98 protein-coding genes and 4 tRNA genes (2 of these 102 cut by a window edge) are annotated in these 115,343 nt (G+C 40.7%); 59 read left to right on the top strand and 43 right to left on the bottom strand.

The features are described 5' to 3' along the window. Together GTQ34_RS12470 and GTQ34_RS12465 are read right to left on the bottom strand one after the other, a co-directional pair. A protein-coding gene (locus GTQ34_RS12470; protein WP_166524141.1) for an SLC13 family permease crosses the window boundary here: on the bottom strand, window positions 1–676 show its beginning. The gene continues 1,163 nt to the left of window position 1, outside the view; only the first 676 of its 1,839 coding nucleotides appear in the window; the start codon lies at window positions 674–676; the stop codon falls past the left edge of the window. Between the two features lie 21 nt (window positions 677–697). Further along, window positions 698–1,489: a universal stress protein gene (locus GTQ34_RS12465; protein ID WP_166524140.1), complete on the bottom strand. Its 792-nt coding sequence runs from the start codon at window positions 1,487–1,489 to the stop codon at window positions 698–700. A gap of 199 nt (window positions 1,490–1,688) precedes the next feature. Between GTQ34_RS12465 and GTQ34_RS12460 the strand changes: the two genes are divergently transcribed. The 3 genes from GTQ34_RS12460 to GTQ34_RS12450 all read left to right on the top strand — a co-directional run bounded on the left by GTQ34_RS12460 (window position 1,689) and on the right by GTQ34_RS12450 (window position 4,275). Next, entirely contained in the window at window positions 1,689–2,645 is a 957-nt protein-coding gene (locus GTQ34_RS12460) for an ROK family protein (protein WP_166524139.1), read from the top strand. A gap of 216 nt (window positions 2,646–2,861) precedes the next feature. Continuing rightward, complete coding sequence (locus GTQ34_RS12455; RefSeq protein WP_166524138.1) at window positions 2,862–3,482, top strand: DUF2490 domain-containing protein; 621 nt, start codon at window positions 2,862–2,864, stop codon at window positions 3,480–3,482. A 67-nt stretch (window positions 3,483–3,549) separates the two neighbouring features. Beyond that, entirely contained in the window at window positions 3,550–4,275 is a 726-nt protein-coding gene (locus tag GTQ34_RS12450; RefSeq protein WP_166524137.1) for an energy transducer TonB, read from the top strand. Between the two features lie 56 nt (window positions 4,276–4,331). On the opposite strand, the gene GTQ34_RS12445 is transcribed toward GTQ34_RS12450, so the two are convergent. After that, a complete protein-coding gene (locus GTQ34_RS12445; protein WP_166524136.1) occupies window positions 4,332–5,525 on the bottom strand; it encodes a succinylglutamate desuccinylase/aspartoacylase family protein in 1,194 nt (397 codons plus the stop codon). A 2-nt stretch (window positions 5,526–5,527) separates the two neighbouring features. Then, window positions 5,528–7,375 (bottom strand): glutamate-cysteine ligase family protein, encoded by a 1,848-nt coding sequence (locus tag GTQ34_RS12440; RefSeq protein WP_166524135.1) that lies wholly within the window; start codon window positions 7,373–7,375, stop codon window positions 5,528–5,530. A gap of 159 nt (window positions 7,376–7,534) precedes the next feature. Between GTQ34_RS12440 and hemN the strand changes: the two genes are divergently transcribed. Together hemN and GTQ34_RS12430 are read left to right on the top strand one after the other, a co-directional pair. After that, window positions 7,535–8,893 (top strand): oxygen-independent coproporphyrinogen III oxidase, encoded by a 1,359-nt coding sequence (gene hemN, locus GTQ34_RS12435; RefSeq protein ID WP_166524134.1) that lies wholly within the window; start codon window positions 7,535–7,537, stop codon window positions 8,891–8,893. 18 nt (window positions 8,894–8,911) lie between these two features. Next, complete coding sequence (locus GTQ34_RS12430; protein WP_166524133.1) at window positions 8,912–9,733, top strand: universal stress protein; 822 nt, start codon at window positions 8,912–8,914, stop codon at window positions 9,731–9,733. A gap of 82 nt (window positions 9,734–9,815) precedes the next feature. On the opposite strand, the gene GTQ34_RS12425 is transcribed toward GTQ34_RS12430, so the two are convergent. The 11 genes from GTQ34_RS12425 to GTQ34_RS12375 all read right to left on the bottom strand — a co-directional run bounded on the left by GTQ34_RS12425 (window position 9,816) and on the right by GTQ34_RS12375 (window position 21,643). After that, entirely contained in the window at window positions 9,816–11,081 is a 1,266-nt protein-coding gene (locus GTQ34_RS12425; protein ID WP_166524132.1) for an acetyl-CoA hydrolase/transferase family protein, read from the bottom strand. A gap of 87 nt (window positions 11,082–11,168) precedes the next feature. Then, window positions 11,169–11,441: a heavy-metal-associated domain-containing protein gene (locus GTQ34_RS12420; protein WP_166524131.1), complete on the bottom strand. Its 273-nt coding sequence runs from the start codon at window positions 11,439–11,441 to the stop codon at window positions 11,169–11,171. 4 nt (window positions 11,442–11,445) lie between these two features. Continuing rightward, window positions 11,446–12,861: an MBL fold metallo-hydrolase gene (locus tag GTQ34_RS12415; RefSeq protein WP_166524130.1), complete on the bottom strand. Its 1,416-nt coding sequence runs from the start codon at window positions 12,859–12,861 to the stop codon at window positions 11,446–11,448. Window positions 12,862–13,009: 148 nt separating this feature from the next. Next, a complete protein-coding gene (locus GTQ34_RS12410; protein WP_166524129.1) occupies window positions 13,010–13,717 on the bottom strand; it encodes a sulfite exporter TauE/SafE family protein in 708 nt (235 codons plus the stop codon). A 2-nt stretch (window positions 13,718–13,719) separates the two neighbouring features. Then, window positions 13,720–14,166, bottom strand: a complete 447-nt coding sequence (locus GTQ34_RS12405; RefSeq protein WP_166524128.1) for a FixH family protein — start codon at window positions 14,164–14,166, stop codon at window positions 13,720–13,722. A 12-nt stretch (window positions 14,167–14,178) separates the two neighbouring features. Further along, window positions 14,179–15,588, bottom strand: a complete 1,410-nt coding sequence (gene ccoG, locus GTQ34_RS12400; RefSeq protein ID WP_166524127.1) for a cytochrome c oxidase accessory protein CcoG — start codon at window positions 15,586–15,588, stop codon at window positions 14,179–14,181. A gap of 51 nt (window positions 15,589–15,639) precedes the next feature. Continuing rightward, window positions 15,640–16,593, bottom strand: coding sequence for a cbb3-type cytochrome c oxidase N-terminal domain-containing protein (locus GTQ34_RS12395; protein ID WP_166524126.1), 954 nt, complete (start codon window positions 16,591–16,593; stop codon window positions 15,640–15,642). Window positions 16,594–16,597: 4 nt separating this feature from the next. After that, window positions 16,598–16,786, bottom strand: coding sequence for a CcoQ/FixQ family Cbb3-type cytochrome c oxidase assembly chaperone (locus GTQ34_RS12390; protein WP_166524125.1), 189 nt, complete (start codon window positions 16,784–16,786; stop codon window positions 16,598–16,600). A 2-nt stretch (window positions 16,787–16,788) separates the two neighbouring features. Then, complete coding sequence (ccoN, locus tag GTQ34_RS12385) at window positions 16,789–18,990, bottom strand: cytochrome-c oxidase, cbb3-type subunit I (protein ID WP_166524124.1); 2,202 nt, start codon at window positions 18,988–18,990, stop codon at window positions 16,789–16,791. A gap of 2 nt (window positions 18,991–18,992) precedes the next feature. Further along, entirely contained in the window at window positions 18,993–19,199 is a 207-nt protein-coding gene (gene ccoS, locus GTQ34_RS12380) for a cbb3-type cytochrome oxidase assembly protein CcoS (RefSeq protein WP_166524123.1), read from the bottom strand. A 71-nt stretch (window positions 19,200–19,270) separates the two neighbouring features. After that, window positions 19,271–21,643: a heavy metal translocating P-type ATPase gene (locus tag GTQ34_RS12375; protein WP_166524122.1), complete on the bottom strand. Its 2,373-nt coding sequence runs from the start codon at window positions 21,641–21,643 to the stop codon at window positions 19,271–19,273. Window positions 21,644–21,762: 119 nt separating this feature from the next. Between GTQ34_RS12375 and GTQ34_RS12370 the strand changes: the two genes are divergently transcribed. Continuing rightward, window positions 21,763–22,452, top strand: coding sequence for a Crp/Fnr family transcriptional regulator (locus GTQ34_RS12370; protein ID WP_166524121.1), 690 nt, complete (start codon window positions 21,763–21,765; stop codon window positions 22,450–22,452). Window positions 22,453–22,536: 84 nt separating this feature from the next. After that, on the top strand, window positions 22,537–23,451 hold the full coding sequence (locus GTQ34_RS12365; RefSeq protein WP_166524120.1) for a universal stress protein: 915 nt from the start codon (window positions 22,537–22,539) through the stop codon (window positions 23,449–23,451). Window positions 23,452–23,569: 118 nt separating this feature from the next. Here the strand turns inward: GTQ34_RS12365 and GTQ34_RS12360 are convergent, their stop codons facing one another. Continuing rightward, a complete protein-coding gene (locus GTQ34_RS12360; protein WP_166524119.1) occupies window positions 23,570–23,959 on the bottom strand; it encodes a response regulator in 390 nt (129 codons plus the stop codon). 418 nt (window positions 23,960–24,377) lie between these two features. Here GTQ34_RS12360 and GTQ34_RS12355 point away from each other — a divergent pair, with 418 nt between their 5' ends. The 3 genes from GTQ34_RS12355 (at window position 24,378) to GTQ34_RS12345 (ending at window position 27,332) form a co-directional block, all read left to right on the top strand. Next, complete coding sequence (locus tag GTQ34_RS12355) at window positions 24,378–25,535, top strand: amidohydrolase family protein (protein WP_166524118.1); 1,158 nt, start codon at window positions 24,378–24,380, stop codon at window positions 25,533–25,535. 62 nt (window positions 25,536–25,597) lie between these two features. After that, window positions 25,598–26,653 carry a sensor histidine kinase gene (locus GTQ34_RS12350; RefSeq protein WP_166524117.1) on the top strand — a complete coding sequence of 352 codons (1,056 nt, stop codon included), beginning with the start codon at window positions 25,598–25,600 and terminating at the stop codon, window positions 26,651–26,653. Continuing rightward, window positions 26,628–27,332 (top strand): LytR/AlgR family response regulator transcription factor, encoded by a 705-nt coding sequence (locus tag GTQ34_RS12345; RefSeq protein ID WP_166524116.1) that lies wholly within the window; start codon window positions 26,628–26,630, stop codon window positions 27,330–27,332. The genes GTQ34_RS12350 and GTQ34_RS12345 overlap by 26 nt, the downstream gene beginning before the upstream one ends. A gap of 133 nt (window positions 27,333–27,465) precedes the next feature. Here the strand turns inward: GTQ34_RS12345 and GTQ34_RS12340 are convergent. Next, window positions 27,466–27,547, bottom strand: a tRNA-Leu gene (locus GTQ34_RS12340). A gap of 107 nt (window positions 27,548–27,654) precedes the next feature. On the opposite strand from GTQ34_RS12340, the gene GTQ34_RS12335 reads away from it, so the two are divergent. Beyond that, on the top strand, window positions 27,655–29,049 hold the full coding sequence (locus GTQ34_RS12335; RefSeq protein WP_166524115.1) for a dipeptidase: 1,395 nt from the start codon (window positions 27,655–27,657) through the stop codon (window positions 29,047–29,049). A gap of 182 nt (window positions 29,050–29,231) precedes the next feature. Then, complete coding sequence (locus GTQ34_RS12330) at window positions 29,232–30,332, top strand: DUF4407 domain-containing protein (RefSeq protein WP_166524114.1); 1,101 nt, start codon at window positions 29,232–29,234, stop codon at window positions 30,330–30,332. Here GTQ34_RS12330 and GTQ34_RS12325 read toward each other — a convergent pair whose 3' ends face one another. From GTQ34_RS12325 to GTQ34_RS12290, 8 genes are read right to left on the bottom strand one after another with little or no spacing between them, the layout of a single operon-like run. Continuing rightward, on the bottom strand, window positions 30,333–32,102 hold the full coding sequence (locus GTQ34_RS12325; protein ID WP_166524113.1) for a MutS-related protein: 1,770 nt from the start codon (window positions 32,100–32,102) through the stop codon (window positions 30,333–30,335). A 5-nt stretch (window positions 32,103–32,107) separates the two neighbouring features. Then, window positions 32,108–32,467 (bottom strand): MmcQ/YjbR family DNA-binding protein, encoded by a 360-nt coding sequence (locus tag GTQ34_RS12320; RefSeq protein WP_166524112.1) that lies wholly within the window; start codon window positions 32,465–32,467, stop codon window positions 32,108–32,110. Beyond that, window positions 32,464–32,865, bottom strand: a complete 402-nt coding sequence (locus GTQ34_RS12315) for a Dabb family protein (RefSeq protein ID WP_166524111.1) — start codon at window positions 32,863–32,865, stop codon at window positions 32,464–32,466. Before GTQ34_RS12315 ends, GTQ34_RS12320 begins: the two co-directional genes overlap by 4 nt. A 6-nt stretch (window positions 32,866–32,871) precedes the next feature. Then, window positions 32,872–33,495 carry a DUF4230 domain-containing protein gene (locus GTQ34_RS12310; protein WP_166524110.1) on the bottom strand — a complete coding sequence of 208 codons (624 nt, stop codon included), beginning with the start codon at window positions 33,493–33,495 and terminating at the stop codon, window positions 32,872–32,874. A gap of 32 nt (window positions 33,496–33,527) precedes the next feature. Next, window positions 33,528–34,277, bottom strand: coding sequence for a cyclase family protein (locus GTQ34_RS12305; RefSeq protein ID WP_166524109.1), 750 nt, complete (start codon window positions 34,275–34,277; stop codon window positions 33,528–33,530). Further along, window positions 34,274–35,410 carry a radical SAM family heme chaperone HemW gene (gene hemW, locus GTQ34_RS12300; protein ID WP_166524108.1) on the bottom strand — a complete coding sequence of 379 codons (1,137 nt, stop codon included), beginning with the start codon at window positions 35,408–35,410 and terminating at the stop codon, window positions 34,274–34,276. The genes GTQ34_RS12305 and hemW overlap by 4 nt, the downstream gene beginning before the upstream one ends. A 2-nt stretch (window positions 35,411–35,412) precedes the next feature. Beyond that, on the bottom strand, window positions 35,413–35,964 hold the full coding sequence (gene ruvC, locus GTQ34_RS12295; protein ID WP_166524107.1) for a crossover junction endodeoxyribonuclease RuvC: 552 nt from the start codon (window positions 35,962–35,964) through the stop codon (window positions 35,413–35,415). Further along, on the bottom strand, window positions 35,965–36,438 hold the full coding sequence (locus GTQ34_RS12290) for a hypothetical protein (RefSeq protein WP_166524106.1): 474 nt from the start codon (window positions 36,436–36,438) through the stop codon (window positions 35,965–35,967). 121 nt (window positions 36,439–36,559) lie between these two features. On the opposite strand from GTQ34_RS12290, the gene GTQ34_RS12285 reads away from it, so the two are divergent. Beyond that, a complete protein-coding gene (locus GTQ34_RS12285) occupies window positions 36,560–37,072 on the top strand; it encodes a DUF456 domain-containing protein (RefSeq protein WP_166524105.1) in 513 nt (170 codons plus the stop codon). Here GTQ34_RS12285 and GTQ34_RS12280 read toward each other — a convergent pair. Continuing rightward, the gene (locus GTQ34_RS12280) at window positions 37,069–37,623 is read right to left on the bottom strand and encodes a nitroreductase family protein (protein ID WP_166524104.1); all 555 of its coding nucleotides are present in this window, start codon (window positions 37,621–37,623) and stop codon (window positions 37,069–37,071) included. The two genes, GTQ34_RS12285 and GTQ34_RS12280, sit on opposite strands and share 4 nt — an antisense overlap. Before the next feature lie 85 nt (window positions 37,624–37,708). Between GTQ34_RS12280 and hutH the strand changes: the two genes are divergently transcribed. The 8 genes from hutH to GTQ34_RS12240 all read left to right on the top strand — a co-directional run bounded on the left by hutH (window position 37,709) and on the right by GTQ34_RS12240 (window position 51,084). Continuing rightward, complete coding sequence (gene hutH, locus GTQ34_RS12275; RefSeq protein ID WP_166524103.1) at window positions 37,709–39,289, top strand: histidine ammonia-lyase; 1,581 nt, start codon at window positions 37,709–37,711, stop codon at window positions 39,287–39,289. A gap of 2 nt (window positions 39,290–39,291) precedes the next feature. Continuing rightward, a complete protein-coding gene (gene hutI / locus GTQ34_RS12270; RefSeq protein ID WP_166524102.1) occupies window positions 39,292–40,527 on the top strand; it encodes an imidazolonepropionase in 1,236 nt (411 codons plus the stop codon). A 2-nt stretch (window positions 40,528–40,529) separates the two neighbouring features. Beyond that, window positions 40,530–42,545: a urocanate hydratase gene (locus GTQ34_RS12265; protein ID WP_166524101.1), complete on the top strand. Its 2,016-nt coding sequence runs from the start codon at window positions 40,530–40,532 to the stop codon at window positions 42,543–42,545. 6 nt (window positions 42,546–42,551) lie between these two features. Next, a complete protein-coding gene (gene hutG, locus GTQ34_RS12260; protein ID WP_166524100.1) occupies window positions 42,552–43,523 on the top strand; it encodes a formimidoylglutamase in 972 nt (323 codons plus the stop codon). 269 nt (window positions 43,524–43,792) lie between these two features. After that, entirely contained in the window at window positions 43,793–45,007 is a 1,215-nt protein-coding gene (gene dinB, locus GTQ34_RS12255) for a DNA polymerase IV (RefSeq protein WP_166524099.1), read from the top strand. Between the two features lie 194 nt (window positions 45,008–45,201). Beyond that, on the top strand, window positions 45,202–48,195 hold the full coding sequence (locus GTQ34_RS12250) for a DNA polymerase III subunit alpha (protein WP_208103890.1): 2,994 nt from the start codon (window positions 45,202–45,204) through the stop codon (window positions 48,193–48,195). A gap of 207 nt (window positions 48,196–48,402) precedes the next feature. Further along, complete coding sequence (locus GTQ34_RS12245; RefSeq protein ID WP_166524098.1) at window positions 48,403–48,771, top strand: DUF7009 family protein; 369 nt, start codon at window positions 48,403–48,405, stop codon at window positions 48,769–48,771. 6 nt (window positions 48,772–48,777) lie between these two features. Beyond that, a complete protein-coding gene (locus tag GTQ34_RS12240; protein WP_166524097.1) occupies window positions 48,778–51,084 on the top strand; it encodes an FdhF/YdeP family oxidoreductase in 2,307 nt (768 codons plus the stop codon). Here the strand turns inward: GTQ34_RS12240 and GTQ34_RS12235 are convergent, their stop codons facing one another. Genes GTQ34_RS12235 through GTQ34_RS12220 form a run of 4 tightly spaced genes read right to left on the bottom strand, consistent with a single transcriptional unit; the run spans window position 51,085 to window position 54,177 of the window. Then, window positions 51,085–52,263 carry an acyl-CoA dehydrogenase family protein gene (locus GTQ34_RS12235; RefSeq protein WP_166524096.1) on the bottom strand — a complete coding sequence of 393 codons (1,179 nt, stop codon included), beginning with the start codon at window positions 52,261–52,263 and terminating at the stop codon, window positions 51,085–51,087. 56 nt (window positions 52,264–52,319) lie between these two features. Beyond that, window positions 52,320–53,033 (bottom strand): tRNA1(Val) (adenine(37)-N6)-methyltransferase, encoded by a 714-nt coding sequence (locus GTQ34_RS12230; RefSeq protein WP_166524095.1) that lies wholly within the window; start codon window positions 53,031–53,033, stop codon window positions 52,320–52,322. 2 nt (window positions 53,034–53,035) lie between these two features. Next, entirely contained in the window at window positions 53,036–53,563 is a 528-nt protein-coding gene (rimM, locus tag GTQ34_RS12225; protein ID WP_166524094.1) for a ribosome maturation factor RimM, read from the bottom strand. 11 nt (window positions 53,564–53,574) lie between these two features. Further along, complete coding sequence (locus tag GTQ34_RS12220; protein ID WP_166524093.1) at window positions 53,575–54,177, bottom strand: 30S ribosomal protein S16; 603 nt, start codon at window positions 54,175–54,177, stop codon at window positions 53,575–53,577. Window positions 54,178–54,439: 262 nt separating this feature from the next. Between GTQ34_RS12220 and GTQ34_RS12215 the strand changes: the two genes are divergently transcribed. The 8 genes from GTQ34_RS12215 to GTQ34_RS12180 all read left to right on the top strand — a co-directional run bounded on the left by GTQ34_RS12215 (window position 54,440) and on the right by GTQ34_RS12180 (window position 64,794). Beyond that, window positions 54,440–54,895 (top strand): ferritin-like domain-containing protein, encoded by a 456-nt coding sequence (locus GTQ34_RS12215; RefSeq protein ID WP_166524092.1) that lies wholly within the window; start codon window positions 54,440–54,442, stop codon window positions 54,893–54,895. A 140-nt stretch (window positions 54,896–55,035) separates the two neighbouring features. Further along, complete coding sequence (dnaE, locus tag GTQ34_RS12210; RefSeq protein ID WP_166524091.1) at window positions 55,036–59,421, top strand: DNA polymerase III subunit alpha; 4,386 nt, start codon at window positions 55,036–55,038, stop codon at window positions 59,419–59,421. A gap of 102 nt (window positions 59,422–59,523) precedes the next feature. After that, complete coding sequence (gene trxA / locus GTQ34_RS12205; RefSeq protein WP_166524090.1) at window positions 59,524–59,841, top strand: thioredoxin; 318 nt, start codon at window positions 59,524–59,526, stop codon at window positions 59,839–59,841. 82 nt (window positions 59,842–59,923) lie between these two features. Then, complete coding sequence (locus GTQ34_RS12200) at window positions 59,924–60,853, top strand: DUF58 domain-containing protein (RefSeq protein ID WP_166524089.1); 930 nt, start codon at window positions 59,924–59,926, stop codon at window positions 60,851–60,853. Window positions 60,854–60,988: 135 nt separating this feature from the next. Further along, window positions 60,989–61,062 (top strand) — tRNA-Asp (locus tag GTQ34_RS12195). A gap of 241 nt (window positions 61,063–61,303) precedes the next feature. Next, window positions 61,304–62,560: a site-specific integrase gene (locus tag GTQ34_RS12190; RefSeq protein WP_166524088.1), complete on the top strand. Its 1,257-nt coding sequence runs from the start codon at window positions 61,304–61,306 to the stop codon at window positions 62,558–62,560. A gap of 319 nt (window positions 62,561–62,879) precedes the next feature. Further along, window positions 62,880–63,443, top strand: coding sequence for a BfmA/BtgA family mobilization protein (locus GTQ34_RS12185; protein WP_166524087.1), 564 nt, complete (start codon window positions 62,880–62,882; stop codon window positions 63,441–63,443). Window positions 63,444–63,825: 382 nt separating this feature from the next. Continuing rightward, on the top strand, window positions 63,826–64,794 hold the full coding sequence (locus GTQ34_RS12180; RefSeq protein WP_166524086.1) for an AbiTii domain-containing protein: 969 nt from the start codon (window positions 63,826–63,828) through the stop codon (window positions 64,792–64,794). A 59-nt stretch (window positions 64,795–64,853) separates the two neighbouring features. Here the strand turns inward: GTQ34_RS12180 and GTQ34_RS12175 are convergent, their stop codons facing one another. Further along, window positions 64,854–65,945 carry a Fic family protein gene (locus GTQ34_RS12175; RefSeq protein ID WP_166524085.1) on the bottom strand — a complete coding sequence of 364 codons (1,092 nt, stop codon included), beginning with the start codon at window positions 65,943–65,945 and terminating at the stop codon, window positions 64,854–64,856. Window positions 65,946–66,278: 333 nt separating this feature from the next. On the opposite strand from GTQ34_RS12175, the gene GTQ34_RS12170 reads away from it, so the two are divergent. The 12 genes from GTQ34_RS12170 (at window position 66,279) to GTQ34_RS12115 (ending at window position 76,602) form a co-directional block, all read left to right on the top strand. Further along, a complete protein-coding gene (locus tag GTQ34_RS12170; protein ID WP_166524084.1) occupies window positions 66,279–67,643 on the top strand; it encodes an ApeA N-terminal domain 1-containing protein in 1,365 nt (454 codons plus the stop codon). A gap of 82 nt (window positions 67,644–67,725) precedes the next feature. Continuing rightward, the gene (locus GTQ34_RS12165; protein WP_166524083.1) at window positions 67,726–68,193 is read left to right on the top strand and encodes a hypothetical protein; all 468 of its coding nucleotides are present in this window, start codon (window positions 67,726–67,728) and stop codon (window positions 68,191–68,193) included. A 143-nt stretch (window positions 68,194–68,336) separates the two neighbouring features. Continuing rightward, the gene (locus GTQ34_RS12160; protein WP_166524082.1) at window positions 68,337–69,110 is read left to right on the top strand and encodes a DUF2971 domain-containing protein; all 774 of its coding nucleotides are present in this window, start codon (window positions 68,337–68,339) and stop codon (window positions 69,108–69,110) included. Between the two features lie 203 nt (window positions 69,111–69,313). After that, complete coding sequence (locus GTQ34_RS12155) at window positions 69,314–70,348, top strand: HNH endonuclease (RefSeq protein ID WP_166524081.1); 1,035 nt, start codon at window positions 69,314–69,316, stop codon at window positions 70,346–70,348. A 121-nt stretch (window positions 70,349–70,469) separates the two neighbouring features. After that, window positions 70,470–71,243, top strand: a complete 774-nt coding sequence (locus tag GTQ34_RS12150) for a hypothetical protein (RefSeq protein WP_166524080.1) — start codon at window positions 70,470–70,472, stop codon at window positions 71,241–71,243. A gap of 281 nt (window positions 71,244–71,524) precedes the next feature. Continuing rightward, window positions 71,525–73,033 (top strand): hypothetical protein, encoded by a 1,509-nt coding sequence (locus GTQ34_RS12145; protein ID WP_166524079.1) that lies wholly within the window; start codon window positions 71,525–71,527, stop codon window positions 73,031–73,033. Between the two features lie 192 nt (window positions 73,034–73,225). Further along, window positions 73,226–73,300, top strand: a tRNA-Tyr gene (locus GTQ34_RS12140). Between the two features lie 56 nt (window positions 73,301–73,356). Continuing rightward, a complete protein-coding gene (locus GTQ34_RS12135; RefSeq protein ID WP_166524078.1) occupies window positions 73,357–74,058 on the top strand; it encodes a hypothetical protein in 702 nt (233 codons plus the stop codon). A gap of 73 nt (window positions 74,059–74,131) precedes the next feature. Further along, window positions 74,132–74,812, top strand: coding sequence for a hypothetical protein (locus GTQ34_RS12130; RefSeq protein WP_166524077.1), 681 nt, complete (start codon window positions 74,132–74,134; stop codon window positions 74,810–74,812). A 535-nt stretch (window positions 74,813–75,347) separates the two neighbouring features. Beyond that, window positions 75,348–75,779, top strand: coding sequence for an Arm DNA-binding domain-containing protein (locus GTQ34_RS12125; RefSeq protein ID WP_166524076.1), 432 nt, complete (start codon window positions 75,348–75,350; stop codon window positions 75,777–75,779). Between the two features lie 22 nt (window positions 75,780–75,801). Then, window positions 75,802–76,344: a phage integrase SAM-like domain-containing protein gene (locus GTQ34_RS12120; protein WP_235915036.1), complete on the top strand. Its 543-nt coding sequence runs from the start codon at window positions 75,802–75,804 to the stop codon at window positions 76,342–76,344. Next, the gene (locus GTQ34_RS12115) at window positions 76,345–76,602 is read left to right on the top strand and encodes a tyrosine-type recombinase/integrase (RefSeq protein ID WP_166524074.1); all 258 of its coding nucleotides are present in this window, start codon (window positions 76,345–76,347) and stop codon (window positions 76,600–76,602) included. It begins immediately after the preceding gene. Between the two features lie 796 nt (window positions 76,603–77,398). Here GTQ34_RS12115 and GTQ34_RS12110 read toward each other — a convergent pair. Together GTQ34_RS12110 and GTQ34_RS12105 are read right to left on the bottom strand one after the other, a co-directional pair. Further along, window positions 77,399–78,100 carry a LytR/AlgR family response regulator transcription factor gene (locus GTQ34_RS12110; protein WP_166524073.1) on the bottom strand — a complete coding sequence of 234 codons (702 nt, stop codon included), beginning with the start codon at window positions 78,098–78,100 and terminating at the stop codon, window positions 77,399–77,401. Between the two features lie 14 nt (window positions 78,101–78,114). Further along, window positions 78,115–79,236, bottom strand: a complete 1,122-nt coding sequence (locus GTQ34_RS12105; protein ID WP_166524072.1) for a sensor histidine kinase — start codon at window positions 79,234–79,236, stop codon at window positions 78,115–78,117. 209 nt (window positions 79,237–79,445) lie between these two features. Here GTQ34_RS12105 and GTQ34_RS12100 point away from each other — a divergent pair, with 209 nt between their 5' ends. From GTQ34_RS12100 to GTQ34_RS12065, 8 genes are all read left to right on the top strand, one after another. Continuing rightward, entirely contained in the window at window positions 79,446–80,525 is a 1,080-nt protein-coding gene (locus GTQ34_RS12100) for a serine hydrolase domain-containing protein (RefSeq protein ID WP_166524071.1), read from the top strand. Between the two features lie 105 nt (window positions 80,526–80,630). After that, entirely contained in the window at window positions 80,631–81,086 is a 456-nt protein-coding gene (locus GTQ34_RS12095; protein ID WP_166524070.1) for a nuclear transport factor 2 family protein, read from the top strand. Window positions 81,087–81,293: 207 nt separating this feature from the next. Next, window positions 81,294–82,070 carry a serine hydrolase domain-containing protein gene (locus tag GTQ34_RS12090; RefSeq protein WP_313790486.1) on the top strand — a complete coding sequence of 259 codons (777 nt, stop codon included), beginning with the start codon at window positions 81,294–81,296 and terminating at the stop codon, window positions 82,068–82,070. A 455-nt stretch (window positions 82,071–82,525) separates the two neighbouring features. Continuing rightward, window positions 82,526–83,404, top strand: coding sequence for an aminotransferase class IV (locus tag GTQ34_RS12085; RefSeq protein ID WP_166524069.1), 879 nt, complete (start codon window positions 82,526–82,528; stop codon window positions 83,402–83,404). Between the two features lie 13 nt (window positions 83,405–83,417). Next, window positions 83,418–85,010 (top strand): N-acyl-D-amino-acid deacylase family protein, encoded by a 1,593-nt coding sequence (locus tag GTQ34_RS12080; RefSeq protein ID WP_166524068.1) that lies wholly within the window; start codon window positions 83,418–83,420, stop codon window positions 85,008–85,010. Between the two features lie 2 nt (window positions 85,011–85,012). After that, the gene (locus GTQ34_RS12075) at window positions 85,013–86,311 is read left to right on the top strand and encodes a M20/M25/M40 family metallo-hydrolase (protein ID WP_166524067.1); all 1,299 of its coding nucleotides are present in this window, start codon (window positions 85,013–85,015) and stop codon (window positions 86,309–86,311) included. 7 nt (window positions 86,312–86,318) lie between these two features. After that, window positions 86,319–87,371 carry a serine hydrolase gene (locus tag GTQ34_RS12070; RefSeq protein WP_166524066.1) on the top strand — a complete coding sequence of 351 codons (1,053 nt, stop codon included), beginning with the start codon at window positions 86,319–86,321 and terminating at the stop codon, window positions 87,369–87,371. A 13-nt stretch (window positions 87,372–87,384) separates the two neighbouring features. After that, a complete protein-coding gene (locus GTQ34_RS12065; protein ID WP_166524065.1) occupies window positions 87,385–88,137 on the top strand; it encodes a LytR/AlgR family response regulator transcription factor in 753 nt (250 codons plus the stop codon). 9 nt (window positions 88,138–88,146) lie between these two features. On the opposite strand, the gene GTQ34_RS12060 is transcribed toward GTQ34_RS12065, so the two are convergent. From GTQ34_RS12060 to GTQ34_RS12040, 5 genes are all read right to left on the bottom strand, one after another. Further along, complete coding sequence (locus GTQ34_RS12060) at window positions 88,147–88,557, bottom strand: hypothetical protein (protein ID WP_166524064.1); 411 nt, start codon at window positions 88,555–88,557, stop codon at window positions 88,147–88,149. 173 nt (window positions 88,558–88,730) lie between these two features. Beyond that, complete coding sequence (locus GTQ34_RS12055; protein WP_166524063.1) at window positions 88,731–89,318, bottom strand: precorrin-2 dehydrogenase/sirohydrochlorin ferrochelatase family protein; 588 nt, start codon at window positions 89,316–89,318, stop codon at window positions 88,731–88,733. 127 nt (window positions 89,319–89,445) lie between these two features. Next, window positions 89,446–91,395 carry an OmpA family protein gene (locus tag GTQ34_RS12050; RefSeq protein WP_166524062.1) on the bottom strand — a complete coding sequence of 650 codons (1,950 nt, stop codon included), beginning with the start codon at window positions 91,393–91,395 and terminating at the stop codon, window positions 89,446–89,448. A 1-nt stretch (window position 91,396) separates the two neighbouring features. Then, window positions 91,397–92,344: a PorP/SprF family type IX secretion system membrane protein gene (locus GTQ34_RS12045; protein WP_166524061.1), complete on the bottom strand. Its 948-nt coding sequence runs from the start codon at window positions 92,342–92,344 to the stop codon at window positions 91,397–91,399. 12 nt (window positions 92,345–92,356) lie between these two features. Further along, complete coding sequence (locus GTQ34_RS12040; protein WP_166524060.1) at window positions 92,357–96,766, bottom strand: T9SS type B sorting domain-containing protein; 4,410 nt, start codon at window positions 96,764–96,766, stop codon at window positions 92,357–92,359. A gap of 345 nt (window positions 96,767–97,111) precedes the next feature. Between GTQ34_RS12040 and GTQ34_RS12035 the strand changes: the two genes are divergently transcribed. From GTQ34_RS12035 to GTQ34_RS12025, 3 genes are all read left to right on the top strand, one after another. After that, window positions 97,112–97,456 (top strand): hypothetical protein, encoded by a 345-nt coding sequence (locus GTQ34_RS12035; protein ID WP_166524059.1) that lies wholly within the window; start codon window positions 97,112–97,114, stop codon window positions 97,454–97,456. Window positions 97,457–97,702: 246 nt separating this feature from the next. Next, window positions 97,703–97,927: a hypothetical protein gene (locus tag GTQ34_RS12030; RefSeq protein WP_166524058.1), complete on the top strand. Its 225-nt coding sequence runs from the start codon at window positions 97,703–97,705 to the stop codon at window positions 97,925–97,927. A gap of 7 nt (window positions 97,928–97,934) precedes the next feature. Next, window positions 97,935–98,603 (top strand): hypothetical protein, encoded by a 669-nt coding sequence (locus tag GTQ34_RS12025; protein ID WP_166524057.1) that lies wholly within the window; start codon window positions 97,935–97,937, stop codon window positions 98,601–98,603. Window positions 98,604–98,642: 39 nt separating this feature from the next. Here the strand turns inward: GTQ34_RS12025 and GTQ34_RS12020 are convergent, their stop codons facing one another. From GTQ34_RS12020 to GTQ34_RS12010, 3 genes are all read right to left on the bottom strand, one after another. Further along, complete coding sequence (locus GTQ34_RS12020) at window positions 98,643–99,368, bottom strand: hypothetical protein (protein ID WP_166524056.1); 726 nt, start codon at window positions 99,366–99,368, stop codon at window positions 98,643–98,645. After that, on the bottom strand, window positions 99,365–102,595 hold the full coding sequence (locus tag GTQ34_RS12015) for a BspA family leucine-rich repeat surface protein (protein WP_166524055.1): 3,231 nt from the start codon (window positions 102,593–102,595) through the stop codon (window positions 99,365–99,367). Before GTQ34_RS12015 ends, GTQ34_RS12020 begins: the two co-directional genes overlap by 4 nt. A gap of 181 nt (window positions 102,596–102,776) precedes the next feature. Continuing rightward, window positions 102,777–102,858 (bottom strand) — tRNA-Leu (locus GTQ34_RS12010). A 165-nt stretch (window positions 102,859–103,023) separates the two neighbouring features. Here GTQ34_RS12010 and GTQ34_RS12005 point away from each other — a divergent pair. The 3 genes from GTQ34_RS12005 to pth all read left to right on the top strand — a co-directional run bounded on the left by GTQ34_RS12005 (window position 103,024) and on the right by pth (window position 105,428). Beyond that, window positions 103,024–103,965 carry a ribose-phosphate pyrophosphokinase gene (locus tag GTQ34_RS12005; RefSeq protein WP_166524054.1) on the top strand — a complete coding sequence of 314 codons (942 nt, stop codon included), beginning with the start codon at window positions 103,024–103,026 and terminating at the stop codon, window positions 103,963–103,965. Between the two features lie 84 nt (window positions 103,966–104,049). Next, the gene (locus GTQ34_RS12000) at window positions 104,050–104,709 is read left to right on the top strand and encodes a 50S ribosomal protein L25/general stress protein Ctc (RefSeq protein ID WP_166524053.1); all 660 of its coding nucleotides are present in this window, start codon (window positions 104,050–104,052) and stop codon (window positions 104,707–104,709) included. A gap of 89 nt (window positions 104,710–104,798) precedes the next feature. Next, window positions 104,799–105,428, top strand: a complete 630-nt coding sequence (gene pth, locus GTQ34_RS11995; protein WP_166524052.1) for an aminoacyl-tRNA hydrolase — start codon at window positions 104,799–104,801, stop codon at window positions 105,426–105,428. Here pth and GTQ34_RS11990 read toward each other — a convergent pair whose 3' ends face one another. Then, window positions 105,429–106,115 (bottom strand): hypothetical protein, encoded by a 687-nt coding sequence (locus GTQ34_RS11990; protein WP_166524051.1) that lies wholly within the window; start codon window positions 106,113–106,115, stop codon window positions 105,429–105,431. Then, window positions 106,112–109,888 (bottom strand): reprolysin-like metallopeptidase, encoded by a 3,777-nt coding sequence (locus GTQ34_RS11985; protein ID WP_166524050.1) that lies wholly within the window; start codon window positions 109,886–109,888, stop codon window positions 106,112–106,114. The genes GTQ34_RS11990 and GTQ34_RS11985 overlap by 4 nt, the downstream gene beginning before the upstream one ends. 56 nt (window positions 109,889–109,944) lie before the next feature. On the opposite strand from GTQ34_RS11985, the gene GTQ34_RS11980 reads away from it, so the two are divergent. The 4 genes from GTQ34_RS11980 to GTQ34_RS11965 all read left to right on the top strand — a co-directional run. Then, a complete protein-coding gene (locus tag GTQ34_RS11980) occupies window positions 109,945–110,874 on the top strand; it encodes a bifunctional riboflavin kinase/FAD synthetase (protein ID WP_166524049.1) in 930 nt (309 codons plus the stop codon). Beyond that, on the top strand, window positions 110,875–112,191 hold the full coding sequence (locus GTQ34_RS11975; protein WP_166524048.1) for an HTTM domain-containing protein: 1,317 nt from the start codon (window positions 110,875–110,877) through the stop codon (window positions 112,189–112,191). A 51-nt stretch (window positions 112,192–112,242) separates the two neighbouring features. Further along, entirely contained in the window at window positions 112,243–113,514 is a 1,272-nt protein-coding gene (serS, locus tag GTQ34_RS11970) for a serine--tRNA ligase (RefSeq protein WP_166524047.1), read from the top strand. Between the two features lie 80 nt (window positions 113,515–113,594). Next, window positions 113,595–115,343 carry the 5' portion of a tetratricopeptide repeat protein gene (locus tag GTQ34_RS11965; protein ID WP_166524046.1) on the top strand. It continues 39 nt past the right edge of the window, so 1,749 of the gene's 1,788 nt are visible here — the first part of the coding sequence; it begins with the start codon at window positions 113,595–113,597; its stop codon lies off the right edge, out of view.

Below are 115,343 nucleotides of genomic sequence, written 5' to 3'. Positions count from 1 at the left end.
GATTGTCCCCAATGCTATAGTTCTCAATCCATTTGTGCATTTCTTCATCTATGGCAACAGGTTTATTTTTGGTACTGCGGTCTGGCAATAATTTATGCCCCCAATATCTAAAGTAAAGAATGGAAATCACCAACAGTGGCACTCCGATAAGCGCAAACTCAAAAAAGGAAAAACCGCCAAATCCATTCTCCACCAAGGCATTGCTCACAATAATGTTGGGCGGTGTTCCCGTTAGGGTGAGCAATCCTCCCGTATTGGAGCCAAAAGCCACCGGAATAAGCAATTTGGACGGAAGCGTCCCTGCACTCCAAGCTGCTGTTACGGTAACCGGAAGTAGTGCAGCCACCGTTCCCGTGTTACTCACAAAACCGGAGAGCAAACTGGAACCCAAGGTAACAATGACCAATAATCGGCGAGCATTTTTTTTGGCCCATCTTACAAAAAATTGGCCAGCCATTGCGGTCCATCCTGTTCGAGAAAGGCCTTCTCCTATAATGAACAAGGCTGCAATCATGATTACCGTTGGGTTGCTAAATCCAGTCAGGGTTTCATTCAATTCCAAAATTCCAGTCAAGTAAAGGGACAGCATTGCCATAAGTGCAACGACGTCAGGGGGGAACTTCCCCCATATAAACAAAATGATTGTAATACCCAGTATTACCAGCAGTGGCAGCATGCTTTTATTTTAATCGGGTTATCAATCCAAGGTCAAAACAGGAATTTCCGAATGTAGGGTCAAAAGCTTGGTCAATCGCCCTTCGGATGGTGTGCTCATTCTAGCGTGGTTTCGCGGCAAAATGGCCAACATGTCGACGTTTTTTTCATTGATATAATCCAAAATACCTTGTTCCACATCCTGATTTTTGCTAAAAGAGTGTTCCACATAGAAATGCTCTAGATAGTACTCCAAAAGATTCTCGGTACTGTCCACGACTGATTTTTCTTCGTAAACAGATTCTTTATATATGGTGAGCACGTGTACCTTGGAGTTAAAGGTCCGGGCCAGATCCAGCAATGTTTTGAGCACTTCTTTGTCCTCAATTTCTTCACCACCCATGACCAAGGCGACATCCTTGGGTTCACTGATCGTGCATCCATAAGGAATGGAGATTACCGGACAATTGGCACCCAAAACCAGTCGTGAAGTGTTGGTGATAGCCTCATCGGTGACCTTATCCCCCATGGTCCCCATCATGATCAGGTCCATGTTCTTCTCTTTTCGATATGCCAGAATGGATTCAATCACCTTTCCGGTAGTCGTGATAAAATCGGGCTTGTTTTTAACCTTTCGTTGAAACCCTTCAACTACTTTGGCAAAATCTGCTTTCAATCCTTTTTCTTCCGATTCGGTGACCGGCATTACCGACACATAAAGTGCTAAAATGTCAATATCCCTGTTTGGACCTACAAAATTGAGAGTGTATTCCAAAGCATTGACGGAAGCTTCGGAAAAATCAAAAGGAACCAAAATCTTGTTAATATTACTCATACCTTATATTAGTTAGTTAATTAAACGCAACAGTTCAAAATTAGAGCGGTACCTGAACCTAAAATATGATAGAAGTCAGTTTTCTCGCTTCACTCCAAAGTATATTAAATATTCCATCCTTTTGAAAAGTTTTGGTGTTATTTTTTAGGCACATTATGGTTATCTTTAAAAACAAACATCAAAACTTGAAAGTTTGTCAATGGATATTGTTATTGGAGTAGATATAGGGGGCACCAAAACCAAAATTGGGTTGGTCGATAAAAATGGAAAATGCCTTGTGCAGTCTTTTTTCAGAACAAGGGAATTTCCAGATTTGGATGATTATCTGGATAAAATAAAAACAACTTCGGACGAGCTTCTGCAGAGCTTGGAAGTAAAACCCAACATTCTAGGCTGTGGGATAGGAGCTCCCAATGCATCTAGCAAGAATGGTACTATAGAAAATGCAAGCAACTTGGTCTGGAAAGGTTCCGTGCCAATTCTTGAAAAGCTTAAAGAACGTATGAACATGCCCATGCGCATCATGAACGATGCCAGCGCAGCGGCCTTGGGCGAGATGCTGTTTGGTGGTGCCAAGACCATGCAGGATTTTATTGTTATCACTTTGGGGACCGGATTTGGTGCAGGTATTGTCACCAACGGTCAATTGGTGGATGGCTACGACGGCTTTGCCGGTGAACTGGGTCATGTGGACATGACCATTGGTGATGGTAGGTTGACCGGATTGGGTGTAAAAGGAGGTTTGGAAGCCTATGTATCGGCCACAGGACTAAAGCGCACCATTCTGTACATGCAAAGCAAATATATGGTGGAAAGCAGATTCAGAGATGTTGCGTATAACGATCTACACGGTGAAGACATAACCAAAGCTGCTGAAGAAGGTGATGAAATTGCTTTAAAAGCATTTGATTATACCGCTAATATTATGGGGTTGGCATTGGCCAATTTTACGGCATTTACCCAGCCAGAAGCATTTATATTAATGGGTGGACTTACCAATAGCGGCAAATGGATTTTGGAACCTTTGGAAAAGTATTTTAATGAGTATCTTTTAGAGGTGTACAAAGGAAAGGTGAACATAATGCTCTCCTCCATGGAGGGTAAAACGGCTGCTATCTGTGGTGCTGCTGCCCTTATTTGGGAAAAGCAAGATTAATACGTAGTTGTTCCTTCCCTGCTTGGCACTTTTTTTCTATAAATGATAAGTATCATGTAATCTAAAAAGATTTGGAACAAACCTTTGCATTCAACCATCAAATCCATTTTAATGGGGTTTGCGAAGCATTTTTCTCTTCTGTTCTTCCATGTGATATTTTCAATAAGTATTTCCCATAATTCTTACGGCCAAACTGAAAACCAACCGGGAACTTGGATGATTTTATCTACAAACACCCAAATACATGAGCATTGGAGTATCCCTGTTGTGGGAATCCTGAAACATCGGAATATGCTCGATAACTATGGATTTACTTTCGTAAGAACCGGAACTACTTTTAAACTAAGTGAACATTCCTCTTTAACAGGAGGCATTGCTTTCCTCAACTGCAACATCTATTCCGGGCAAGAAGAAGCTTCTAACAATTCACAACTGTGGTACTATGGAGAGTATTCCTTAAAATTGGGGTTTGGCAAAGCCGTAGTTGCACAACGTTTTCGACTCGAAAATCGAAGAACCACAAATACCGAACACCGTGCGTTGAATAACAGGGCTCGGTATCGGCTTCAGTATACAAGACAGCTTTCCAAAAAATTCTATTTCAAATCTTTCAATGAAGTTTTCCTGCAACTCGAAAACTCCTCTTTTGACCAGAACAGATTTTATATTGGTGTTGGGCAATCGCTTTCCCCATCCACAAAAATTGATATAGGATATTTTAACCAACAGCACCAAAACACAAACGAATCCATGGTGCGAATGGGGATTTCAATAAATATTGACTTCACAAATAAGGATCTCGCCTTGAAATCGGGTCAAAATCAGTTGAATCCATAACATGATGATTATCATATTTTTTCTTTTGGGTGATGGCTAACTTTAGTTCAACTAAAGAAGAAAAGTCATGAAACCTAAAAAGAATCCCAACGTAGATGTAGGTCGAAACAGCAGCCTCTATTTTATGATAGGACTTACCTCGGTTTTGTTCCTTACATGGCAATCCCTTGAGGTCAAGACCTATGAGAAAGAATCTTTGGTTTCTGAAGTACTCGAGGTATCTGATGACCTCAAAGAAGATGTACCGATCACAGAAATCATTAGAACCGCTCCGCCACCTCCACCACCATCCGCTCCCGATGTGATTGAGATTGTGGAAGATGTGGAAGACGTGGAAGAAACCGTTATTGAAAGTACCGAAAGTAGCCAAGAAACCTTTGTGGAAGATGCCATTGTAAGTGTGGATGACATTGATGCAGAAGAAGTGGAAGAAGATATAGTAGTACCTTTCGCCGTTATTGAGTACGTACCTGTGTTCCCGGGGTGTGAAGTGTATGACACCCAGGAAGAACGCAAGGCTTGCTTTAACGAAAAAGTACAGGAACACATCAAAGCTAACTTCAAATACCCTGAAACCGCCCTTGAAATGGGTATAACTGGAAGGGTGTTCGTTCAGTTTGTGATTGATTCACAAGGAAAGGTGGCCAACATTCAAAAAAGAGGGCCAGACCGCCTTTTGGAAAAGGAAGCTGTTAGAATCATTTCTACTTTGCCCACTGTAAAGCCTGGAATACAAAGAGGTAAGGCAGTAAAGGTAAAATACAGCATTCCAATAAACTTTATAATGAAGTAAAAAAACGTAAATGTACCAACGAAAAGACCTGGAAGTTCACATTCCAGGTCTTTTTTTTAAAACCATTTGGTGTTGGCATACTCTTTCGTCTTAGAGGCAATTTCCCGGCTTTTAACCACTAAATGCGTTCTATCGAATTGTCTGGCACGGTAGCCCAACAAGTGAAAAATAGACTTAGCTAAAAACTTGGCAACCCGCTGATCCACCACCAAAGCATCTTTCCTAATGGATTTCCAAGTTACGCCCGGCAGTTTCACCAAAAGATGATCTACCTTGAACCTCCGTAGGCCCTTGGAAATCCAAAGTAATATTCTCGGAATGGGTCTTATGAAATAGAATCCCTCTTTTCCCTGATCTTGGTACAAAGGCATAAAAATCTGTCTTTTCCCTTTGGTTGTCAGAACTTCACCATTATTTGTGGCCAACTCAACACCCTTGCATATTTTTTGAAAATTGATGAATCCGGGAAGCATCTCAAACTGATCCTTTGGCTCAATGTCATATTGATAATATATTTCGTAAAATCGATTGGACACTCCTCCAGATCTAAAGATTTCCTCCCTAAGTCGTAACATTTCTTGCTCCTTAAAAGGCACTGCCGAGGTAATGCCCAAGGTATACCGAATGAAATCAATGCTGTTTTTAATCGCCTTGATATCATCATGACTTCCGCTTTCAAAACCCAAAGAAACATAGCCCAGTTCATTTATGTAGCTTAGCAGGGCCCCCTCGAGGTATTCTTCGATTCCCAATATTGTTGGCAGTGGATAATTGGATGCATATTTTCTATTCAACAAACTATCATTCAACACTATAAATGGATATGTATCGCTGGATGTGGTATGAAGGTCGATGAAATAAAAGGGAGGCTTTCCATTCTGGAGAATTTTATTGATTAGGTCAAAAATTGATGCCAACTCTTCCTCTTCATTGTTCAAATGTTCCTGTGCTGTTATATCTTTAATTCTCTGGGGGAACCAAATTCGGTTCAGATCTTCCTTCTCAAATCGAACACTTTTTTTGAGGGCATTCAAATTCCCTGCTATGGCATATACCTCGCCATTAACAGGAGTTTCTTGAATTTTTAGCTCTTTCAAAACATGTTTGAGTGCAAAAACCCCTGCCGGTTCATTGCCATGTATTCCTGCAAAAAACACCAAAGTTGGACCATCCTGTTCTCCTTTTAAATGATCTATAATTCGCTCAACTTTAATTGTCTCATCAAGGGCTTTGCTATATACTTCTGGCATAATTACAGATCCACTTTACTAATGATGCCTACCAAATAGGAACCTGAACAAACGGGCAAGCACCCTATTTCATATTCTTCCATTATTTGTCTGGCTGTCTCAATCTTTGTTCTTGGTCTCACTGTCACCACTTTCTTTATCATGATATCCGATACCCTAATATCATTATTGTTCTTAATTTTTCCCAGCTTCTCTATATGGCTCCAAGTTAAAAGCCCTACCAATTCTCCTTCGGTGTTTTCAACAGGTATGTGGTGAATGTTGTTCCACTGCATAATGGCCACCGCTAAATTGGCATAATCATCCTCCTGAAGTTTCATGAGTTTGGTAGACATTACCTGCGACACCCATTGAAAGGATTCAGCAATTTCTTCGGCGTGCTCAATTGGGGGCCAATCGCAGACCGGAGATTCCGTTTGCTGATTGTTATACATGGCCTTTGTAAGTTGCACTATGGCACTATCCAGCTTCATCTGTTTTTTTAACCTTCTAAAATTGGTAACCTGCCATTCTGCTCCGGTTCCTTTTCGAGCTCTTGCTTCGATTACTCCCAACAATCGATTGATGTCTTTTTCATCCACATTGAATTTTCTTAACCCCTCATAAGCTATTGGCAGCAATTCATCAAGAACAAGACTTTCCAAAGATCGGGTTTCGTTCAACCAAGAAAACACGGTCTGTCTTCCATTGATGGCTGCTTTAATGAAATTGAGTTTGGCTTCCCTAAAGTCCATAATAGCCGACATATCATCATATTTTTTGGGTCTTCCAACCATAAGGCCTACCCAAAAGGCAAAATTGGCCATCTCATCAATTACAGTGGGCCCAGAGGGAATGTACCTGTTTTCAATGCGTACATGAGGTTTTCCGTTGCCCACCCCATAACAAGGCCGATTCCACCTATATACAGTACCATTGAATAGATTGAGCGCCTCCAATTTGGGAATCGCACCATTTTCCAAAAGTTGTAGGGAATTGTGTATTATGGGTTTTGTTAGAATTATCCGGTGGGCGGAAATATCTTCTTTAAGTATTTCCGCAATGGAACCTGTTTGCCAATGATCTCCAAAGCCTACCCTTGGCATTTGGTCCTTTAAGGCGTTGGTCCATTTACGGGTATCCAAACTTTGTTGGAAGAGCGCTATTCGCGTCTCTTTCCATAGTTCACGCCCCATTAGAAGCGGAGAGTTACAGCAAACTGCCAATACTGGGCCAGTTATGGCCTGCGCCCAGTTGTAGCTTTTTATAAAATCGTTCGGGGCAATCTGTAAATGAAGCTGAAAACTGGTGTTACAAGCTTCAAAAAGCACCGAATCATGATAGAGGGACAACTCATCCACTCCTTTTATTTTAATTCTAAAATCCTTTCCCCTGCAAGCTCTCAGGTTGTCATTCAATTTATAATAGCGCGGAATCGGGGTCATGAAATCCATCTCCATCTCCGCACGACTGATTGTTGGGAGTATCCCCGCCAAAAGTATCTTTATATCTAGTTTTTCTGCTTGGGTCTTACCTTTTTTTAGCAATGACAGCAATTGTTCTTCAACTTTTTTGAAACAATCCTTTTCCAACACAAAAGGGTCCAGGTTCGCCTCTAAATTATAACTGGCAAGTTCTGTGGTAAAGTGATCATCATTTATAAGTTCCAAAAGCTTGATGGACTCCCCGGCAGGTCTAAATTCTTTATCAATAATGCACATTTCCTGTTCTGCCCCCACCCTAATCACGTCATCTTCTACAAGCCCTCGCTTTAAAAGTATTTCCAAGGCTTTTACATCGTCGATCAAGTTTTCCACAAATGTTTTGCGTTCTACCTCGTCAAATTTGCTCTGTTTTATATGTTCTCCCATAGTTATTGGACATTGATTGTTTTAAGAGAATTTTTAAAACTACAAATCCCAAGATATATAAAACATGACAGTTATCATATGCACCACTCAGAACGGCACTGATAATTATCATGTTTTTTGTTCTTGGGCAGACCTAATTTTGGATTATAATGGCAAAATATGTGTGAACTCGTTCAAAAATACAACGTTCCAGGTCCAAGATATACTAGTTACCCTACAGTACCCTATTGGGATTTGGAAAATTTTTCAGGAAAACTTTGGAAGTCAACAGTGTTGAAAGCTTTTCAGGAAAGCCCAGACGATGGCATAAGCCTCTACATACATCTTCCTTTTTGTGAAAGCATGTGCACCTTTTGCGGATGCCATAAGCGCATCACCAAAAGGCACGAGCTGGAACTGCCCTATATCAAATCAGTATTAAAGGAGTGGAAGATATATTGTGAACTCCTAGACGCCAGGCCCGTAATAAAGGAACTTCATTTGGGCGGAGGTACACCCACTTTCTTTTCGCCGGAGCACTTAAAACTTTTGGTAAAAGGAATTCTTCAACTCGGTAAAAAAACGGATGATGCTGACTTTAGCTTTGAAGGACACCCGAACAACACCACAAGGGCCCATCTGAAGGCATTATATGATGTCGGTTTTAGAAGGGTCTGCTACGGTGTGCAGGATTATAATGATACCGTTCAAAAAGCAATAAACCGCATACAACCTTTTGAAAATGTTAAAAAAGTGACCGACTGGGCCCGAGAGATTGGATACACCTCAGTGGGGCATGACATAATTTATGGGCTGCCTTTCCAAACGGTGTCCCACGTGGAGAAAACCATGGAAATGACACAAGTTTTAAAACCTGACAGGATTGCCTTTTACAGTTATGCCCATGTTCCATGGTTAAAGGGAAACGGACAACGGGGGTACAAAGAGTCGGACCTACCCACTACCGAAGCCAAAAAACAACAGTACGAATTGGGTAAAAAAATGTTGACCTCCTTTGGATACAAAGATGTAGGCATGGATCATTTTGCCGTTGCATCGGATGACCTGTACAAGGCTTTGACCAAGGGGACCTTACATCGAAATTTTATGGGGTACACTCCTTCAAAAACCAAATTAATGATTGGGTTGGGCGTATCCAGCATCAGTGATAGTTGGTATGGCTTTGCACAGAACGTAAAAAGTGTGGAAGAATACGAACATTTGGTTTCGCACGGAGTTATCCCTATTTTTAGGGGACACATTTTGAATGCAGAGGATCAACTCATCAGAAAGCACATTTTAAACATTATGTGTCAATTTGAAACCTCGTGGGTGAACTCGGAGTCAGAAATAATTGATTTTCAAAAGATCATTGAAAATTTATTGGAAATGGAATCTGATGGCCTCGTAACCGTTGGACCGAACCATATCAAGGTCACCGAAAAAGGAAGACCTTTTGTTAGAAACATAAGTATGGCCTTCGATTTAAAATTACATCGAAAAAAGCCAGAAACCCGAATATTTTCCATGACCGTTTAACCTAAAAAAAAGAAACAAATGAAAAGCATTATCGTACCCGTAGATTTTTCAGAACAATCGGAGCAAGCCCTTAAAGTGGCAGGCTCCTTGGCCAAAAAGCACGATGCCGAGCTATTTGTGCTGCACATGTTGGAACTGTCGCCTGCCATTATGAGCGAATCGGGCTACGTGTCCCAAGAACAGGTGGTACATCTCATAAAGATAGGGGAAAAAAGATTCAATGATTTTCTCGATAGACCCTACTTAAAAGAAGTCCAGATTACTCCTGTCATCAAACATTACAAGGTGTTCAGCGAAGTGAATGATGTTGCTGAAAAACACAATGCAGATCTTATTGTGATGGGTTCTCATGGCACCGATGGCCTTCAGGAAATCTTTATTGGGTCCAATACCGAGCGGGTAGTTCGAAATTCCGATATTCCTGTTTTGGTCATCAAGGGAGAAGTTGACAAATTCGAGCCCAAAAATTTTGTGTTTGCCTGTGATTTTCAGGAAGAAAACATCCCTGCCCTTCAAAAGGCAGTGGAAATGGCAAAATTGCTCAATGCCGAATTAATCCCCATCTACGTGAATACTCCCGGGGACGAGTTTTTGAGTACTCAAGATACCTACGATAAAATATCGGCATTTCTAAAAAAGGCCAATTTGGATCTAGAAGTGGAAATTTATAATGATTACAACGTGGAAAAAGGGGTCCTTAATTTCGCCGAGTCCATTTCGGCAGATTTAATCGGTATCCCAACACATGGTAGAAAAGGCTTGTCACATTTCTTTATGGGAAGCATTGGTGAAGATATCGCCAATCACTCCAAGGCACCTGTGATAACCTTCAAAATTTAGTGATTGCCATTTTTGTTTGATGTAATTGAAACAAAAAGGGAGGTACACTTAGCACCTCCCTTTTTGCATTCAAACTTTACTATTACTTGAACCTTTCATTGGCTTCTTTTTCTAGGGCTTCCCTGTGGTCTGGGTGTGCAATGGAGACCAAAGCCATAGCTCGCTGTCGTAGATTCCTTCCAAAAAGGTTTACCACCCCATACTCAGTGGCAACATAATGCATATGTGCCCGTGTAGTGGTCACACCCGCTCCCAGTTTCAAAAATGGTGTGATTTTGGAAACTCCCTTTTTTGTGGTGGAGGACATTGCAATTATGGGTTTCCCTCCCTTGGATAGCGATGCCCCACGAATGAAGTCCATTTGTCCACCAACTCCAGAGAATTGATAGCCCCCAATGGTATCTGCACAAACTTGGCCGGTTAGGTCGATTTCTATGGCACTGTTGATGGCAGTAACTTTAGGATTTCTGCGGATTCTAGCCGTATCGTTTGTATACCCAGAATCCCTAAAATCGCAAATTGGGTTGTCATCAACAAAATCGTAAAGTTTTCTGGATCCCACTGCAAAGCAGCTAACTATCTTACCACGTTTTATTACTTTTTCCTTTCCATTGATGACACCACTCTCCAGCAGTGGCAAGACTCCATCGGAGAACATTTCGGTATGTATACCTAGATTTTTATGGTTTCCAAGGTTGGAAAGCACCGCATTTGGGATGTTGCCAATTCCCATTTGCAGTGTTGCCCCGTCCTCTATCAAAGATGCTACATGCCGACCAATTTGGTGCTCAACCTCCGAAATTTCAGTGGGTTCATGTTCGTGAATCGGTCTGTCGACTTCAGTAGCGAATATAATTTCATCCTTATGTACTATTCCGGTGCCGTGCGTGCGAGGAACATGAGGATTTATTTGCGCCACAATTTTTTTGGCCGTTCTTACTGCTGGCAAAGCCACATCCACCGATACGCCCAATGAGCAATATCCATGCTTATCAGGAGGTGATACTTGTACAAAAGCCACATCCAATGGAAGATATTCATCAGCAAAAAGCCAAGGTATTTCACTCAAAAAAACGGGAATATAATCCCCGTGGGCCTTGTTTACCCAGTTTCTGACATTCCCGCCTACAAAACAAGAATTAAGATTAAATGCTTTTTGATACGGTTCTCGGGTATATTTCGCATCTCCTTCAGTATGGATGGAGATGATTTCCACGTTTTCAAGTTCATCGTATCTTTCGCACAAGCCATCAATTAGTTCGTTAGGGGTCATGGCAGCTCCTTGGAAAAATACCCGGTCTCCAGATTTTACAATCGAGACAGCTTCTTCAACTGTTGTTATTTTCATATTATGTTTAATATACAATAATGGTTAAAAATAAGAAGGATCATCACACTCGACAACCCTTCCTATTTATTAGAACATTAATTCATGCTAATGCTGTAATAATCTGCCTGTGGCACAACTCATATATGATCTTGCTTTTGAAGAAATACTATTGGCATCATCAATGGCGGGATAACCCAAGCCTTTGAGTGATTCCTTAGCTTTTTCCACATGAAGCTCCGAAGCAGGTTCAAACATCACTTCGCTCTTTTCCACGTTAACTTGTATTTTAGAGACACCCTCCAATTTTTCCAAGTTCTTTTTGATCGAATTGGCACAGCCCCCGCAGTTTAAATTTTGAATTTCGATAGTGGCCATCATAGGTTTATAGCATTGTTTTAGGTTCAACAAACTCCGAGACTTTAACATTTTTTGTCTTAATATCATCGAATCCCCCAGAAACATCCACAAAATTTTCCCAGCCTCGTTGTTTAAGGATAGATGCTGCAATCATACTCCGATATCCTCCGGCACAATGCAAAACAAATTCATTATCCTTGGGAAACTCCGCCAAGTGTTGATTAATGGCATTCAATGGAATGTTCAGGGCGCCGATTACATGTTCCGAATCGAATTCGCTCTTTTTACGCACGTCGATTACCAAAGGTCGATTGTCGTTATATACCCGTGCAAAAGCATCGGCATCCATACGTTGCACCTTTTCAATATCCTTTCCAGACTTTTTCCAACTGTCAAAGCCTCCCTCCAAATAACCCAAGGTCTTATCATAACCTACCCGGGCCAAGCGTATGATGGCCTCTTCCTCCTTTCCTGGCTCACAAACCAATAATATTTGCTGTTTGACATCAGGTATCATCTCTCCGACCCATTGGGCAAAATTTCCTTTAAGTCCTATATTGATACTATTGGGAATAAAGGCTTTCGAGAACTCTTCAGCATTCCGAGTATCCAAAACCAAGGCGTTGGTCTCATTAGCCGCTGCTTCAAAAGCTTCAGGAGACAAAGGGTTTATACCTCTGTCCATAATAGTATCAATACTCTCATAGCCTTGAATATTCATAAGCACATTTTGTGGAAAGTACCCAGGTGGAGTGGTAAGCCCTTCCAACAGTTCTTTGATGAATTCCTCCTTGGTCATGTCTGAGCGGAGGGCATAATTTGTCTTTTTCTGATGGCCCAACGTATCAGTGGTCTCATTGCTCATTTTTTTACCACAGGCTGATCCAGCTCCGTGATTCGGGTATACAATGAGGTCATCGCTCAAGGGCATGATTTTGTTCCGTAGTGAATCATACAGGTGTCCGGCCAACTTTTCCTCTGTGAGTTCGGATACCACGTGTTGGGCCAAATCTGGTCTGCCTACATCTCCAATAAACAAAGTATCACCTGTTATGATTCCGTGCTCCTTCCCATTTTCATCGATTAAAAGATAGGTTGTGCTCTCCATGGTATGCCCAGGGGTATGTATTACTTTCACTTTATAATCACCCACCGCAAACACCTGCCCGTCCTCTGCAACCAAGGCATCATATCCAGGCTTGGCAGTTGGACCAAAAACAATGGTCGCTCCTGTTTTTTCTTTCAGGTTTAAATGGCCGCTTACAAAGTCGGCATGAAAATGGGTCTCAAATACGTATTTGATCTTGGCTCCGTCATTTTCGGCTCGGTCAATATAAGGTTGTACCTCGCGCAATGGGTCAAAAATGGCCGCTTCCCCCCTACTTTCCAAATAGTAGGCCGCATGGGCCAAGCATCCTGTATAAATCTGTTGTACTCTCATGGTTTTTAGAATTTTGCGTTACTGCATAAAGTTAGTTTTTGACCAACTTTGGTTCTGTAACCTGGGTTGCAAAACTGTTACTTTTTTAAGCTAAAAAAAATGATATTGGTCAGTGAAGTCCAACTTGTTTCTAATAAATGAAAAAAGGTCAATGGCATTCCAAATTATGGGTTGCCACTTCTACTTTCGGGGGGGCTTTGGGTGAAACATACGGAATGCCCAGTCCCAAACCACGCAGTATAAAAAGCGCTCCTATGATAATGACAAAAACAGGGACCATTTTTTGGACCATCTTCCGAGTCTCCCCTTTTAAAAAAGAACCAAAAAATACGGCGGAAGTCATGAGAGGAATAGTTCCTATGCCAAACAGAGCCATATAAAGTGCCCCTTCCCAAGGATTTCCCAATGCTATGGCTCCCAAAAGAGCCATATAAACCAGCCCGCAGGGCAAAAATCCGTTTAAAAACCCAATGGTCAAAAAGGTATCAGGGGTCCTCTTTTTAAGTTCACTTCCCAATCTGGATTTCAGCTGGCCAAGAACCCTGTAAATGGGTTTTGCCATGCCCAACCTTTTTACATATTTACTAGGCATCAATATCAATAAAATCATAATTCCACCAATAAAAATGGACAGTTTTTGTTGAAAACCAAAAAGATATAGTCCCTTGCCCACAAATCCGAAAACCAGCCCCATGATTGCGTACGCTAGGCCCCGACCTATGTGATATATGCCCATTTGCACCAATTTCCTTCCTTTGTTGTCCCTATCCAATGGCAACATAAAAGCAATAGGGCCACACATGCCCAAACAGTGCAGGCTTCCCAAAAGTCCTAAAGCCAAGGCCGATGCAAGCATATTCAGTAAACTAGTTTTTCTTTGTGCAAAAAGGTATTACCTTCATAACTCCAGTTAACGGTAATGTCCCAGCGACCGTCCACCAAGCGATTGTCAGGTATGAGCAAATGTGTTTTGGACAAACTTATAGGAAAGTCTACATCCAAATGCTTGTTAGACGGTCTGTAAAGGGACACTGTACCTTTAATTTTATCAAAGTCAAATTGTTCTGGAAATTGGATTGTAATTCCCATTTCCGATTTTGCCACCTTAAGTTCCGCTCCCATCTTAGCAGCATTTTTTGAGGCATCTATTTCTTGCTGATATCTTAATTCTTTCTTGTAATATTCTTCTGTCACCAAATCATGGTTGGCGCGATCATCGGTACTCATTCTATATACAAAATAGAGTATAAAGGTTATGAATGCGATAAAAGCCAATACTATTCCGGTTCCCCAATTTATCTTCATTATTTTCTCGTTTTAGTTGTAGCTCCGTGGTGCCAAAAACTGGGTAATGGTGGTCTCAATGAGTTTTTCCCCACTATAAACACCTATCTCCAACTGATCTTTGTCCCCGGTAAGTGCCGAATTGTTTATTTCGATGAACAACGTTCCTTCGGCCAGTTCCTCTGCCGGCACTCTAAAACTATCGTGGGATACCATCTTTATGGTTCCCCTGTGAGAGTGCAGTTTAAAGCTCACATCATCAATATCTTTGCTTGTCTTGTTCACTAGTTTATAGGTGTATACATTGCTTATGACATTGTTGTCCTTTCGTTCGTATAGCTGACCGGGAAGTCGCAAAATGTTAGCTTCCAGCTCATTCCTTAGGAACAGCATTCCCATCAACAGGCCTACCAACACAGTTAGGACAGCCGTATATCCTTTCATGCGCGGAGTAAACCTGAACTTTGTTTTTTTTGTAATCTCATCCTCACTGGCATACCGAATCAAACCCCGGGGTTTGTTGATACTATCCATGATATGATCGCATTCATCAATACAGGCGGTGCAGTTGACGCACTCCAACTGGGTTCCATTTCGAATATCGATTCCCGTAGGACATACATTCACACACTGAAAACAATCAATACAGTCTCCATGTCCCAGAGCTTCCCTGTCTTCATTCTTTCTGAATTTTTTCCGTCCATTTTCAGCTTCGCCCCGCTTGTGGTCATAGGCCACAACAATGGATTTATCATCCAAAAGAACTCCTTGCAACCTTCCGTAGGGGCATGCAATGATACAGACCTGTTCGCGGAACCATGCAAAGACAAAATAGAACACGGCCGTAAAAATCAACAGGGGAACCATAGTTGCTAAATGGGCCATGGGGCCATCGGTAATATAGCCTATCAATTTGTCACTCCCTATTAAATAAGCCAGAAAAACATTGGCAATCAAAAAGGATATAATGAAGAAGATGCTCCACTTCAACAACCGCTTTCTAATTTTCTTGCCATTCCAAGGTGACCTATCCAAACGCATTTGGGCACCACGATCTCCATCAATCCAAAATTCAATACGGCGAAAGACCATTTCCATAAAAATGGTCTGCGGGCACATCCATCCACAGAATATCCTACCGTATGCAACGGTGAACAAGGAAATGAAAATCACCCCAATTATCATGGAAACCACAACCAGATGAAAGTCTTGAGGCCAGAAAGGAAATCCAAAAATGTTGAACCTTCTCTCCAATACATTGAAAAGCAGAAACTGGTTGCCATTTATTTTGATGAAAGGCGAGGCAAACAAAAATAGCAGCAACCCGTAACTGACGTACTTTCTATACTGATAGAAGCGACCACTGGGCTTTTTGGGAAAAATCCAGGCCCGTTTTCCCTCTTGGGTAACCGTTCCTATGGAATCCCTAAAATTTTCTTCCATCGCAATCTTTGTTCATGGAGGGTTGCGGAAAATGTCCACAATCCCGTCCTATTAATTCATGGCTACATCGGTGGAATCTGAAACTTGCCCCATTACGGGTTCTTCTTCAGATTCTTCTGGTTGGGGTGCATCAGGATCTATCCAGATTTCGCCTTCTGGTGCTTTGGGATTGGCCGGTGTGTTTTCACTTAAAGTTAGTACATAGCTTGCCACTTGTGCCATTTCCAATGGTTTTAAGGTCTGTTTCCATGCAACCATCCCTTTTCCGTCCCTGCCTCCTTCGGAAATGGTATTAAAGACATTTTTGACGCCTCCACCAAGAATCCAGTATTCATCGGTTAGGTTGGGGCCAATTCCACCACCTCCATCTGCCATGTGGCACACAACACAATTTTGAACGAATATCTTTTCACCAGCCGCCAAATCAGCATCCTCGGATAAAAATTCAACGGTATTGACATCCACCAAGTTTTTGGCCGTTTTCTTGTATTCTTCTATGGCCAGCTGTGCAGCTGCGACTTCTTGTTCATATTCCAATGCCTGATCGTAATCGCCCACAATGTGGAAACGAACCAGATATACAACTCCGAAAATGATAGTTGCGTAGAATAAATAGACCCACCATGGGGGGAGCACATTATCCAGCTCCCTAATTCCATCATAATTGTGGTCTAAAATAATCTCGCCCTCTTTTTCGATGGAGCGGCTCTTGGTAAGACGTTGATACATATTCTTAGCCCATTTCCATTCTACTTTTTTGTCTTTGGAAGCCAAGTATCGTTCTTTGGCCTCCTCCGAAAGTGTTTGGAACATTATGTTTTCGATAGACTTTAGAATCAATTCTATTGCAATCAAAATCATCAACACCATGAGCATGAAAAACTGCGTAATGGGATATTCAATAATGGCTGGTTTATCGCCAGAATCAATGAAGTACTCCATCAATCCGAAGATTAAAAAGAATAATAAGGGGACCCTAATCCACCAAGGCGTTCTTGTGCTCATAATTTTATAGTTTGCGTTGTTGATCGTTATTGTCCAATGGCAGTTCCTCCATTTCTTTTATGTGCTCCTTTGAGGCCGTGAACACCCACCAAAAGAGTGCCACGAAAAACAGGAAGAATATCAAAAGGGATATCATGGGATAGTTGGCAACCCCCTCAATGCTCTCCATATGATTTTTTACAAACTTCAACATGGTTATTTGTTTTGTGATAATAGTTCTTCGGTTTCCTTAACTTTAATGTCAGTACCCAATCTTTGCAGGTAGGCAATAAGTGCCACGATTTCCCTATCGCGCATTTCTATGAATTCTTCCCCGTTCTCTTCCGCGTATTTTTTATCCGCTTCGTAGGTCCGTACGAATTCAGGGTCGGCATATAGATTCTTTTCTATTTGAGCTGCCTGAGCTGCCATATTATCGGCGGCATTGGCTATATCTTCTTCAGTGTAGGGCACACCCAAACTTACCATGGCTTCCATTTTGCTCTGTACAGCACTTCTGTCATGCCTGTCTCTTACCAACCATTGATAGGCAGGCATAATGGACCCTGCCGATGTGCTTTGTGGGTCGTACATGTGGTTCAAGTGCCAGTTATCTGAATATTTTCCGCCTATGCGCAACAAATCAGGGCCGGTACGTTTACTGCCCCAAAGGAATGGGTGGTCGTAAACGAATTCTCCTGCTTTCGCGTATTCACCGTAACGTTCCACCTCGCTTCGGAAAGGACGGATCATTTGTGAATGGCAACCCACACATCCTTCGCGGATATAAAGGTCTCTTCCCTCCAACTCCAATGGGGTATAGGGTTTCACGCTTGTGATGGTTGGAATGTTGGACTTCACCAAAATTGTGGGTACAATCTGAACAATTCCACCAATCAAAATGGCCACTGTCGCCAAGATGGTCAATTGCACTGGTCTTCTTTCCAACCAATTGTGGAATGTTTCACCGGCAACACGTCTTTTGGATACCCTTATCAATGCCGGTGCTTCGGCAAGTTCGTCCTCAACATGGCTTCCTTTTCTGATGGTTACTATCACGTTGTAAACCATGATAAGCATACCCAAAATATAAAGGCTTCCGCCAATGGCCCGCATCCAATACATGGGGATTATCTGGGTTACGGTTTCCAAAAAGTTTCCGTAGACCAAGGTGCCATCTGGATTAAAATCTTTCCACATCAACGCTTGCGTAAATCCAGCAACGTACATGGGCAACGCATAGAGCACAATACCCAAAGTACCGATCCAAAAATGGAAATTGGCCAAGCCCTTGGAATATAAAGTAGTCTTAAACATTTTAGGCACCAACCAATAAATCATGCCAAAGGTCAAGAAACCATTCCAAGCCAATGCCCCAACGTGCACGTGTGCAATGATCCAATCACTGAAGTGTGCTATGGCATTTACATTTTTTAAAGAAAGCATGGGACCTTCAAAAGTCGCCATGCCATAACCGGTAATGGCCACCACCATAAATTTCAATGTGGCATCACTACGTACTTTGTCCCAAACACCACGAAGTGTTAAAAGACCATTGATCATACCACCCCAAGAAGGTGCTATCAACATCACGGAGAAAACAACGCCCAGGTTCTGGGCCCAGTCAGGCAATGAGGAGTATAACAAATGGTGCGGTCCTGCCCAGATATAGATGAAAATCAAAGACCAGAAGTGCACTATGGAAAGTCTGTATGAATAAATTGGCCTATTGGCTGCTTTGGGCACAAAATAGTACATGAGTCCCAAGAAAGGCGTCGTCAAGAAAAAGGCCACGGCGTTATGTCCATACCACCACTGCACCAGCGCGTCTTGCACCCCCGCGTAAACGGAATAACTTTTCAGCGCCGACACTGGTAATTCCAAACTATTGAATATATGCAATACAGCTACGGTTACAAATGTTGCCAGATAAAACCAGATGGCAACATATAGATGGCGTTGCCTTCTTTTTAAAATCGTACCGATCATGTTCCACCCAAATGCTACCCATACGACAGCTATCGCCAAATCGATAGGCCATTCGAGCTCCGCATATTCCTTAGAGGTGGTATAGCCCAACGGTAATGTTATGGCTGCCGCAACGATGATCAACTGCCACCCCCAAAAATTAAAATTACTCAAGAAATCACTGAACATTCTAGCCTTGAGCAAACGTTGGAGCGAATAATAGACCCCAGCAAAAATGGCGTTCCCGACAAAGGCGAAGATTACGGCGTTCGTATGAAGTGGCCTAAGACGACCAAAGCTCAACCATGAAATTCCATCCGTTACATTGGGGAACAAAAACATAAAGGCCAATAATAGGCCCACCAACATACCGACCACACCCCAAAGCATGGTGGCGTATAAGAACTTTTGTACGATTTTGTTATCGTAGCTAAACTGCTGTATTTCCATATTTATTGGTTTGTACTTTTTGTTTGATTGTGTTTAGATTTTTTGTTCTTAGGTTTTTGGTCATTCACAACTTCATCCTCAAACAGCATTCGCACTGAAGGCGTATAGGTATCATCATACTGTCCGCTTTTTACGGAAAACAGAAAAGCTGCGAAAAAGGCCAATGCAACCGAAATGCTAATGGCCAGCAACACATAGATAACACTCATACCTGATATAATTTAGGCGTAAAACTAGTTTTATGGAATTGTGTAAAAAATGACATTTATCAGATTTAAAATTATTTTAATTCCTTACCGATCAAATTTGTGCACAGTGTCGCAAACACTACAATGCTTATTGAACTCAAGGGCATTAAAATTGCCGCCACCACAGGCAGCAATTGCCCAGTGACCGCAAAATACAAGCCGACCACATTATAGCACAATGATAACAAAAAGCTGAGTTTTATGATTTGCATGGATTTTCTGGACAACTTTATGAACTTGGGCAATAAAGTCAGTTTAGAAGCATCAAGAATGGCATCACAGGCCGGGGAAAAAACATTGATGTTTTCTGAAACGGCAATGCCCACATCGCTTTGTGCAAGGGCTCCCGCATCATTTAATCCATCGCCGACCATGAGCACATTGTGACTTTCCTGCATTCTTTTTATATGGTTGAGCTTATCTTCTGGTTTTTGGTTGAACAAGATATTCGCATCTTTGGAAAGCATCTGCTGTAATTGTTTCCTTTCTCCATCATTGTCGCCAGAGAGCACGCCCACTTCCATTTGTCGACCCATTGCTTCAAAAATTTTGTCCACCCCTTCGCGATAGGCATTTTTGAACACAAACCGCCCTTTTACATTTTCATCTGAACTGATATAGACAGCAGTGTTTGAAGGTAACATGGATTTATGCTTTCCCACATAGGCTGCGGAACCTACTTTCATAGAATGGTCCTTGACCCGCCCTTCAATTCCCTTTCCGGTATGTTCTTGAAATTCATCCAAGGTCATTATGGCATTGGACTTTAGGATGTCGTACAAAGACCTGCTCAAGGGATGATTGGAAGCACGAAGCGTTGTTTTTAACAGAGCCGTCTCTTCTTCGCTCAATTCCATGCCCTCATATAGAATGGTTTCTTTTTGAGTCGTGGTCAATGTTCCAGTTTTATCAAAAATTGCCATATTGATTTTGGACAGGCGTTCTATGGCATTTGTATTCTTGAGATAAAACTTGTGCTTGCCAAATATCCTAAGCATATTGCCCAAGGTGAAAGGGGCGGCAAGGGCAATGGCACAGGGGCATGCGATAATCAATACCGCAGTGAAGACGTTCAAGGCCATGCTGGGTTCATTAAAGAGCCAAAACACCGTTGCGATCACAGCTATGGTCAAAACAGCGAACGTAAAACGCTTTCCTATACTGTCCGTAAGGGTTTGAAAATTGCCTGCCTTGTCTTTCGTGAAAACGGAATTTCCCCATAGTTGGGTCAGATAACTTTGAGAAACCGATTTTAATACCTCAACTTCCAAAACCCCTGACAGCTGTTTGCCCCCGGCAAAAAGCTTTTCTCCAGGTTCTTTAAAAACGGCTTGGGATTCTCCGGTGACAAAACTGTAATCAATTTCGGCGTTGCCCTTCAACAAGCGACAATCCACCGGGATAATCTCTTGGTTCCTGATTAGGATACGGTCTCCCACTTCCACTTTATAAATCTGGATACTCTCTTCCTCTCCTTTTTCATTCAACTTGGTGACCGCAATGGGAAAATAGGATTTATAATCTCTTTCAAAGGAAAGGTATGCATAGGTTTTTTGCTGGAAGAATTTTCCCAAGAGCAAGAAAAAAACCAACCCCGTTAAACTATCAAAAAAGCCCGAGCCCAAATCAAAAATAATGTCGGTGGTGCTTCTCAAGAACAAGGTCAATATTCCCAAGGCAATAGGGACATCAATATTCAACAATCGTGATCGCAATCCTTTATAAGCGGATAAAAAATAATCTCGCCCAGCATACAGCACCACAGGAACGGAAAACGCAAACATCAACCAGCGAAAAACAGGTTTATATTGATCCAGCCAAAACTCCTCAACCTCAAAATATTCAGGAAAAGAAAGCAGCATTACATTGCCAAAGGCAAATCCGGCGACCCCAAGTTTATAGATGAGCGAGCGATCTACCTTTCCTTTTTCTTTGTTATAGGCTTCCAACGAGATGTAGGGTTCATAACCTATACTTCCCAGCAATAGCACCAAGGCCTTAAGGGAAATTTCTTCCGTTTTGTATCCAACGCGGACGGTCTTCTTAGGGAAATCAACTTGTGAACTGGTAATGCCAGAATGCAGGCGTCCCAAATTTTCCAATACCCAAATACAGGAACTGCAATGGATTGTAGGAATACTGAGGTTGACCACTTGCATGCCTTCTTCATTGAACTCTACCAGCTTATCCACTATTTCCTGATTGTCAAGAAAATCATATTTTTTGCGAACCTCATTGGGTGTGGTGCCCGCCCTGGCCTCTATATCATAAAAAGTGGACAGCCCGTTCGAAGTGAATATTTCGTAAACGGTTTTGCAACCATTACAGCAGAAATCCCTTTCATCAAAGCGGACATGATATTTTCCACATTGATCTCCACAATGATAACATGCAGCGTTTGCCATTACATTTGCTTAACCTTCGACAAATTTGAAATACTCTCCTATCTAAAAATATGACTTTTATCAGGTATATTTATACGATGAAACCTTAAATTTGTTTCTATCAGGTAAATATGTCAATTATGGAGAGTAGATGTGAGAATTGTATCGTCCGACAGTTCAACTCACTCCGTGCCATGAGCAAGGAGGAATTGAAGAAAGTCTCAGATTCAAAAGTCACCAAAACCATTAAAAAAGGCGAACCTCTTTTTCAGGAAGGCGAAAAGTTAAATGGTGTTTTCTGCGTGAGAAATGGGGTTTCCAAACTCTCCAAACTAAGCGCCAATGGGAAGGACCAAATCGTGAAATTGGCTTCTAAGGGAGAAGTCATTGGGCAGCGTTCGGTTATTGCGGAAGAATCCACGAACCTTTCAGCAGTGGCAGTAAACGACATGGAAGTCTGCTTTATTCCCAAAGAAAGTATAAACCATACCTTGCAAAAAAATCCGAATTTCACCTTGGAAGTATTGCGTCACATGGCGCACGATCTTAAAGAAGCGGATGACGTTATCGTAAACATTTCACAGAAAACGGTAAAGCAACGAATTGCAGAGGCATTCCTTTATCTTAAAAACAATTTTGGGGAGGACAAGGATGGGTTCTTGGCTCTTACCCTTTCCAGGGAAGACATTTCGAATGTGGTCGGTACCGCTACGGAGTCTGCCATTCGAATCATTTCCGAATTCAAGAAAAAAGGCTATCTACATACTTCCGGGAAAAAAATCGCCATTAAGGACGAGCGTAAGCTCAAAGAGATTGTGGAAGGGTTTTAGCAAGCCTTTTTCGAAAGCTGATATTTATCATAGTATTCGCCTTTGTGAGCACCTAATTTTACTGCATCTTATATTTTTTTTGTGATGCAGAAGATTTTAATACCTACGGATTTTTCGGAAAATGCATGGAATGCCATTGACTATTCCATGCAATTGTTTCGCGACAAAGAATGCACCTTCTATCTGCTGAATACATACACCCCTGTTATTCCCAGCAGCAGATTCATGGCTAAAATGATTGACGGGGTGCGTATTGTGGATGCCGTTCGGGATTCATCCGAAAAAAATCTTCAAAAGACAGTGGCCCAAATCAAGGGGAAATACAAAAATCCTAAACATCATTTTAAGACTGTTTCTTCTTTCAACCTTTTGGTGGAAGAAGTTAAGGACATGGTAGATACTTTTGGTATAAATCTAGTGATTACCGGTACCAAAGGAGCTTCAGGCATTGACGAGATTTTTATGGGGAGCAATACCGTACGCATCATAAAGAGCATCAAAAAATGTCCCATCTTGGCCATCCCAAAACATTTTGATTATGTTACACCCAACGAAATTGCTTTTGCCACAGATTTCAATCGGTTCTACACCTTATCAGAGTTGACACCTTTATTGGATATGGCCAAAATGTTCCAAGCAACAATACGCATTGTGCACGTTCAATATGGTATTAAGGCGTTATCGGAATTGCAACAATTTAACCTGAACATGCTCCGAAGATATTTGAGTGATGTGGAACACTATGTGCATACCGTTTCTGAACTGCATTCTGTTTCACAAACTTTGGAAATCTTTACAAAAGAACTGGATATACATCTGTTGGCCTTGCTAAACTACCAACATAGCTACATGGAGCAAATGACCCGAGAACCCATAGTTAAAAAAACGGCTTTCCACACCCAGATACCGCTATTGGTAATTCCCGAATTGGGGATGGAAGGCATTGCCGTAGGGGTTGGAACGGAGAGTAGGTCTGCCTCAAATCAAGAAGAACCATAGTTTTAGCCCATTTGGCAAAATAAAATCAACTTTCTTAGGGCCAAAAAATGAAATCCCTTAACGTGTACTTATGGGTTGACATCGTTTCAACGAATAACGAATAGAAAGTAGTTTTTTATCAAGTGAACGAAGCTTGTAAATAGTCTTCCAAATGTTCAATTTGTAGAGGTTTTGAAATGAATCGTTTCACAAATTTTCCATATTTTTTTGCCTCCTCCTTGTCCACTTGGGATATGGAAGACGTTACAAGCAATACTTCTATGCTCTCAGGAAAGTTTTCCAAAACCATAAACTCCAAGAATTCAAATCCACTCATTTCGGGCATATTGATATCTAGAAGAAGTAAAGTTTTATCATTTTTGTTTTTTCTAAATCTTAAATCATCTAAGGCCAATTCCGGATTAGTGAAGCTCTTTACTTTATCCTCCATTCCCATTTTTCGGAAATGGATTGCATTGATCGTGTTTACTAAATCTTCATCATCGACCAAATAAATTTCCTTGTACATACGCTCTGGCAAAAAATTTACTTGTTAGTTACTTTTTTTTAAATCAACTACTTTCAGTGCTGGTAAAAACACATCTCGCTGTAACTAGAAAAACTACATTTATTGAGATTTATTGTAAAAAAAAGTAAGAAAAAAACTATTTAAGATAGTATCACCTCCTTGGGCATGGAGCTATTTCAAACTTCTTGCTGCATAAACACTCAATCTTAATATGCTTTATCCACGCAATAATTCTTTTCGACTACTGGCAACATCCTCCCAGCGATTATTTTTTTTAGCACAAAGCAAAACTTGTTCTTTTAAATAAAAAGTAACAATGAAACCATATTTGTTATTAATACTTCCCTTAATTTTTTCATGCATTCCAAGGCTAAAAGAACCTGAAAAAGTTGCTATAAAAAATCCTGAGAGTATAACAATGCAGTTGATCAACGGAAAATGGTTCAATGGAGAAGAATTCATCAAACGGACTTTTTGGGTCGAGGATGGATTGCTCTATTTTGATAAAATTGAAAATGAGGTTGATACCGTATTAGACCTTTCAGGCAAATTTGTGATCCCTCCCTTTGCCGAGGCTCATAATCACAACTTGGAAAGTGATTACGAACTGGAAAAACGTATCGACAACTACCTCAAAAATGGTGTGTTTTATGTTAAGCATTTATCAGCCATTAGGATGCAGCTAGAACCATTGATGCACCTTTACAACAAACCATCAGGGTTGGATGTTAGTACAACGTATGCGCCTTTAACTGGCACGGGAGGACATCCGGTAGCAATCCGTGAAAAATTCTTTGATTGGGGTTATTATGACGTATTTGATTCCAAACAAGATATTGAGTCGCATGGTTACTTCATAATCGACTCGGAACAGGATCTAAACAAAAAATGGGGGCATATCCTTTCATTTGAGCCAGATTTCATAAAAATCAATCTATTGTATTCGGAGGAGTATGAGAAGCGAAAGAATGACCCCACCTATTTTGGAAAAAAGGGACTGAATCCTAATCTAGTGAACAAAATTGTAGAAAAAGCCCATACTGACGGGCTGCGTGTTAGTGCCCATGTAGAGACAGCTTATGATTTTCATGTGGCCGTAGAGGCGAATGTGGACGAGGTTGCACATTTACCTGAAATAACCCATGGCCAGACCATTGACCCTGAAGACATTAAAATGGCCAAAGAAAAAGGAATCACTATAGTCACCACCGTTTCTTTGATAAGAAAAAGGGCAAAGCAACCCAATTTTCAAATACTAATGGATAACATTCGCCACAACCTCAAACAATTTAAAAAAGTGGGAGCCAAACTTGCAGTAGGATCGGATAATTTCAATGGAAACTCCGCTGGCGAGTTCCAATTGCTGCAAAACCTAGGTGTTTTTACCAACTTGGAGTTGCTTAAAATGTGGACCGAGAATTCAACGGAGACTATTTTTCCCAATAGGAAGGTTGGCAAGCTTTTCGAGGGATACGAGGCAAGCTTTTTGGTGTTGGAAACAAACCCTCTAGAAAATATTGTTGGTATTACGGAAGGGATTGAGTTGAGAATAAAGCAGGGCACTATCTTAAACTGACAATGGAGATCAATTAATTATCTTTATGATAATTGATTCGCAGGAAAAACAATCCGTGATAAATGAAAAAAGAGTGGTCAAGAGTGGCCCGACATTTGTTGTTTTGGGCAATATTCGTAATGTTGTGGAGCACCCACGACCTGAATTATCACCGTGATTTATTGGACAACTTTCGGACAAATTTAGTTGCCTTTGTCCCTTATGCGGTTCTGGTCTATTTCAATCTTTATTTTTTGGCTCCAAAATTTTTGTTGAACAAGAAAATAGCCCATTATCTGATCTTTTTGATACTATGTATTATTCTTGCCACTTGGTTTTCCTCCCATTATCTGCATTACTATTTTTCGAGGATAAACGTTTATCTGCCAACCGCCAATTTCTTTCATAGTTTTGAGGGTAGGATTGCCATAGCGACAGAAGTTATTCTTTCCTTGTGTCTGTCCATGACACTATTTCTTATAGATCAATGGTACAAAAAGGAACAGGTTTTAAGGGAAATAGAACAAAAGCATCTAGAAACTGAACTGAGTTTATTAAAGAGTCAAATCAACCCTCATTTCCTTTTCAATTCCCTCAATAGTATTTATGTAATGATGAACAGGAACTTAAATGCTGGAAAAAAAATGTTGTTGGAGTTTTCGGAGCTGTTGAGCTATCAACTTTATGAGACAGGTAAGAAACATATTAGTCTGGAACGTGAATTTGAAAACCTCGCCAATTATATCAACATCGAAAGTGTTAGGCATTCCGATTTGGTCACTGTGATTCATAACTTCCCAAAAAATCTTGGGGAACTTCACATATCCCCAATGCTCTTGCTTCCCATTGTTGAAAACGCCTTTAAACATGGCCAGAACAGCAGAGGGTATGAAATTCAAGTGCAAGCAGATATCTCAAGCGATAGCGTACTGAACTTCAATGTGCAGAACACTTCGGCAAATCGAACCAAAACAAGAGTCAAGCATAAAGACCAAAAAGGAATAGGTATAACCAACCTTAAGCGGAGATTGGAACTTATATATTCCAACCGGCATGTTCTTACAATAAAAGATATGGAGGAAAGATTTATCGTGAACTTGAAAATAGAATTGGATGAAACTAAAATGCTTAATCGTTGATGACGAAAATCTTGCCCGAAAAGGTCTTGAGGATTTTGTGTCCCAAACACCTTTTTTGGAACTCAAGGGCTCTATGGCATCTGCTCTGGATGCCATGGAATTTTTAAAATCGAATACCGTTGATCTCATGTTCTTGGATATTCAGATGCCAAATATGACAGGTCTGGAATTGATGAAAGCACTCCATGCCCCTCCCCGAGTTATTTTTACAACGGCATACCGCGAGTTTGCTTTGGAAGGTTTTGACCTCAATGCTGTGGACTTCTTACTAAAACCTTTTTCCTACAATCGGTTTTTAAAGGCTGTGGACAAGACTATTTCATTGAACAAAACCGATTTGGTAGAGGGCAGTGATTATATTTTTATTAAGTCTGATGGTATCTTGGTTCGCATATCCATTGATGACATCACTTTTGTAGAAACTGCAAAAGACTACATCTTTATTCACACGGTAACCGATAAATATCTGACCCTTGTCTCCATGCGCCATATCGAAAATCAACTTCCCAAAGCAAAATTCATGCGGGTACACAGGTCATTTTTGGTGGGCATAAAACATGTAAAAAAGATTGAAGGGTCTTTACTTTATGTGGCAAACCACAAAATCCAGATCAGTAAAACACTTCGAAACCAAGTATATGATAGGATTGTAGGGGACAATTATATTGGTCGTTTTTGACAATTCAATTCATCAATTGAATTGAGTTAGGTAGCTCAAGTATCCCAACCCATTATTTTAAACTCACTTTAAAAATCAAATCAGAGAAAACAGTCCAAAATAAAAAAGCCCTCAACAATTTGAGAGCTTTCTGTGCGGGTGAAGGGAGTCGAACCCCCACGCCTCGCGGCACTAGATCCTAAGTCTAGCGTGTCTACCAGTTCCACCACACCCGCAGGCACCGATATTTACCGGGATGCAAATATAATCCAATTTTCCAATATGCAAATGCACAGCTTTTAAAAACTTGTTTTTTGTACATTTAGTCAGTTTTTACAAAAATATGGAGCAAATAAAAGATTACATCAACACTAATAAAGACCGGTTCATAAACGAGCTTATTGAACTTTTAAGAATCCCTTCAATCAGTGCAGACCCCGCCTATTCCGAAGATGTCTGGGAAACGGCCAAAGCTGTGGAGGAGTCACTCGCGAGCGCCGGTTGCGACAATGTAGAAATTTGTGAGACCAAAGGTTACCCTGTAGTGTACGGAGAAAAAATCATTGATCCCAATTTGCCAACCGTACTGGTTTATGGCCATTATGATGTACAACCTCCAGACCCAATGGATTTATGGAAATCGCCTCCTTTTGAACCCGTTATCAAGGAAACGGAACTACATCCACACGGAGCAATTTTTGCCCGTGGTTCCTGTGATGACAAAGGACAGTTCTATATGCATGTGAAAGCGGTAGAATTTATGATCAAAAACGATAAACTGCCCTGCAATGTTAAGTTTATGATAGAGGGTGAGGAAGAGGTTGGAAGTGACAGTCTGGCCGATTTTCTGGAAGACCATAAGGATAAGCTTAAAAACGACATCATTCTGATTTCTGATACCGGGATGATTGCCAACGATATTCCTTCCATCACCACGGGACTTAGAGGACTTAGCTATGTGCAGGTCGAAGTTACCGGACCGAACAGGGATTTACATTCTGGAATTTATGGCGGGGCGGTACCCAATCCCATCAATATCTTAAGCAAAATGATTGCTTCTTTGCATGATGAAAACAATCATATTACCATCCCTGGTTTCTATGACAAAGTTGAGGAGTTATCCAGTGATGAAAGAGCCGAAATGGCGGAGGCCCCATTTGATTTGGAAGCCTATAAAAAAGCCTTGGACATTGGTGATGTTTACGGAGAAAAGGGATATAAGACCCCAGAACGGTACTCCATACGACCAACGCTCGATGTGAACGGTATTTGGGGCGGTTACACCGGAGAGGGAGCCAAAACAGTGATTGCCAGTAAAGCTTATGCAAAAATTTCCATGCGGTTGGTGCCCAATCAAGATCCAGATGAAATTACAAACCTATTTACAAAACATTTTGAATCAATAGCTCCCAAAGGAATTAAAGTCAAGGTGACTCCACACCATGGTGGATTGCCTTATGTGACCCGAACTAATAGCGTCGGATATCAAGCTGCGGCCAAAGCCTACGAAACGACTTTTGGAAAGAAGCCTGTTCCCGAACGCACTGGGGGAAGCATTCCCATCGTAGCCTTGTTCGAACAGGTTTTGGGCAGCAAAACCATTTTGATGGGCTTTGGGCTGGACAGCGATGCCATTCACTCACCCAACGAACATTTTGGGGTATGGAATTTTTTGAAAGGCATTGAAACCATTCCCTACTTTTACAAGTATTACACCGAAATGGCAAAAGAATCATAATCACAATATTTTCGCACTTTTTTTATGCTTTTTAAGGGCTGCCCTTACCCACTTGAAAATCTTTTGGATTCAAGAACTTTATTGCACAAAAAGGATGGCAAAAAAACTTTTGCAGGACAAAATGTGTAACAAATCAATGATGTCCACGTTCTAATAGTCTATCAATCAAAGAGAACACAGTTATGCTTCAACGTTTTTTTATCTTCTGCTCGGGAGCGGATACCCATATTCTAGAGTCCTGTTCCAACGGAGAGCGCAATAAGTATGTGGGTATCGGCGCCACAGTATTTTTTACAGCTGTTATGGCCTTTATTTCCAGTGGTTATGCCCTCTTCACCGTTTTTGACAATATTTATACCTCCATTTTCTTTGGATTAATATGGGGGCTCTTAATCTTTAATTTAGACCGATACATAGTATCAACCATTAAAAAACGGGATAGTTTTAAAAGTGAACTATGGCAGGCTACACCTCGAATTGTTTTGGCTATGATTATTGCGATAGTGATTTCCAAACCCTTGGAGCTGAAGATTTTCGAAAAGGAAATCGATCAGGTGCTCTTGGAAGAGAAAAATGCAATGACCTTGAACAACAAACAGCAATTGGCGCTGCAATACACGCCCAAAATAGAAAGTCTCGACCAAGAAATAGCCCAGTTGAAAAATGAAATAGCCGAAAAAGAGGCAGCCACCAATGCCCTTTATGATACCTACATTTCAGAAGCCGAAGGTACCGCTGGAACCGGGTTACTTGGTAAAGGTCCCGTATACAAAGAAAAAAGAGAAAAGCATGATACTTACCTCGCCGAGCTCAAGGAGCTGAAGACTACTAACAGCGAAAAAATTGCCGCTGTGGAAGCGGAAATTGCCGCTCTAAATGCCGATTATAATACGGCGGTGGGCAATTCACAGCCCATCATTGATGGTTTTGACGGTCTCATGGCTCGCATAAATGCCCTGGGAAAATTACCTTGGCTCCCTTCCTTCTTCATCTTTTTACTGTTCTTGGCAATTGAAACGGCTCCCATCATTGCTAAATTATTGGTACCAAAAGGTGAATACGAATACAAGTTTGAGGAACAGGAAAGTGTAGTCGCTACTTGGGTGACCCAGAAAGTGACGCAGCGAAAATTACTGCTGGGAACAGATGCTTCGCTCAACGAAAAAGTATACTCCGATATAAAAGATGAGGAAGAACTGTATCGTTACAAGAAAGAAAAAGCAGAAGAGCTACTTCGATTACAGGCCAATTCTTTTTATAACACGCAGGTAAAAGGACTTTGATCAGTCCACAATACCCATGTCTTTGAGCAAAAATGAAGCGTTCATGTTTTGGCAAATACCGGACCTGTATTTGTAATCGAAATAAAGCGCTCCATCCACAATCTGGGCATCAAAATAGTGGTTTTCCACTTGGGGAAGTTTTTGTGACAATTCACAGAGACTTAAATCATGGGTAGCCACTAAGCCTGTTGTTCCCGAGTGCACTAAGCGTTCTACAAACTTTTTGGAGCCTTCTGCTTTGTCAACACTATTGGTTCCCTTTAAAATTTCATCTAAAACCACAAAACAATCCCCCTTTCCAAGTTCATCAATAATATACTTCAGTCGTTTTAGCTCTGCATAAAAGTAAGAAGTATCATCGGTCAAGGAGTCCGATGAACGCATGCTGGTCAACAAACGTACTGGAGTGTATTTTACATCCTTTCCCTTTACCGGCAAACCAACATTGGCCATAACAATTTGAAGGGCAACGGCCCTTAAAAAAGTACTTTTACCGGCCATATTCGCCCCTGTAATAATGCTGAAACGGCCCCTGTCAATCGAAAAATTGTTCAACACGTTCTTCTCCGCATTAATTAATGGATGCCCCAAATCCTTCACTTCCAGCACCAAACGGTTTTTTAGAATTTTGGGATAGGTATGGTCTGGATGATTAAAGGCATAGTTGCCCAAACAATTGTACGCATCGAAATAGGCTATGGCCTTGAACCAATCTTCAACCTGTGAACCGTATTTATCCATCCAAGCCTCCAATCGATTTACAAAATAGGGAGTCCAAAGCATCAGTCCCTGGCCAAAAATAACAACCATCAAGTTGTTCTGCTGCTCCAGCATGGACATAAAACGCTTAAATTTTTTTAAGGTTTTGGAGACGCTATCCCCATTTAAATGCAAACTCTCTTTGAACTCCTTCAACAGCACCGCATTGAAATCCCGGTGTTCAAGCTCTTCCAATAGTCTTTGGTATTGGACGATAGTATCGAAAGCTTGGGATACATGTGAGGAAAACCGCATGGACTTTTTGCCAAAGCGTCCTACTATTATCCACCCCAACAGATACCAAATCAGGATTAAGCTTTCAGGGAAAAATCCCAAAATGCCGCCTACGATCAATAGTATGGATATCACCAAAAACCCAGGGGCAAAATAACGCATCCAAACGGGTACAAAGGGTTTATGGTTTTTCATCCAATGGGATACGACTTCGTGAGAAACTTTGGGGCGCCTGTTTCCGGCCAAAGCCCAGAACTGCTGGCGCCATTCGGGAAGTGCTGATAATTCTTTTATGGCCTCCTGTTTTTTAGAAATATCTGCGGGCATATCATCCAGCAAAAGCTTTGCCAACATCTTGCTCCCCTGCCCTAGTGCTGTTCTATTGCAATATTGATAAAAAGATCCTCTTCCGAACAAATCCAAATCTTGGGCATAGGGATGGCCCTGTTCCATAAATTCTTCTCCATTGAACAAATGATGAAAACGTCCCTCCAATACAACCAACTCAGTTTCATTAATTGTCACCAAGCGCTCCAAATATGCTTTTTCCCGTTTATAATCGACGTACCTGGACACTAAATACAAAAAAACCACCAACCCTAGAAGAAAAATCCATGGTGCAATCCAACTACTCCAAAAAAAATACATGCTCAATGCAACAAGTAAAAAAACAGTCAGGCGAAGAAGGGCCAGGAAGTTCAGCCCCCTCTTCACCTGTTGAAGCGCGTTCCTGTGCTTGCTTAAATTTTGCGTGTAGAATATGCGAAGTTTTTCCATTTAAATCAACCTAAATCCTCCAATTCTTCTCTAAGCTTTTTAGTGAGGCCCGCCACTACCAAGTTATAGGAATGGTCCACCAAATCTTTGATTAATTGGGGCGGTAAGTTTTCCAAAAGAAGGGTGTTCCAATGTTTTTTGCTCATATGGTATCCGGGAGTGATAAGGCCATCATATTCTTCTCGAAGCACTAAGGCCCTTTCAGGGTCACATTTCAAATTGCACTGCGAGGGAACTCGCTCCAGGGGAATCAAAGCAAACATTTTACCCATGACCTTAAAGACCAAGGTATCCAAATCAAAAGGAAAGTCTTCAGCAGCACCTTTTTTTGCCAAACAATAGGTTCTTAAATCTTCTATGTTCATTTGTCCACTCCTAATGCGTCATAGACCACTACTTTTTCCCATAAGTCCTTGCATTCTTCTATAAATGTCAAATGGACCTCTTCATTTTGATAGGCTTCTTGTGCTTCTGCAGATTCAAAAGTGACAATTAGGGCATAGGTAAAAGAATCATCAACCACATCGCGCGTGGCACTTGGTGGAGTTCCCACAAAATTGGTCTTAGCGTATTTGGATTTATCAAGAAATGATTTCAAGGAACGCTCAAAAAGATTTCTATCGGATTGACTGTCTGGATTTTTCAGCCAAAAATATACCGTATGTGTAAAAGTATGATCAAATGCTGTTTTATTCAATTGGTCTTGAGCAAGACCAAATGATGCAATCCCCAAAAAAAAAGCAATCATGACCTTTGTTTTCATATCTTTTTATTCTTCTAATAGATTTTTTTCCTTGCTTGAAATCTCTAGGGCAGAGTAGTCCAAAGTCCATCCAATGGTTTCCACGATCTTTTCTACAAGAAGAACAGCTTGCAGGGCTTCTTTTTTGGCCGTTTCCATCAATCCGCTTTCTGGAATTTTTTGTTTGATGAGTTCTTTGGCTTCTTGGTTCAGTTTGGTCATATCATCCGGCGAGAAACTATTGAACAATCCGTTTTTGATATCATAAAATTGAAGGTCTGGTTCTATTGACAACACCTCAGGCTCTGGAAAATTTTCTAGTTTGATTCTTTTTTTGGCGTTATCTGCTTTTAAGTTCAGTTTGGCCAGATCATATCCAATCTGCGCCTTGGCCTTTACCACAACAAGCGCCTTTTTTCTGCTTCGAAACAGGCTCATGAACCCTTCTTTGGTATTTTCGTAATGATGGATTTCTGCAAAATCCCCTTCCACGGAAACCAACTTACATACACTTCTAATCTTGTCCAGCAAAATAGTGGACTGATGTTTGGTGACTTCCCTGTTCTTTTTCCTTCGTAATATGGAAAAAAGCCAATACATGAGTATCGCCCCTAAAATAAGTCCTAAAAAAACTTCCAAAATATCCCCCATAAGCTAAATATATGAAGTTTGTGAACAATTGTTCAATCCATTATTTGATATAGCACCGGTCTACTGGGACTGGCATCATTTTCTATTGGGGCAACCTGCAAATCCAAAAAATAGGTGCCATCCAAAACTGTATTGGGCACAAAAATAAATTCGGTTATGGTAGCTGTTGTCCTTAGCTTTCCATTCAAGTTCCAAAAAGCCTTGTGTGCCAAGAGAGCTCCATCGTCCTTCTCCTTATCCACCGAAGGCAGGTCCACCAACAGATGTTCCACACCTTTTTGCACCAAGTAGTGCACTGCTTCTTCCTTCAAATAGGGCGGATTGGTATTGGAATAATTTTTAGACTTTTTTTCGATAAGATTCGGTAAGGTTCTGATGACCAACGCCTCTCTTTTTTTATTGCCCAAGGCATACTTCAACTGTTTTTCTGAGATAGTAAAATCCTCTCCATACTGTTCGGGAGCTACTGTAACCACTTCCGCTAAATAGAAAAAGTGCTTCATTTTTTGATTGATGGAATGGAACTCATCCGTAATATGCCCCAAACATTCGGTGTGGGTCACATGGGAATGCGGATTAAACCAAATATCATTGAAGTTTGTAGACGCACCCTCCGAAACTTTTCCAACAAAATCGTCTTCCATGTGAGGTTCGATCTTAGGCGGAGTCAAATACCAAGCATTCACATTGTCTTTGTCCCCAACCAGTGGAATGGATATGTCCAGCGGTTTTGACAAATCTATCCTGTAGTTTCTGGAGTTATGCTTAATCGTGGCAATCATTTTTCCAAGTTAACCATAAAAAGATCGGCCGCAATCCCATCCACTAAAAACTTGCCTTTTTTGGTGGCCAATAAGATGCCATCGTCCTCAAAAAGCAAGTGGTCATCCACATATTTTTGGGATTGCTCGTTCAAATAATTCAAATATTGTTTTCCAAATCGGTCATTGACCACCTGTTTAGTAACGCCCCAAATGGTTCGCAGCCCGGTCATTATGTATTCATTGTACTGGTCTGTTTTAGATAAGGATTCCATTTCCATAGGCAGTTCACCTTTCTCCAAAGCGTTGATATATTTTATATTGTTGCGCACATTCCATGCGCGTCGCTGTCCGTCAAAGGAATGGGCCGAAGGGCCTATTCCCATATATTTTTTACCTTGCCAATACGATGTATTGTTCTTCGAAAAAAAGCCTGGTTTTCCAAAATTTGATATTTCATAGTTTATGTAGCCCTGCTTTTCCAACCGCTCCTCCAAAATATGGAATTGTTGGTGAGCCTGAGCATCATCCACATCAGGAACGATTCCTTTTTCGATAAATTTTTTCAACGCCGTTCTGGGTTCCACGGTCAGGGCATAACTGGAAATGTGGGGAACTTGAAATGTCAATGCTTTTTCAATATTGACCTTCCATCTTTCATGGTCCATGCCGGGAATTCCGTAAATAAGGTCTATGGAAATATTTTCAAAGTATTTCGTGGCTTCTTGAATGCAGCTCTGGGCTTCACCGGCATTGTGTGCCCGGTTCATCAGCTTTAAGTCTTCATCAAAAAAAGATTGGATACCGATACTGAGACGATTTATTGGACTTTTAGATAATTGGATGATTCGATTATTAGCTAAATCATCTGGATTGGCCTCGAGGGTAATTTCTGGATGGTCAATTACTTTGTAATTGTTGTAAACGGCCTGGATCAACCTTTCTATTTCCTCCAATTTGAGAACGGATGGTGTGCCCCCGCCAAAGTAGATGGTCTCGACTTCATCATTTTGAAATTTCCCTTTGCGGAGCTCCATTTCTTTCTGGAGCATGTCCACCATTTTTTCTTTTCTTCCCAGTTGTGTGGAAAAGTGAAAATCACAATAGTGACAAGCCTGCTTGCAGAATGGTACATGAACATAGATTCCAGCCATTGCTATCCTATTTTTTTAGGATTTTGTTTCACAAATGCTTCCCAGCCCGTGTAGTTTTTACCCACATCCATCCTGCCATCGTTATAAAAATGGCAAACAGCAGCAGCTAATCCATCCGTACTGTCCAAATTTTTTGGAAGTGTTTTTAGTTTCAAAACACTTTGCAACATTTTGGCCACCTGTTCCTTGCTGGCATTTCCATTTCCCGTAATGGACATTTTTATCTTTTTGGGCATATACTCTGTAATGGGAACTTGCCTTGAAAGTCCAGCCGCCATGGCAACCCCTTGCGCCCTGCCCAGTTTAAGCATGGATTGCACATTTTTGCCATAAAAAGGAGCTTCAATTGCAATTTCATCAGGATGGAATGTATCGATCAACTCTAAGGTGCGGTCAAAAATAAGTTTGAGTTTGGTGTAGGGGTCCGTATATTTTTTAAGCATCAATTCGTTCATCTGCACAAAGTGCATTTGTTTATCGATGACTTTAATGATGCCAAAGCCCATCACCGTGGTGCCGGGGTCAATTCCCAAAATAATTTTTTCTTTTGCCAATTAATCAGTGCTTAAAACCAAAGGAAGTCTAAATCGTATACTTACTGGAATACCTCTTTTAAGTGCCGGTTTTACGGTAAAATCGTTTAAACGCTGGGTCACTTCTGATCTAAAGTTTTCGATTTGGTTGAAAATGGCCGTTTTTTCCTCAACATTTCGTATGGTTATAAAGCCATGTTCATCAACCTCAAAATCAATAAAAACGGTATCATTCAAATTTTCTTCCACCTGAAAATGCAGGCTATCCAACGCTTTCGAAAAATAGCCCATAAGAACATTTTGAAAGCACCCCTTTTGTTGGGGCTTACTGACGGTTTCATCGCACTCCTCAAAAAGAGGGTATTGATCAACATCATTCCAATCAATGGCCAAGAGCTCGTCATCGACCATTTTTTGGGTTTTATCTTCTTTGGACATAAACAGCTCGCAGGACACCAACATTCCAAAACAAATCAAGAACAAATACTTCTGCATGGCAACCCCAAGAATTTGGCTGAAATTACGATTTTTTAATCATTTTGTTCATGTTCTTTGAACTGACACGAGCCGTTTGTGTAACAAATAGCTTCTATATTTGTCTAACAACTAAAAATGTATGGATATAGCCTTAACGCTGTTGGGATTTCTACTAATGCTGGTCGGCATTCTAGGAAGTTTTCTTCCTGTACTGCCTGGTCCACCTATAAGCTGGCTAGGGCTTCTTCTGCTTTATTTGACCAAAGCGATTCCCGATGACTGGTGGGTGTTGGGCATTACGCTGGCCATTGCACTTTTCATAACCATAATGGATTATATAATCCCAGCAATGGGCACCAAAAAGTTTGGTGGAAGCAAAGCAGGCATGTGGGGGACCATTGTTGGGCTTTTGGTGGCCATCTTCGTTCCAATATTCGGACCCTTTGGTATTATCATTTGGCCATTTATTGGAGCTCTGGTGGGGGAATTGCTGAACAAGGCCAATCAAAAAACGGCCCTTAAGGCGGCATTTGGTTCGTTTTTGGGTTTTTTGACCGGAACCTTTATGAAACTTGTGGTCACGGTCCTCTATGCGATATTCTATGTATATCTGAGCGTTAAGTATGCTGGGGAAATATTTCAATTCGGTTAATCCATCCACTCCACTTTTTCAGAAATTGGGCCTCTAATACCCTGTTCCACCTCGCCATCATAATACCCTATGTAAAAAAAACCAAGACATTTTTCACCCTCATTCAAATCAAAGAACTCGTCCATGTACTTAATGAGTCCTGGGGAACTCCAATAACAACCTATACCCATTTCAGCACAACAAAGCCACATGTTTTGCACAGCCATGGCAGTGGCGGCCATTTCTTCCCATTCTGGTACACTTTCCTTTGGATCGCGCTGCATGCAAATGGCAATAATCGCCCCTGCACGTTTTGGGTTTTCCATTAACTTCTTTATTTTAATCTGTTTGGGTTTTGGTTCGGTTTCCATGTACTTATAGGAAAGGAACAAGCCCAATTTGGCTTTAGATTCTCCCATAAGCACTTTAAACCGCCACGGTTCAGTCTTCTTATGGGTTGGTGCCCAATTGGCCGCTTCAAGAAGCTGCTCCAAGATCTCTTTGGCAATAGGTTTATCACTGTATTGAACGGGGAAAACAGATCTTCTTTTCTTTATGGTTTCAAAAATCATTGGATATCTCTTTTTTGAAATGGTTTTTTGACTCGTTTATGTCAAACTTAATGAATACTTTTAGCCTTACGAAATCGTTTTCTTAATGGACCAAAATCATACTGTTTTTTTGTATGGCCAAGACCATTTAACGGCCAAAATAGCTATTTCCATTGCCCGCGGAACCGTGCTCGGCACTTTTTCTGACAAAACCCGAAAACGGGTACATGATAGCAGTGAAATTGTGGGTCGCATTGTGGAAAAAGAACACCCGGTATATGGAATAAATACGGGTTTTGGGCCACTTTGTACCACAAGTGTTTCCAAAGAAGAAACCCGAATACTGCAACGTAATATTCTGCAAAGTCATAGCGTAGGCGTGGGAGAACCCATATCGGTTGAACTGGCCAAATTGATGCTTATTTTAAAAGTACACGCGCTGGCCAAGGGGTTCTCCGGCATTCGCATGGAAACCTTGGAAAGAATTGTTTGGCACATCGACAACGATGCTATTCCTGTAGTGCCTTCACAAGGCTCCGTAGGAGCTTCGGGGGATTTGGCGCCCCTTTCGCATTTGTTCTTACCGCTTATCGGCTTGGGCAAAGTAAATTTTGGAGGAAAAACAATAACCGCCGAGAAACTTTTCGAGAAAACCGAATTGAAGCCGTTGGAGCTGGGTCCCAAAGAGGGTCTGGCACTGATTAACGGCACCCAGTTTATTGCCGCGCATGGGGTATTGGTAGTCCAAAAATTGCAATATGTTTTACGACATGCGGACATTATCGGTGCTATGATGCTCGAAGGGCTGCAAGGTTCCATGAAGCCCTTCTACGAAGAACTGCATCAGCTTCGTCCCTTTAAGGGAAATCAGCATGTGGCAGGTCGGATTCGAACCCTGCTACAAGGTTCGGAAATATTGGAGGACCATATTGACTGCGAACGTGTACAAGATCCGTACTCACTGCGATGCATTCCCCAAGTACACGGAGCATCCCGAAATGCATGGCTCCACCTAAAGGAGCTTTTGGAGATTGAGTTGAACTCCGTAACCGATAATCCCGTTATCATCAATGATGAGCTCACCATAAGCGGCGGAAATTTTCACGGACAGCCATTGGCCATGGCCTTGGATTATGCTACGTTGGCAGCTTCTGAGATTGGAAATATTTCAGACCGAAGAATCTATCTAGCCTTGGAAGGCAATAGCCCCGGTGTGCCCAAATTGTTGATGGAAGACACGGGCATTAATTCGGGATACATGATTTTACAATATACCTCTGCAGCATTGGCCAGCGAGAATAAGGGGCTTTGTTTTCCAGCCAGTGCGGACAGCATTCCCACCTCACTCGGTCAAGAAGATCATGTGAGTATGGGGTCCATCAGCGCTCGAAAAGCGCTTCAAGTCATTGGGAATGTCGAGAAAATATTGGCTATTGAATTGTTGACCGCCGCCCAAGCTTTTGAATATAGAAAACCACTTAAATCAGGACTATTGTTGGATGAAATTCACAAATTCATCCGTATCAAAGTCTCTTTTGCAGAAAGCGATAGGGTTTTTGCCGATGATATTGAAAAGGGAATCGATATGGTCAAGAAAGGGGAAATCATCCGTTTGGTGGAAAAGGTGATGCAAGAAAACGAGCTTCAATGGAACACACCTTATTTGGAAGAATTTGAAACGTACTGAAAATGGACAGACAAACTCTAATAGGACCTTTTACCCAGTTACTCCCTATGACAGGATTGCCCTTAAAAGGAGCATTGAAGGACGAGCAATTGCCCGTTATTGAAAATGGTGGAATCGTGGTTTCCAAAGGAAAAATTTTGAAAATTGGCGTTTTTGAAGAATTAAAATCAGATGAAGTCCACATTTACCGTATTGAAGGCGAAAGTGTTTGCCTTCCAGGGTTCGTCGATTCCCATACCCATATCTGTTTTGCAGGAAGCCGTGCCCGTGATTATGCATTTAGAAATGCTGGAAAGACCTATTTGGAAATTGCAAAAGCAGGGGGAGGAATTTGGGATACCGTAACACAGACACGGAAGGCCTCCCAAAAGGATTTAGTGCATGGAATCGTGGCAAGAAGTAAATCCCACCTCAACAATGGGGTCACAACCATCGAAGTTAAAAGTGGTTACGGACTTTCAGTGGACGAAGAGGTGAAAATGCTTCGAGCCATAAAACTTGCCAACTCAAAAACAAAGGTAGACCTGGTTCCTACCTGCCTGGCGGCCCACATGAAACCTAAGGATTGGAGTAAGGACAAAGAATATCTGGATGTTATCGCCAACATCTTGTTTCCCTTGCTCAAATCTGAAAACTTAGCCCATCGCATCGATGCATTTGTTGAAGAAAGTGCTTTTTCTCCACAGGAAATCAAACCCTACTTTCAAAAAGCCAAAGAAATGGGATTCGATATTACTGTGCATGCCGATCAATTTACCACAGGCGGCAGTCAGGTAGCTGTCGATTTTGGTGCCATAAGTGCGGACCACTTGGAAACCAGCACCGAAAAAGAAATTCAACTTTTGGCGCAAAGTAATACCATTGCAAACGCTTTGCCCGGGGCTTCCCTTGGATTGGGATGCGCCTATACCCCGGCCCGTAAAATTTTGGACGCAGGCGGAGCCTTGTCCATTGCCAGCGACCATAATCCCGGGTCCGCGCCCATGGGTGACCTGTTGACGCAAGCCAGTATTTTAGGGACCTTTGAAAAACTATCCAATACAGAGGTTTTAGCTGGAATCACCTTTAGAGCGGCAGCTGCGCTGCGACTATCCGATAGGGGGAAATTGGAACCTAGAGCAATGGCCGATTTTGTGATGTTTCCAACGGACAACTATCAAGAAATCACCTATCACCAAGGACAAATGAAACCCAGCCAGGTTTGGAAGCAAGGAGAACCCATCTTTCAAAACGATTAAAAATGACAGCTACATTGACCAATTTTCAAACACAAGTGCTTCAAGGAATTCCTGAACAGCTTCCCCAAAAGAAGACATATTCCAAAAATGGGAATCCTGCCCCCAAGCGTAAGGATATCCTTTCCAAAAAAGAAAAAAAACTGGCCGTTCAAAATGCGCTCCGATATTTTCCTGAAGATTGGCACCAAGAACTAGCGGAAGAATTCGCCAACGAGCTCAAAACCCATGGTAGGATTTACATGTATCGGTTCAAGCCTGATTATAAAATATATGCGCGACCCATATCGGAATATCCTGCAAAGACCAAGCAGGCTGCTGCCATTATGCTGATGATTCAAAATAATTTGGACCCTGCCGTGGCCCAACACCCTGAAGAACTTATTACTTATGGAGGCAACGGAGCCGTATTCCAGAATTGGGCCCAGTACCTTTTGACCCTAAAATATTTGGCCGAAATGACAGAAGAGCAGACCCTGCATATGTTTTCGGGCCATCCCATGGGATTGTTCCCCTCGTCCAAAGAAGCCCCTAGGGTCGTGGTTACCAATGGCATGATGATTCCTAACTATTCCAAACCGGATGATTGGGAAAAATACAACGCCTTGGGCGTAACACAATACGGACAAATGACGGCAGGTTCATACATGTACATTGGCCCACAGGGCATTGTCCACGGAACCGCAATTACTGTAATGAATGCGTTCAGAAAAGTATTGGATAAAAATCAAGCCCCAGAAGGTAAAGTTTTCTTGACGGCCGGACTGGGAGGTATGAGTGGGGCCCAGCCTAAAGCAGGAAATATTGCTGGATGCATCACCGTTTGTGCGGAGGTCAATCCCGAAGCTGCCAAAAAACGCCATCAACAAGGATGGGTGGATGAACTTATCCAAGATTTGGATACGCTCGTAAACCGAACCAGAACCGCCATAGAAAATGAAGAAGTGATTTCATTGGCCTACATAGGTAATGTTGTGGATGTTTGGGAGCGGTTTGATGAAAAAGACATTTTCGTGCACTTGGGATCGGACCAAACCTCTTTGCACAATCCATGGGCGGGGGGATATTATCCCGTAGGGCTTTCTTTTGAAGAATCCAATATGATGATGGTGAAAAATCCTGCCAAGTTCAAGGAAAAAGTACAGGAATCCCTCCGAAGACAGATTAATGCCATCAATAAACATACTGCAAAGGGTACCTACTTTTTTGATTATGGAAATGCATTTTTGCTGGAGGTTTCACGAGCCGGTGGGAATGTAATGGCCGACAATAAAGTGGATTTCAGGTATCCCTCCTACGTGCAGGATATTTTGGGACCCATGTGTTTCGATTATGGCTTTGGTCCTTTCCGATGGGTATGCACATCTGGAGATTCAAAGGACCTTCAAAAAACCGATGCCATTGCCCTCGAGGTAATGAAAAGTATAAAAGCGGTAGCCCCGGAGGAAATACAACAACAGATGCAGGACAATATCAAATGGATTTCCGAAGCAGAACAAAACCAATTAGTGGTCGGTTCCCAAGCTCGAATCCTGTATGCCGATGCCGAGGGACGCAGTAAGATTGCAGATGCCTTCAACACGGCCATAGCCCAGGGAGAAATAAGTGCTCCCGTGGTTTTGGGAAGGGACCATCACGATGTCAGTGGTACGGATTCTCCCTTTAGGGAGACCAGCAATATTTATGATGGCAGCCAATTTACTGCTGATATGGCCATACACAATGTAATCGGCGACAGTTTTAGGGGTGCCACATGGGTCTCCATTCATAATGGTGGTGGAGTTGGGTGGGGCGAGGTCATCAATGGTGGCTTTGGTATGGTGCTGGATGGTTCCGAAGAGGCTTCCAACCGATTAAAAAACATGTTGTTCTACGATGTGAACAATGGTATTTCGAGAAGAAGCTGGGCCCGAAATAAAGAAGCTTTGTTTGCCATTAAACGTGAAATGGAACGTACACCAGAATTAAAGATAACCTTACCTCACTTGGTAGAACCAGAAATTTTGGATGACCTTTTTTAGATAAAAATGAAACATTACGAAGCGCCAAAAGAAGACCTCTGGACAGGACGAATATCCAATAAGTGGCTGTACCTTCATGAGAAAGTACACTGTACTCTGTTGGAAGATATTCCCGAAGCCCAAAAAAAGTCCATTGCCCTTTTGGGTTATGCTTGCGATGAGGGAGTGCGTCGCAATCAAGGAAGAATTGGAGCCGTAAAAGGTCCGGATGCCATAAAAAACAATATCGGTAAAATGCCGAACCATTTGGGAGGGCATATAGTTTTGCATGATGTCGGTTCCATTACCTGTAAGGATGGTGATATGGAAGCTGCCCAAAATGAACTTAAAAATGCAGTGTCATCACTTCTTATGAAAAAACAATTCCCCGTTGTTTTGGGCGGTGGGCATGATGTTGCCTATGGACATTACCAAGGGATTAAAAATTATTTGGATACAAAGAAAAAAGGCCAAAAAATCGGTATCATAAATTTTGATGCACATTTTGATCTTCGGAAGAATACGGAACAAGGCAATTCTGGAACCCCATTTTATCAGATTGCCAAAGATTGTGAAAATGAAATTATTGAGTTTAACTACCTCTGTTTAGGAATTCGAAAAGATGCCAACGATAGAAGTCTTTTTCAAGCAGCTAAAGACCTGAATGTTATTTATGTAATGTCCGATACCTTTCAAATGCATTTTTTGGAAGAAATCAATACATGGATCAATGCTTTTATCAAAAATGTGGACCATGTATATGTGACCATAGACTTGGATGGTTTTTCTTCAGCTTTTGCCCCTGGGGTCAGTGCAGCCTCGCCCATGGGCTTTACTCCCCGCATTGTTATTGAATGTTTAAAAACCATTATGGGCTCTGGAAAACTTATCAGCCTGGATATTGCCGAAATGAATCCACAGTATGATGTGGATGGACAAACGGCAAAATTGGCCGCTTCACTGGTACACTATGTGGCACACGCCATTTCGGGAAGTTGACGAAATTAGTTGGGCCTCAATTTTGACTTAGTCCAAAATTGGTTCTTAACAACAAAAAAAGCCTTCCAAAAGGAAAGCCTTTCATTGGTTAGCATCACTTCGATGCTTTAACCTGATTCCAACCCTGTGGATTGAAATCCAACACAACGGGACAAATATAAGGTGATTTTTCCGAAAAATGACAGCTTGATTTTGTTGCATTAATTTTTTGGAATATGTCCATATTATAGGAAATATTCCATAAATTAGCTTTTCCTCTCAACTAAACAATGAAAAAGACCATTCTACATCTAGATTTGGACACATTTTATGTTTCTGTGGAACGGATTATCAACACAGAGCTTAAGAACAAGCCCCTATTGGTTGGGGGCACGAGTGATCGTGGCGTAGTAGCCGCCTGCAGTTATGAAACCCGTGGTTTTGGAGTACACTCGGGCATGCCCATGAAAATGGCCAAGGAACTCTGTCCAGAAGCAGTAGTGATACGGGGCAATGCGGGCACGTACAGCAAGTATTCCGATGTAGTCACTGAAATTATCAAAGAACATGTGCCCTTATTCGAAAAATCGAGTATCGATGAATTCTACGCCGACCTTTCGGGCATGGACCGCTTCTTTGGTTGCTACAAGTATGCTTCTGAGATGCGAAAAAAAATTATTTGGGAGACCGGGTTGCCCATTTCTTTTGGCCTATCCGTAAACAAAGTGGTTTCCAAAGTGGCCACGAACGAAGCAAAGCCGAACAATCAACTTAAAATAGATTTCGGTCAGGAAAAACCTTTTCTAGCACCCTTGTCCATCAAAAAAATTCCCATGGTGGGCGACAAAACCTATCAAACCCTTAGGAATTTGGGCATACGAAAGGTGCGAACCATACAGGAAATGCCCATGGATATCATGCAACGGGTTTTGGGGGCCAATGGCACCATGATATGGAAGCGGGCCAATGGCATTGACAACACTCCGGTCATCCCCTTTCATGATCGAAAATCCATATCTACGGAAAGAACCTTTGACCGAGATACCATTGATGTAATCAAACTAAAGGGGATTTTGGTTGCCATGACCGAAAACCTGGCCTACCAATTACGAAGAGGTGACAAACTCACGGCCTGCATTGCAGTTAAAATCCGCTATTCCGATTTCAACACCTATTCCAAACAGCTGCGGATTCCATATACCAGTGCCGATCATATTTTAATTCCCAAGATTTTGGAACTGTTCCGGGGATTGTACAACAAACGGATGCTGGTACGGTTGGTCGGAATCCGATTCAGCCATCTGGTGTCGGGTAATTACCAAATCAACCTTTTTGAGGACACCGAAGAGACATTGAATCTGTACAATGCCATGGACAGGGTACGCAACCGTTTTGGCGACCGGAGCATTTTTCGGGCTTCGTCCATGGGCGCCAAGACCATCGGCAGAATGCACAATCCCTTTAATGGTGAGCCTCCTGTGGTATTGGCACATCGAAAACAATAATAGCCTGTCACCTCGAGCGCAGTCGAGAGGTCTTTTGAAAACCAGAATTTTTACCGTCGGTCTCGACTGCGCTCGACCTGACATAAGATATAAGACAAATGTGAAATACAATTAGCATAAAATTGAAACTGATAAAGTCTAACATCTAAAATCTAGCTTCTAACATCTATTTAAACTGCCACACATATTACAGCATGCGCTTCGGGACTTTTTCCGAAAAGGAACTATTACAATTGGCTCAAGAGAACTACGTTACCCAATTGGTGCTGACGGACATCAACAATACCTCAGCTTGTCTCAATTTTGTGCGGAAAGCTCCCGAATACAACGTCCGCCCTATTCTCGGCATTGATTTCAGGAATGGTGTACAGCCCCGTTTCGTGGGCATTGCAAAAAACAACGAAGGGTATTTAGAAATCAATAATTTTTTATCAAAACATCTTCATGAAGCGCTCGAAATACCCATACAAGCTCCTCCTTTTCAAAATGCTTTTGTAATCTATCCCTTTGAACAAGTCCTCCTGAACGAGCAGCAAGATTTTCAGGATAATGAGTTCATCGGCATCTCCATCAACGAACTTCGAAGACTTCCCTTTTCCGGTTTAATGAGATACCGAGACAAATTGGTAGTACAACAACCGGTCACTTTTAGAAACAAACAAGATTTTAATGCCCATCGACTGTTGAGGGCCATTGATAATAATGTGTTGCTGAGCAAACTTCCAAAGGAAGAAGAGGGAAACGAAGACGAAAAAATGTACCCTGTTCAAAATTTGGCAGCCGCTTTTTCGGAATATCCCTTCATTTTGGAAAATACCGAGTGCCTTTTAAATCAATGCAATATCCATTTCGATTTTTCGAAAGGGCGAAAGCCCCAAAATCTGCGAAGCTATTTGGGAAGCGTGGAAGCGGATGAAAAATTGATTGAAAAACTGTGCTACGAAGGCCTCCCCTATCGCTATGAAAAAATTGATGAATCCATCAAAAATCGGTTGGACAAAGAGTTGAAGCTCATTAAGAAAATGGGGTTTGTTTCCTATTTTTTAATCAATTGGGATATTGTTTCCGAAGCACGCCGAAGAGGGTTCTATTATGTGGGTCGGGGCAGTGGGGCCAACAGCATTGTCGCCTACCTGCTTCGAATTACCGATGTGGACCCCATGGAACTGGACCTCTATTTTGAGCGCTTCATCAATTTGTATCGGGCCAATCCCCCTGATTTTGATATTGATTTTTCATGGAAGGACCGACCCGCCATGACCCAATATATTTTTGATCGCTTTCAACATGTGGCCCTTTTGGGCACTTACGTAACGTTCAAAGAACGTGGGGTTATCAGGGAGTTGGGCAAAGTCTTCGGGCTGCCTCCTCAGGAAATCGATTTTTTGATAGAAGGAAGGTACAACCCCAATCAATTGGATGGAGTATCCAAATTGGTCCTTAAATACGGAAGGCTTCTAAAAGGGAAACCCAACTACCTCAGCATTCATGCTGGGGGTATTTTGATCAGTGAAAGGCCTCTACACTGGTTTTCGGCCACCCATCTTCCCCCAAAGGGATTTCCGACCACGCAGTACGACATGGTCATTGCCGAAGATGTTGGCCTCTACAAATTCGATATATTAGGGCAACGGGGACTGGGCAAAATCAAGGAGGCTCTGGAAATTCTTGCCTACAATCAACCTGAAAAATTTGAAGAGGTTGACATTCATGACATCAAGGGCTTCAAAACAGACATTATCATCAACAACCTCATTAAAACTGCACAATGCATGGGCTGTTTTTATGTGGAATCGCCTGCCATGCGAATGTTACTCAAAAAACTGGAGGTCGACAACTATTTAGGCTTGGTCGCTGCAAGTTCCATCATTCGTCCCGGAGTAGCCAAAAGCGGCATGATGCGGGAATACATTTTACGACATCGGAACAAAGGTCGAGCCGAGGAAAAAGCACACCCCGTAATGTTGGACATTATGCCCGACACCTATGGGGTAATGGTCTATCAAGAGGATGTAATTAAAGTCGCCCATCATTTTGCAGATTTGGATTTGGGCGAGGCCGATGTACTTCGAAGAGGAATGAGCGGGAAATTTCGGTCTCGCGAAGAATTCCAAAAGGTTAAGGACAAGTTCATTGCCAACTGCCGAAAAAAAGGCTATCCCGACACCCTCATTTTTGAGGTTTGGAACCAGGTCGCCAGTTTTGCAGGCTATGCCTTTGCCAAGGGCCATTCAGCTTCTTATGCAGTTGAAAGCTATCAGAGCCTATTTTTGAGGGCTTATTTTCCGTTGGAATATATGGTCGCCGTACTCAATAACGGGGGTGGGTTTTATCGTTCAGAATTCTATATTCATGATGCACGGATGATGGGGGCTACCATCCATCCACCCTGCATCAACAACAGCGTGATTGTCAATCGTATCTGTGGAACCCATATTTATTTGGGAATGATGTACCTACGCGATTTGGAAAGCCGAGTCATGGAACGGATTGTAAAAGAAAGGTTTCAAAATGGCAACTTCATATCATTGGAAGACTTTTTGGACCGTGTTTTTATTTCCGTAGAGCAACTTTCGATTCTTATTCGTATCGATGCTTTTCGGTTTACAGGCATCAATAAGCACGAACTCCTTTGGAAAACCCATTTGATGCTGTCCAAAAATGACCGTTTGGAACATCCAAAGCTTTTTCCGCCCCGACATCGAAAATTTCAAATTCCCCAACTGCATACCACAACTTTGGAAACCGCCTTTGAACAATTGGAGTTGTTGGGCTTCTGCCTGTGCAGTCCTTTTGAGCTATTGGCCGAACCTCCCAAAAATTCCAACGGGCAACGGGATTTATCCCACTATTTGGACAAGTACATCGACATCTATGGCTACTTGGTCACTGTAAAAAATACAAACACCCATACGGGCAAGCGTATGCACTTTGCGACATTGGTCGACCAACATGGGGAAGTGTTCGACACGGTGCTGTTTCCTCCTGTGGCGGCCAAATATCATTTTAGAGGCAAGGGTATTTATCGCTTTTATGGCAAAGTAGTGGAAGAATTTGGCTTTTTGAGCATCGAGGTCATAAAAATGCAGAAGCAGGATTATATCGCCGACCCTCGATATTCCGATATGAAAACGAGCAAAAAACTCTTGCAGGCAAGGGAAGAAAAGAAATCAAACGCAGGTTCTTAAAACCAAAAAGAGCCCTTTCTGTTAGGAGAGGACTCTTTTACGAGAACACTATATGAAAATGAAAAAATTACTTTCTGATTAATTACATAGTAAAAGTATCTGATTGTTCTTTTTTATAAAAAGAAATGATGTGTAAGCGGAAAAAACTGTGGTCAACTTTACAAATCCTGTTTTTCATTGTACCTTATATGCTCAATATCCCAAAACATGAAAATACGAATCAAGGACAATTCTGTTAGATACCGGCTCACCCAATCTGAAGTAAAACAGTTTTGCGAAACCGGAAAGGTAGCGGCTAAAACCCGTTTTCCAGAAGGCGATCTGTGCTATCAACTAATCCAGAATAATGAAATTGATGACCTATCTGCAAGTTTTAATAGTGGCAGTATCAGTTTGATGGTTCCAACACATCTAGCAAAAAATTGGCATCAAAATGAAATTGTTGGATTTCAGCACGAAATGAAACTCGAAGATGGCGCCACACTTTCTCTTTTGGTGGAAAAAGACTTTGTGTGCCTGGACAATACCATAGAAGACCAATCTGACAATTATCCCAATCCCAAACTTCAAGCCTGAGTTACCATGGAAAAAGATTTCAAAAGGAACGTTTCGCTTACCGGGGAAATCACCTTCACAGGGTTGCGCCTCCAAAAACCCATGCAAACCTCCGCAGGTCTTTTGGGGGTCAAAGAGGCTTTGCGGCATAGTTTTAAGGAAATGGGCGTTGTCCGTTCCATGCGGGCCCTTTTGGAGATGAACCAAGAAGACGGTTTTCGCTGTCCCAGTTGTGCATGGCCTGTTCCCGAGCATCCATCAAAAATCGCGGAATATTGCGAAAATGGGGCCAAAGCATTGGCCGACGAAGCCACCACAGCGCATGTTGCCGCCGATTTTTTTGCAAAAATATCTGTAGAGGAGCTATCCCGCTTAAGCGATTTTGAACTCAATAAACTGGGACGGGTCGTGGAACCAATGGTCCTTAAACCAAACAGCATACATTATGAGCCTATCTCTTGGCAAGATGCTTTTGAATTAATTTCGGAAGAATTACATGGTCTTGAAAACCCGGATGAAGCTATTTTTTATACCTCGGGAAGATCAAGCAACGAAGCGGCATTCCTATACGGTATGTTTGTTCGAGCTTTTGGCACCAACAATATGCCAGATTGCTCCAACATGTGCCACGAATCATCAGGTGTGGCCCTTTCGGAAACACTGGGCATTGGCAAAGGCTCCGTAAAATTGGATGATTTATATGGAGCAGAGGTTATTTTGGTAGTGGGTCAAAATCCTGGGACCAATCATCCTAGAATGCTATCTGCTTTGGAAAAATGCAAACGCAATGGAGGCAAGATCATTAGCATAAATCCATTGGCTGAAACAGGTTTGGTTAGCTTTAAAAATCCTCAAAGTGTTTCAGATATGTTGGGAAGTGGTCAACCGATTGCCGACATACATCTTCCCGTTAAAATAAATGAGGATATCGCTTTGGCAAAACTCATCTTGAAAAAATTGGTTGCCCTCGACGCCAAAAAAGGCAGCGTTATCGACCATGAATTCATTGTAGAATATGTTGATGGCTATGACAGATTAGTTCAAGACCTGGCCAGCTATGATAGTGAAACCTTGCAGCAACGAACAGGGGTCTCCATGCGAAAAATTGATAAAACTGTTCAGCTCTTGGCCGAAAACTCCAAAATTGTGGTCTGTTGGGCCATGGGGCTCACCCAACACAAAAATGCGGTGGAGTGCATAAAAGAATACGTGAACATTTTGTTGCTGAAGGGCGCTGTGGGCAAACCTTTTGCGGGAACATGTCCTGTACGTGGACATAGTAACGTGCAAGGTGATCGTTCTGTGGGCATTATGCATTATGTGAACAAAACATTGAACCAAAAAATTCGGGAGCATCTTAAATTTGAGCCCCCTACCGAGCCTGGTTATGATACTGTAAACGCAATCAAGGCCATGCACGAAAAAAAAGCCAAGGTTTTTATTTGTTTAGGCGGTAACTTTTTAATGGCCGCATCCGACACCCAATATACTGCGGAAGCTATTCAGAATTGTGCTCTAACGGTTCAGATAAGTACCAAATTGAACCGAAGTCATTTGGTTACGGGAAAGACGGCACTCCTACTTCCTACTTTTGGCCGTTCAGAAAAAGACGAGAAAAATGGCAATCTTCAATTTTTGACCATGGAGAGCAGTACGGGCAAGGTTAGGCAGAGCAAAGGGTTATTAAAACCAGCTTCGAAACACATTAAAAGTGAACCTGAGATTATCGCACTCATGGCCCATACCTATTTTAAAGGCAACCACTCAATGGATTGGCATGCTTTGGGACAAGATTATAACCTCATCCGAAGCTTGATAGACAAAACTGTAAAAGGGTTTGAAAATACTAATGAACGCTCCAAAGGATTCGGTTATTATTTGCCGAACAATGTTCGTGAACGTGATTTTAGAATGCTGCCCAATGGTAGGGCCCAGTTGTCCATTACTTCGTTGCCGGATCACAAACTTGAACCTGATGAATTGCTCTTGATGACGATTCGCTCCCATGACCAGTTCAACACTACCATTTATGGCTTAAACGATCGATACAGAGGCATTCACAACGAGCGCCGGGTGATTTTTATGAACGAACAGGACATGTTGGATAAGCATTTAAGCAAATTGGATGTGGTCAATCTTCACAGCAATTATGATGACCTCAAACGGACTGCAGAAAAATTTCTTGTGATTCCCTACGAAATTCCGAAAGGAAACATAGCTGCCTATTTTCCGGAAACCAATTTATTGGTCCCCTACAATCATTTTGCGGACAAGAGTCAGACCCCTATCAGCAAATCCATCAAGGTAACTGTGGAAAAGATTTCCAAATACTGATTATTTAAACGCCTGAATCCCCGTAATATCTGCCCCGGTAATCAATAAATGGATATCGTGGGTGCCTTCGTAAGTAATTACACTCTCCAAGTTCATCATGTGGCGCATGATACTGTATTCGCCCGTAATACCCATTCCTCCAAGAACTTGTCGTGCTTCTCGGGCAATTTTAATGGCCATTTCCACATTGTTTCGTTTGGCCATGGATATTTGCGCCGTGGTAGCTTTTCCTTCGTTTTTCAATTGTCCCAGTCGGAAAGCCAATAACTGTGCCTTGGTGATTTCAGTGATCATCTCAGCCAGTTTCTTCTGCTGTAATTGAAATGCCGCAATGGGTTTCCCAAACTGGATGCGTTCCTTGGCATATCGAAGCGCTGTATCATAGCAGTCCATAGCTGCCCCGATGGCGCCCCATGCAATTCCATAGCGAGCAGAGTCCAAACAACCAAGCGGTGCCCCAAGACCACTCTTGCCAGTAAGAAGATTTTCTTTTGGAACTTTTACATTGTCAAAAATCAACTCTCCTGTTGCAGAAGCTCGGAGCGACCATTTGTTGTGGGTCTCAGGTGTAGAAAAGCCTTCCATTCCCCTTTCAACAATGAGTCCATGAATACGACCCTCTTCGTTTTTGGCCCAGACTACAGCAACATCTGCAAAAGGCGAATTGGAAATCCAAAGTTTGGCCCCATTTAAAAGATAATGGTCGCCCATATCCTTGTATTTGGTTTCCATGCCACCTGGATTGGAACCATGATTGGGTTCTGTAAGTCCAAAACAGCCCATCCATTCTCCCGTCGCCAATTTAGGCAAGTATTTTTTACGCTGCTCTTCAGTACCGTAAGTAAAAATGGGATACATGACCAATGAAGACTGCACTGAAGCTGTGGAGCGCACCCCACTATCACCTCTTTCTATCTCCTGCATAATCAACCCATAGCTGATTTGATCTAACCCCGCTCCCCCATATTCCTCAGGAATGTAAGGTCCGAATGCTCCAATTTCTGCCAAACCGCCTATTATCTGTTTCGGAAATTCAGCTTTTTGTGCATACTCCTCTATAATGGGAGAAATGTCGCGTTTTACCCATTGTCTGGCTGCATCACGCACCAATTTGTGCTCTTCGGAAAGCAGGTCATCTAGGTCGTAGTAATCCGGGGCTTCGAATAAATCGGGCTTCATGTAAAAAAATTTTGATCAAAGATAATCATGAAATATAACAATCAAATCGACTATTGTTACATTTTTAAATAAAAGGGGCTGGTTAATTCGCTATAAGCCTTTGTGTATTGATGACGAGCCAATTCAATTACCAATTCACCCACTTTTGGTTCTCCTTCGGAAAACCTCATTTCCAACATGCTTCTTTTAATTTCGGCACTTGGACTTCCTTTCACTCTGGTGATTCGCTTAGGATAAAGTCCAGATCGTTTTCCCATTTCAAGAAACCTTCTTTCTTCCTTAAAAGGAAGAATTACAGCAAATAGGCCGTTATGGGAAAGCAACTTGGCAACGCCTCCCAAGAGTTCATCAAAAGGCAAGGATTTTGTTTGTCTTGCCCTATCTCTGGAGCTATTTCCGCTGGTCACTTCTTCTTCATAAAAAGGTGGATTGGAAATAATTAAATCATAGTTATCCTCCACTTCGTCCACAAATTCCATAAAATCTGCATGGTAACAGAACAACCTATCCGACCATGGAGATTCCTCAAAGTTGGCCACACATTGTTCATAGGTTTCATCATCCAGCTCTATGGCATCTATCAGTTCTGCTGAAGTACGCTGGGCCATTTGTAAAGCAATAAGACCCGTTCCAGTTCCTATATCGAGTATAGTATTCGGTTGATTGTCCACCGATGCCCAAGCTCCCAGGAGCACACCATCTGTTCCGACTTTCATAGAAGAGCGGTCTTGATGAATTGTAAATTGTTTGAAAATAAAAGGCGCACCCATCTTTAGTTAAGATATAAGTCAACCAATCCTTCCGGGGTTTCTATATGGATAATCCGGTTTTTGCGGTCAACTTTCTTTATAAAATCATCGCTTATAGGTATCAAAAGCTCCTTGCCATCTTTTTCCACTTCAAAAAGCTCCTGTGACGCGTTGTCGTTTATTCCCTTAATGATTCCTATATCGCCATATACCTTGTCCATTAAAGTGAACCCTATCACTTCATGAAAATAGAACTTGTTTCCTTCAAGAGGTGGTAGCATGGTCAAGGGAAGGTAGAGTTCGGACCCAATAATTTTGTCCGCAGCGGATTCATCTTTTACATCCTCAAAATCGATACGAAGTAAATTAGATTTATGGAGACGGCAACGATGAATAAAAAATGGAACCAGATTGTTTCCCAATGAAACAAATACTGATTCCATATTTTCGTAGATTTCAGGGTTATCGGTGTCCAATTTAATCAACACCTCTCCCTTAAAACTATATTTTGAAACGACTTTGCCCAGGTAGAAACAATCTTCCTTGCGCATAGTCTACTATCCTATTCTTCTTCTTTGGATGCTTCCTCTTCGGCTGGGGCCTCAGCTACTGGCTCTTCGGCAGCAGCTTCTTGTGCTGGTTCTTCAACAGCTGGGGCTTCTTCAGTGGCCGCTTCGGTTGTTTCTTCGGTTGTTTCTTCGGCAACTTCTTCCTCCACTTCCACAGCAGCGGCAGCTCTTTTTTCACTTACTTCTTTCTCCGCTTCCAATGCTTTTGCCCTGGCGTCTGCCTCCGCTTTGGTCAAACCGTCTTTTTTAGCTTGAACGGCCTTTTCTTTCTCTTCCAACCAAGCATTGAATTTTTCTTCCACCTGCTCTTCGGTCAATGCCCCTTTGGCAACGCCCCCCATCAAGTGATGCTTCAACATAACACCTTTATAAGAAAGAATGGCTCTGGCAGTATCTGTAGGTTGTGCACCATTCTGCAACCACTTTACCGAGTTGTCTACATTGATATCGATAGTTGCTGGATTAGTATTGGGGTTGTAAATTCCCAATTTTTCCAAAAATTTACCATCTCGTTTTGCTCTGGAATCTGCGGCAACCACCCAATAAAATGGTTTACCTTTTTTACCGTGTCTTTGAAGTCTAATCTTAACTGGCATATCACATTAATTTGTAGGGTGCCCGACCCTGGTTATTAATTCTTCGTTGTCCGCTTTTCTATTAATCGGGTGCAAATATACATTTATTTATTAATTGTATCTCAAAGGAATTCAAAAAGTTAAATCCTTTTAACAAACCGGTCCAATACCGTTAAAATTATATTAAAGGCACCGTCAGATTTGGAATTGGGCAAAAAATCTGTAGTTTATATATAAGTTATTGAAAGTCAATAACATATTAATTAAAAATGAAGTAGATTAAATGGAGTACACAGTAGAAATTTCAAACAAACTAAACGAATTATTAGAACGAACTTATGACGCGGAAAAAGGCTTCAAGCAAGTCGCGGATAAAGCGGACAATGAGGTCATAAGAGAATTCTTTGAAGATAGGGCCAAACAACGTTACGACTTTGGACACGAATTGAAAAAGGAAATTAAAGCTTTCGGACAGAATCCCGATAAGGGTGGAAGCACCAAAGGAACCTTTCACAGAAGATGGATTGATTTTAAATCCCTATTTACCTCAAATGATGACGAGGCCATATTGGAAGAGGTCAAACGAGGAGAAAAGGAAGCCATTGAAACCTATAATGATTTAATCAATGACACCAATTTCGTGCTACCACCATCCACCGAAAATTTGTTGATGAGGCAAAGAAACATGATTAGGGAAACCTTAGATACCGCCAACATTTACGAAAACGCAGTGTCCTAGTGGTCTTAACATAAAACCCAGAAAGAGAGCCGGATAATTGTCCGGCTTTTTTAGTTGATAACTCGTCAAAACTCTTTTTTATAGAATCTACCTTCTTCCTTACTTTTATTCATTGCTTTTTTGATTCATACTGAATGCCTATGTATTTAATTTTTGACACAGAAACCACTGGTTTGCCCAAAAGATGGGATGCACCCATTACCGATACTGACAATTGGCCACGATGCGTTCAGATTGCCTGGCAGCTCCATAACGAGATGGGCGAACTGGTAGACCAACAAGACTTTTTGGTACAACCTGATGGTTTCAACATTCCTTATGAGGCAGAACAAGTGCACGGAATCTCAACTGCTTTGGCCGAGCAAGAAGGGATTCGCTTGGAACAGGTTTTGGAAACCTTCAACCAAGCCTTAAAGCGTGCCAAGTTTGTGGTAGGGCAAAATGTGGACTTCGACATCAATATTATGGGATGTGAATTCCATAGAAAAGGCATGCAAAGTCCATTGTCAAAACTACCGGTTTTGGACACCTGTACCGAAGCCACAGCTGAACTTTGCAGAATTCCAGGTGGACGTGGCGGTAAATTTAAGCTGCCCACACTTACCGAGTTGCACGAACATCTGTTTGGCGAACCCTTTGCCGAAGCCCATAATGCCACAGCCGATGTGGAAGCCACTACACGTTGCTTTTTGGAACTGGTAAGAAAAAAGCAGTTCAATACAAAGGAACTGGATGTGCAACCGGATTATTTCGAACGGTTTACGCAAGCCAATCCCCAACAAATTCAACCTATAGGGTTAAGACATGTAAATCTTAAAAAAGCATCCAAGGAAATTGCCGATGCTCTTTGGGCTGAAGATATCGGTCAAATTTCCTCCAAAGAAATAGAAGAAAATATTCAATCCTTGGAAGATGCTCCATTCGCACATCTTCACAACCACTCACAATTTTCGGTACTTCAATCCACCATCAATATAAAAGATTTGGTAAGAGCCGCAGCGGAAAATGGAATGCCGGCCGTTGCCCTTACCGACCATGCCAATATGATGGGGGCCTTCCACTTTGTCAAAGAAGTTATGGCCCATAACAAGTCCATTCAAGAGCAAAATGTAGCCTTGGAAGAAAACGGGGAGCCAGCCATTGCCAAGGAAATTGTGCCCATTGTAGGGTGCGAGTTCCACGTTTGTGAGAACCACACCAATAAAAACGTAAAGGATTATGGATATCAGATAGTGCTTCTGGCCAAAAATAAAAAGGGATACCATAATCTTGCCAAAATGTCCTCCATTGCTTATACCGATGGATTCTATTACGTACCTCGAATCGATAAAAAAATCGTTGAAAAATATAAAGAGGATGTAATTGCCCTAACAGGAAACTTGTATGGTGAAGTGCCCAACAAAATATTGAATGTAGGAGAAAAACAGGCCAAAGAAGCCCTCTTGTGGTGGAAAGAACAATTTGGAGAAGACCTCTACATTGAGATGATGCGTCATGGGCAGGAAGATGAAAATAGAGTGAACCAAGTTTTAGTGCAAATGGCCAAAGAGCACGGTATAAAGCTGGTTGCCACCAACAATACTTACTACTGTGATAAAAAGGATGCCGAGGCCCACGATATTCTACTTTGCGTTAAAGATGGAGAAAAACAAGCCACTCCAATAGGCCGTGGGCGTGGGTATCGCTACGGACTACCAAATCAAGAGTACTATTTCAAATCTTCGGATGAGATGAAGGAGCTTTTTAAAGACGTTCCCGAGGCCATTCTCAATATCCAAGAGATTGTGGAAAAGGTGGAACCCTATAATCTCGCAAGTGACATCCTTCTGCCAAAATTCGACATTCCCAATGAGTTCAAAGTAAAAGAAGATGAACTGGATGGGGGAAAGCGTGGTGAAAATGCGTACTTAAGGCATATCACGCTGGAAGGTGCCAAGGAGAGATACGGAACTATCACCGATGAAATTTTGGAGCGGATAGACTTTGAATTGGCAACTATTGAGAATTCTGGGTATCCCGGTTATTTTCTCATCGTGGAAGATTTTATACGCGAGGCTAGAAACATGGGGGTTTCCGTTGGTCCAGGACGGGGCTCCGCGGCAGGTTCAGTAGTAGCTTATTGTCTGGGGATTACCAATATCGACCCGCTTAAATATGACCTTCTTTTTGAGCGGTTCCTAAATCCAGATAGAGTTTCCATGCCCGATATCGATATTGATTTTGATGACGAGGGTCGTGGTAAGGTCATGGACTACGTCATCAACAAATATGGGGCAAACCAAGTGGCCCAAATCATTACCTACGGAACCATGGCAGCCAAATCTTCCATTCGGGATACAGCTAGGGTTTTGGACTTGCCCTTGAATGATGCCGACCGTATAGCCAAGTTGATTCCGAACATGTCCAAATTGAACAAGATATTTGGTACGGAAGAAGCCGATTTGAAGAAAAAATTTCGTTCTGATGAGCTTGAAAAGGTCCATGAACTGCTCAATATTTCTGAAAGTGATGATTTGGAAGGGCAAACCGTGAAAATGGCACGTGTTCTTGAAGGTTCACTCCGCAACACGGGAATTCATGCCTGTGGGGTCATCATAACGCCCGACGACATCACCAATTTTGTGCCGGTTGCCACAGCAAAAGATTCTGATTTATATGTGACCCAGTTCGACAATTCAGTTGTTGAAAGTGCCGGGCTTCTTAAAATGGACTTTCTGGGTTTAAAAACTTTGACCTTAATCAAGGACACTGTAAAAATTGTCAAGGCCCGAACAGGAACTCAATTGGTCCCAGATGATTTCCCGTTGGATGATGAAAAGACCTACGAGCTTTTTCAACGAGGAGATACCGTGGGTATCTTTCAATATGAATCACCTGGGATGCAAAAGCACATGAAGAATCTAAAACCTACGGTTTTTGATGACCTCATCGCCATGAATGCACTCTACCGTCCCGGACCCATGGAATACATCCCGAGTTTCATTGCCCGTAAACATGGGGAAGAGGAAATCACGTATGATCTTCCGGAAATGGAAGAATTTCTGAAGGAAACATACGGTATTACGGTGTACCAAGAGCAGGTGATGCTACTTTCCCAAAAGTTGGCCGGATTCTCAAAAGGTGATGCCGATGTACTTCGAAAGGCAATGGGTAAAAAAATATTCGCCCTACTTCAAAAACTGAAACCCCAATTCTTGGATGGGGGCGAAAAAAATGGTCATCCAAGAGAAGTTCTTGAAAAAATATGGAAAGACTGGGAAGCCTTTGCCTCTTATGCCTTCAACAAAAGCCACTCTACCTGCTACGCTTATATTGCCTACCAAACGGCATATTTGAAAGCGCATTACCCTGCAGAATACATGGCAGCAGTATTGTCGAACAACATGAACGACATCAAACAGGTTACGTTCTTCATGGAAGAGTGCAAGCGAATGGGTTTGAACGTTTTGGGTCCCGATGTCAATGAATCATACTACAAGTTTGCTGTGAACAAGGACAATGCCATACGTTTTGGGATGGGAGCCATAAAAGGTGTGGGGCGCTCCGCAGTTGAAACCATTGTGGAAAACCGTAAAAAGGACGGCCCCTATAAATCGGTATTTGACCTGACAAAACGTGTGGATTTACGGTCAGCCAACAAAAAGGCTTTCGAAAATTTGGCACTGGCTGGTGGTTTTGATTCATTCACCGACACACATCGAGCACAATATTTTCATCATGACGGTGATGGTATTAACTTCTTGGAAAAGGCAGTAAAATACGGGGCCAAGTTTCAGGAAAACGAAAATTCTTCCCAGGTAAGTTTGTTTGGAGAAGCAAGTGAGGTACAGATTCCAGAACCTGTGGTGCCGCCCTGTGAAGATTGGGGCACCATGGAAAAACTGCGCCGGGAAAAAGAAGTGGTGGGTATTTATATTTCTGGTCATCCATTGGACGATTTCAAAAAAGAGATCAAGGCCTTCTGCAACACCAGTGTTTCCGTGTTTTCAGATTTGGAAAATTATGTGAATCGAGAACTTTCCGTAGCAGGTGTTATTACGGATGTGCAACATCGTATATCCAAAAATGGCAAAGGCTGGGGGCTTTTCACCTTGGAAGACTACACAGATTCCCATGAATTTCGAATTTTTGGGGAAGAGTACCTCAAGTTCAGACATTTTTTGATGATCAATTCCTTTGTTTACATCAAGGCTTTTGTACGCGAAGGATGGGTAAATCGTGACACAGGCAAAAAAGGAGATCCTCGACTACAGTTCAACGATTTTAAACAATTGCAAGATGTGATGGATTCCTTTGCCAAAAAACTGACCATTAAACTGGACATAGGACGTCTCCAAGAAAAACGGATTCAAACTTTGAAGGACACCCTAAGGTCCTACAAAGGAGATCATCCGCTCAACTTTGTGGTCTACGAAATGGAGGATGAAATAAAACTGAATCTATCTAGCAGAAAACAAAAGGTTAAGATAAACAGTGAGCTATTGTCCATGTTAGAGGCCCATGAAATCCATTATAAACTGAACTAGGCCATAACCAATGCCAATGGCGTCATAATTAAAATGAATACAGTATGCGTAAGGAAACTGGGCAATATTTGACTAACTTTGCGAACATCAAAATTACAAGAAATGGCACTAGAAATAACAGACGAAACCTTTGAAGATGTAGTACTTAAGAGCGACAAACCCGTTGTTGTCGATTTTTGGGCGGCCTGGTGTGGCCCCTGTAGAATGGTAGGTCCTATCATTGAAGAAGTAAGCACAGAGTATGAAGGTAAAGCCGTAGTAGGCAAAGTAGATGTGGATGCACATCAACAATATGCTGCCAAATATGGTGTGCGAAATATTCCCACCGTGTTGGTCTTTAAAAATGGAGAGATAATCAATCGTCAAGTGGGCGTGTCTCCCAAAAAAGTATATACCGATGCCATAGATGCGGCATTGTAAAGAATTTTTCCCTACGAGATTTTAAAAAAGGTTTGGCAATTGCCAAACCTTTTTTGTTTTATCTTGGACGCATTAGCATTTTATGGATATAAGGTCTGAACTTCATAGCGCTCCACTTTTTCCAAATCTTGAGCTTTTGGCCAACCAAATTGTGGAGGGTTTCATCAGTGGCATCCACAAAAGTCCTTTTCATGGGTTTTCTGCAGAATTTGCTGAGCACAAAATCTATAACCCTGGAGAGAGCACCAAGCATATCGATTGGAAATTGTTTGCCAAAACAGACCGGCTCTACACCAAACGCTACGAAGATGAGACCAATTTGAGATGCCATATGATTTTGGACAATTCGGCATCCATGTATTATCCCCAGGTAAAAAATCTTTCCTTGCACAACCTCAACAAAATAGGCTTTGGGGTTTTGGCGATTGCTGCCTTGATGCAAATCTTAAAAAAACAACGCGATGCTGTTGGATTGAGCATTTTTTCAGACTCGTATAATTTTCATGCTTCTGAAAAAAGTAGTGAACGACATTTTCAGATGCTCTATTCAAAATTGAATGAAGTCCGTCAGAACAAAAGCAATTCGGAAACAACAAAGACCTATACCTATCTACACCAAATTGCGGAAAAAGTGCATCGGCGAAGCCTTATCATTTTGTTCTCGGATATGTTCCAAACGGAAAAAGAAGAGGCTCAACTGTTTGATGCCCTTCGCCATTTGAAATACAACAAACACGCCGTGGTGCTTTTTCATCTTTTGGATTATAAGCGTGAATTAAGTTTTGAATTTGAAAATGTGCCCAAACGTTTTGTGGATGTGGAAACCGGAGCGCACATCGATTTGTATGCGGACACCGTTAAAAGAGCGTACAATCAAAAAGTACTTCAATATCAAGACGATTTAAAACTGCAATGTGCTCGGTATGGGATTAAATATATGGGTGTGGATGTGCAATCCAGCTTTGCCAAAGTGTTGAATACCTTTATGATCGAGCAGCAAAGGTTTGCTTAGGCTCATTATTTTTTGAAAAAAATGTTTTGTTGAATCGGAATGGAGAATGTATATTTGCACTCGCTTGTAAAAAAGCATTTGTAACAAGATTTGAGTCTGACTGTTGTCAGAGTCCTCACTTAGGATAAAATCATTGGTCTGGTAGTTCAGTTGGTTAGAATACCTGCCTGTCACGCAGGGGGTCGCGGGTTCGAGTCCCGTCCAGACCGCTAGAAATTGTTCAAAATTTCACAAAAAGCCTGTAAATCAATGATTTACGGGCTTTTTAATTTTATTTAATGTCAAAAAATACCATATAAAACCACATAAAAAGTGAGGAATTCGGTGCGTATTTTACCCCTTCAAAAACACTCACCAAAAACGCTGTAATTCACTGTTAAAGAAACCTTTACAAAGAAATTTTAACATTTGTTTTTCGTACCTTCTGGTGAGTATTTAAAACTCTCACCTATGTATGGCAAATTGAACATCCTTTTTTACCCTAAAAAATTAAGGTCTGATACTGATGGCAAGGCTATGATTTACGCTCGTGTGACCATTAATGGCAAACGTAGTGAATTCAGTTTAGGGCGTCGTGTAGAAGAACAACGGTGGGATTCAAGGGGCGGAAAACTGAGAGGAACTACTACAGAGGTATCCAATTTCAATCGATTTCTGGATAATGTGAAGAATAGGCTTTACGACATTTACGATTCGTTGCTAAAAGAACGAGAGGATATTTCAGCTGCCATCATAAAGAATATTTATCTGGGGAAAGAGGGCAAAGAGTATATGCTTCTTGAAATCTTTCAAGAGCATAATGATGAAATTGAAAGTCTGTTGGGTAAAGGTTTTACCAAAGGGACGTTACAACGCTATAAGGCAGCTTATAAGCACGTCTCTGCCTACATCATACAAAACTACCATAGAAACGATATTCCCGTTCGTAGGGTCGACCATAAGTTTATTACGGGATTGGAATTCTTTTTAAAGTCGCAAAGAAACTGTGAACACAACACGGCTATTAAGTATGTGGTGAACTTCAAAAAGATTATGCGGATTGCCTTGGCCAACGAATGGATTACCAAAGACCCCTTCTTTCATTGGAAAGCTTCTTGGAAAACAAAGGAGAAGCAATATCTGACCCAAACCGAATTGGATGCATTACGAGATAAGAAATCATTTTTGCCACGTCTTGATTTGGTTAGGGATGTTTTTGTGTTCTGTTGTTATACGGGTCTGGCCTATTCGGATGTGCAACAACTAAAAGAAGAGCATATTATAATAGGGGTCAATGGGGATAGATGGATTAAAATGCCTAGAAAAAAAACCAAAGCTATCAGTAGTATACCATTGCTGGCTCCAGCCGAAGAAATTATTCTTAAGTATCGTAGCCATCCTTACGTATTGGATGGAAAAGGCGTTTTGCCAGTATTGACCAATCAAAAATCAAATGCTTATTTAAAAGAGATTGCTGATGTCTGTGGAATTAACAAAAATCTCACTACACATTTAGCACGGCATACATTTGCAACTACAGTGACATTGTCAAATGGAGTATCAATTTCGACAGTCAGTAAAATGTTGGGACATCGTTCTTTAAAGACCACCCAGATTTACGCGAAGGTTCTGGATAGCAAAATAGCCGAGGAAATGGACCGATTAAAAGAAAAGATAAAACCTGTTGAAAATTCTAATCCAAAAGACGAAGGCAGCATTGAAAACTAAAATTGTCCCAAATCCTTACCCCTAACTTTTGCGCATGGTTCCTATTGGGTTTTTGTAGCGTCCCGATAGGTAAGCGTAAAGCAAAAATCCAATAGGGCGCAACCTACTTTTTCTTTGAAAAGTACCTCGTGGAAGTTTACAAATTTTAGTAGCGGAGCGGATAAAGATTTGTAAAGCAAGAGGGTAACACGCTAAAGCGATGTTACGGATTGCAAATCATTGATTTTCAATGAATTGAAAATGGCATGCGATTATTTTTGCGTCAAAAACTCAATAAACACCCGTTAAGACCCTATAAACCTTAAAAAAAGTTACTGTAATGGAATTGAAAAAGAAGAAAAAAAGTGATTTCTCGGCCATAAGTATCAATCGGATAGTTGCCGGAAGATATCGAGAGTTTTCAAAGAAAATATCGAAGTCACATACATTGACCTTGGAACTGATGATGGACTTTTTTGAAGGAGCAAAGATCTCGCCAAAGAACAAGTACTTGATGAACCACATGGGATATGTCCATTACATGACCAAAAGGTTTGATTATATAGAAGAACTACTTCGAAATTGGGAGAAGAACAGTAGCATCCCGAAAATTCATGATATGCTCAAAAAGGTGTTCGATTTTGCCGAAGTGGAAGAAAGGAGTAAAAGAAAGAATCTGGAGTTTCAGCAAAAGATGTTTGACCAATCTTTAAAAAGGGATAAAGTGACCCAGTATGATAATTATATGCTAAAAGAGAATTGGAAGAAGGAACGAAATAGAATTTTGAAAGTATTGGATTATATTAAACTGGAAAAACCTCGGTTTGGAAAATCGTACTACAAAATTGAAATTGAAGAAAGTGAATTGGAAAGCTTGAGGCAAGATTTAAATGAGGAATTTTAATTTGCCTCGCAAAAAGATAGGATGAAGTTTGGTAAGGATTTGGGACTTGCAGCACGAAACTTCGTTTCGCTCGCTAAAACATAGGGTGATATGGACACAACGGTTGTTTAACTATTTTTAGAGCATACTAACACTTCCATAAAATCAGTCTAAAGCTCATAAATCTCCTGAGAACTTAAACCAATATTTGATGAAGTTTTAACTAATTGTGAAGAATCAAATACTCAAAAATTGTTTAATTTATTGCCGTATGAAAAGGTGGAGGTCAAAAATTGTAAGTAAAATATGGCTTACAATAGATGTCTACGACGAAGCCTGATGAATTGAGGATAAATAAAAAACAGCCAGGGGAATTTCTTTAGATTAATAAAAGAAAATTATAATGAGTGACAAAGATCAAAAGTTCCTTCTGGAAGATGCCATTCAAGAGCTTGTGAATCCAGAAAAAAGTTTAAGTGGACCATTGATGAAATTGCTTTATTTTGGTAAGCTTACTGACAATGAGACCTTGATTAATTTTACCGAGAAGGAACTAAATGGATTTGAGGTAAACGATGAACTACCAGAATATCGAAAAATTGGAGCCAGATTGGAAATTGATATTTTATCAGCTGGACAGGTTTTTTCAAAAACGGACTTTCCATTATCATCATTAAGTGAAGAAATGCGGGAAGCTTGTACTTCCATACCCTTATTAGAAGGAATAAGTTCCCTTGAAAGGACAAAATCTGATCTAATAGTTAAAGGTAATGATATGATTGAATTTCCATTGCCATCGGAACTACTGTTAGAATTTCAGCCTACCGTTGAAAAAATATATAATTCCAGCTCACCTTATCGCTCAAAAATTACTGCAGCTAGACTGACCACTAGAAGTGCTAGAATTGAAGATCTTTTGCAGAAAGTTAGGACCAATCTGCTGGCATTTGCTATGGATATTGCAAAGGAATTTGGTCATGAAGTGGATATATCTGAGTATCGCGGTGATAAAACAAATAATAACCAAAAAGTAAATACATATATGATCACGAACAATATTACTGGTGACGGAAATATCTTGAATACCGGAGACAAGGCAAAAATTAAAGCTAGTGTTACTATTTCAAAAGGCAACAAGGAAGAACTAGCATCATTCCTTGAAGAATTTGGTGTTGATGCAAAAGATTCAGCGGCTTTGATGGAAATAATAGATCAAGAGGAACCGAATAGAGAAACAAAGTCCTTTGGGAGTAAAGTGAGTAGTTGGATTGGACAAATGGTTGCCAAAGCTGCCAGTGGTGGTTGGCAAGTATCAGCTGGTGCTGCAGGACAATTGCTAGCTGAAGCTATTACAAAGTATTATGGTCTTTAATAATTCCTAGTTATTAATCCCACAGACTACATGAGGTTTTCTGTAATTTCTTGTGAATACTAAATATGGATTTCATACCTGGTACTTCTTCCTCCACCAACGGGTCTAAATATCTGCTTCTCCACCAGGTCTTGCAAATCTCTTGTAGCAGTGGCTTTTGAAGTTCTTGCAAGCGATACATATTTCCTGGCATTCATCCCACCTTCAAAACCTTGATGTCCTTCTTCCAACATTCTACCAACCACTTTTTGTTGACGGTCATTGAGTACATCCTTATACTGATCAAAGAACCTGGTTTTCTTCAGCGTAAACTCAATTTCTTGTTCGGCATCAATTTGGGCATCGAGAACGGTCTGGACGAAATAATATATCCAATCCGTAATTTCATTGGAAAGCTGTGCCCTCTGCAATGCGTCGTAATAAGCTTTTTTATTTCCATCAATGGATTTGGACAAACTGAACAATACTGGACGGCCTATACCTTGCGAAAGTGCTTTTTCAGCAATGGCACGCCCTATTCTTCCATTACCATCTTCAAAAGGGTGGATGGATTCAAAATACAAATGGGCAACAGCAGCTCTTAAAATTGGTTTCTTAATGGTGTCCTGAGCGTGGTTGAACCAATTGATAAAACCATCCATTTCGGTAGAAACTCTTTTTGGGGGTGGGGCTTCAAAATGAACCACCTCACTACTCATCCCACCAGAAACTATTTGCATGGGTTCTTCATGGGTACGCCATTGCCCTATTTGAATTTTGGTATTACCCTTCAATAACATGGTATGCCAATCAAACAGTATTTGGCTTGTCAGTGGTTTTGAGAAATTATTTCGAACTGCGAGCATCAGTTCTGCCACTCCCTCAGCTCTTTTATCTTTCGTTAAGGGTAATTCTGGGTTAAGCCCTAAGTTTCTACGAATGGAAGACATCACATCATTTCGACTTAAATACTCTCCTTCGATTTCGGATGTCTTTATGGCCTCAGAAACCATAAGGTTTATCATAGCCTCCGTTTGTTCGGTTTCTGATAGGCCTTCCAAAACACCACTTATGCGGCCAGTACGTTGGGCAAAATCAAAGAGCATATCTTCAATACTCGTAGTTTGATATTGAAAATTCGGCCAATCTTTTTGTTGCCAATTATAACGCATGAGTCGATTACAATTCTTATTCGGCTCAAAATTAATAAAAATATGAGTTGATTGTGAAATTTATTTGGCTCAGTTCGAAGGAAGACTAAATACAAAAAAGTTAAAAACAAAGCCGTTGATATACAAAATTGCAAGTAAGAAAAACCAACAAAAAGCTGTACTTTGTAAGGAGTAATTTAAGGAAGGTAAACTGACAGTTTCTGAGATTTGCGAGGGACTGAACTTCTCTAAGGCGATCTATTACAAATATTTGAGATATAATGGGCTTTCTAGGAAATTGAGGCCATAGAAAGAACATTAAGCAAAATTAATTGAACTACTAAATCTAAACATTTGATCAATAAATTTGAAATTGAGGGAAAGTGGAGTAATGCCACAAAAAATGATTGGATTCATGGAAAGTTAACATTTGACCCTGAAACCAGAATTTCAATTTCAATATTCGGAAGTTTTACGGAGGATCCCATTCCATTCCGGCACCATAAGATAGACTTGGTCGTCGGTAAGACGCCAATGGGAGTTTTCACGCTGGTTGATTTAGATTATAGGTCGTTTAAGAGCAGTCGCAATTTTGGAACGATTACCACTTATAACGTGACGTTTATTTTCAAAGGGATACAGGTACAGAGCAAGGACGATCTAATTTTCCGTGAAGCTTCATTTTCGACATTCAATCTGGAACCATGGTTCAATCCACCAAACATGAAAATTGAGCACAATTTTGAAGATTGGTCCTTTAAAATTGAAGGCAGAAGTACAAGTATGGACGATATTATATTGAATGGAGACATCACTTGTAATATATACCATGATGCGTCTCTTAAGCCTGAAAATGATTCAAACCGACACATTGTTGAGCAATTTACCGAGTTAAATCTTTCTTACGTCTCCAAGGAGAATTGGTTGAGGATTTGGGAGGATATTAAATGCTTTGTTACGTTCATATCATTTTGCACCAATGAACAGAGTTATCCGACCAAGTTTGAGTTGAAAGACAATGCTTTTATCGAAAAAATTGGATCCTCGACCAGAAATATTCCGGTGGAAGTCTATTTTCCAACCACCTTTTTTCATTCTGGTAGTATCCATAACAATATCATGGATCATATCATACCATATTCCATTGTCGAGGAAAATTTTGATGTGGTATTGAATGAATGGTTTGGTTTATACAAAACCTTTCACATACCAATTAACTTAATTAACAGTAGGTTAAAGTCAAAACGTCATTTCACTGAGAATAGATTTCTTGATGCCGCCCATGCCGTAGAAGTTTTTCACCGTTTAGAGAGTGATATGAACAAGTTTTCAATCGAGTATTTCGAAAAATTGAAAAATGCCGCAATGGACGCTTTCCCAGAACCGAATAACGATAGGGATTGGATGGAACAACTCTTGCGCTACGCGAATGAACCCAACTTGAGACAAAGGCTTAAAGACTTGATTAACAGATATGAACTGGATTTCCTTTTTGAGGACAACAAGGCAAAAAAGAATTTCATAAATATGGCCATAAACACAAGAAACTATTTTACACATTACGACAGCAGTATTAAACCTCTCAAAGCCTCTGGACCAGAACTGATATACACTACGAGACTATTGTCGGCCATTTTATATGCATGCATAACTGCAAAATTGTCCATAGATAGGTCGAAATCAAGAAGGATCATACAAGAAATGATGGAACGGTTATGAGGTAAATTTACCCTTGTTTGAAATGAGACAAATATCAGTGATACTTGGTAAAAAAAATTCAGTATCGTAGAATAAATAAGTGATGGAGCAAGAATACAATTGGATTGTTTATGGGAATCTAGCGATTGGGATTGGTACATTTTTGTTAGCGGTTGTCCTTGGAATAGCCACTTGGGTCAGAGCCAACCGAGATAGAAGAGTACATGTAGCCGATAAAAGACAGGATTGGATAAATGGTTTACGGCAGGCAATATCAGAGTATTTGGCGGTATGTAATGTAGTAGATTTAAGAGTACAAACCGAGCAAATTGCTGCAATACAAGAATATACTGCCCTTTTAAGAAAAATCGAATTGATGTTAAATCCTTATGAGGACAACTCAAAACAGCTATTGGCCAAAATGGAGGAAATGAAAGGTTTTTTATTCGCTAGGTCCGACCAACTGCATTATGAGGTCATTGCCGATGAAATAACTAGAATTACTCAAAGGATATTGAAGGACGAGTGGAACAGGGTGAAATCCTTGGACCGTAAAAGATTTTGGAGGTAAATATTCCGCGATCAACAAGAACCTAATATAGATACTCAAAAACTAAAAAAAGAATATAATACATGACGTCAATTTTATTCAGTTTTGGGCGTATATAGATGTATTTTATGATTATATAAACAAGTTAGCCACTATTTGAAAAAATGACAGAATTTAAAATTGATGAAGAATACACCATAATAAAAGAAAAGGATACTGGCTTTTGGCATTATTCCCAAAACGGAGTAATGATGCCAAAAAAAGCTGAAAAAGCTTTCAAATACTATTCTTTGAACATCAACAATTTGGATTCGCTCATGAACTCATATTTTCATCTGTCAAACCCTGCCTCATTTAATGACCCATTTGATTGTAATATCAATCTTTTGGATAGTGCAGAGGACATACAGACAATCAACGAAATGACAACAGTTAAAAGAAATAATTGTTCGAATCTCGGAGTGGTTTCTATGACTGAAATTGTGGATAATCATGTTATGTGGGCACATTACACGGACAATTATCATGGGTTTGCAATTGAATTTAAAGGAACAGAAGTAACCGTTATTCCTAGTGCTGACCAAACTGCTGGTGGAACTTTTGTGAAAGTTATATATCCAAAAAAACTTGTCAAAGTAAAAAAAGAATATCCATTTGCTATTCAATATATGTTGACGACAAAACTCAAGCATTGGGAATATGAAAATGAATGGCGTTTCATTACTACTTTAGGACCGAAAAAAGATAGGATTTTACATTACGACCCTGAAAAGGTTAAAGGACTTTATATTGGACACCAAATGATTGACAATAAACCCAGTGCATATCGACTTATTTTGAGTATTAGAGCAAGGGTTTTTCCTAACGTGCCGGTGTATGTTGTTTATCCTCATCCAAATAAATTGGAGTTGTATTTTGAAAAAGTATTACCTAAATAGAAACAGTGGCTTTCAAAGGCTATAATTCAGCACTTCATTCCAACCAGCCGACAATTTTTCCTACATTTAAACCCTAAATCGAGGCTTGAATGATTTTGTCCCGCAGCTTGCTCCGCAGGCCAGAGGTAAAGGCCCGCACTTCGCTCTTCTGCGATGCCATACATGCCGAAATCATACCCGGGCCGTTGTGCACAAGCTGAAAAATGAGGAAATTCAAGAAGAAAAAGAAGATATTCGACGTTTATTCTCAAAACCTTAAATGGATAAAAGAAAAAACGAATGCCAAATTCAAAGTAGAATTTGACAAAGGCGTTTTATGTCCTCTATGTTTGGAGGTTTTTCTTGAAAGTGACTTAAATCCTAGCAGTGAAAATTATCTGACGTTAGAACATAATCCACCAAAATCTTTGGGTGGAAAAGATAACATTTTGACCTGTAAAGAATGTAACAACAAAAGCGGACACAAAACAGATGTTGAATTACTTACATATCTGTTGGAACAAGACTTCAAGAGTTTTAGTCCAAACTCAGAACATAGAACTAAATTAGAAAATTCCCAAGGCTCAAAAGTTACAGCTGATTTGAGTTTTGACAATGAAGGCAAAATGACTTTTAATCTTCAAACCAAATACTCAAATCCAAAAGATTTTGATAACTTTTTGGCTAGTGAGGAAAGAGGTTTTTTTCCAATCGAAGGTGAGTTTGGAAAATATGCGACTCGGAAATTCCAGTTCAATATGAAAATTCCCGACAAGGGAAATATGAGGTTGGCATCAATTGCTCTTTTAAAGATTGGTTACTTGCTTGGATTTGAAAAGTATGGGCATATTTTTCTGTTCAATCAAAATTTAGACATCGTAAGAGAACAGATTTTGAATCCAGAAAAGGAAATAATAACCGACCCATTTTGGATCAATTACGAATTTCCAGAAATGTATGTCGGAGCAAATACCATAAATAAGCCAAAAGAACTTATATGCTTCTTAAACACTTTTGTACTGAAAACTAAATCAAGAGAAGCGCAAATAAGTATAGCTTTCCCAGGTTACAATAAAGAAGATGCGGAAATATATAAAAACATTAAGAAAATACTTTGTTCAAATAAGGGCGGAACGTCTGATATGGAAGTTACAACTTTTGAACCCTTTTTAGACTTGAAAGACGAAAATCGAGTTTTCAGTTCTGCCATAATTTGGGATAAAAAAAAGTCAGCGCACAACAGTGTAAGACCGCAATAACAGTGGATTCAACTAAGGCCTAATCCACTCGGAATTGTTAACGCATTTATAAACCGAAAAACAATAACTTAAAACCGGTAGGTGACGGTTATACAAGACCGTTGACTGTAATTATACGAGAATGACGATAGAAAAGAGATTTAAATTTATCAAAGAAGTTTTTAAGAATCACAAAGAAGGAATTGAAACTCTAATTGAGAACCACTCATTCCCAAAATCGATGTTGTGTCTTTACTCAAAAGTTCTGCAAATTGAGTCGCTCAGAAAGATTTTGAACAAAAGTGATGGAAATTTTTATTCATCGCAAGTCTTGCTAAGAACGCTGTTGGAACATTATTTGATAGGCTATTATGTGTATTTCAAAACAGCTACCAAAAAAAATGATTTGGTAGGGGAAGCATACTATGACGAATATGTGAAATCAGAAATAATAAAAAGGGAGAATTATTACTTCAATCTCGATAAAATCAAAAACGATCTAAAGCACGAAGACATCAATGGTTACCTATCAAAGTATGGGAACGAATTTAGGGACTTGACCCAATTGCAAATTGACAATATCCATAAAAAAGCATCTCAATTTAGCAATGTCAGAAACGTAATTAAGTATTTGTTCAATTCAGAAAATCAAAGCAAAGAAGAAAATGTTCTTCACACCATGCTATTTGATTTTTTAGAAAAGTACAATATGCTGTCATCATATGTCCATGGTGGAGTTTCAGCGGAAGTTGAATCGTTTAATAAGGACGATTTCGATAAGCGTAAAGCTAAAATCAAGGAAAACAAAACTTGGGGAATATCATTGGAAGCCAATTTAAAGTTTTACTTTTTGTTCCTGCTTTTTAAAGATAATCCGGATGAGGTAATGAAACTTAAAGGCTTCTTAAATAGATAACCCCCGCCGAAGATGGCCATATTTCAGCGTGGCTGAATAGATACAATTAAACGTAAACCAATGAAATGGCAGATTTCTGCTGCGGAACGATTCTGCCAAATCATTTAACGGTGAAATCATTGCCCGGACCATTGGGCGCAATACTGAAAAAAATGGGGATAATAAGAACTCATAATAAGAAAGTTGTACTGGCCAATTCTGATTATAAGGACAAATATTGGCCCCTTTTAAGCAATCTAGTTTTCGAAAAATTCGGGAATGAAGAAGTAAATGAACCCAATTTGGTACAAGATGTTTTAAAAGAGTGCTTCTTCACTCTTTGTGGCATTTTTGAAGAAAAGTTGTCGGAAGAGAAGAGAGCTTCTTTCTATATTTTTTGCCATAATTTACATGAAGATTCGATTGACTTATGGCAACTACAAATACAGGATGTTCCCTTGAACATTGACGAAGAAGAGTTCGCTTCGGCAAGAAGAGTTCTAAAGATAATATTGGAGCAATCAACAAAGTTCGATTTGGTTGGCACACCCAATTTCTTTTATGAAATGAGGGACAATCTAGAGACCTACGTAAGTCTATTGGAGGAACTTTTATACATAGGCTCCTGGTGCCTCATGATAAGCGAACATACTGCTAGAAGCCAACTTTTTGATACTTCCACCGGAATTCAAGTTGTTGAAGATGAATTAAATATCCTAACACATCAACCATATCCCGAACTATTCAAGTATATTTTTCATGACATGCCTAGGCACAGTTCTAAAGTTGCCTTGTCCGATTCAATGACAGAATTTAAACAAATTGTTGAGGATAATTATGGTATCAAATATGATGATTTGGCATCCTTTATAAATCAACAATTACAATCACCCATTTATAGGTTGGGATTAACAAAAATTGAACCTTTGAAAGAGAACATTTTGAATGAGCTTAAATGTGACGAAAACTTTATCAATGATTTTTATGCAGGTTTAACGGTAAACAAAGACAATTGTCTTTCCATTGAAAGATGTTTCTTTAATAACCAATCTGAATTTCGTTTTACGTATAGACCAATCATTGAATTAAATGTTGATGGACAGATTTACAATTTGATTGGATATAATAAATGGCTTGAAAGTATGTCACTTTTATCGACTAATGCTTTTCCTTTTGGACTTTATCCAACTGAATGGACTGGGCATCAAAAAATAAAAGAGTTTGTTCAAAAAACACATAACATTCACGATAAATTCCTTGAAGACCCAATAGTCCAAGTTCTTAACGAAAAGTCTTTTTTCAATGATTCCAACGTGGAATCATTTAATCAACCAAATGGGCAAAACATAAACATCAAAAATGATGTTGGGGATATTGATGTTTTGTTTGTTGATGTCGATTATGAACTTATCTACGTCTGTGAATGTAAACACAATCGTTCAAGACACGATATGAACAACTGGAGAAGGGACTATTCAAATTTTAAAGAAAAGTATGAAGGTCAATTAGAACGAAAAGTTTATTGGGTCAATCGAAATAAAAATATTGTAGAGACTCATTTCCAACAAACCTATCCACAAGACTTCAAAGTAGAACTTGCCAATTACGAAGTCAGAGGCATATTTATAATTAACGCACCAACTATGTATATGTACAATGGAAAATACAGAGCAATGACAATAACGGATATTAATGATCTGTTGGAACGAAACTATGCTGATGTAAAATTTGAGTTTACAAATGAAAGTAATGGAGAAGTAACTTTGATTGAATATCCATACTTTGACAATGTTAAATCAAAAATCAGATAAAGCACAGTGCCTAACAGTAAATGAGTATATGGTTTAAGTGATGAAAGGAAACAAAAAATATAATAAAGGGTGCACTGCGGAACTGAAAAGCTCGTTAGTTGGGCATAGCCATACTGATTGCGGGTATAAGCCCAATTAAAGTTTCACATATATACAAATTGTGCGTAATTTTAAAAAGACGATATTTAAAATACAGCTGTAGTGTAATATGGCCAAACACGCTTGATTGTAAATCAAGTAATCCCGGTTCGATTCCGGGCAGTTGAGAGCGAACATCAAAAGTTCTCTTTCAACTGCCTGGAGCACTACAATCAGATTTGACTATGACCTCCGTAACGACAGATGAGCAAATATTCCACAGTGAATTTTCAAAAAACCTAATCACGTTAGATTCAGCCAGAAGAAAGGTAAACATGCAAATAAACATGGCACTTCGTAAAGATGACAGCCATGGAGTTATGCTTTACACGAATATTTATTTATTGATTTACACTTCTTGGTCTGAAGCAGCATTGGTTAAACTAGTTCACACGCCATTTGGATTTAGCGAATCTGTGAAAAAGAAAATTTTAAAGGACAGAGATGTCCTTAACAAATGGACAAAGTGCGTGAATACAGCATTCGCAAAATTTTGCAAACGAGGTTCTGAGATACCAAATAAGAAAAAGAAGATTAAAAATTTGGTAGACACATATCTAAGAACTCAGGGACAAATTAGAAATAAAATAGCGCATGGGCAGTGGGAATATCCACTTTACAGTAACAATTTGTTTCATGATCCTGATGCGTTGGTTTGGTTAAAAACCATAGATGTAATTCAAATAGATACATGGTTTGAAATTCATAAAGAGTTGATAGAAATTGTTAGGGGGCTAATTGATTCTAGAGAACATAATAATCATAAAGCTCATTATAATGAGTATTTTGCTAGGTTAGCCAACATTGAACAAATTATCGAAAAAAGAAAAAAATGGAATCTTGAAGAAAAAAAGAGGCGCTTAAAACTAAAACCCATAAAAAAATAACTACGCACAACAAAACCTATATGCAATCCCCTTCGGGACACTGCGCATAGCCAAACCGTTACCGGCAATTACTATGGACAATTCGATTACATGGACGGAAAAGCTTTATAAAGGGTATTGGCTAATGGACCTTGGCTATCGAGATTATATTGCTGCTCGTTTCTTACTCAATAATCATTTGATAATTCAAGGGCTAACACTTGCAAGTACTTCAGTTGAAAAATATCTGAAAGCTATAATTGTTTTTAACCTCAAACACAGAGAAAAATATAATTACCATTTCGACAGATTTGAAAAGCTCAAAAATCTTTTAGCTAAAGTCAATAATGATGTAACTCCAGAATTTGACCCAGTTTTCTTAGAAATACTGGAAAATGCATTTAAAATTAGATATTATGACAGAATTGAAAGACCAATTTTTATGGGTTTTTACTTAAATCAGTTTATTGGTGAATTAGATTATACAATTGACTTTATGGAAAGATTTATTGCTAACTCACAAAATGGAGGAGAATCTATATCAGCATACAATAGGGCAATCAAAAATAATGATTCACATCTTTATGAAAAAAACTTCGTCCTGAGCAAAGAGAATAAAAAAGACTTTATGGAAAGACCTGATGTTGGATTTTCAGTTCACCTTCGAATTGGATCTGTAGTTCAAGAGGAGAAGATAGTAAAAGGTGGAAGCACTAAAAATAAATATGAAGGTCAAATATCAAAGTTCACAGAATTTAACCAAAATTTATATTGAATTAATAAAAGCCGGTACCAACGTGTCCCATAAATAATTGCTTCTGATTTTCCTCTCGGAAAATCCACACGCCGAACTATCACCGAATTTTATTTGATAAATTAGGGACCAACCAACACAACGAACCATACAAAAATCGTTACCAAAGTTCAAATAAAGGATTGATTACTTATCAATAGTAACTTCCTAAATGTTAAAATTTGTTAAAAGGTGAGCCGCGCGGTGAGCCCAAAAATGTACCCTTTGACAGGCCTTATATAAAGGGCGTTTTCAAGAAAAGTTCGAGTCCCGTCCAGACCGCTATAAAGATTCAACAAGAATCAAAAAGCCCTGATAAACAATTAGTTATCAGGGTTTTCCTTTTTTTGGCAATCATATAATATCACATGGAACCAATAAAATAGGTGTCCAATTCGGTTACCATTGCTGCCACCGTTTACAAAATCCTCAAAACTTAGGGAACATCATGTTAAAACAATGTACATCAACCTTTTGTACTTAAAGGATTGGTGAAATTAACAGTAAAGCCGATGTTATGAGAAAGAAATTTTCATTGTTGTTCTACCTGAGGAACAACAGAATGGATTCCAATGGTATGATTCCCATCTTTATGAGGGTGACCGTAGATGGAAAACGGAGCGAGGTGAGTACCGGAAAAAAGATAAAGCGGTCATCGTGGAACCCACAAGCAGGTAGGGTTAAGGGATATGGTCAAGAAGCCCAGGAGATAAACGGCCATCTCCAACAGATGGAATCAGGAATCTGCAAGATACAACAGCAATATGTTGAGGAGGGGAGGATTTATACTGCGAAGATATTGTCCTACACCCTTTTGGGAAAAGACGAACAACCGAAACTACTCCTAGAAATCTACCGGGGTCACAATAATGACCTTAAAGGCAAAGTAGGTTCCGGATATTCCCATAGTGCTTACATGAAGCGTGAGGACGCGCCGACACCTAGGTAAGTTCCTATCAAAAGAATACGGTATGCACGATATCCGTGTGGGCCTGATTGACCTTATGTTCGTGAAACGTTTTGAAAGGCATCTGAATGACCAGAAAATAGGACAACAGAATACCATCACCAAATATGTGACCAATTTCAAGAAAATAGTACGGATCGCCCATGCCCATGGATGGATCGAACGGGACCCTTTTTACCATTGGAAAGCCGTATGGAGCCCTGTACAAAGGGAGGTGTTAAGCGAATCAGAATTGAAAAGTTTGAGGGAAACCCATATGGATGCCCAACGGTTGGAAGAAGTGCGGGACGTATTCCTTTTCTACTGTTTTACCGGATTGGCCCACTCCGATGTAAAGCGACTTTCTGAAAATGATATGACCATCGACATTAAAAAGAAGAAATGGATTAGGATAAATAGAAAAAAGATCAAGGTACGCTGTGATATCCCACTTCTGGGATTGGCCGAGAAAGTCATTCTAAAATATAAATGCAGAAATTCAAAGAGAGGCGGTACGGGTCTGCTTCCAGTGATCAGTAATCAAAAGACCAACCTTTATCTAAAGTAAGTGGCCAAGCGATGTGGAATAAAGAAGAACCTTACACACCATCTGGCAAGACATACCTTTGCCACTACCGTAACACTCTCCAATGGCGTTCCCATAGAATCCGTGAGCCGGATGCTTGGCCATCGTTCCTTTAAGACCACCCAGATATATGCCAAAGTGGTGGACAGAAAACTTCGAGAGGATATGGACGGCCTTCAGGAACGATTGGTTGGAAAAAGATTTATGGGTTGGACAAACCCAAGACAAGGCAACATATAATGTCCCAAATTTTATCCCAAAACTTTGCGCTTGGATTCTGTCGGGTTTTTGTAGTGTTCCGATAGATAAGCATAAGTAAAAACACGATAGGGCGCAATCTATTTTTTGCAAGGCCGAAGGTATACCAAACAACGATTTTAAGGAGTTGGGTGGTATAGCGAGAGGGTAGCATGCCAAGGCGGTGCTACGTTGTCCAATTTCTGGCCAGAAGACCAGTAGAATAAAGCCTTTTTACCAATTAATTCTCTTGATAAAATTTCAACTTTTTACTGTAAAAACTCTGCAAACCCTTGAAAACATTGAAAAAGTTTGTTGCAAAAACATGATTTTCCTACAGAAATTGATAATCACAAATTAAGTTTGATAGGGAATTGAAAGCCGCTTTGTTTGATGAGCGCCAAAATGGACATTTACTGTAAAACCCTTTAAACCTCCAATAAACACAGGAATTTTTTACAGTAAACTAGAGAATATTTACCTCGCTCATTAGTATTAGTCCCTGGTAATATTTGGGGCTTGCAGCGTGAAACTTCGTTTCACTCGCTTTTTCATTTTACCATTCTAAGCAACTGCCTAATGCGTAGTTTTCTTTTGCAACCTCCGGGCGCAAAAGCCAGATGTTTTTGTGGCAACAAAGACACATCTTGACTTACCCGATTTACACATTAACACTTCATAGAATTTAGAGCTCATTGGCCATTCTTTATGTTGATTGAATATTCAATAGTTTTGGATTGCTTGGAAAATTTATTTTCTATTTGCACACTTTATGGGATACTACTATTCTTTAAGGGAATTAGTTAATTATGCTCATCAAATTTTCTTTATACGCTATTCCAATTGGAAAAGATTGATCATTCACTAATACTACCTTATGACCATGAATAACTTTAATATGCCTGAGTGCAATGACAAAGGACTTATGTATTCTAACAAAAGTATCTTTATTTACTATATGAAAGACCTGATTCATATTTTTTCGAACAAGAATTTTTTCCCCTTTTGTATGAAAAACTAAGTAATTTCCATCTTTTTCAATATAAAAGATATCTGCCACTTTTATTTTGTGAATTTTTGCCCCACTTTTTAAATAAAGTTCTTCTTTTTCTATACGTTCAGTAGTTTCTAAATTATGTGATTTAGACAGAAAATGATTATTGGCTTTTATAACAGATTTGAGAAAACGGTCAAATAAAATCGGTTTAAGTAAATAGTCAATTGCCCTCATTTCATAGCTTTCAACTGCAAATTCGGAGTACGCTGTGGTAAAAATCAAAAGAGGTTCATAGAGTAAAGCCTTAAATAAATCAATTCCAGAAACATGAGGCAGATTAATATCCAGAAAGATTAACTGAACTTTTTCCTTCTGAAGATAATCCAATGCTAATAAAGGGTCTCTAAAGCTATTTTTTAATTCTAAAAATGGAACTTTTTCAATATACCTTTTTAGTACATCAATCGCCTTAGACTCATCATCTATAATTACACATGAAATCATACGCCAATTATATATTAATCTAATCCCACAACCAATTCGGTTAGTGGAATTGTGAGAATGCTTTCAAATGTATCTTTTTCTTCTGAAATCATCAATGTGTACCTTTCAGGATAGAGTAATTCCAAGCGTCTCTTTACGTTTGCAAGGCCAATGCCCTTTGTTTTTATTTTCAAACTAGAACAGGTGTTGTGAACAGTATTTCTTACAGAGAATTTCATGTTGCCATCTTCAATAATTAGCATGATTTGAATTATTGAGTGTTTGGAAATATCGATTCCATGCTTAAAAGCATTTTCAACAAATGGAATAAATAACATGGGAGCAATAAATTTCCCAGTCATATCCCCTTGAATTTTAAAATTAATTATAAGTTCATCATCTTCATCGAATTGCAATTGTTGAATTTCTATAAAATCTTGCAAGTATTTTACCTCCGTTTCAAGACGAACTTGTTCTACATTACTCTCATAAATCATATACCTCATCATTGTTGCCAAACCACTAATCCCCTGTTCTAATTCACTGATCTTATGTTTTTGTGCGATAGAAAAGAGATTGTTCAATGTGTTGAACAGAAAATGAGGATTAATTTGGAACTTAAGAAAATTAAGTTCAGTTTGTAATTTTTCTTGCTTCAATAATTGACGTTGTTGTTCGTTCTTTTGCCATCTCTTTAACAATCCATAGGAAACAGAAACACCAAAGTAAAATAACCATGAGAAAAGATTTGCGCCAATAAATGGATTTAAAAGTAGAAAACGGAAAGAGGAGATTCCTGAATAAATAAAAAAATGTGCAATGGACAATTCGATTAAGACCCCACAAAGTAGCAAGAAGGTTATCTGAATAAGGTATTTTTGATAACCTCTTTTAACTATGGAAAAAGGAAGTAATTTTAAAGCATTATAGTAAAAAAAAGGAATTTTAATTAAAGTTCCTGTCAATAGAAAATAAAGAGCCTCTTCAGCGGTATAAACATAAGTTTGTACATCTCCAGAAACGTTATACATCAGTTCCATTTTCGAACCAAAATACCAATACATAAGTATGATTCCACTTGTCCAAAACAATATGTGAAACAATACTTCAAGCCCTTGGGTCAATGCAAATTTGTTGCCTATAGGAAAGTTTCTCATAGGGTAAAGGTATATGATTTAACATATACCCAAAGAGTATGGTGGGAACAGTCTAAAAATGAAGATTAAGTCAAGACTTCTGTGATTTACCCAGAATAATGAATAACCCATATTTAGGGTACTAAAATCTCGTGTTGGCACCAAAATTTTGACATTGCCAAATTTCATCAACACATTTGCTTTTAAGTCTAATTTTTTTAATCATCTACATGAAAGGACCAACAAAATTGTTTACAATCGGTTTAACACTAATTATTATGGGCTGTTCGAGTTTAAAGAATGAATCTAACTCTGAGAAAAAATTGGTTGCTGAAAAATTAAAAGTGTTGTTAGATAGTCTAACCAGTAATGAAAAGTTCTCTGGAACAATTTTGTTGGCAGAAAAAGGAAATGTACTCTTTGAAAAGGCCTATGGAATGGCCGATAGGAATAGAAACATTTTAAACAAAATTGACACAAAATTCAACATAGCTTCCTTGGGTAAGATTATTACCAAAATTGCCATTCTTATACTCCAGGAAAGAGGACAAATAGATCTTAAAGCCACAATCGATACATATACCGAGGTTTTTCCAAATGAAATAGGATCAACAGTAACTATTCAGCATCTCATTTTTCACAGGAGTGGATGGAGCCATTATTGGAACAATGACTATTTCAATGCTAACATGCACAATCTTAAAAGTATAGATGATTATATGGTCTTTATTAAAGATATTCCGCTAGAGTTTAAGCCTGGGTCTCAGGAAAGATATAGTAATACTGGATATGAAGTATTGGGACATATTATAGAAAAAGCCTCTGGCATGAGTTATCATGATTTCGTTCAACAAAATATTTTAGACAAAGCCAATATGTCCAATACTGGTGCTTTTGAACGAGACGGACACATAAGCAATGTTGCAATTGGGTATTATGAAGAAGCCAATAATGGCCAATTGATGGCCAACACCCGTATTATCCCTGTTAAAGGAACCGCTGCGGGAGGAAGTTATTCAACTGTAAATGATTTTCTAAAACTTGAAAACGCCTTATTTAATGGAAAACTGTTAAATGAAAAGGGTTTAAAACTCCTGTTTAGTCAATCTGCTGAATTAAGTGGAGAACTTCCAAGCGGTATTTTTGGTGTTGCCGGTGGTGCAAGGGGGGCTAGCACGAACTGGGTTAAAGACTTTGGTACAAGCTATAGCATCTTTGTGTTTTCAAATTTTGATATGGGCACAGCTAGACCCATTTCTGAAGCTATTTTGGAATACACTAAACGGTTAAGCAGCAATCATGGTTTGTAGGAATATAAAATGAATGCATTATAAATTTAAATGGTAAAAATAAGGTTTTAACCTGTTTTTTTACCAATGCCAAACCATGGCGTAAATAACTAAAACAAAGTATAAATGAAAAAAGTGTTTACCTTAATTATCGTATTAATTTTTACGGTAGCTTCTCAAGCTCAATCAAAAACAGCAGAGGATGTTGCAATCAACAAGACGATTACAAACTATATCGAAAATTTCTTTGAAAATAATTATGATAAAATGAATGAGTCATTACATCCAAGACTTGCTAAAAGAGGTTTTAACAGCCTAGGAAGTAACAAGTTAAGTGATGATTTTCCTCCTGAGAAATTAAAAGAATTAATGTCCACAAAACAGAAGTTTGAAGTAGAGCGTCAATCCAATATTGTAGAAAATATTACTATTTATGGAAATATGGCCAGTGCATGTTTAAGAACGGGCTACCCAAGAACCAGATGGGTTGAATATATTCATCTTTTGAAACAAGAAGGAACATGGAAAATTATTAATGTATTTTGGGAGTTTGAAAAAAACAAAGCTTATGAAACTAACTAGAATATTTGGAACAAGCTTGTACCAAGTAAAAATCTGGATTTTGACATTTGGACTAAGCTTCATCGTTTTCTCCTGTTCAGAGGACAAACAAACAAATGAAGAAGGAAGTAAGATTTTGGGATATTCCTTGAAAAGCTAAAAGCTGCTGAAGAATGGGCAAACCGTAATACCAAAACTGCTGCGGTAGTAGTGTTGGTTGATGGGCAGATATTGTATCAATGGGGTGATGTGGACACCAAATATATTTCTCATTCGACCAGAAAAAGTTTTATGAGCGCATTATATTGCAAGTATGTAAATGACGGTTCGATTGATATCAATGCCACGATGGCCGACCTGGGAATTGACGACATTCCAGCTTTGACCGATCAAGAGAAGACAGCCACAATTGGACATTGTTTGCAGTCGGTTTCTGGAGTATATCATACTGCCGAGGCGGAGTCGGATTTCATGCATAATCTAAAACCAGACCAAGATACTTACCTTCCAGGCACTTTCTGGATATACAACAACTGGGATTTTAATGTGTTAAAGACCATTTTCGAGCAGGAGACCGAGAAAAACTTTTATGAAGCTTTGAAGAATGATATAATGGATCCCATAGGGGCAAATTTCCAATTGTCAGACAGTATCTCTTGGACACCAACTAGATCTATACATCCAGCTTATATGTTTAGAATCTCTGCAACCGACATGTCAAAATTTGGACAATTGATGCTGGACAAAGGCAATTGGCAGGGCAATCAGTTGATCCCGCAAGTTGGGTGGAGGAAAGCACAAAGTATGGTTGGGATGCAGAAATTTATGATGGGGACGGATACGGATATATGTGGTGGGTGGCTACCAATGAAAATGCCCGTCCCTATTTGCCAAACTGTAACCTGCCCGCTGGACCCTATTCGGCGAGGGGAGCAGGAGGACAGTGGATGGAGGTTATCCCTGAAAGGAATATGGTATTTGTACACCTTGTTGACACTTACGTAAAGAACAATGTTACTTTTGAAGACATAGGCACTTTGTTACAAATGGTTCTGGATTCAAGAATAGGTAATTGATAGAGTATCTAATTTAAAGTTAATTGATTAATACCACGGCATAATGAATAGTGTCTTCCAGTCATCCTATTTCTCAAGTCTCTTTCTCAAATTTTACCTATATTTATTATCGATTGATGTTCTTTTAGTTTTTGGGATTTTAAGGTGGCCTATTCGGTTACCACTCAAGGAACTTGACTCATAAGTAATTGTTTTTCAATACGATACAATCAATGTTTGGGACCCGTCCAGACCGCAAAAAAATCCAAGCCCTCACTTCTGTGTGGGCTTTTTTGTTTTCCAAAATTGGAAAACCTTCTCCACATGTTTGTACATTTTGATTTTTATTTAAAAAAATATCCCCTACCTTTCATACAGTAATCAGCAAAACAGAATCCTATTGGTATGCTGCCCAAAGGTACTTTTCCTTCCAAGGTTTTTTTGAACGGTGAAATAGTGGATAGTAATGCTGCAAAGATTTCGGTTTTTGACCGTGGATTTCTATTTGGTGATGGTATTTATGAAGTGATGGTACAGTTGGAAAACGGCATTTTTTACAAAAACGCCCATTTGCAACGAATGCAAGACAACCTGAAGAAGATTGGAATAGCCCATGATATTGCAGAACTGGATTCTCAAATTCCCACATTGCTCCATGCCTGTCAACTTGAAGACAGCCCATGTCTAATCTACCTGCAAGTGACCCGAGGTGTTGCCGCCAGAAAGCATGCATTTCCTTCGGAAGCCAAACCAACGGCCATGATGTATGCCCTGCCCTACTCCTTGCCCCACATCAACCAAAAAAACATGAAAGTGGTGTCTATGGAAGATAAGCGATGGCACCAATGTGATATTAAATCAATTTCACTTTTGGGCAATGTTTTGGCCAACCAATCCGCTATGGTTCAGAATACGGATGAAGCTATTCTAGTTAGGGATGGATTCATTACCGAAGGTTCGCATACCAACATCTTTTTTGTGGGGAAAGAAAAGGTATACACCCACCCTGCAAACCATCATATTTTAGATGGCATCACCCGTAGGGTTGTTATTGACTTATGTCAAGAACTCCAAATCCCGTTATTCGAGAAAGCAATCAAAATAGATGATATTCCCTCCATGGATGAAGCATTTCTTACAGGAACCACAACACAAATCGCATCCGTGGGACAAATCGACAATCATGTGTTTTATCAATCCAATACTATTGGTAAAACCACAAAAAAACTTCAAGAAGCCTTTGCAAAGCTTAAAGAATTGAATGCGGATACCCTAGCTCTCTAAAAATCAATGGTATATGACAATAAAAAACCAGTTGAAAAAAATAATATTTGCAATATGGTTAGTACTCAGTTTGGGAGGCTGCCAAGCAGAAAAATACGATGTGCTCATATTGAACGGCACCCTTTATGACGGATCAGGCGCAGAACCATTCAAAGGTGATATAGCCTTAAAAGATTCCATAATCGTTGCGATTGGGAATTTGGAGCAAGCGAGTGCAACTCGAATTATTGATGCTAAAGAACGGGCCGTTGCCCCTGGCTTTATTGACATGCACACACATTTGGAGCCAATCATGGAACTCAACTCCTGTGAAAGTCATGTGAGACAAGGCGTCACAACCGCTCTGGGTGGACCCGATGGGCGCTCTCCCTGGCCCCTGAAATCCTATTTGGACAGCCTCCAAGAAAAGGGTATTGGAATGAACGTAGCCTATTTGGTAGGACACAATACCGTTCGAAAAAATGTGATGGGCCTAGAGAATAGGGCTCCTACGGACGATGAACTGAAATCCATGCAAGAGCAAATAAAAAGAGCAATGGATGAAGGCGCTTATGGGATTTCCACTGGATTAAAATACCTTCCCGGAACCTTTTCCAAAGTGGAAGAAGTAATTGCGCTATCAAAAGTAGCAGCAGAATATGGTGGTATTTATACTTCCCACCTTCGGGAAGAAGGTCTAGGTCTTTTTGATGCCGTACAAGAAGCCATACAAATAGCCGCTGAGGGAGACATTCCCGTGGTGCTTACTCATCACAAGGCTATAGGCAAGCCCATGTGGGGGAAAAGTGTGCGTACCTTGGCCATGGTGGATTCAGCGAGAACCAAAGGTCTTGACATTAAAATTGATCAATATCCCTACACCGCAAGTTACACAGGTATTTCGGTGCTTATACCCAGTTGGTCCATGGCAGGCGGACAAAAAGCGTTTGAAGAAAGAATTGCCAATCCAGTGCTTAGGGACAGTATCAAAAATGGGATAGTATTCAATATTTTGAATGACCGGGGCGGTTCAGATTTAAAACGGGTTCAATTCGCCAAAGTGGAATGGCAACCTGAACTTGAAGGAAAGACCTTGGCGTATTGGGCAGCGCAAAACAAGTTACAACCTACGGTTGAAAATGGTGCTGAATTGGTTATTGAAGCCCAGTTGAAGGGTGGAGCGTCTTGTGTATTCCACGCCATGGCAGAAGAAGATGTGGTCAGGATCATGCAGCATCCACAGACCATGATTGGCTCGGATGGCCGGTTGGTTGAACCGGGAATGGGACACCCCCACCCTAGATGGTATGGTACCTTCCCCAGAGTTTTGGGTCACTACGTTCGTGAAAAAAAGACATTGACTTTAGTAGAAGCCATCCGTAAAATGACTTCATTACCGGCAAAAAGTCTAAATCTTCCTGACAGAGGCATATTGAAGAAAGGAATGAAGGCTGATTTGGTAATATTTGACCAAAAAACAGTTATTGACAAAGCTACTTTTGAAGACCCACATCAATATCCAGAAGGAATCGACTTTGTGATAATCAACGGTGTGCTTGCTGTGGATGATGGAATATTTATGGACACCAGACCCGGAATCGTTTTAAGAAAAAAACAGAACAATTAATTATGAAAAAACTCCTTTCAATCACCTTGTTGACATCGTACTTCCTGTCATTTCATGCCTCGGCACAAGAAGCCCCTTCAATTGAAAAACAATATAGCAAAGAAATCGAACGCTTGACAAAAAACAAAAAGCTTCGAGCGGCATTTGCGCAAATTGACGAGCAAGAAGAGCAAACCATGAAAGATTTGGTGACACTCACCGAAATATTGGCCCCACCCTTCAAGGAAGATAAACGGGGCGAGGTATTTGCCCAAATGCTGAAAGAAGCTGGGGTGGATAGCCTTTGGACCGATGATGAAGGGAACGTAATCGGTTTGAGAAAAGGAGTGTCTGGCCAATCAGGTTATATAGGGGTCGATGCCCACATGGATGTTGTTTTTCCCGAGGGCACCAATGTAAAGGTAACCAAAGTTGGAGATACCCTGAAGGCTCCTGGGATTGGGGACGATACCCGAGGACTGACCATGCTATTGAGCATGTTGAGAGCCATGAACAAAGCACAAATCAAAACTGAGAAAGATTTGCTTTTTGTTGGCACCGTAGGTGAAGAAGGTCTTGGTGACCTTCGAGGCATGAAGTATATATTCAATAAGTCGGGCTTGGACATTGATTCTTGGATTGCCATAGATGGTGGAAGTCTGGGAAGAGTAAGCAACGCTGGACTGGGATCGAAACGCTATAAAGTGGTTGTTAAAGGAGATGGAGGGCATTCTTGGGGTGATTTTGGTTTGGCCAATCCCCATCACGCCTTGGGTTTTGTAATCAACAGTTTTTCAGAAGAAGCATGGCAATATACCTCCGGAAACATTCCCAAAACAAGTTTCAACGTTGGTCGGATTGGTGGAGGCACTTCAATCAACTCCATCCCATTTGAATCATGGATGGAGGTGGATATGCGAGCTGTCGACCCCAAAAATCTTAGCGAAATGGAAAGTCTTTTCAAACAAACCGTTGAAACAGCCATTAATAGGTACAATACCAGCGGTATTGATGGCGAGGTAGCCTACGAATTGATTCAAATAGGTGACCGTCCTTCAGGGGAACTCCCTCACAATCTTCCCATTGTCCAACGCGCCATGGCCGCAACACAACACTTTGGAGTAGCTCCAAGTCTAAGCCGGGGTTCTACCAACATCAATATTCCCGTTTCATTGGGCATTCCTTCAGTATGTATAGGAAGAGGAGGGCAAGGTGGAGGGGCACATTCCCTGCACGAATGGTTCTTGAATGATGAAACTGGTCCTGAATCTATTAAACTAGCTCTTTTGATTACCATCGCACAAGCAGGATTAAAAAAATAGCATTATCATGAGGAGACTTATTTCAAAGAACAGTTGTGTTCTAACAGCATTGCTTTTAGGTTGCTTTACCATTTCATCTCAGGTATTTCCGGACCGAGTTTGGCACAGGGCTTCCGATGAGGAAGCAAAGGCATGGAGAAATGACAAAGCAGAGGCCTTTCGCGAATATTTGGTGGACAGTACTAAAATTACAGGGTTAATGATTGTCCATAAAGGCAAGGTAGTCTTCGAGTATGGAGATCTCGAAGAATTGAGTTATGTGGCTTCTTGCAGAAAAAGTGTGCTTTCGATGATTTATGGAAAATACGTGAAAGATGGCACTATCCGGTTGAACAAAACCATAAAGGAACTAGGAATTGATGACGTGGAAGGCATTCTTCCCATTGAGGAAACCGCTACAGTTCAAGATATAATATCAGCTAGATCTGGAGTGTACCATCCTGAAGGGTATGCTGGGGGCATGCAAGAATATGCACCAGAGCGTGGCTCGGTAAAACCCGGAAGCTATTGGCTGTACAGTAACTGGGATTTCAATGTTGCAGGCTTCATATTTGAGCAGGAAACGGGCAAAAACATATATGATGAAGTGGAAAAACAACTTGCCAATACCCTGCATATGCAAGATTGGAATCGTTCCATTCAAAAAAAGGAAGGCAACACCAAAATATCCAAATATTTGGCTTATCCCATGTGGTTCTCCACACGAGACATGGCACGTTTGGGACTCTTGATGCTAAATAAAGGTAAATGGAAAGAAAATGCCATTACACATGGCTTGGAAGTGGGCAAAAAAGGGAAAAAAATGCTTGAAATAAGATTTAAAAAAGAAGGAAACCACCATATTTGCGAAATTGAAGACAATGGTATAGGCAGAAAAGCTTCAATGGCAAGCAAATCAATTAAAAAAGAGAAATCCATGGGTGTGGAAATCGCTATTAAAAGATTGGAATTGTGCTCAAGGAACGAACCAATTGCAAATGCAGTGGAAACTGTGGACAAATATGACGCCAATGGAAAACCCAGTGGGACCAAAGTGATAATAAGAATTAAGAAAATCTAAAAATCTCAACAAAATGGACCTAAAAGTAGTAATCATTGAAGACGAAAAACATAGTAGGGAGACATTGAAGTCTCTCTTGGAGGAATTTTGCAAAAACGTAAAAGTAATAGCTACGGCAGACTCAGTGAAAGAAGGGGTCAAAGTGTTGTCAATATACAGTCCCGATGTGGTTTTTTTGGATATAGAACTTCAGCCCGGTACTGGATTTGATGTTTTGGAGCAGATAAAAGAACCTACATTTGAGGTGATTTTTACAACAGCTTTTGAAAAATACGCCATTAAGGCCATCAAGTTCAGTTCTTTGGACTATCTGCTAAAACCTATCGACTTAGACGAACTGCAAGAATCTGTTGAGAAAGCCAGAACCCGCATGGACACCAATGTATACCGTCAGCAAATTGACACTCTAATGCAAAATCTTTCCAGAGGAACCAATAAACAAGAAAAAATCTGTTTGGCGACAACCGCCGGTATGGAGTTCATTGCCATTGAAGATGTTGTTCTGTGCAAAGCCGATGGATCATACACCTCTTTTATTTTAAAAGACAAAAGTTCATTGATGGTTAGCAAGCACCTGAAGGAATATGAAAATCTATTGTCTGACCAACAGTTTATGCGGGTACACAACAGTTACCTGATTAACCTGAACGAGGTAAAAAAATACATCAAATCGGACGGTGGATATATCATTATGAGCAACGACATGCACGTAAGTATATCCCCTAGAAAAAAGGAAGATCTTTTGGATGCCATGAAGCGACTCTAGAAAGATACGTCACGAACACCTGCCCTTTTTTGGGGCAAATACGTAGGTTGTATTTCCTTGTTTCCACTTTCCGGTCAATAATTTTTGAATATCAATGGGATAATAGGTCTTTTGACCTAAAGCATCAACCACTTCCAAATAATAGGCGTTTTGATATTCCAAAACCTGCCAGTTCCCTGATTTTTCTGCCACTCCAGCACCGTAGCCCCTATTGTTCCTGTTACTTGTGTTTTGCGTTCCCCGTACCGTATAGGATCCATCGTAGCTGTAATAATATTTTCCGTCAGCGCAAAAATCAACATAGGTAATGGCACTGGCATTGGAATCGGACATAATCGATGCCTCGGAATAAATTACCAACTGACCATTGTTCACATACTCCCGCAACCGATTTAAATTGTCTTCTGATTGTGCTGCCATTTGACATGAGATGACAAGACTTAAAAATAAAAAAATACTGGATTTCACCTTTTCACTTTTGATTAAACGATTCTTTAAAGGTGGGGGAACAAGTTGTAACAAAATTAAACCTTCCTTTAAGCAAAGAGGTTAAGGTGGCGTTAATAACACCAAAGGAAACAACCTTCTTAAGATTAAGTGTCTTTCTTTTTTTCTACCAGACTTTTCGTGAACTCATTTAGAGCATCAACCTTATCTTGAAAATCTCCTTGCAGTGTCTTTCGGTAGGTATTGAGGTTCTTGACCAAGTCGTCGATGTTTTCTGGAATTACATCTTCAAAAAATTGTCTTAGTCTTTTTGCTGTGGTCGGCGACTTTCCATTGGTGGAAATGGCGATTTTCACATTGCCTTTAGTAACTATACCGCCCATATAAAAATCGCAAAGCGGTGGATTATCTGCTACATTTACCAAAATACTTCGTTCCCTACAGTCTCTGTAAACCTGTTCGTTGACCTCAATCTTGTCCGTACAGGCCACTACCATGTGTTTTCCTTCCAAAAAAATTTTGTGGTAAGAAGCCGTAACGACATCCACGTGATGTTTTGTAGCAAGTTCCAATGTATCTGGTAAAAAGTCTGGAGCCACCATTTGCACTTTCGCATTTGGACTGGACTTGAGCAAAAAGGTCAGTTTTTCCAATCCAACATTGCCCCCGCCTACAACAAGTACATTTAGATTGGAAACTTTTAAGAAAACAGGGTACAACTCATTGTGCTCCATGGCCTACCTTTTGATGCTTAGTATTTCTTCCTATCGTGTCAACAAGAAATCCTATGTGTAAAATTAGTAAGAAATTAGATGGAGCTGGTGGCTTTGATGCCGAAAACCCAAGCAATAATGCAATGATTTATTGAAGCTTAACAATAATAAATTCCGATCTTCGATTAGCATTGTGTTCTTCTTGCGAGCACTTTGCTCCGTTTCTGCATTCATTCAACAATTGTTTTTCACCATAACCAATTGCACTTTCAATTCGTTCAGCATCTATTCCTTGTGAAACAATATAGCTTCCTGTGGCCTTTGCCCTTTTATCCGAAAGGCTTTCATTGTAAGCATCACTGCCCCGCGAATCGGTATGTGCTTCGATCTTAATGACCATTTTGGGATATTCCTTCATTACCTCAACTATTTTGTTAAGTTCTTGGGCCGCATCCGGTCGAATCTCCGCTTTATTGACATCAAAATAGATATTGTCAATTTTAATTTTCAGCACCCCATCCTCTTTAACAATAAGTTTATTAAGTTCCTTGGTCATTTGAATCTGTACCTGGTTCACGACCTCCTTTTCATATGAAGTTGCAAAACCTACCTCCTTGGATTCAAATCCTTGTTTTTTAATTTTCACGACATACGTGGACTCACACTCTAAGGGCATTTTAAAATTGTAGGCTCCGTAGGAGTCCGTGAAGGTTTCTCCCACTACTACCCCATCTTCAGAAAGAAGCTGAACCGTTACATTGCCAATTGGCAAGGCATTGGATGTTCTTACCACACTTCCCTTAACGGTTTGTTGACAGGTTTCCTCCATTCTTCGAAAAGAATAGATATCATCATCACCCTTGCCGCCTTTTCTGTTGGATGAAAAATAGCCGCGCTGGGTTGTTTCATTAACGATATAGGCAAAATCATCCCGGTTGCTGTTCAAAGGCTTTCCCAAATTATTGGGAAGTCCATATCCATTCTGGTCAATTTTACTTTCAAACACGTCGAGACCACCAAAACCTAAATGTCCATCGGAGGCAAAATAGAGTTTTTCGTCGCTTACAAATGGAAACATCTCCCTTCCACTGGTGTTGATTTCAGGTCCAAGGTTTTTGGGTTTGGAAAAAGTTCCATCTTCCCGAATGTCCACCACATAAATATCTGTTCCACCCGAGCTTCCCGGCATATCGGAAACAAAATACAGTTTTGACCCATCAGGAGATAGGGCTGGCTGTCCTACGGAATATAAATCACTGTTAAACGGAACCTCACTGGCCATCCCCCATGCATTCCCTTCCCATTTTGCAGTATAGATTTTAAGATGATTCACACCCTCTTCATCCCTACCCAAAATTTGGTCGGTAAAGTTGTTTCGGGTAAAGTAAATACGGTCACCCTGCGGAGTAAATGTTGCCGCAGCTTCATGATATTTGGTATTCAAAACGGATGAAAATGAAGCCACTTGATTCAAATCAAATCCATGTTCATTTACATTTGCGGTGAAAAAATCCAAATAGGGTTGTCGGTTCCATTCATAAACCCTTGTTTCCAATTTGGAGGAATCTCTACTAGATGAAAACACAATCTTATCCTTATAAAAAGCCGTTCCGAAATCAGATACCGAAGTATTGATGGATAGATTTGAAATATAAAACTCCGGTTGCCTGTTCAGTAATTCTTCCATTCTTTCATCGTTGTTCTGCAATTGGGCTACCGTAAAGCCCGAATCTTCTAAATCTTGCCCATATATTTTCATAATGGCTTTTGAAAGTACGTAGTCCCCAGTTCCCTGTAGCGTATGCACATACTTAAAAATATACTCTGGGGTCAACACTTTTTCATACTTCGAAAACAATATGGCGTACCATTTTGCCGCACTTTTCATATCAGAATTCAAATAATGGGAATCTCCCAAGCGCTGCAGTACGTGTTGCGAATCATCTCCCTTAAGTGCCATAGCTTCATATTGCTTGGCAGCTCTTTTATACATCATATTGTCAAAATTGACATCGGCATCATTAAACTGTAGCTGGCCTTGTACAGCCCCAAGACCAATCAGGAAGAATAAGGCGATATTGGTTTTTAGCTGTTTCATGTTAGTAGAATCTGGGGGATTTTAGTTTCTTTTCTACCGTTTTGAACTCATACCGAAGAAAAATCTCGTGAGTGCCGCTGGTGTAACTACCCAAGTTGGTAGTGGTTAGATCATAGGCATACCCGGCACTAAGTTCCGGGGATATCTGCAGCCCCAAAAGGGCTGAAAAGGAATCGTCCCATCGATAGGACAATCCAAAAGTAAAAGTCTCTTTTAGCAGTGCATTCGCTGAAATATCTGCGATGATGGGTGCGCCAGGCACCCATTTAACAAAGAATGCGGGCTTAAACTTGATTTCCGGGGTCATGTCAATAATTTTGCCCCCAATTAAATAATAGTGCAGTCGTTCTGCAGCAATTTCCTGTTCCTCGCCGTCGTAATGGTTTTGAGAAAAGAAATTGGGCACCGCAAATCCTAAATAGGCTTTACCGGTATGGTAGTACAACCCAGCACCAAGTGTTGGAAAAAATTTGTTGGCAATATTATCTTGAAAAGCCACGTCGGGGTCCTCCATCAGTCCTTTCGAGAAATCGACATTGAAGAGGCGCCCCCCAACCTTAAGACCAAAGGAAAGTCTTCTGTTGACACTATCCAATTGAATGGTATAGGAAACATTTCCGTCCACAAAAAATTCCGAGGCGGGACCCAACACATCGTTGGCAAATACCAATCCTGCACCTATATTATTTTCCACAGGACTATCCATGGACAATACCTGGGTATTGGGCGCGCCATTGATGCCCACCCATTGGGAACGGTGCATTAAAAGGCTGGTAAGATGTCCGCGAGAACCGGCATAAGCTGGGTTAACACTCAATGTATTGTACATATATTGGGTGAACTGTGGGTCTTGTTGGCCGAGAGCAGAAAACGAAAACAACAGAAAGAATACGGCGAGTAGTCGCTTCCCTCCTAATATTTTCTGATATGTTTTATTCGTTTTACCCATTTATGTTTTTATCTACCTATTGATATATAACCAATCCGTTTTTGGTTCAGAACCGTCGCCAAGTTCCAATATGTAGTAGTACGTTCCCACGGGAAGCAAATCTCCCTTTTGAACTGCTGCTCTTCCATTGGCAATACCATCCCAATCATTGCCATATCCGCGTTTTTCATAGACAATATTTCCCCATCGGTTATACACTTGAAGTCGATTGTTGGGAAATCTGGAAATACAGTCAATCTTGAAAAAATCATTTACGCCATCCCCATTGGGAGAAAACTCATTGTAAATGACCAAACAGGTCGGTTCAACAAATGCTTGATCCGAATCATTGGTTGTATCCACGTCCCATTGATCTACAAAGGCCAAATTGACGATGTTCAAGTAGTCATCAACGTCTTGCACTTCCACAATAATTGAAAGAGAAGCTGACTGCGAAGTAGCTAAAGCATCAATCTCCCAAAATCCTGAGAATTCATCAAAAGTGCCCAGCGTGGTTTGTGAGGAAATCAATTTGTACCCTCTGGGCAAGAACTCCTCTATTCCGAGATTGGTCGCCGTAGCGTTTCCTTGGTTGGTAACGGTTATAGTAAATGTCACTTCATCTCCAATATTTGGATTAAGTTGATCCACCGTTTTGCTTAAAGCTATATCCGTGGTCTGTGGAACAACAATTGCACTGGTCTCGTCATCATCCGTGATACCGTCGGAATAGTCATCCACACCGATTCCTTGGCTGGGATTACTATTGGGGTCGGGAAAATTACTAGCTGAAATGAGCGCGGTAGTCAAATATTCGTCTGGAGTATCCGTTGGAGGATTGACAAGGGCAAGCAGTTCCAAGGTCTCTGTGTTTTGATCTAAAAGTGTTCCATTAATGTTCCAAACTCCTGTGTTCGGGTTATAAATACCAGCAGTACCAATATGTGCTTCATAAGTGTATCCGGAAGGTAATTCGTTGCTGACCAAAATCCCGGTCGCATCACTTGGCCCATTATTGGTTATGCTCAAGGTAAATCGAACCACATCACCTACATTGGGCGTGGCATCATCCACAGCCATAGTTAGGCTTAAATCTGCAAGCCCGTTGGGCACGGGCACAATGGTCTCTTGATCATCTTCCGAGTTTAAATTGTTGTTGGGAGTTGAATCAGGGTCAAAAGTGTCCAATGCAATAAGTTCAGCGGTATTTCTATAATCACCAGTAGGGAGTACCAAAGCCGTTATTTGCATTGTTTCTGATGTTCCACTAATGATGGTTGACAAATCCCATGCTCCAGATAGTTCATCGTAGGTCCCTGATGATGCGGACACCAAAATAAAATCATAACCGGAAGCCAGTTGGTCTTCGATTACTAACCCTGTTGCGTTGTTAGGACCTGAATTCTGGGCCGTAATTGTGAAAACGATTTGGTCTCCCACGGAAGGGGACATATCGTCCACCGTCTTTATGATAGAAATATCCGTGACCGCTCTGGGTGTGGTTGACTGTTCATCTTGGTCGTCTTCTCCAGCTACTTGATTGTTGGGAGTAGAATCTGGGTCCAATTCAATGACTGTCAAAACTTCGGCAGTATTGGAATAGGTTCCAGAAGGATTCACTTGCGCAACAATGTTCAACACTGCATTGCTGCCTGCAACAACGCCTCCCACATTCCATATACCATTAAGGGCATTATAAGTTCCTCCTGAATCATCAGAAACATATGTGTATCCAGAGGGAAGCTCATCCAAAATGCTTACGCCAGTCGCATCGCTTGGCCCAGTATTGTTCAAGGTCAAAGTGAACGTTACATTGTCCAGAACATCGGGAAACTCGTTGTCCACAGTCTTATCTAAACTCAAATCTGCTGCCGGGATGGGTGTTGTTCCTGCACTATCGTAATCGTTTTCAAAAACATTGGTATTGTTGGGCGTTGAATTCGGGTCAATATTATCTGAAGCGATCACCTCTGTTACATTGAAGTAATCCCCTGAAGGATTTACTGTGGCAACAATGGTCAAAGTCTCCGTGGTACCATTTAAGATGATACCGTTCAAATCCCAAATACCTGTTGCTGGGTTGTATACTCCCGCTGTTCTAGAATTGGAAATATAGGTATACCCAGAAGGCAGGATATCCAAAATTTCTACTCCTGTGACATCGCTGGGACCTTCATTGGATATGTTGATGTCAAAAATTACCTCTTGTCCCACCAAAGGGCTTAAAACATTCACAAATTTTCTTAGGATAAGATCTGATACCTGAACAGGAACCGGGACCACTGTCTGTTGGTCATCTTCTGTTCCGTCATTGTTTGCAGGAAACGAATCGCTGTCGGTTTCAGACAAACCGGTTAGCTCCGCTGTATTGGCATACACACCACTTGGAAGCACATCCGCAGTCAGAATCAATGTTTCAGAAGTTCCACTAGCTAAATTCCCAAGAATCCACGATCCGATAAGGGGATTGTAGAATCCATTGGAAGCTGTGGCATTCACATAAGCATAGCCAGAAGGCAATACATCAGTAACCACAACATTGGTGGCATCGCTGGGTCCATCATTGAGCACTGTAATGGTAAAGTTGATTTGATCACCCACATTGGGTGCTAGGTTGTCCGCAATCTGCGTCACAGAAACATCGACAATGGGATTTGGGTTCAACACAGCCTGATCCTGGTCATCCTCTGCCAATACATTGTTGTTTGGTGTGGAATCACTATCGGCTTGATCATGAGCAACCACTTGGGCCACATTGCTATAACTTCCTGAGGGGTTCACAGATGCTGTAATGTTAAGAACTTCGGTACTTCCGCTTGCCAAAGTTCCCACATCCCAAATACCGGTAGCATCGTCATAATCACCCGCGCCATCATCTGAAACGTAGGTAAATCCAGAAGGAATCAAATCTAGAACGTCAATAGATGTGGCTTGGCTGGGGCCAGTATTGGATATTGTCAGCGTGAAAATTACGATGACCCCGACATCCGGAGTTGGATTATCTGCAATCTTGGTAAGCTCAAGATCGATTACGGATACTGGAGTTATCGTTATATCGCCTTGATCATCTTCGGAGGACACCCCATTTGCTGGAGTGGAATCAAAATCAAAAGCATCCGAAGCAATTACTTGGGCGGTATTGGTATAGTTGCCTGTGGGGTTTACGGTTACAGTTATCGTTAAGGTTTCGGTGGCACCATTGGTCAGTGTTCCCAATTGCCAAAACCCAGTGGCATTATCATAGCTGCCCGCTGTTGCTGTATAGGATTCAAATTGAAATCCAGAAAGCAATTGGTCAACGACAACCACATTGGTCGCATCATCGGGACCACTGTTGATTGCCATGATTGCAAAGGTAATCTGTTCGCCAACATTGGGGGTTAATTCGTTCCCGACTACCGTTTTTGTAAGAGATAGGTCCGCTTGCTGTGGTGCTACGGTCAAATTAGCTTCGTCATCCTCACTTTGATCACCATCATCGTTATTTGGCGTACTATCAACATCAAATTCGTTTGCAAAAGTAACCTCGGCCGTGTGTGTGTATTCCCCCGGGGTGGGTGTAGGAGTCTGCACCGTGGCATTGAAAGCGAGTAAGGTGGTGTTTGTTCCTAAAGGAACTGTTAGCCCCGTCCACGTAACGGTCCTGGATCCAAAATTAAAGGTGCCCCCATTGCTAATGCCCACGATATTGTCAAATCCTAAAGGAATTACCTGTTCCACAGAAATCCCTGAGGCCGCTATAGTCCCATCATTGCTAAGATTTACTGTAAAGGTGACGACTTCACCCACATCGGGAGAGGGATTGTTAACCTGCAACTCCAGTTCAACGTCAGTTCCCTGAACGGAAACTCCAGCAGTATCAGATATGGGCGGGCAGACACTATTGGAAACGGTCCATTGAAAGAAATAAGTGCCATCGTCCAGTCCAAATACTTGGGTGTTGGGGTCGTTTACATTGGCAAAACTGACCAGGGTGGGTCCTGATGTTTGGCTCCAAGTACCTACACCTGAAGTTGGTGCGGAGGCATTAAGAAATACGGCTGATATTTGGTTTACTATTTGGTCCGCTCCGGCATCTGCCGTCACTTCGGATTCCACGATAAAATCAACATCTTCAAACAAAGCGGTGCCATCAGAACAAGTGGCGCTCAACCGAAAGGTATACGTGTTTCCTCCCATGTATCCGCTTATTGGCGTAGTAAGGTCAGAAGGATTGTCTATGGTAATCATGGGACCGCCGACTTGAGACCAAGAAGGGTTAACCAGAAAAGAACCAGAGGCAGACCCAGAAAGATTCAACGTTGCCTGATTTTCGCAAATAGATTCGTCAACTCCTGCTCCAATAGCACAATCTTGGGCATAGCTATGCGGGCCTAAAAAGAAAAATAACAAAAAAGCCATAAAGATGACTCCCTTTGCTTGGCTCGTAGATGCAATGTTCATTCGGCTGAGGATGAGGTTTTTCCTTACGTAGTAAGACAATCAAACATACCAACTACTGTAAACAAAAGGGAACATATGTTGTATTTGAACAATCATTTGTTGTGAAACATCAGATATATGATGAAAGACAACCGTTTTTCATCGCATAATTCATGTATTTTTTAAGATACACGCCAAGCTATGGCAGTACACAATTTAAGATTTTGAAAATGAAGTAGTTATATATTTCATCTTTTCGAATGCACCACATTATTTAAATATTTTAATAAATTTGGTTTATGTATTGTATGAATAATATAAATATTAATAAATGAATAAATTCCATTAGTTTTGCCCTAAAACAAGATGGGACAGACTATTGAGCATCTTAAAACTGATTCAAAGCCTATAATGGGAAACTCAAAGGGAACCAAATTGGCATCAACTGTTATCTGGGGAGCAGCGAGCCATTCGTTGGACACTTCAGCCATCCACAAGTTAGTTGAAAACACCGTTGGAATATTTTACCCAATCGCTGTTCAGGTTGAAAATGAAAATCGGTTCAGGATTGAAATCAACTCAGAAGATCAAATACTGGAAACAAAAGGTCTTATGCAAATGTCTGTTTTCAATGTTCTTACAATGCTCTGCCAAAAGCTGAACATACAAATCCTGCACGTGGAAAACATATTTTTGCCTGATTATGCTTAAAGAAAAACAAGTGATGGCACCCAATGCCAAATAGTCTGGCCAGAAAGAAAAAGCTTTGGTTTTCTTCACCGCTTTTTTTGTATCTTCCAGGTGAACCAAACTCAACCTCCGGTAAAACTGGATTTGAATACCACAAGAAAACCGCATTTTTACAGTAAATCAGTAGAATTCTTATCGGTTTTCTTGAACACATTCCAGACAAAATGTTTTTTAGTGCAGTTACCTGGAAATTTTCAAGGGCTTTAAATGAAAAAAGTTGGCAGAACAACCACCAAGGTGTTATTTTTGGTTTTTACCTTTTGTTTAGGAACAATCAGTGCCCAAGACAGTTCGACTGAAAACAAATCAGCCATAACCATTACCTATCCCATAAGCTCAACGGTATGGGAAACCGCAGCATTGGCCGAATTACGCTGGACAACAAAAAACATGGATACCACAAAAATCCATTCGCTTTTTTTTGGTGCGTAATAAAACAGTGGTACAAGAATTAGGTAGGTTTAAAAACAATGGGTATGCCAAAGGAATAAAGCTTGCAAAAAACATAAATTCTGGCACTAGTTATCAAGTAATGGGCATTGAACTCTTGCCGAACAACAAGGAACGAGTGGCCAAATTTGCAACTCCTTTTTTCTCAATCAAGAATAAGGAGTCCGATGAGCGAAAAAGGCAGGCCCTATTGGCGAGGAACAACCAAAACCAATCAAATAAGGAGAAGAAAAAGGACAGAAAAAAACTAAAGAAAATAACCTCATCGCCTATCGCGGCAAAGACAAATGTGACCCCCCCACTCCGGAAAGAGTTTGAGGGTCGTAGAATCTCTTATGTCAAAAATTTAGTATTTGAAAGTGAGCATTTAACCGTAAAAATATGGGACCACGAAAAAGAGGATGGAGACATCGTATCAATTTATCTTAACGGAGCCCTTGTCTTATCCAAACATCTCTTGACCAATGATTTACGTGAATTTGATATTGAGCTGGACCCGGAAAAGCCCAATGACTTCTTGTTATACGCACATAACTTGGGAGAAGTATCGCCGAACACCGTTTCTGTGGAAATAGCAAGTACTGTCAAAGCCGAAACCATAACGTTGAACTCCTACCTAAGAAGCTGCGAAGCGGTTTTGATTAACGTAAAAAAGTAAACCTCGACGCCTCCGCAAAGAATTAGAATTCAATTTCTTTTATTCTGACGATATGAAAGACACTCGTGATACTGAAAAATTACCAAATGTATCTCTAGACACCACCTCAACTGCATAGGTGGCAAACGGTACAAAAGCTAAGGGGGGTATAGTAGTTTCTATCAAATCAAAAGACTCATAGAACAATTCGCTTTCTTCAAAAACCCTTGCATCGTATGTTAGTTCATCTCCATCTTCATCATTGCCAATCCAAGAAATGACCATTTCGGATGATGCTTGATTAAAGGCCACCGTAATTTCCGCGGCATATGGGGCAAAATTGCCAACTGGTGTTCCTGGCGTAGTGAATGAATACGTATCACCATTGGTTTGCCCATCTTCGTTTGCGGAAATTACCCGCCATGTGAAGGTTTTCCCTCTATCCAAAACCACTCGAATACCCCGACTTACAAAAGTATTTCTAAAAACCTCATTGGAGCCTTCGTTAATCACCAGTATGTAGTTGTCCGCAAATTGAGCTGCACTCCAACTAAAGGCGACAGACACTTTAGTATCATCGCCGGTTACCTCCTCATAGTCGGAACAAGGTTCCCCATTTTCAGGAAGTTCACCAACCGCTTTTCCAGGTAGATTTGTTTGATTTACGGGTGGGGGGTTTTGGTTAGTAGGTGGGGGGGCGGTATTGTCATCCCCACTACTACAGGAAAGTAGCAAACAAAACAACTGTAATATAATTGGTATTTTATATCGTTCAGGATTTTTCATCTTTTGATAACTTTTAGGGTTTCCTCTCGTCCATCAACGTTAATAAGAAAAATATACAGACCAGATTCCAACATGGAAATGTCCACATTATTTTCTTTTTGATCATAGTGAAGTTCCTTTACTAGTCTTCCCTCAAGACTGTAGATTCGAAGTCCAACTTTGTCGCTGCTGGTAAGAAGATTTATGTCTGAGGAAGAGATGGTAGGATAAATTTGAATGGCATCGCCAACAAAAAAACTATCCGTGATATTGCCTTGACAGTCATTCTCGCCAGAAATTACCACCTCGTTTTGTCCCATTAAATTTTCCAATACAAGTGTCCGTGACTCGGTACTCTCGAAGCTGTAGTAGTTGCTTTCCCCATTAATGGATACTTCATAAGTCTTGCTTCCCGATACGATGTATGAGGCCGTTCTTGCCTTTGTGTCCAATTGGCTTCTTTTTCCACTCACAGAGTCAATTTCATTCACCGAAACACCATAAGTTTGTTCAAATAGTATTTCAGGAATTGAAATTACAACGGTATAACTCCCGACTGGTAAGTCATCTATTTTTAGTCCCTCATCGGAATCCACATCATCAAATTGATCGGAAACACCTGTGCCTTCAATCGAAATATCCAGCAAATAACCTGAAATACTCGTGGTAACTTCTATAGATCCATCCGAACTACCCGTGCAACTAGGCGTCGATACAAAAACTTGTATCGCATCATTTGGAACGAAATCACAGCCATTGTTATTTACTGCAACGCCTGGCAGCGTATTTAAACAGTCATCCTTATGGTCAAAGACGCCGTCTCCGTCATTATCCTGGTTGCACAGTGGGGACTCGCCGCCATCCATAACGTTCCAACCATAGGTATCAATGATGAACTGTCTAGCTTCTGCAGATTCACAGAATTGACTGCTGCCAGCATTAAAAGCAACATTGGTTTGAAGATTGGGTAAATCCGCCCAGGCATTAAGAGTCCGGTCATAATTGATCAAGGAAAGTCCAGTGTTCAAAAACATGGAGGTCATGTCCGTTACATTGGACACATCCCATAAACTTAAGTCTTGGTCAAAGGCGCTAGCATTTTGAAACATACTTCCCATGTCGATAACATTGGAAACATCCCAGCCATCGAAATCATAGTTAAAGGACGTAGCGAATAAAAACATGGTAGACATATCCGTCACATTGGAAACATCCCAGCCAGATATGTCCTGGTTAAAGGCAGCAGCAGATCCAAACATGCTGGCCATTCGATTCACTGAGCTAACATTCCAGTTCCCTATATCTTGATTGAACGCCCGAGCTCCGGCAAACATTTGCAACATGGTTTCCACATTGCCTACATCCCAACCACCAATATCTTGGTTAAAGGATTCAGCGCCCTGAAACATGGCTTGCATGGTTGAAACGTTGCCAACATCCCAACCCCCAATGTCTTGATTAAATGAGCTAGCCCCTATAAACATGGATCCCATACTCCGAACATTCCCCACATCCCAACTGCCTATATCTTGGTTAAACTTTTCGGCTGAATTAAAGAGCTCCGCCATCCAATCAATGCCCGATACATCCCAATTTTCAAAAGAGTCATTGCCCTCCAATGCCGTACAATTGGCAAACATTCCACTAATATTTGTAGTATTTGAGAAATCTGGGATGTCGACTGCGAGAACATCCATATTTGAGCAGCCTTTAAAGGCTTGAATCATATTTTCCCATTTGATATGACCCCATTGATCTATGGATAACAACTTTTGGGCATCTCCCTGATTGGCAAAATAAATCGCCGGGAATTGACCCCTAATACGTACTTCATAAATTCCAGATTGGTCGAAGCTATGAACGATGGAACCACTTACATTGGTATCAATTGTACCGTCACCCCAATCCACGGTATAGTTGTACGCCTCTCCTGGAAAAGTGGGAATAGAGATTTGATTGTCTTCGGAACCACCAGGATTATCGGTTTTCCATGTGGTCATGAAAAAACACTCGGAGTTAGGCCCATCATCCGTGATTGTCCAGCCATACGTATCAATAATGGATTGACGCTCGTCAACTGAACCACAATACTGACTGTTCCCTGCATGGAAAATAACATTGTTTTGCAGACTTGGTAAACTGCTCCACCCTTTTAAAAGTTTATCATAATTGGCCGTTGATAATTTGGTATCAAAAAACATCAGATCCATGTCGGTTACATTGGATACATCCCAAGCACTTAAGTCTTGGTCAAAGGATGCGGCATTTTGAAACATACCATTCATACCCGTAACATTGGATACATCCCATGAACTTATATCTTGATTGAATTCCGAAGCAAAAAAGAACATTAGAGCCATACTGGTCACTCCAGAAACATCCCAATTATCCAATGGCTGGTTAAAGGCTTGATTACCTAAAAACATAGTGGTCATATTGGTGACGTTTGAGACGTCCCAACCGTTAATGTCACTGTTAAAACTGTTCGCTTCAAAGAACATGGAACTCATATCATCAACCAATGATACGTCCCAACCGCCAATATCTTGATTAAATGAACTGGCACGGCTGAACATGTTCACCATTCTCGTAACCTGTGACACGTCCCAAGCCCCAATGTCTTGGTTAAATGATGTAGCTCCCGAAAACATGGCTCCCATGTCCGTCACATTGGAAACATCCCAACCCCCGATATCTTGATTGAACAAGGGAGCATCCAAGAACACCCCAAACATGGCATTCACATTGCTTACATCCCAGACTGAAAAGCTATCATTTCCTATTAGACTGGAGCAGCCGCGAAACATTAATGACATACTTGTAACATTGGACAAATCAGGGATGTCTACTGCTTTTATATCCAAATTAGAACATCTGGCAAAAGCATTGTCCATTGATGACCATTGAACCGACCCCCACTGATCTACCGACAGTAATTTCTCATAATCCTTTGCCTCGTCTTCCGGGAAAAAATTAAAGAATATTCTTGGAAATGTACCCGAGATAGAAACTTGGTAGGTACCCGGTAAACCATAGGTATGCGTGATGTCTCCTGTAACATTGGTGTTGGATGTTCCATCACCCCAATCAATGGTATAGTTGTAGATTTCTCCGGAAAAAGTAGGTATGGTGATTTGATTGTCCGCGGATGCGCCGGGATTATCAGTTTTCCAGGTTGTAATAAAAGCTTGCGAAAAAACAGACGAGAAAGAAAAAAGAAAAAGTAGTGTAAGGTAATTTTTGACCATGCAATAGATTTATTGCTACAAAATAGAAATAAATCTTATCATTTCAACTCGATTTCGTTCAATCTACCCCAATATAGGTTTTTCACAAAAAATAGTTGGAGTCTTAATAGTAAAACAATCAAACTGCTGAAGATTAGACCCCAAAAACTAAAGGCCAAGATTTTCATCTCGGCCTCTAAAGTACCTTGGGTGGGAATCGAACCCACACTCCCGAAAGAACTGGATTTTGAATCCAGCGCGTCTACCAATTCCGCCACCAAGGCATAAATATGTCTTGACATGTTGTCAAAGCGGATGCAAAGCTAAAAAATTATTTTGTTTACCACCAAAATTAGAATCAATATTCCTTTAGCAACCCGAATTAATTTTTAAATTTGCACCTCTTTTTGAGGAAAAGCACTTAAAAAGTTAGCTAACAACAGATTGTGATGTCCTATAGAGTTCCGGAACCCAAAATTTTTGCTTGCACACAAAGCGTTGTGCTGGGTAAGAAAATTGCTGCCTCCTATGGTGCCGATTTGGGAAAAGTCCAATTCTCCAGATACAGTGATGGTGAATTCCAGCCTTCGTTCGAGGAATCCATACGGGGAGCCAGAATCTTTATTATCGGTTCCACGCATCCAGGTCCCGAAAATCTAATGGAAATGTTGTTGATGCTGGATGCGGCCAAAAGAGCTTCTGCCCGTCACATCACTGCAGTGATGCCCTACTTCGGTTGGGCCAGACAGGACCGGAAGGACAAACCACGGGTTCCCATAGCCGCAAAACTGGTGGCGAAAATGTTGGAGACCGCAGGGGCAACCAGAATCATCACCATGGACCTGCATGCCGATCAGATTCAGGGGTTCTTTGAAAAACCCGTGGATCATTTGTTTGCCTCCACCCTTTTCTTGCCCTATTTAAAGAAATTGAACTTGGACAACCTTTGCGTGGCGTCACCGGACATGGGCGGTTCCAAAAGGGCCTATGCCTATTCCAAAGCGCTGGAATGTGATGTGGTCATTTGCTACAAGCAACGGGCCAAAGCCAATGTCATTTCCCATATGGAACTCATTGGGGACGTGAAGGATAAAAATGTGGTATTGGTGGACGATATGGTGGATACTGCCGGAACGCTTACCAAAGCCGCGGACCTGATGATGGAACGAGGCGCACAAAGCGTTAGAGCCATTACCACCCATGGTTTATTGTCAGGTAATGCCTATGAAAAAATAGAAAAATCAACACTCAAGGAATTGATCATTACCGATTCAATCCCTGTTGAGCATAACAAGGACAAAGTAAAGGTATTGAGCTGTGCGGATTTGTTCGCCGATGTAATGCATCGTGTGCACCACAACACTTCAATATCCTCCAAATTTTTAATGTAGCCTTCGACTACGCTCAGGCTGATAGGCCTGTGCAATTCGAAAAGTATATCAGAAACAATTAAATATTTATAGTTACTAGTTATTATGAAATCAATTACTATCAAAGGATCCCAAAGAGAAAGCGTGGGCAAGGCAGCGACCAAGGCCCTACGTAATGCTGGAAAGGTCCCTTGCGTGTTGTACGGGGGGGATAAGGCTTTGCACTTTTCAGCAGATGAGCTTGCATTCAAGAATTTGGTCTACACTCCCAATGCACACACTGTTGTGATTGAGTTGCAAAATGGTCAAAAGTTTGATGCCGTTATGCAGGATATTCAGTTTCATCCTGTAACCGATAAGATTTTGCACATGGATTTTTACCAATTGTTCAAAGACAAACCAGTAACCATGAACATTCCTGTGCGGTTGGAAGGAAATTCTCCAGGTGTACGGAATGGTGGACGTTTGCTTTTCAGAAAAAGGAAACTTGCCATCCGGGCTTTACCTGAGTTACTTCCAGATTTTATCACCATAGATATTTCCAAACTGAGAATCGGCGGTACCATTCCGGTGGAAACCTTGTTGAATGATGATTATACCATTCTTCACCCAGACAGTACAGCCGTCGTACAAGTTAAGGCTTCCAGAACTTCCGTTGATGATGAAGAGGAAGAAGAGGAAGAAGAAGGTGCAGAAGAAGGTGCAGAAGCAACTACCTCAGAGGAAGGTGGTGCAGAAGCTCCAGCTGCAGAAACTACAGAGTAAATATTCAATTCATACCAAGGCATCCTTGTTTTACAGTTTATGTAGAATTTAGGATGCTTTTGTATTTTTAAGCGTTTAGAATTCCATTCATGTTTCAATGGATACATAATTTATTTGGCACATCAAAAAGGTGGCTTCAAGAAACGGACGCTATGAAAAAATTCCTTGTGGTTGGATTGGGCAATATTGGGCCTGAATATGAAGAGACCCGACACAACATCGGTTTCAAAATATTGGATTTTCTTGCCGAACAGGAAAATTTCAAATTTGAACCAGCCAAGTTTGGGGCGATTTCTACTTTTAAGCACAAAGGCCGAAGTGTTCTTTGCTTAAAACCATCGACCTACATGAATCTTAGTGGAAAAGCTGTCAAATATTGGATGGAGAAGGAAAAAATTCCTTTAGAAAATGTTCTAGTTGTTACCGATGACATCAACCTGTCTTTCGGTACCTTGAGACTTAAAACCAAGGGAAGTGATGGGGGACATAACGGCCTAAAAAACATTCAGGACCTGCTCCAAACAACTAATTATAATCGTTTCAGATTTGGTGTGGGATCAGAATTCAGCAAGGGAAGACAAGTAGAATACGTATTGGGCACATGGAATGAGGAGGAGACAAGCGCAATACAAGAGCGCCTTAAAAGATCTGCTGCCCTTATAAAATCCTTTGTTTTTTCAGGTGTCAAAAATACCATGAACCAATTTAACGGAACCTAATCAGAAGACTTTAAATTCAAAGACTCCCGAATCGGATGTATTCCCTTGCGAGTCGGTTGTGATGACCCTCCAATAATACACAGTATTCGAGGTAACGCTTACGGCAAGCTCCATAACAGATGCGCTAGTGCTTCCCGCCTCTGTTTGTGGTGGATTTTGGTCCGAAAAGAAAATTTGAAATGCATCAATATCGTTGTCCACATCAGCTCCCGACCATCGAAGTAATACTTCATTGGCAATATCCTTTTGAACAGTAGATCCTGATATTGGACTTACCAATTGTGCAGGAAATGGTGCATAGGAGGTTTGCGTTCCGGCATTATAGAATAACCAAGTTTCGCTGCTCGCTACTTGTTCCGATTTTGAATTACGTGATGTGACCGACCAAGAAAAAGGGGTGCCCTTGGCAATTGATAAACTTGCAGAAGTAGCCGCAGTAGATATAGTCTGAGGGACATTCGTATCCAGGTTTACCGCGCTTAACGTATAACTATCCGTATTTGTGGAAGCCGACCACTCAAAAGTAACCTGGCTTAAATTTTCATTGACACTAGTACCTGTGGTACACTCCGAATTCTCCTCAGGAAAAACCAAACTTGCTCCTCCGGGCGCAGGTGGTGGGTCGTCATTGCCCCCGCACGAAGCAAGCAATAGTAGGGTTAATAAAGGAAAAAGATACTTTTTCATCTTTTAATCAATTTAAATGTTTCAGTAGTATTGTCGGTCTTCACCTTTAGTACGTATGTGCCCGATGACAATACTGAAAAATCCAGTTCTAATTCATTTCCGTTTACAGTTTTCGCATCTGTCATGGCAAGTTTTCCGTCCATAGAAAATACTTCAATACCCACAGTACCAGAAAAACCATTCAAGAAGATTTTGCTGCTTGCAACTACTGGATTTGGATACAATATAGGTTTGGACGAAAAGAAGAAATTATCTTCAAACGTACCTTGACAGGGCAAATTAGTGTATACTTTTAGCGAGTTACGCCCCTGGGCAAGGGGAATTTTTATTTTGGATTCTTCTGTCTGTGCTACCAACCCATTAAGTTCTATGTTATAGAAATTGCCTCCATCCAAGGTCAGCTCCAGCAATCCAGAATCCACAATGAGCGCATCCACGGATAATACCTCGGGTTCGGAAACGATTATTTCAAAACATGTTTCTTGAAACGTGGTCATGCCGTTTGTACCGTTTATGCAAAGCGTGTAGGTTCCCGCCCCTATATTCTGAAAGGTGTGTGCATTTGTAAAATCTGCATTCAATGTGGTTCCTGCTCCATTCAATACTGCCGTAGAGGATATGGAAGTATCGGAAGCTGTAACTGTTACTGAACCATCATTATTACTACGACATGCCTCGCTTTGTATTTCGACCACAAAGTTATCAGCAGGAAATCGATTGATCGGGCATCCTGTGACATCCACTTCGGTACCTTTAGGTGTTCCTAAACACAAATCATCACCATCATCAAAAACACCATCTTCATCTTCATCGGGCCTGAATGCACCTTCGGCACATATATCAAGAGAAAAGCTATTTAAAGACCCCCCATCACTTTCAAAAATATCCCTAATCTCCAAAATCCATTCACCCAAAGTGGATTCACCATTTAAGGAAGCCAAGGATCCAAATGGACTGACCGTCCCAGAAATTGCAGGATTGCCTGAACAGGTGATTTGAGCACCATCATCATCAAATATTGCATTTATATCATTTAAATCTCCACAAGTGTTTGCCACAAGGGTCACTCTTGTTCCTGCTGGAGAAATGAGGCTTATTACCAAGTCTTCCAAATAACTATGAGTCAATTCCAAGTTTACATTCAAATCAGAAATCACCAAATCCTCAAAAAATTGAATGGAGGTTGACACTGTCGGTGTTCCTACGGCTGGTATTTCAAGAGGAAGGTTATTAGCTCCATCAAAACTTTTGCACTCAACCTGAGTAGTTGTAAAACTAAATGGCGTTCCAAATGTTCCAGTGCCACATCCATTATTGGGACGTACCCGCCAAAAATAATCGGTTTGTTCCAGTAAATCGGTAGCTAGGTAAAAGTTAAAGGGAACAGTAGCTGATGCAACAATGCTCGAAAAACCAACATCTGTTGCAACTTCAACGTCATAGCCAGAATAAAGCGGGTCCGCTTCCCAACTTAATTGCGCATTTAATGATACATTGGCCGCTCCATCAACCGGCGATGTAAGCACTACATCCGTGAATCCCGTATCTCGTATAGCAACTGACAAGACAACTTCTTTGGTGACGGATGCAGAAGTTGATGTCACTGTAATGTCATATATCCCAGGTGCAACATTGTTCGTGTTGGACAAGGTCAAATCCACCGTGGTATCATCACTGGTCGCATCAACCGGACTAAACAAAGCAGTCAAGCCAGCAGGTACGTCAGCCGAAAATGTAGATGTTTCATTGAAACCGTCAAAAGTCTGGTATGCAAATGGAATGGTGATATCGTTGGGCTGGCAAACTTCATGGTCAAGACTATCAAACGCCAGTACAACCTCATCTTGTTGAATTGAGAAATTCGAATCATTCACTGCAAAAAACACGTTGTTACTGGCTTTAACCATAACTCTGGCACCGCTTGTTACATTTCCGGGAATCAAAACATCTTCCATTCCATCATTCAACGTATCGTCGGCCAAAAGAATCGGGAAACCGGTTCCGCCGTCAGTGGAAAGATAAATATCCACCATTTGTGCATCGATGGGCGACTGATTTGTGTTGGCTACGTCCCATGTAATTTCTTGGATACTTCCGGCCTCATAAACTTCCGCTGATGTCTGCGAGGTAACCACAAACGGGCCTGCGGCATTAATAACTCGAACATTGAGGACATCTGAAATCACTTGGCCACCTCCTGAAGCATTGTCCCTTACGGTCAAAGCAAAATTTAGGTCACGTTCCACATTGGAGACCGTTTCCCATGCTTCATTGATCTGTGGATTGGTTTGGGTCAGGTTGCCCTGGATTACTTCAGAAAGTCCAGGAAAATACCGTGCCGGATTTACACTGGGTGGTAAGGACCTAAAATTGGCCGAGCTCGGATTTTCTGGACCGAAGGTCGTTGTTGTAACCACCCCATTGTCAATTTGTTCCCATGTATAGGTCAATACATCCCCTGGGTCTGGATCAATGGCCAAACCTTCGAGTACAAAAGCAGTTCCCTTGGGAATGATATAGTCCCCCATGGGAGTAACCACAGGAGGTGAATTGGTAAGCGCAACTGTCTGTGCACAAGAAGTGGTTTGCAAATAATTCGTTATCTGCAAAATACTATAGTAGTGGAAATAATCATCGCCATTGGGTGCTACATTGTTTTCCCCAACAATGCCTGCATAGCCCATTATTGTAGTTCCACTTGCAGGTTCGGCCTGAACTCCGGTACCTTCGGACTCAAAAGACCAGGTATGGTTCGCCCCGAACTGATGTCCGAGTTCATGCGATACATAGTCAAAATCAAAGACATCCCCTTGGGGAATAAAAGCTGCCGAAAAAGCACTCCCCTTTTGATTGTCCGAACAAACAGCACCTATAAAGCCTGCATTTCCATTATCCTCGCCTTCACCAACTTTGTGAAAAAGATGGCCAACATCGTAGTTTGCCTCTCCAATGGTTGTTGTCAATGTATTTTGTACTTCGCCATTCAAATTGGAGGTATATGGATCAGTATTTGGGTTGGTAAAAATCACGAGGTCGTTATTGGGAACCAGTTCCAAGGTCACCCCCAAATCGGTTTCAAACACCTGATTGACCCGAGTCAATGTTGCGTTGATTGCAGCTAATGCATCTGCCACCGTTCCCCCATGAAATTGGGTATACTCTCCGGAAGCGGATACGGCTATTCTATATCTCCTTAGCAATTGATCATCCACTAAAGGCACAATGGTCTTGAAAACTGTAGATTGCAGCTTTGCTGTTTCACACACAAAATCCTCCTTGGCGGAAGCCCCTGAACCTTTTTCATACAAAATGTAAGTATCCGTTTTGTTGGAAACCTTTTCCATAAAAATGGTCTTTTTATCCGTCACGTTCACAACCATTCCCTGCAGTCCTTTATGAGAACCACTTAGTTTTATCTTAAATTTTCCATCTAAGCTTAACCCGGAGTACGATTTTATCTTGGGAAATTTCTTGGCCAATTCTTCACTTAACAAAGGAGTTTCTTCTAGTGCAAATGCAACCATCTCATTCTCTGAAACAGGAAAATAGGTCACTTTTTTTTGACCCTTTAAAAAAGACAGTTGTTGCAATTCCTTTTCAAATGCAGTTTTATTCAACGAAAAAGCGGCTCCTGCTTTTGACATGTTCTTTACCGAAGCGCTTTTAAAACTCGATTCTTTGGAAATGGATTTCCAATACCCTTGTTGCCCATATGAGGAAAAGCAGGCGAAAATTATGGTTATTGAAAAAACAAGATGTAATTTAGCTTTCATACGATTAGGGCATCGGTCAAATTTCAAAAATAAGCCTTTTTTATTTTCTCGATAAGGTGGAAACAATCCAAGATATTTCTCATTTTAAAGGTATTGGGCATCAAACAGCCATAACCATAGGCACATTTGATGGCGTTCACCTTGGTCATCGCAAGATACTGGAACGCCTCATAAATGATGCCAAAAGTTCTGGTTTAAAATCTACAGTGCTTACCTTTTTCCCACATCCCCGGATGGTTTTGCAGAAAGATGCCGATATCCAATTGCTAAATACACTTGAGGAAAAAAAACAGATTCTGGCTAGGATGGGGCTCGATTATTTAATTGTCCACCCCTTCACCAAAAAGTTTTCCAGACTTTCGGCAACCGAATTTGTGCGGGATATTCTGGTCAATAGCCTCAAAGCCAAAAAAATCATTATTGGCTATGACCATCGCTTTGGCAGAAACCGCAATGCCAACATTCAAGACCTTATCGCCTTTGGAAACACTTTGGATTTTGAAGTAGAGGAAATCCCAGTTCAGGAGATTGACGAGGTTTCCGTGAGTTCAACAAAAATTAGAAAAGCCCTTTTGGAAGGGGACATAGTTACAGCCAATGACTACCTCAACTATCCCTATATGCTGACGGGCACCATCACCAAGGGAAAAGGTTTGGGAAAACAGTTCGGGTTCCCAACTGCAAATCTCCATATAGCCGAAGACTACAAGCTAATTCCCAAAAATGGAGTGTACGTGGTTCAGAGTGAAATTCAAGGTAAGCAATATCATGGCATGATGAACATCGGGTTCAACCCCACTGTTTCCGGAACGGAAAAAAGTATAGAAATCAATTTTTTTGACTTTGATGGCAATCTGTATGGTCAAAAAATTCAAGTTGGCCTATTGCATCGAATCCGTGATGAGCACAAATTTGAAACTGTTGACGAGTTGCAAAGGCAACTGAAGAAGGATAGAAACCACTCTCTGGAACTAATTTCTAAATAGATGCTTGACCGTTTTCTTTTTAGAAGAATAGACAACGCCCAATTGGTGGTGTTTCGAATTTGCTACGGATTTTTAGTCAGCGCCGAATGCTATGGGGCTATCATCACTGGATGGGTACGCAAAACCCTTGTAGAGCCTAAGTTCACCTTCTCTTTTATCGGGTTTGAATGGCTTCAGCCGTTACCAGGAAACGGTATGTACTTCTATTTTGCCATTATGGGTACCCTGGGATTGCTCATCATGGTTGGTTATAAATATCGTTTAAGTGCTTTTGCTTTTGCGTTTATGTGGACAGGGGTGTACCTCATGCAAAAAACGTCCTACAACAATCACTATTATCTGTTGATGTTATTGGCATTTATCATGGCATTTTTTCCCGCCAATAGGGATGCCTCATTAGATGCTAAACTCAATCCGAACCTGAAGTCCCACACCATGCCCAATTGGATTCGATGGACCATCATCTTGCAATTGTTCATCGTGTACTCCTACGCATCAGTGGCCAAGCTTTATGCCGATTGGCTCGATTTTAGTTTTATAGACGTTCTAATGCGGCCAAAAAAGGATTATTTCCTGGTTGGCGAACTGTTACAACAGAAATGGGTTCATGTGGCAGTGGCGGTTTTTGGTATTCTATTTGATTTATTGGTGGTGCCGGCCCTGCTTTGGAAACGCACACGAAAAATTGCTTTTGCATTTTCCATTTTCTTTCACCTATTCAACAGCTATGTGTTTAGAATTGGTATTTTTCCTTATCTCTCACTCGCCTTTACTGTTTTCTTCTTTGAGCCTCAAACCATTCGTAACATCTTTCTCAAAACAAAGAACATCACTATCACCAAAGTACTGGAAGTACCCAAAAACCGTAATGTGATTGTAGGCATTCTAGGCATCTATTTTTTTGTTCAGCTATTGCTACCCCTGAGACACCACACATTTCAAGACAATGTGCTTTGGACGGAAGAAGGGCATAGATTAAGTTGGCGGATGATGCTCCGTGGCAGACAGGGTACCATTCAATTTAAAGTTGTAAACAAGGAGAATAATGAGGTTAAATATATTAAGCTGGATGATTATCTCACTAACAAACAAAAGAATAGAGTTGCAAGCTACCCCGATTTCACCTGGCAATTTGCCCAACGACTGAAAAAGGAATATACCGAAAAGGGAATGGATGTGCAGGTATTTGTCCGTAGTCGAGTCAAAATAAATGATGGCAAATACTACGAATTTATAGACCCTGAAGTAGACCTTGCGAGCGTTCCTTGGAAACATTTTTCACACAATGAGTGGATCTGCCCCTCGCAAAACCAATAAATGTTGGGCAACTACCAAGATTGATTTAAATTTGCGGCTCAATATTAGGCCATGCTTCAATTACAGACCTTAAGGGAGGACCACGAAAAAATAGTGGTCGCATTAAAAAAACGCAATTTGGATGCTGCTCCCATAATTGCAAAAATTCTTGAACTGGACCAACAACGTCGTTCCATTCAAGCGCAGTTGGACAATACCTTGGCAGAGTCCAACAAGCTTTCCAAAGAAATTGGAATGCTCTTCAAGTCTGGGAAGGCATCAGAGGCCAACCAACTAAAAGAAAAAACTTCCGCCCTTAAGGAAACCACAAAGCAGTTGGGTGAGCATCTGAACGAATCAGCCGTGGCCTTGCAGGAACAATTATATCTTGTTCCCAACATACCCCATGAATCGGTGCCTGCCGGCAACTCGGAGGAAGACAATGAAGAGATTTTCAACGCAGGACAAATCCCGAAGCTGGCAGACGATGCGCTACCCCATTGGGAATTGGCAAAAAAATACGATATCATCGATTTTGAGCTAGGTGTTAAGGTAACCGGTGCCGGATTTCCCGTCTACAAAGGAAAAGGAGCCCGGTTGCAACGGGCTTTAATTGCTTATTTTCTTGATAAAAATACCGAAGCGGGGTATACCGAAGTACAACTGCCGCTTATGGTGAATGAAGCTTCGGGGTATGGAACCGGACAATTACCTGATAAAGAGGGGCAAATGTACCATGTTCAGGCCGATAACCTGTATCTTATTCCAACTGCAGAAGTGCCCATCACCAATTTACACCGTGATGAAATGCTGTCCGAAAGTGATTTTCCCATTAAATATACAGGCTATACCCCTTGTTTTAGAAGAGAAGCAGGAAGCTACGGTGCACATGTCCGAGGACTTAACCGATTGCATCAGTTTGATAAAGTGGAAATTGTACGGATTGAACATCCAAACCATTCCTATGATGCCTTGGACGACATGGTGCAACATGTGAAAAAAATACTCGGTGAGTTGAAATTACCTTATCGCATTCTTCGTTTGTGCGGCGGCGATTTGGGCTTCACCGCTGCCCTGACCTATGATTTTGAGGTTTTCTCTACCGCTCAAGACCGTTGGTTGGAAATAAGTTCGGTATCCAATTTTGAAACCTTTCAGGCCAATCGTTTAAAACTTCGTTTTAAAAATAGCGATGGAAAAACGCAATTGGCCCACACACTAAACGGAAGTGCCTTGGCCCTACCCAGGGTACTCGCTGGAATTTTGGAAAACGGTCAAACGGACAAAGGCATAAAAATTCCGGAGGTTTTGATACCGTATTGTGGTTTCGACCTTATTGATTAGGATATTCTCAAAAATCAATTTTGGATTCAATTAACAGAATCCCGCACTTTTCTACGTTATATTTGAAATAAAACAAGCTATTGCGATACCTTTTATTTCTTATATTGTTCTTTGCATTTCAATCATTTTCCCTTGCGCAGGAAGACTTTTTGGCCAAACAATATTTTAATGACGGAGACTATGAAAAGGCCGCTGTTTTTTATGAAAAATTGGTGGAAAGGAACCCTAGGAGGACAGATTATGCCGAAGGTTTGGTTGCTTGTTACCAACAACTTGAACGATATGGAGACGCACAAGAGTTTCTTTTAAAAAAGATTGAGGACAGCTACGCATTTCCCACGTTCTTTATCGAACTTGGATACAACTACACGCTCCAAAATCAACCTGAAAAAGCTACCTATTATTACGATAGAGCCATCCAAAAGATTGATGAAAATCCAAATTTTGGTTATAGCATCGGGTACCGCTTTCAAAAATATGCGCTTTTGGAAGAGGCCAAAAGTTCCTACATAAAGGCAATGAGGCTTAAGCCAGACCTGAATTATGATTATCAACTGGCACGCATTTATGGTGAGCAAGGCGATATTGAAAAAATGTACCAGTCCTACTTGAATCTTATCTGGGAAGGAAGGACCTCACGCTCCAACGTACTTAGAAGTATGGACGATTTCATATCTGAAGACCCCTCGAATGAAAACAACATCTTATTGCGAAAAGTACTCCTCAAAAATGCCCAAAAAAAACCCGATATCCTGTGGAATGAGCTTTTAAGCTGGCTTTTTGTCCAACAAAAACAGTATAGCGGTGCTTTTGCGCAGGAGAAAGCAATTTTTAAGCGACGCAAAGACGGGTCTTTAGATCGTATGGAAAATTTAGGACAAATAGTCCTTGAGGACAAAGATTATAAAGAAGCAGTCCCTATTTTCGATTTCATCGTGGAAAATGCCTCGGAGCCTAGAACAAAACTTAATGCACAGCTTCACCTTATCGATATAGAGCTAGTCGACGCAACTGAAAAGAAATTGGATGCTATAGAAAAAAAGTTTGAAGGCCTTATTTCTATATATGGTTATCAAAGCAACACTTTACAGCTCCAAGTTGCCTATGCCAACTTTCTTACTTTTAAAAGAGAAAGGCCAGAGCCCGCCATCGACATGCTCAAGAAAAGTTTGAATCTTCCCATGGGACGGATGACAGAAGCCTATATAAAACTTGCATTGGGCGACATCTTGGTCTATGGCCAGAAATTCAATGCTGCGCTGATTCATTTTACACAAGTACAGAAAAAACTGAAAAATGATGTGCTCGGTCAAGAGGCCCGCTTTAAAGTTGCCCAGACCAGTTTTTACAAGGGTGATTTCGATTGGGCCTTGACCCAGTTGAAGGTCCTTCGGGGTTCCACATCCCAGCTTATCGCCAACGATGCCATGCAATTGAGCCTTACCATTTCTGATAATTCCTTGGAGGACTCTACCCAAACGGCCTTAAAAAAGTATGCAAGGGCCGACCTATTGGCGTATCAAAACAAGACCAACGATGCCATTGAAATTCTTGAGGACATCTTGGAGAACCATAAGGGTGAAAAAATTGAGGATGAGGCCCTGCTAAAACAGGGGCAACTTTTGGAAAGCCAAAAAAAATACGAACGTGCGGAGTTTAACTATAAAAAGATTGTGGAATTTTATGGTCAGGACATACTCGCCGATGACGCCCATTTCGCACTGGGTGAATTGTACAGCAACTTTTTAGACCAACCAGAGAAGGCCAAGGAGCATTATGAAAGCATAATCATGTCCTATCAGGACAGTTATTACTTTCCCAAGGCCCGA

Origin of the sequence: Flagellimonas ochracea, assembly GCF_009903685.1 — a bacterium.
GTDB lineage: Bacteria > Bacteroidota > Bacteroidia > Flavobacteriales > Flavobacteriaceae > Flagellimonas > Flagellimonas ochracea.
This window is presented reverse-complemented; position numbering and strand designations above follow the sequence as displayed.

What these genes read in the sequence shown, in the direction of transcription:
- GTQ34_RS12450 (WP_166524137.1), top strand. Translation starts at nt 3,550, where the DNA reads ATGAAACCTAAAAAGAATCCCAACGTAGATGTAGGTCGAAACAGCAGC.
- GTQ34_RS12220 (WP_166524093.1), bottom strand. Translation starts at nt 54,177, where the DNA reads ATGCCAGTTAAGATTAGACTTCAAAGACACGGTAAAAAAGGTAAACCA.
- GTQ34_RS12350 (WP_166524117.1), top strand. Translation starts at nt 25,598, where the DNA reads ATGAAAAAAGAGTGGTCAAGAGTGGCCCGACATTTGTTGTTTTGGGCA.
- hemN (WP_166524134.1), top strand. Translation starts at nt 7,535, where the DNA reads ATGTGTGAACTCGTTCAAAAATACAACGTTCCAGGTCCAAGATATACT.
- ccoN (WP_166524124.1), bottom strand. Translation starts at nt 18,990, where the DNA reads ATGGAAATACAGCAGTTTAGCTACGATAACAAAATCGTACAAAAGTTC.
- hutH (WP_166524103.1), top strand. Translation starts at nt 37,709, where the DNA reads ATGGACCAAAATCATACTGTTTTTTTGTATGGCCAAGACCATTTAACG.
- GTQ34_RS12135 (WP_166524078.1), top strand. Translation starts at nt 73,357, where the DNA reads ATGACCTCCGTAACGACAGATGAGCAAATATTCCACAGTGAATTTTCA.
- GTQ34_RS12110 (WP_166524073.1), bottom strand. Translation starts at nt 78,100, where the DNA reads ATGATTTCATGTGTAATTATAGATGATGAGTCTAAGGCGATTGATGTA.
- GTQ34_RS12230 (WP_166524095.1), bottom strand. Translation starts at nt 53,033, where the DNA reads ATGGGTGCGCCTTTTATTTTCAAACAATTTACAATTCATCAAGACCGC.
- GTQ34_RS12345 (WP_166524116.1), top strand. Translation starts at nt 26,628, where the DNA reads ATGAAACTAAAATGCTTAATCGTTGATGACGAAAATCTTGCCCGAAAA.
- GTQ34_RS12190 (WP_166524088.1), top strand. Translation starts at nt 61,304, where the DNA reads ATGTATGGCAAATTGAACATCCTTTTTTACCCTAAAAAATTAAGGTCT.
- trxA (WP_166524090.1), top strand. Translation starts at nt 59,524, where the DNA reads ATGGCACTAGAAATAACAGACGAAACCTTTGAAGATGTAGTACTTAAG.
- GTQ34_RS12030 (WP_166524058.1), top strand. Translation starts at nt 97,703, where the DNA reads ATGAAAAAAGTTGGCAGAACAACCACCAAGGTGTTATTTTTGGTTTTT.
- GTQ34_RS12175 (WP_166524085.1), bottom strand. Translation starts at nt 65,945, where the DNA reads ATGCGTTATAATTGGCAACAAAAAGATTGGCCGAATTTTCAATATCAA.
- GTQ34_RS12425 (WP_166524132.1), bottom strand. Translation starts at nt 11,081, where the DNA reads ATGAAAATAACAACAGTTGAAGAAGCTGTCTCGATTGTAAAATCTGGA.
- GTQ34_RS12405 (WP_166524128.1), bottom strand. Translation starts at nt 14,166, where the DNA reads ATGAAGATAAATTGGGGAACCGGAATAGTATTGGCTTTTATCGCATTC.
- GTQ34_RS12000 (WP_166524053.1), top strand. Translation starts at nt 104,050, where the DNA reads ATGAAATCAATTACTATCAAAGGATCCCAAAGAGAAAGCGTGGGCAAG.
- hutG (WP_166524100.1), top strand. Translation starts at nt 42,552, where the DNA reads ATGAAACATTACGAAGCGCCAAAAGAAGACCTCTGGACAGGACGAATA.
- GTQ34_RS12075 (WP_166524067.1), top strand. Translation starts at nt 85,013, where the DNA reads ATGAAAAAACTCCTTTCAATCACCTTGTTGACATCGTACTTCCTGTCA.
- serS (WP_166524047.1), top strand. Translation starts at nt 112,243, where the DNA reads ATGCTTCAATTACAGACCTTAAGGGAGGACCACGAAAAAATAGTGGTC.
- GTQ34_RS12235 (WP_166524096.1), bottom strand. Translation starts at nt 52,263, where the DNA reads ATGAAGCCCGATTTATTCGAAGCCCCGGATTACTACGACCTAGATGAC.
- GTQ34_RS12455 (WP_166524138.1), top strand. Translation starts at nt 2,862, where the DNA reads ATGATTTTATCTACAAACACCCAAATACATGAGCATTGGAGTATCCCT.
- GTQ34_RS12120 (WP_235915036.1), top strand. Translation starts at nt 75,802, where the DNA reads ATGCACGATATCCGTGTGGGCCTGATTGACCTTATGTTCGTGAAACGT.
- GTQ34_RS11990 (WP_166524051.1), bottom strand. Translation starts at nt 106,115, where the DNA reads ATGAAAAAGTATCTTTTTCCTTTATTAACCCTACTATTGCTTGCTTCG.
- dinB (WP_166524099.1), top strand. Translation starts at nt 43,793, where the DNA reads ATGAAAAAGACCATTCTACATCTAGATTTGGACACATTTTATGTTTCT.
- GTQ34_RS12070 (WP_166524066.1), top strand. Translation starts at nt 86,319, where the DNA reads ATGAGGAGACTTATTTCAAAGAACAGTTGTGTTCTAACAGCATTGCTT.
- GTQ34_RS12375 (WP_166524122.1), bottom strand. Translation starts at nt 21,643, where the DNA reads ATGGCAAACGCTGCATGTTATCATTGTGGAGATCAATGTGGAAAATAT.
- GTQ34_RS12240 (WP_166524097.1), top strand. Translation starts at nt 48,778, where the DNA reads ATGGAAAAAGATTTCAAAAGGAACGTTTCGCTTACCGGGGAAATCACC.
- GTQ34_RS12460 (WP_166524139.1), top strand. Translation starts at nt 1,689, where the DNA reads ATGGATATTGTTATTGGAGTAGATATAGGGGGCACCAAAACCAAAATT.
- hemW (WP_166524108.1), bottom strand. Translation starts at nt 35,410, where the DNA reads ATGGCTGGAATCTATGTTCATGTACCATTCTGCAAGCAGGCTTGTCAC.
- GTQ34_RS12055 (WP_166524063.1), bottom strand. Translation starts at nt 89,318, where the DNA reads ATGGAGCACAATGAGTTGTACCCTGTTTTCTTAAAAGTTTCCAATCTA.
- GTQ34_RS12360 (WP_166524119.1), bottom strand. Translation starts at nt 23,959, where the DNA reads ATGTACAAGGAAATTTATTTGGTCGATGATGAAGATTTAGTAAACACG.
- GTQ34_RS12050 (WP_166524062.1), bottom strand. Translation starts at nt 91,395, where the DNA reads ATGAAACAGCTAAAAACCAATATCGCCTTATTCTTCCTGATTGGTCTT.
- GTQ34_RS12365 (WP_166524120.1), top strand. Translation starts at nt 22,537, where the DNA reads ATGCAGAAGATTTTAATACCTACGGATTTTTCGGAAAATGCATGGAAT.
- GTQ34_RS12290 (WP_166524106.1), bottom strand. Translation starts at nt 36,438, where the DNA reads ATGCAGAAGTATTTGTTCTTGATTTGTTTTGGAATGTTGGTGTCCTGC.
- GTQ34_RS12415 (WP_166524130.1), bottom strand. Translation starts at nt 12,861, where the DNA reads ATGAGAGTACAACAGATTTATACAGGATGCTTGGCCCATGCGGCCTAC.
- GTQ34_RS12335 (WP_166524115.1), top strand. Translation starts at nt 27,655, where the DNA reads ATGGAGCAAATAAAAGATTACATCAACACTAATAAAGACCGGTTCATA.
- GTQ34_RS12410 (WP_166524129.1), bottom strand. Translation starts at nt 13,717, where the DNA reads ATGCTTGCATCGGCCTTGGCTTTAGGACTTTTGGGAAGCCTGCACTGT.
- GTQ34_RS12280 (WP_166524104.1), bottom strand. Translation starts at nt 37,623, where the DNA reads ATGATTTTTGAAACCATAAAGAAAAGAAGATCTGTTTTCCCCGTTCAA.
- GTQ34_RS12015 (WP_166524055.1), bottom strand. Translation starts at nt 102,595, where the DNA reads ATGGTCAAAAATTACCTTACACTACTTTTTCTTTTTTCTTTCTCGTCT.
- ccoG (WP_166524127.1), bottom strand. Translation starts at nt 15,588, where the DNA reads ATGGAAGAAAATTTTAGGGATTCCATAGGAACGGTTACCCAAGAGGGA.
- GTQ34_RS12250 (WP_208103890.1), top strand. Translation starts at nt 45,202, where the DNA reads ATGCGCTTCGGGACTTTTTCCGAAAAGGAACTATTACAATTGGCTCAA.
- GTQ34_RS12060 (WP_166524064.1), bottom strand. Translation starts at nt 88,557, where the DNA reads ATGGCAGCACAATCAGAAGACAATTTAAATCGGTTGCGGGAGTATGTG.
- GTQ34_RS12200 (WP_166524089.1), top strand. Translation starts at nt 59,924, where the DNA reads ATGGATATAAGGTCTGAACTTCATAGCGCTCCACTTTTTCCAAATCTT.
- GTQ34_RS12370 (WP_166524121.1), top strand. Translation starts at nt 21,763, where the DNA reads ATGGAGAGTAGATGTGAGAATTGTATCGTCCGACAGTTCAACTCACTC.
- GTQ34_RS12315 (WP_166524111.1), bottom strand. Translation starts at nt 32,865, where the DNA reads ATGAAAACAAAGGTCATGATTGCTTTTTTTTTGGGGATTGCATCATTT.
- GTQ34_RS12005 (WP_166524054.1), top strand. Translation starts at nt 103,024, where the DNA reads ATGTCCTATAGAGTTCCGGAACCCAAAATTTTTGCTTGCACACAAAGC.
- GTQ34_RS12185 (WP_166524087.1), top strand. Translation starts at nt 62,880, where the DNA reads ATGGAATTGAAAAAGAAGAAAAAAAGTGATTTCTCGGCCATAAGTATC.
- GTQ34_RS12095 (WP_166524070.1), top strand. Translation starts at nt 80,631, where the DNA reads ATGAAAAAAGTGTTTACCTTAATTATCGTATTAATTTTTACGGTAGCT.
- GTQ34_RS12130 (WP_166524077.1), top strand. Translation starts at nt 74,132, where the DNA reads ATGGACAATTCGATTACATGGACGGAAAAGCTTTATAAAGGGTATTGG.
- GTQ34_RS12390 (WP_166524125.1), bottom strand. Translation starts at nt 16,786, where the DNA reads ATGTTGAAGTTTGTAAAAAATCATATGGAGAGCATTGAGGGGGTTGCC.
- GTQ34_RS12430 (WP_166524133.1), top strand. Translation starts at nt 8,912, where the DNA reads ATGAAAAGCATTATCGTACCCGTAGATTTTTCAGAACAATCGGAGCAA.
- GTQ34_RS12165 (WP_166524083.1), top strand. Translation starts at nt 67,726, where the DNA reads ATGGAGCAAGAATACAATTGGATTGTTTATGGGAATCTAGCGATTGGG.
- GTQ34_RS12465 (WP_166524140.1), bottom strand. Translation starts at nt 1,489, where the DNA reads ATGAGTAATATTAACAAGATTTTGGTTCCTTTTGATTTTTCCGAAGCT.
- GTQ34_RS12045 (WP_166524061.1), bottom strand. Translation starts at nt 92,344, where the DNA reads ATGGGTAAAACGAATAAAACATATCAGAAAATATTAGGAGGGAAGCGA.
- GTQ34_RS12245 (WP_166524098.1), top strand. Translation starts at nt 48,403, where the DNA reads ATGAAAATACGAATCAAGGACAATTCTGTTAGATACCGGCTCACCCAA.
- GTQ34_RS12265 (WP_166524101.1), top strand. Translation starts at nt 40,530, where the DNA reads ATGACAGCTACATTGACCAATTTTCAAACACAAGTGCTTCAAGGAATT.
- GTQ34_RS12085 (WP_166524069.1), top strand. Translation starts at nt 82,526, where the DNA reads ATGCTGCCCAAAGGTACTTTTCCTTCCAAGGTTTTTTTGAACGGTGAA.
- pth (WP_166524052.1), top strand. Translation starts at nt 104,799, where the DNA reads ATGTTTCAATGGATACATAATTTATTTGGCACATCAAAAAGGTGGCTT.
- GTQ34_RS12020 (WP_166524056.1), bottom strand. Translation starts at nt 99,368, where the DNA reads ATGAAAAATCCTGAACGATATAAAATACCAATTATATTACAGTTGTTT.
- GTQ34_RS12180 (WP_166524086.1), top strand. Translation starts at nt 63,826, where the DNA reads ATGAGTGACAAAGATCAAAAGTTCCTTCTGGAAGATGCCATTCAAGAG.
- GTQ34_RS12325 (WP_166524113.1), bottom strand. Translation starts at nt 32,102, where the DNA reads ATGGAAAAACTTCGCATATTCTACACGCAAAATTTAAGCAAGCACAGG.
- GTQ34_RS12080 (WP_166524068.1), top strand. Translation starts at nt 83,418, where the DNA reads ATGACAATAAAAAACCAGTTGAAAAAAATAATATTTGCAATATGGTTA.
- GTQ34_RS12440 (WP_166524135.1), bottom strand. Translation starts at nt 7,375, where the DNA reads ATGGGAGAACATATAAAACAGAGCAAATTTGACGAGGTAGAACGCAAA.
- ccoS (WP_166524123.1), bottom strand. Translation starts at nt 19,199, where the DNA reads ATGAGTGTTATCTATGTGTTGCTGGCCATTAGCATTTCGGTTGCATTG.
- GTQ34_RS12125 (WP_166524076.1), top strand. Translation starts at nt 75,348, where the DNA reads ATGAGAAAGAAATTTTCATTGTTGTTCTACCTGAGGAACAACAGAATG.
- GTQ34_RS12320 (WP_166524112.1), bottom strand. Translation starts at nt 32,467, where the DNA reads ATGAACATAGAAGATTTAAGAACCTATTGTTTGGCAAAAAAAGGTGCT.
- GTQ34_RS12305 (WP_166524109.1), bottom strand. Translation starts at nt 34,277, where the DNA reads ATGATTGCCACGATTAAGCATAACTCCAGAAACTACAGGATAGATTTG.
- GTQ34_RS12160 (WP_166524082.1), top strand. Translation starts at nt 68,337, where the DNA reads ATGACAGAATTTAAAATTGATGAAGAATACACCATAATAAAAGAAAAG.
- GTQ34_RS12155 (WP_166524081.1), top strand. Translation starts at nt 69,314, where the DNA reads ATGAGGAAATTCAAGAAGAAAAAGAAGATATTCGACGTTTATTCTCAA.
- dnaE (WP_166524091.1), top strand. Translation starts at nt 55,036, where the DNA reads ATGTATTTAATTTTTGACACAGAAACCACTGGTTTGCCCAAAAGATGG.
- GTQ34_RS12445 (WP_166524136.1), bottom strand. Translation starts at nt 5,525, where the DNA reads ATGCCAGAAGTATATAGCAAAGCCCTTGATGAGACAATTAAAGTTGAG.
- GTQ34_RS12330 (WP_166524114.1), top strand. Translation starts at nt 29,232, where the DNA reads ATGCTTCAACGTTTTTTTATCTTCTGCTCGGGAGCGGATACCCATATT.
- GTQ34_RS12150 (WP_166524080.1), top strand. Translation starts at nt 70,470, where the DNA reads ATGACGATAGAAAAGAGATTTAAATTTATCAAAGAAGTTTTTAAGAAT.
- GTQ34_RS12105 (WP_166524072.1), bottom strand. Translation starts at nt 79,236, where the DNA reads ATGAGAAACTTTCCTATAGGCAACAAATTTGCATTGACCCAAGGGCTT.
- GTQ34_RS11985 (WP_166524050.1), bottom strand. Translation starts at nt 109,888, where the DNA reads ATGAAAGCTAAATTACATCTTGTTTTTTCAATAACCATAATTTTCGCC.
- GTQ34_RS11975 (WP_166524048.1), top strand. Translation starts at nt 110,875, where the DNA reads ATGCTTGACCGTTTTCTTTTTAGAAGAATAGACAACGCCCAATTGGTG.
- rimM (WP_166524094.1), bottom strand. Translation starts at nt 53,563, where the DNA reads ATGCGCAAGGAAGATTGTTTCTACCTGGGCAAAGTCGTTTCAAAATAT.
- GTQ34_RS12420 (WP_166524131.1), bottom strand. Translation starts at nt 11,441, where the DNA reads ATGATGGCCACTATCGAAATTCAAAATTTAAACTGCGGGGGCTGTGCC.
- GTQ34_RS12215 (WP_166524092.1), top strand. Translation starts at nt 54,440, where the DNA reads ATGGAGTACACAGTAGAAATTTCAAACAAACTAAACGAATTATTAGAA.
- GTQ34_RS12355 (WP_166524118.1), top strand. Translation starts at nt 24,378, where the DNA reads ATGCAGTTGATCAACGGAAAATGGTTCAATGGAGAAGAATTCATCAAA.
- GTQ34_RS12310 (WP_166524110.1), bottom strand. Translation starts at nt 33,495, where the DNA reads ATGGGGGATATTTTGGAAGTTTTTTTAGGACTTATTTTAGGGGCGATA.
- GTQ34_RS12065 (WP_166524065.1), top strand. Translation starts at nt 87,385, where the DNA reads ATGGACCTAAAAGTAGTAATCATTGAAGACGAAAAACATAGTAGGGAG.
- GTQ34_RS12040 (WP_166524060.1), bottom strand. Translation starts at nt 96,766, where the DNA reads ATGAACATTGCATCTACGAGCCAAGCAAAGGGAGTCATCTTTATGGCT.
- GTQ34_RS12100 (WP_166524071.1), top strand. Translation starts at nt 79,446, where the DNA reads ATGAAAGGACCAACAAAATTGTTTACAATCGGTTTAACACTAATTATT.
- GTQ34_RS12395 (WP_166524126.1), bottom strand. Translation starts at nt 16,593, where the DNA reads ATGAGCACAAGAACGCCTTGGTGGATTAGGGTCCCCTTATTATTCTTT.
- GTQ34_RS12285 (WP_166524105.1), top strand. Translation starts at nt 36,560, where the DNA reads ATGGATATAGCCTTAACGCTGTTGGGATTTCTACTAATGCTGGTCGGC.
- hutI (WP_166524102.1), top strand. Translation starts at nt 39,292, where the DNA reads ATGGACAGACAAACTCTAATAGGACCTTTTACCCAGTTACTCCCTATG.
- GTQ34_RS12035 (WP_166524059.1), top strand. Translation starts at nt 97,112, where the DNA reads ATGGGACAGACTATTGAGCATCTTAAAACTGATTCAAAGCCTATAATG.